Raw genomic sequence first — 86,312 nt, forward strand, 5'->3', positions numbered from 1 at the left:
CTGACACCTCCCCTGCAGCCCTCCCACTTATCACGGCAAAGCCCGCGAAAAATCCCTGCTGCTGCGCCACCCCTGGTTCTTCTCCAAGGGCATCGAGCGGGTTCAGAGCAATCCCATCGACGGCGACACCGTCGAGATCTACACCAACGATGGCAAGTGGCTCGCCCGGGGCGTCTGGTCCGGCAGCTCCCAGACCCGCGCCCGGATCTGGGAGCTGCCGGACCGGGCGCCACGGGCGAGCCACTTGCCATCGTTGGTGTAGATCTCGACGGTGTCGCCGTCGATGGGATTGCCCTGAACCCGCTCGATGCCCTTGGAGAAGATCCAGGGGTGGCGACGCAGCAGGGATTTTTCGCGGCCTTTGACGAGATAGATGGAAGCGCTCATGGGTAGTTGCCAGATGGTCAAAAGAAAAGGGTCCACATTTTATGTGGAGCAGCATATCTAAGCCAGTTTTTTGCGGTGTTATCTGGAGAAGATGCAGCCATCACCATCTGGCGAAACAAATAGACAAGGGACTTGGATCGTATTCCTGTTCAATGAAACGTCGCGAAACCCAGGGGGCTAACAGAAAGCTCATGGAGAGAAAGTGATCTCCTCAGCAGTTGAGCTAGAGGCGTTGGTTATCGTTAGATATTCCCCCTAAAGAGTCATTTGGCGATGCCGATAGATTGGTTAGGCCACATTGAATCCTTTGGTGTTGATTGAGTATTTTATGACCCTGTCCATTCGTTCCAATGTTTCTGCTATTGCGGCATTACGCCACCTTGATAGATCAGCCACGACCCTAGACTCTGTATTCAAAAGACTCTCTTCAGGTTTACGCATCAACAGTGCTGCGGATGACGCAGCCGGTCTGCAGATAAGCAGCCGTCTGACCAGTGAAATCAACGGTACCAATGGTGCCATTCGCAATGCCAATGATGCCATGTCCGTCATCAATGTGGCTGATGGAGCGCTTGATGAATCAGTGGGATTGATGCAGCGAATGAGAACCCTTGCTTTGCAAGCGGGCAGTGGTGTCAATACGGATGAAGATAGAAAGGCGCTTAATGTTGAGTTTCAACAGTTGCGGCTGGAAATGGACCGTATAGCCACCGGTACCCGGTTCGCCGGACAAGAGCTCTTGGCGGGCACATTTAAGGGGGCATTTTCTATCGGCGCTTACGCAGGGCAAAATATCGTTATTACCGACTTGAATGCACAGACTGAAAATCTCGGAGAAATGGGATGGCTGGCTCGTAGCCCTGCAGGCAGTAGGCCAGGTGCTTATAGTATTGATAGTCTAAAACTTGCGTCACAACCCATTACGCTCAATGGCGTGAGCTTTGACAAGGATTATGGAACTCTGGAAGAGTTTGTTGCCGATATCAATGCTACCCAGTTTCCCAATAACCAAGGGCCAGTAGAGGCCAGGCAGAGGCCTTTCTCTGTAGCCTCATCCGTTGATTTATCTATGTTGCCTGCCTATATCGATATCGGAGGTCAGACAGTAGACCTTATGAACGGTATTAACATGACAGGTTGGGATCCCATTAATCCGACAACTAAAAATAGCAGTTTGATGTCAACTGTTGTTAGCAAGATCAATTTGGTAGCATCTTCTCTAGGGTTAGGTTTTTATGTCAGTGGTTCATTTAACAATAACCCTGCTAATAATCAAATCACTATCAACAGTCTTCAGGGCAATAGCGTCACCCTGGGTAACGGCTCCAATCATCCACCACAACCTCCTCTCCCTCCTCCTCCTCCCCCGCCAGACTTACCACCTCCGCCACCTCCGCCGATAGTGGCTAATCCGTCACTCAGTGCTCTATTGACCGACATCAGTGAGACGACATATATAGGGCAACTTGAGCTATCGTCATCGGGTGATCAATATTCAAATATTGATATGACAGGGGGCACTCTCAGCGCACTGGGCTTGTTCCCACAAGATAAAATGAAGTACACCGTCGATAACATCGATGTACTAAATGGCAATAATGCAAGCCAAGCGGTGAAGACACTTGATACAGCGATGAGGCAGCTAGGGGTACAACGTTCCCGAATCGGTGCGCAGGCCAACGCCCTTGATGCGACTGTGCGTAATCTGAGTAGCAGCCATGAAAATCTGAGTGCTGCCCGTTCGCGGATCCGTGATGCCGATTTTGCCAGTGAGTCTGCTCGCCTAGTGCGAACCCAGATTTTGCAGAAAGCCAGCTCAGCTATCCTGAGTCAGGCCAACAGTCGCCCCAATATAGCGCTCAACTTGCTGCAAGTCTGAGTCGTATTAGGGGGCGTGAATGATCGAGAGAATTGATCTTGCGTGACTGAATATTGAAACTGATAAAGGAAAAGGGCCGTCATGATGATGGCCCTTTTCTATGAGGTGATGTCAGATCCTGAGGCCGGTCAACGCCTGACCAAGCTCGCTGGCCGTGCCCTTGAGGCCCATGGTGCCGGCCACCGCAGCGCTGGCTGACTCTTCCACCCGGCACGCCTCTTGCCGCACCTTGTCCAGACTGCGGGTGATCTCCTCGGCCACCGAGCTCTGCTCCTCGCTGGAGGTGGCTATCTGGGTGCTCATCTCCAGCACCGCATCGCTGTGGCTGCTGAGTTTGTCGATGTCGAGACCGACCTCGGTGATGAGCTGCTGGCTGCTGGCGGCGCGGCCAACCGTCTTCTCCATGATGTCGTTCAGCGCCCCAGTGCCGGCCTGCAGCTCTTCGATCATCTGCTGGATCTCCACCGTGGCCTGTTGGGTGCGGCTGGCGAGGGTGCGTACCTCGTCCGCCACTACGGCAAAGCCGCGGCCTTGCTCGCCGGCCCGGGCCGCCTCGATGGCGGCGTTGAGGGCCAGCAGGTTGGTCTGCTGGGAGATGGCGTTGATGACGCTGATCACCTCGTTGATGCGGTTGGCGTTGTGGGTCAGCCGCTCGACGGCGCCGGAGGCGTTGCCTATCTCGTCTGCCAGGGTGGCGATGGCATTGATGGTGCGGGCGACCCGCTGTGCGCCGTGGGCGGCTTCCTCGCTTGACTGGCGGGTTTGAAGCAGGGGGTCGTTGGCATTGCGGGCCACTTCCCGGATGGCCGCAGACATCTGCTCCATGGCGGTGGCCAGGGAGTCCATGTGCTGGCGCTGGGCGCGGGCCTGGGTCTCGCCGTCACTGGCGTGTTCGCGAAACTCGTCCGCCGCCAGGGTGAGTGCCTCGGCTGACTCTTCTACCAGCTGCACTATCTTGTGCTGGCGATCGGTGAACTTGTCGATGCTGCCTGCCAGGATGGAGAACTCGTCCCGCACCGGGAAGAAGTTGAGGCGGAAGGTGAGATCGCCCCCGGCTACTGTCTGCAGTGCCTTGTTGGTGGAGTAGAGGGCCCCGGAGACGAAGGTCATCAGATAGTGCGTAATGAGGGCCAGCAGGGCCGCCAGCACGGCGATGATGGTGAGGGTCGTGCCCTGGCCATCCCAGAGGGAATAGCGGCCGGTGTCCAGGGATCCGGTCAGGAAGCCCGCCTGGCCTGCGCTGGCGCTATAGTGATAGACCTCTCCCTGCTGGTTCAGGCCGGTCGTGGCGGCCGGTGTCAGGACGAGATCCGCCGGCAGGGTGAGGGTCGGCTGCTGGCTGACCAGCTGGGCTGTGGTGTCGACCCGCTGCTGGAGCTGATCCAGCCTGATCCGCATCTCTTGGTCATGACCGTCGGCCAGCAGATACCAGGTGAGGAAGGCGATGAACAACAGGGGAAACCAGAAGGTAATGAGAAATTTCTCGTTAATCGTGAGGTGAATGAGATAACGGTCAACCCACCGGAATTTAACTTCTTTCATAATGGTATTGCGTCCTGCAAGGGGAGGAAATGTCGCGTTAATTATCGCCCCGGAGAGAAATTACTTAAGCGAAAGGTGTGATAAATGGGAGAGCAATCGTTTGTCGTGCGGGTGTGGGGCCAGGTGCAAGGGGTGGGGTTTCGTTACTTCACCCGGGAGCGGGCGCTGCAACTGGGGTTGCGAGGCCACGCCTACAACCTGGAGGATGGGTCGGTTGAGATCCTCATTGCCGGCCCGGAGCAAAAAGTACAGATGATGCTGGGCTGGCTGGAGCATGGGCCCCGAACCGCCACCGTGACCCGGATGGAGTGCGCCCAGGCGTTGCCGCCCACGGGATCGGGTTTTCATACCAACTGATCGGGAGCGGAGGATGACGACAGGGGGGATGGAGCAGGCCTGCCGCCTTATCGGTGAATACGGGGCGGCCACCCTGGCTGTGCGCCAGCGGGCCGGCACGGACGAGGTGCACGCCTACCGGATTGCGGCGCGCCGCCTGCTTGCCCTGCTCGCCCTGTGGCGGCCCCTCGTCCATGCCCCCGGTCTGGAGCGGCGACTCGAGTGCGCGGTGGGCCGGCTCTCCACCCTGCGCGATGCCCAGGTCTATGCGGCACACTTTGGTGCGTCCTCCCGCCATGGCGATGCCCCCCGGGTGCCCATGCTGACGGTGCGCCTGACCCGCTGGCTGGAGAGGCTCCGGCAGGTGCCCGCCGACTTCAACCCCTTGCCATTGTTCCAGCTGCATCTGGCGCTGGATCTCGCCGATTGCCTGGCGGAGCCCGCACCGGTTTCAGCGGGGCGCAGGCAGCGGCTGCGTCATTGGCACAGGCTGCGACTGGTGTTGAAGCAGACCCGCTACGGGGTGGAGTTGCTGCTCGGCCAGGGGGCGGGGGAGTCGGCCTGGCTTGCCATGCTGGTGGAGTGGCAGGACAGGCTGGGTCAGCTGCAGGATTCGCGGCAATGGCTCAGGCGTCTCGATAGGGAGCCAGGGCACGGCAGGCAGAAGCGGGCCCTGAAAGAGGGCATCCTTTGCCAGTTGCGCCAGCTCGATTGTCGTCAGGCAGAGCTTGTCGGCCTCAGGCTGGCGTTGCAGCGTTAGCGTCTGGGGAACAATCAGGCAAAAAAAGAGAGGCCATTGGCCTCTCTTCTCATGTCATGTTGCGTACAGCTTATTTGACACGCATGCCGGGCTGGGCGCCTTCCTGGGGCTCCAGGATCCAGAGATCCTTGCCGCCCGGGCCGGCGGCCAGCACCATGCCCTCGGACATGCCGAAGCGCATCTTGCGCGGGGCCAGGTTGGCCACCATCACGGTCAGCTTGCCTTCCAGATCTTCCGGGTTGTAGGCAGACTTGATGCCGGCGAACACCTGACGGGTCTCGCCGCCGATGTCGAGTTGCAGTTTCAGCAGCTTCTCCGCTTCCGGCACCGCTTCGGCCTTCTTGATCAGCGCCACGCGCAGGTCAATCTTGGCGAAGTCGTCGTAGGCGATGGTCTCGCTGATGGGGTCGTCGACCAGGGGGCCGGCCGGCTTCTGGCTCTGCTCCTTGGCGAGATCTTCCTTGGAGGCTTCGATCATGGCTTCAATCTTGGCCGGCTCGATGCGGGAGAAGAGGGCCTTGAAGGGCGCAACGGTGTGGTCGACCAGGGGGGCAACGATGCCGTCCCAGGTCAGGGTCTCGCCCAGGAAGGCCTCGGCGCGCTCGGCGAGCTCGGGCATGACGGGCTTCAAGTAAGCCATCAGCACGCGGAACAGGTTGATGCCGACGGAGCAGACCGCTTGCAGCTCGGCGTCCGCGCCCTCCTGCTTGGCGATGACCCAGGGGGCCTTGTCGTCCACGTAGCGGTTGGCCTTGTCGGCCAGTGCCATGATCTCACGGATGGCACGGCTGAACTCGCGGCTCTCGTAGGCTTCCGCGATGACGGCGCTGGCGCTCGCGAACTCGGCGTAGAGCTCTGGCTCGGCGCAAGTGGCGGACAGCTTGCCGTCAAAGCGCTTGGCGATAAAGCCGGCGTTGCGGGAGGCGAGGTTCACCAGCTTGTTGACGACGTCGGCGTTGACGCGGGAGACGAAGTCTTCCAGGTTGAGATCCAGGTCGTCGATGCGGCTGTTGAGCTTGGCGGCGTAGTAGTAACGCAGGCACTCCGGGTCCAGGTGGTTCAGGTAGGTGGAGGCCTTGATGAAGGTACCCTTGGACTTGGACATCTTGGCGCCGTTGACTGTCACGTAGCCGTGCACGTTGACCTTGGTCGGTTTGCGGAAGTTAGCGCCTTCGAGCATGGCCGGCCAGAACAGGCAGTGGAAGTAGGCGATGTCCTTGCCGATGAAGTGGTAGAGCTCGGCGTCGGAGTCTGCCTTCCAGTAGCTGTCGAAGTCGATGTCGCCACGCTTGTTGCACAGGTTCTTGAAGGAGGCCATGTAACCGATGGGGGCATCCAGCCAGACATAGAAGTACTTGCCCGGGGCACCGGGAATTTCGAAGCCGAAGTAGGGGGCATCGCGGGTGATGTCCCACTGCTGCAGGCCGCTTTCGAACCACTCCTGCATCTTGTTGGCCATCTCTTCCTGGATGGCACCGGAGCCGCGCACCCACCCAGCCAGCCAGGCTTCGAATTGCGGCAGGTCGAAGAAGTAGTGCTCGGAGTCCTTCATTACCGGGGTCGCGCCGGAGACGGCGGATTTCGGTTCGATGAGCTCGGTCGGGCTGTAGGTGGCGCCGCAGCTGTCGCAGTTGTCGCCGTATTGCTCGGGGGACTTGCACTTGGGGCAGGTGCCCTTGACGAAGCGATCCGGCAGGAACATGGATTTTTCCGGATCGAACAGCTGGGAGATGGTGCGGATCTTGATCTTGCCGGACTCTTTCAGACGACCGTAGATAAGCCCGGCCAGCTCGCGGTTTTCGTCACTGTGGGTCGAGTGATAGTTGTCGAAGCTGATGTTGAAACCGGCGAAGTCACTCTGGTGCTCCTGGGAGACGGCGGCAATCATCTCTTCCGGCGTGATCCCCATCTGCTGGGCCTTGAGCATGATGGGGGTGCCATGGGCATCGTCGGCACAGACGAAGTGCACCTGATGGCCGCGCATTCGCTGATAACGAACCCAGATATCGGCCTGGATGTGTTCCAGCATGTGACCGAGGTGGATGGAGCCGTTGGCATAGGGGAGGGCGCAGGTTACCAGCATTCTACGAGGATCAGTTGCCATAATACGTTCTTTATGTGCCTGTTGGGATGATACAGTGCCGTGCATGTTACCCGAATTGGGGGCGCCCTGCCTAGGGTTGTGGCCCGCCCGGCCATGGCCTGTGGCGCCACGCAGGCATCGGCAAGCCACTGATTTGTGTGCGGTAACCGTCCACCTCAGGATAACGACAACATAATGGGGAGTTAATGGTGATTGATTCAGTAAAAAATATCCTGGCCGAATTTAAGCCGGCCGGATGGGGCAAGGATCTGGTCGCAGCCGGTTTTGTGCGAACCGTGGAGCATCAGGGGCAGACCCTGACCATCAAGCTGGTGCTGCCCTTTGCCGGTCAATCCCTGTTTGAACAGATAAAAGAAGCCTTCGATGCGCGGCTGCGCAGTGCCACCGGGGCGACCCGCATCGACTGGACGGGGGATATAGAGGTGGCCAGCATGCCGCGTGCGCAGCAGCTGGCGGCGGTACAGGGGATTCGCAACATCCTGGTGGTCGCCTCCGGCAAGGGTGGGGTGGGCAAATCCACCACGGCGGTCAACCTGGCGCTGGCGCTGCAAAAAGAGGGGGCCAGGGTGGCCATCCTCGATGCGGACATCTATGGCCCCTCCATCCCGACCATGACGGGGACCCTCAAGGAGCGCCCCGTGAGCTTCGATGGCAAGATGATGGAGCCTGTCATGGCGTGTGGCATCAAGAGCAACAGCATCGGCTATCTGGTGGCCGAGCAGGATGCCACCATCTGGCGCGGTCCCATGGCGAGCAAGGCGCTGGGACAGATCCTGCACGAGACCCGGTGGGGCGAGGTGGACTATCTGGTGGTGGACATGCCGCCGGGCACCGGCGACATCCAGCTCACCCTGGCCCAGCAGGTGCCGACCACGGCCGCGGTGATCGTCACCACTCCGCAGGACGTGGCCCTGGCCGATGCCCGCAAGGGGATCGCCATGTTCAACAAGGTTAATGTGCCCGTGCTCGGCATCGTCGAGAACATGAGCTATCACGTCTGCAGCGCTTGCGGCCACCACGAGCCCCTGTTCGGAACCGGCGGCGGCCAGAAGATGGCGGAGCAGTATCAGGTGGCGCTGCTCGGTCAGCTGCCGCTGCACATCGACATTCGCCAGCACATGGATGACGGCTGTCCCACCGTGTTCGGGAAGCCGGACGGCGAACTGGCACAGACCTACCTGAAGTTGGCGCGTCGGGTGGGCGCCGAGCTCTATTTCAGCGGTAAACCGATTGCGACCCCGCTCTACACGATGGCGCTGGACGAATAATCGGCTGTCGACCGCGCGAGGCGGATTTGGGGTGGGCATGGCCCACCCTTTTTCATATAATGGATCGGTTTAAACAATCCCCAGTGCTCTTCTCTTTAGGTATTTTCAATGTCTGATACTCAACATTCCTGTGTGATCATCGGTATTGCTGGTGCATCCGCTTCCGGCAAGAGTCTTATCGCTCAAACCATCTATGAAGAGCTGGTGGCCGAATTGGGGGCTGGGGAAATCGGTGTCATCTCCGAGGATTGCTATTACAAGGATCAATCCCACCTGACCATGGAAGAGCGGGTCAAGACCAACTATGACCATCCCAGCTCCATGGATCACAGCCTGCTGGTAGAGCACCTGGGTTCTCTGCTCAAGGGGGAGGGGGTCGAGATCCCGCAATACTCCTACTCCGAACACACCCGGATGAATGAAGTGACCCGCTTTGCGCCACGCAAGGTGATCATTCTGGAAGGGATCCTGCTGCTGACCGACAACCGGCTTCGGGATCTGATGGACGCCTCCATCTTCATGGATACCCCGCTGGACATCTGCCTGCTGCGCCGCCTGGTGCGCGACGTGCAGGAGCGTGGCCGTACCATGGACTCCGTGCTCAAGCAGTACCAGAAGACGGTGCGCCCCATGTTCATGCAATTTATCGACCCGTCCAAGCAATATGCGGACGTGATCGTGCCCCGCGGTGGCAAGAACCGCATCGCCATCGACATGCTCAAGGCGCGTATCCGCCACATGCTGATTGGTTGAGTGAAAACAAGCCGGGTGATGCCCGGCTTTTTCAAATGAATCATTTCTCAGGAGTGTCGCACAATGCGTCTTTGTGATACCGATATCGAACGGCATCTGGATGAAGGCAAGATCGTCATCGAGCCTCGGCCCGGTGTTGAGCGGATCAGTGGCGTCAGCGTCGACGTGCTGCTCGGCAACGAGTTTCGGGTGTTTCGCGATCATACCGCACCTTATATCGACCTCGGGGGCACCAGTGCCGAGATGGCCGATGCCATCGAGCGGGTGATGAGCGAGGAGATCCACATTCCCGACGGCGAAGCCTTCTATCTGCACCCGGGCCAGCTGGCACTGGCGGTAACCTATGAATCCGTGACCCTGCCCGCCGATATTGTCGGCTGGCTGGATGGTCGCTCCTCCCTGGCGCGCCTCGGCCTCATGGTGCACGTGACCGCACACCGCATCGATCCGGGCTGGTCCGGCCGTATCGTGCTGGAGTTCTACAACGGCGGCAAGCTGCCCCTGGCCCTGCGTCCCAAGATGAAGATCGGTGCGCTGAACTTCGAGATGCTCTCGGGCACCGCGGCCCGCCCGTACAACAAGCGTGAGAACGCCAAGTACAAGAGCCAGCAAGGTGCCGTGGCGAGCCGGATCAACCAGGACTGAGCCGCCACATATCGTCTTGCCTGTATAAAGAGGGTGCAATTGCACCCTCTTTGCATGTCTGACAAGCGAGGCGTTGATGGCAACAGGATGAAATAAAGGGGGGCCGTCGACTTGCTATTTTTGATGAATTAGCCTCTTATGAGGCTTAAATTGAGGGTGGTGAGGGGCTTTAATTAATCTTCGACAAGCCTCACTCCGAGAGGGGCTAAGACATTTTCTGTCGGAATGCCCTTTTTTTTTCTTACTGAAATATTTCAACAACGGGTATGGCGCATCGAGCCTTCTGGCATAATCCGCCGCAACTCATAAACAGGTTCGTTTTTATGTTTGAAATGTTTAGTGGTTTGGGTTTTTGGTGGTCAATCGGTTTGGTATTGGCCGTTTTTTTTGTGCTGGCCTATGAGTTCATCAATGGCTTCCACGATACCGCCAACGCGGTAGCAACGGTTATCTATACCAAGGCGATGCCTGCCCATATGGCGGTGGTGGCCTCCGGCCTGTTCAACTTTGCCGGGGTCATGCTCGGAGGGTTGGGGGTGGCCTATGCCATCGTCCATTTGTTGCCCATCGATCTGCTGCTGGGGATGGACTCCACCCAGGGCCTGATCATGGTCTTCTCCCTGCTGTTTTCAGCCATTGTCTGGAATCTGGGGACCTGGTATTTCGGCATCCCGGCGTCCAGCTCTCACACCCTGATCGGCTCCATCCTGGGGGTAGGCGGTGCCTATGCCCTGATCAGCGATCAGCCCCTGAAAGAGGGCATCAACGTCGGTAAAGCCATCGACATCATGCTTTCCCTCATTATTTCTCCCACCGTGGGCTTCATCATTGCCGCTCTGCTGCTGTTCGCCATGAAGCGGATCTGGCTCGGCAGCAAGATCCACAAGACCCCGGAAGAGCGCCTGCTGGTGGATGGCAAGAAGCACCCGCCATTCTGGGCCCGTCTGACGCTGGTGGCCTCCGCCATGGGGGTGAGCTTCGTGCACGGCTCCAACGACGGTCAGAAGGGGATCGGTCTGGTGATGCTGGTGCTGATCTGCATGGCGCCCGCCTATTTTGCCCTGGACATGAACAGCCGCTCCTATGATCTGGACCGCACTCAGGATGCCAGTCAGCGCATCATGGAGATCTACCAGCGCAATCAAGAGCAGGTCTCCCATCTGGTGAACTTCAGCGTACCGGCCAAGGCCCAGGAAGAGCTGATGACCCACTGTGAGGCCGGTGAGGCCCTGCAAGCCATGGCTACCCTCGACAGTCGTCTTGGCCAGGTGCGTACCTATGAGGAGATGAGCCTGGTGGATCGCCGCGAAGTGCGTCGTCTGCTGCTGTGTATCGACGATACCGCTCGCAAGGTCTCCAAGTTGCCGCTGCCGGCCAAGGAACTGACGGATCTTGCCAAATGGCGCAAGGATCTGACCGCCACCGCCGAATATGCACCGACCTGGGTCATCGTTTCCATCGCTCTGGCCTTGGGCTGCGGCACCATGGTGGGCTGGCGTCGCATCGTCTACACCGTAGGCGAGAAGATCGGCTCTTCCGGCATGACCTACAGCCAGGGTATTGCCGCCCAGATCACGGCGGCTGCCTCCATCGGGGTAGCCAGTCTGACCGGCATGCCTGTTTCCACCACCCACATCCTCTCTTCTGCGGTGGCGGGAACCATGGTTGCCAACAAGTCTGGCCTGCAGAGCCAGACCATCAAGACCATTCTGCTGGCCTGGGTGCTGACATTGCCGCTCACCATGCTGCTCTCTGGCGGCCTGTTCCTGGTGAGCAACAATCTGTTCGGCGGCTGATGACCGGATAAGACACACGATTTAAAGGGCCTGCGGGCCCTTTTTTCTTGTCCCGGAAAGGGTCTTGAGGATTTGGAGGATGTCAGGGGGAAGCTCGCCGGCTTCATTGCTTGGAATTTGCAGCTATCAGAGGCTATGCAGGAGAAAATGGCTGTAATGGTTGGCCTGACAGGGTTGATAGCCCCGACCGCGCACGCCATGAAGTCTCGCTTCTTCTATGCCTTCGATACAAGACAATATATGCCATCAAACTAGATTTTTAATAACCAACGTCTCCCACCTTAACACTCATGTTTTCCTCAAAACACCCTCGTAGCCAATAAGAGAAACAGCACGGCAAGCGCGGGGGAGGTGCGTTGATGAGAGGGCAGATACCCCTCGGATACGTCCTCCAGGGATGTGCCCGCTCCAGATTGCGAAGATAGGGTTCGGCATTGCACAAGAAATACATGCTTGGTCGTTCGCAGGCCACTACTCTAGCCCGGCTGAGCGGTGGCTCGACAATATCGGGTGGGCTGATGAAGCGCCAGGGCGCTGCCAACGGTTCGGGGGACAATGAAAAGGCGAGGCATCAATATGTGCGGAGAATGAACATCTGCCAGGGATACTTTGAAGACTGGCAACAAGCGTGGGATGTTTGGTTGGGTACTCACGCGATGGAGGTCTGGTTTCTCTGAGCACCAGAGAACCCTGAAGAAAGCAGGGCACCGCTAAAATGGTATTTACCAGTCAAAAAAAAAGAGCCACACATTGTGTGGCTCTTTTGTCAGGCTAGCGAGTTTGCTCAGGGGCGACCGGCCGGGCTGGTTGCCACGTTGCTGGCAGAGGTGCTGCCACCGTGACGGCCGGAGGTCGCGACCGCGCTACGCACCAGAGGAGCGTATTCAATCGGCTCGCGAGGCGTCGGCGCGGGGGCCGCAGCCGGGGTTGCCATGGGCGCGGAGGCCTTGCGAGCGCGGGCCAATACACCGGCCCCCTTGCTCACGACCTGGGTCACAGGCTCGGCGGCTTCAACGACGGCTTCGGGCTCTGCTGCTGCAGATGCCTTGGCGGCGACGTCGGCAACAACTGGCGCCACGGGAGCAACCGGCTCGGCGATCACGGCAGGGGCGGCGTCCACGTTGGTGACGTCGTCAGCCACGGATTCGGCCACGACAGCTTCACTTTGCGGGGCTTCCTCGGCCTTGGTCTCCACGTTGACAACCGCAGGCTCGGCAGCAACCACCTCGGCGGCGGCTTCCACGACCACAGGGGCAGCAACGACAGGTTCAACCTGCGCGGCAGCCTCGACGGTGGCAGACTCGGCAACCTGTGCGGCTTGTGCCTGTTCTGCAGCCTCTTCGGCAACAGCTTCAGCAACCACGTGCTCGGTCAGCGCGGCGGAAGCCTGCAGTGCGGCAGCCACGGCTTCCGCGCTCGGGATGGTGATGACAGGGACGGCAGGCTCTTCCACCTTCACCTGCGCTGCGTCGGCCTGAGCGGCGGTAGTCAGTTGTACGTCGCCCTGGGCTTCGTCATCACGCTGACCACGCGCTTCCTCGTTGATGCGCTTGCGACGTTGACCCTCGATGCGCTGATTGCGAGGAGTGCGACGGGAACGGCGCTGGCCTTCACCCTGCTCCTCTTGCTGCTCAACGGCAACGGCTTCCATCTCGGCGACATCAGCAGCCTGCTCGTCTGCGGGCAGGGCAGGGGTGTCGGCGGCGACATCGACGCGGATCTGCTTGCGCAGCTGGCGACGTTCGCGGCGTTCGGCCACTTTCTGCTCTTTTTCCTGGCGCGGCTCAGCGCTGGCAACGGCGGTCTCTACGGTATCGAGCGCTTCAACCACGACCTCGGCACGGGGCTCACGCGGGGCACGGGGCTCGCGGGCCGGACGCGGGGCGCGCGGTTCACGTTCCTGACGGGGCTCGCGGGGCTCACGCTCCATGCGCTGTTCGCTGCGCACTTCACGTTCCTGACGCGGTTCACGCTCTTGACGAGGCTCACGTTCTTTGCGCGGACGGCGATTGCGATCACCGCTCTCGCGGCTGGCAGCGCCTTCGCGCTTCTCACCGGCCTCGACACTGCGGTTGCCGCGATTGTCGTCACGACGACCACGCTGACCGCGGCTGCGAGACTCGTCGCGTTGATGGCGATGGCCTTCGTCCTTGCGCGCTTCGCGCTGGGCGGCCGGCTTCTCGGCAGGAGCCTTCACCTCGGCAGGGGCGGCATCGGTGGAAGAGCCGAACAGACCGGAGATGGCCTTGACCAGCTTGCCAAACAGACCGGTTTCGACCGGTGCCGGAGCGGCAACAGGTGCTGGCGCGGCGACGGGGGCGACAGGCTGGGGAGCCTGGGCGAAGCCTTGCAGCAGGGGCTGCTCACGTTCGATGACCTGAGCCTGGCGCGGCTGGTACACCGGCTTGGCAATCTCGGTCTTGAGCTCGTAGCTGGCCGCTTCCGGGATTTCGTTCTGGCGGATGCGGGTCACTTCGTAGTGAGGCGTTTCCAGATGCTGGTTCGGAATGATGTAGACACGCACATCATTGCGCTGTTCCAGGTTGGCGATGGAGGTGCGCTTCTCGTTGAGCAGATAGGCGGCAACATCGACCGGGACCTGGGCATGCACCTGCTCGGTGTTGTCCTTCATGGCCTCTTCTTCGATGAGGCGCAGGATAGACAGGGCGAGGGATTCGTTGTCACGGATGACCCCCTGACCCTGGCAACGGGGGCAGATATGGCTGCTGGACTCGTTGAGGGAGGGACGCAGACGCTGACGGGACATCTCCAGCAGACCGAAGCGGGAGATACGCCCCAGCTGGATGCGGGCACGGTCCTGATGCACCGCTTCACGCAGGCGGTTTTCCACCTCGCGCTGATGGCGAACCGGGGTCATGTCAATGAAGTCGATGACAATCAGACCCCCCAGGTCGCGCAGACGCAATTGACGGGCAATCTCGTCGGCCGCTTCCAGGTTGGTCTGCAGCGCGGTCTCTTCGATATCGCCGCCCTTGGTGGCGCGGGAGGAGTTGATGTCGATGGAGGTCAGCGCCTCGGTCGGATCGATGACGATGCTGCCGCCGGAGGGCAGACGCACTTCACGCTGGAAGGCCGACTCGATCTGGCTCTCGATCTGGAAGTGGTTGAACAGGGCGACGTCACCCTTGTACAGCTTCACGCGATTGAGGAAATCGGGACGAACCAGCTCGATATGTGACTTGGCACGTTCGAAGATGACCGGATTGTCGATCAGGATCTCGCCCACATCGCGGCGCAGGTAGTCACGAATGGCTCGCACGATCACGTTGCTCTCCTGATGGATGAGCACCGGCGCGGAGCGATTCTGTGACGCCTTGTGGATGGAGTCCCAGTGGTTCAGCAGAACGTTCAGATCCCATTCCAGCTCTTCCGGGGACTTGCCGACACCGGCGGTACGCACGATGAGGCCCATGCCGTCCGGCACGGTCAGACCACTCAGGGCTTCTTTCAGTTCAGTCCGCTCGTCACCCTCGATGCGACGGGAAATGCCGCCGGCACGGGGGTTGTTCGGCATCAGCACCAGGTAGCTGCCGGCCAGACTGATGAAGGTGGTGAGGGCCGCACCCTTGGTGCCACGCTCTTCCTTGTCGATCTGGACGATGACTTCCTGGCCTTCGCGGACCACTTCTTTGATGTTGGGACGACCCTGATAGGAGTAACCGGAGGGGAAGTAATTGCGGGCGATTTCCTTCAACGGCAGGAAACCGTGGCGCTCGGCGCCATAGTCGACAAAAGCAGCTTCGAGACTGGGTTCTACACGGGTGATTTTACCCTTGTAAATGTTCGCTTTTTTCTGCTCATGCCCCGGACTTTCAATATCCAAATCGTAGAGCTGTTGTCCGTCAACCAGCGCTACGCGCAACTCCTCTTCCTGAGTCGCGTTGATTAGCATTCTTTTCATTGAGTTCTCATTATTTTGTCATTTTGATTCCTCCACAGGGTCCTGCCGGCGCCGGCCTCGGGTCTTCAGCATGCTGGGGCAACCTCCCGGTTGGGGCATGCATGAGGCGCAAACTAAGGGCACTCTGGTTCAGCCATCTCGAGAGGGCGTGAATTAAGGATACCGGTGTGGAGACAATTTACGTCGGTTCTGTTTGCGTTCTCCATGCGTTGTACCTCGCACCCGGGAACCGTCATGTTCTTGTATACACGGTGTTTCGGGATTGGGTGGCATACATTTTGGCCACTTAGTACAAGGCTTGAACACAATGACAAAACCTTGTTTATTATCCCATTTAAACCACTTTTATAGCAAGACGCCATTTTTTAACAAAGCATGCAGCCAAGGGCTGTCGGCGGTGTTAAAATCCGCGCCATGACACAGATACATCAACAAGTGCAGCTGCTCACCATCGAAGCTGAGCATGACGGGCAGCGCATCGACAATTTTCTCAAGACTCAGTTAAAGGGCGTCCCCAAGAGCCTGATCTATCGCATCCTTCGCAAAGGCGAGGTGCGCGTCAACAAGAAACGCATCAAACCGGAGTACAAACTCTGCACGGGCGACGAGGTACGGGTGCCCCCCGTGCGCGTGGCCGAGAAGAACGAGCTGCCCTCCGCCAATCTTGGCAGCATCCAGCGTCTGGAGAGCCAGATCCTGTTTGAAGACGACGCCATGATAGTGCTCAACAAGCCATCCGGCATGGCGGTGCACGGCGGCAGCGGCCTCTCCTTTGGCGTCATCGAGGGGTTGCGTGCCCTGCGCCCGGAAGCCCGGTTCCTCGAGCTGGTACACCGGCTGGATCGCGATACCTCCGGCGTACTGCTGGTTGCCAAGAAGCGCAGCGCTCTGCGCAGCCTGCACGAGCAGCTGCGGGTCAAGACCATGCGCAAGCAGTATCTGGCGCTGGTACGCGGCCAGTGGCAGCCCCACGTCAAGGTCATCAATGCGCCACTGCGCAAGAATGATCTGCAGTCCGGTGAGCGGGTGGTGCGAGTCAGCAGCGACGGCAAGCCATCCGAGACCCGTTTCCGGATTGCCCGCCAGTTCGCCGAAGCCACCCTGGTAGAGTGCAGTCCGATCACCGGGCGTACGCACCAGATCCGGGTTCATACCCAGCACGCCGGCCATCCCATCGCCTGCGATGACAAGTACGGGGAGGCGGCGTTCGATGAGAAGATGCGCGCCCAGGGCTTGAAACGGCTGTTCCTGCATGCCTGGAAGCTCAGCTTCACCCATCCCGCCGACGACCGGGAGATGCAGGTGGAGGCGCCGCTGTCACCGGAACTCGAGGCGTTCCTCGGCAAGCTGCCACGCTGAAACTAGAACGGGAGCCAAGGCTCCCGTTTTCCATTGCCATCGCCCCCTCGTCTCAGGGCAGATGCAGGCCATGGCGCCCTAGCAGGTCGATCAGGGCAATAAGAGGGAGGCCGATCAACGCATTGGGATCCCGCCCCTCCAAGGCCTCGAACAGTACTATTCCCATCCCCTCGCACTTGAAACTGCCGGCGCAGTCGAGGGGCAGTTCAGCCTCCACATAGCGGCGGATGGCGGCCTCGTCCAGAGAGCGAAAATGCACGGCGAAAGGTTCCACCATCTGTTCGGCATGGCCGCTTGCGGCATCGATCACGCACAGACCGGTGAGGAAGGTGACATGCTTGCCTTGCGCCCTCATCAACTGAGCCACCGCATTCTCCACCGTACCCGGCTTGCCAAGAATCTGCCCGTCACAGACACACACCTGATCCGACCCGATGATCAGCCCGTGATCATGACGCTCGGCAATGGCCATCGCCTTGGCCTGTGCCAGCCGGCTAACCAGGGCTTCTGCCGATTCTCCGGGAATGGGGGCTTCATCCACCTCTGGAGAGGCGCACTGGAATGGCAGGCCGAGTTTTTCCAGCAGCGCCTTGCGATAGCGTGACGTGGAGGCGAGGATCAGGGGCATTTGCATCTTCTAGGGATATCCATTTATAAATCAATTGCTTGATTCTATCTTCGGGCAACGGTCGGCGCAAATATCCCCCGGCATGGGCCCATGAGCGGTGGTGACAGCCTCTGAGCTGGAAGCCTGCACGCCGGCGGTCAAGAATGACACAGGGACGACATGACGAGGGCGAGGAGAGATGACGAGATACGCGGTGCTGATCCTGATGCTGTTCCCCTTCACCGCCTGGGGCGCGGGATGGCAATACCGTCAGGGGGAAGGGGGGATCCTGCTCTGGACACAGCCACGCCCTCCAGCCGCTTTTCTGGCGCTGCGTCTGGAGATGATCGTCAGAGCCGAGCCGGCCGCGCTGCTGGCCGTGCTGCGCAACACAGCGCGCCACCGGGAGTGGTTGCCCCAGAGTCGTGAGGTACGGCTATTGGCAAAGTCAGGCCCCGATGACGATCTGGTTTACACCCGGCTTCATGCCCCCTGGCCGGTGCAGGACAGAGAACTGATCACCCGCTCTCATCTGATCAGGAGTGCCGACTGCGGATTGACGCTCGAGGTCTGGGCAGAGCCGGATGCCTTGCCGCTGCATCACGGGCTGGCCCGGATCCGGGAGAGCTCAGGTCGCTGGGAAGCCAGGCCCAGAGCGGATGGCACCACCCTGATCCGGCTCGAAACCTACACCAATCCGGGCAACAACCTGCCTGGCTGGCTGGTTAATTCCATGGCCATCAAGGCCGCCATGGAGAGTTTTCAAGCCATACGGCGCCTGATGGAAGAGCAGCCCAGGGTTGCCCCTTCGCAACGTTTACTCGGCGGTGGCCAGCGCTGTCCCGATATTTCCTGAGGGAGGAGGGGAGGGGCCATGGCCCGTCCTCGCTCTGGCGATGCAGGATCCTGTGCGGGATCCTGCGGCTTGTGGCATAATCGGCCACCGATGAACACAAGTTCCTGCCTGCAGGGGCCTGTGCAGTTAAAATCATCGGCGGTAAGGACTTTTTCCTTTGACTATCCCTTGTTGGACCTATAATATTCGCGCCCTATGCAAAAGGTGAAGTTGCCCGTTAAGGTTGATCCAGTCCGTAATGCCTTGAAGCTACTCGATTATGTCGGGATAGTGGAAAAGTCGCAGATGCCCAGGCTGGAGGAATCAACCGAAGGCTTGCGAAGTGATGTGGATGTCACCCTGCACTTTGGCAAAGATGTCCAGAAGTTGACCGTTATGAAAGGCACTGCCCATGCCAAGGTTGACCTGGTTTGCCAGCGTTGTGGAGAGACGTTCGAACACCTTTGTGAAGCTAGTTTTATCTACACTCCGCTGTTCGAAAGGACAAACGAGGAAGAACTGCCGGAAGCTTATGAGCCCATTGAGTTGGACGAAAACGGCGAGATAGATCTTCATCAAATCCTGGAGGATGAACTCATCCTCTCGTTACCTCAGGTGGCCATGCATCCAGTGGATGTCTGCCCGCGAGGTAACATGGAGATGACCTGGGGTGAAATCGAACCTGCTGATGAGCGGCCGAATCCCTTTGCAGTTCTTGAAGCGCTCAAACGTAAGTGAATTTTAGGAGTTAGCCTACCATGGCCGTACAACAGAACCGTAAAACCCGCGCCAAGCGTGGCATGCGTCGTTCCCACGATGCACTGACCACTGCAGCCCTGACTGTTGATCAGACCAGTGGCGAAATTCATCGTCGTCACCACGTGACTGCCGATGGTTTCTACCGCGGTAAAAAGGTAATCGCTTAAGGATTGCCTTTGTCTACGCAAACTGTCGCGCTAGACATAATGGGGGGTGATATCGGCCCCTCGGAAACAGTGCCTGCCGCCGTGCAGGCACTGTCTCTTCTGCCCCAGCTACATCTTGTCCTGGTCGGTGACCAACACCAGACCGCACCTCTGCTGCAGCAACATGGCTTGCTGAATCATCCTCGCGTTCGACTCGTGCATGCCTCCCAGGTTGTGGGAATGGGCGAAAAGCCGATCGTGGCACTGCGTACCCTGAAAGACTCCTCCATGCGCGTGACCCTGGACTTGGTCAAGAGCGGCGCTGCCGATGCCTGCGTCAGTGCCGGCAACACCGGGGCCCTGATGGCCATGGCCAAGTGCGTGCTCAAGTCCCTGCCCGGGGTCGACCGCCCCGCGCTCATCAAGGCGCTGCCGACCGTGAATGGCAAGCGCACCGTGATGCTGGATCTGGGGGCGAACGTGAGCTGCGATGCCGATACCCTGCTGCAATTTGCGGTGATGGGGGCCGTGGTCGCGGAAAAGGTCGAAGGTATAGCTTCCCCCCGGGTGGCGCTGCTCAACGTGGGAGAGGAGGAGATCAAGGGCAACGACCTGGTCCGCCACAGTGCCGAGCTGCTGCGCCAGTGCCGCGCCCTCAATTTTGCCGGTTTCATCGAGGGGGACAGGATCTTCAGTGGCGACTGTGACGTCATCGTCTGCGACGGTTTTGTCGGCAACGTGGCGCTCAAGACTGCCGAGGGCGTTGTGCGCATGATGGCCGAACTGGCCGGATATCCTCGCAAAAAACGCAGTATTCTTGGCCGACTCGCCGGATTTATGTTCAAACGGCGTTTTTCTTACCTGAACCCCGACCAGTATAATGGCGCGAGTCTGTTAGGATTGCGCGGCATTGTGGTAAAAAGCCATGGGCGGGCCGAACGGCGCGCTCTGTGTCATGCGATCCTGCTTGCCGCACAAGAAGCCAAACATCAACTTCCATTGCAGATAGCAGATCGCCTTGAATCTGTCTTTTCCGACAGGGATTTATAAAACTCTATGCATAGCAAAATTCTGGGTACTGGCAGTTATCTGCCGAGTTCGGTTCGTACCAACGCCGATCTTGAACAGATGGTTGAGACCAGTGACGAATGGATCGTGGAACGCACCGGGATCCGTGAACGCCGCATCGCGGGCAACGACGAAACCGTCGCCACCCTTTCTCATCAGGCGGCCTTGCGGGCGCTGGACGCCGCGGGTCTGACTGCGGCCGATCTGGACATGATAGTGCTGGCCACCACCAGTGCGGAGAATGCCTTCCCTGCCGCCGCCTGCGAACTGCAGGGGCTGCTCGAGGTGCCGGGGATCCCGGCCTTTGACGTCGCCGCCGCCTGTGCCGGCTTTACCTATGCCCTCGCCATCGCCGATCAGTTCGTCAAATCCGGTGCAGCCCGCCACGTCCTGGTGGTCGGTGCCGACGTGCTGTCCCGCATGTGCGATCCCGATGATCGCGGCACCATCATTCTGTTCGGTGACGGGGCAGGGGCCGTGGTGATCGGCGCGAGCGAGACGCCGGGTATCCTCTCCACCCATCTGCACGCAGATGGCCGTTACGGCGAGCTGCTCAAGTTGCCGCAACCCCGTCGTGGCATGCCGGGTGCCGAGCTCGAAGCCTACATGTACATGAAGGGGAACGATGTCTTCAAGGTCGCGGTGACGCGCCTGAGCGAGATCGTGACCGAGACCCTGGCCGCCGCCAACATCGATCCGAGCGAGCTGGACTGGCTGGTGCCTCATCAGGCCAACTTCCGCATCATCAACGCCACCGCCAAGAAACTCGGCATGGGGCTCGACAAGGTGATCCTGACCCTGGACCGCCACGGCAACACCTCTGCCGCCTCCGTGCCCATCGCCTTCGATGAAGGGGTGCGCGACGGTCGCATCAAACCTGGTCAGCTGGTATTGCTGGAAGCCTTCGGCGGCGGTTTTGCCTGGGGCTCTGCGCTGGTTCGCCTCTGATACCGAGCGGTGCCCGGTCCTCGGGCGCCCGCTTCCCAAATTCGTCTTACCTTAAAGGAATCAATGATGACCCGATTTGCCATTGCCTTCCCGGGACAAGGCTCCCAGAGCGTCGGCATGCTGGCCGAGCTGGCCGAGCAACACGCCGTAATTAAAGAGACCTTCGCCGAGGCTAGCCAGGTGCTGGGTTATGACCTGTTTGCCCTGGTAATGGAAGGGCCGGCCGAGGATCTGAACAAGACCTGGCGCACCCAGCCGGCGCTCTTGACCGCCTCCGTTGCCCTGTGGCGCCTGTGGCAGCAGCAGGGCGGGGCGACCCCGGCCGTCATGGCCGGTCACAGCCTGGGTGAGTATTCCGCCCTGGTGTGCAGTGGCGCGCTGGCCTTTGCCGATGCCGTCAAGCTGGTCGAGCTGCGCGGTCTGGCCATGCAGGAAGCCGTGCCGGAAGGCACCGGTGCCATGGCTGCCATCATCGGCCTGGACAATGAGAGCATCGCCGCCAACTGCGAGAAAGCTGCCCTGGGCCAGGTGGTCTCCCCGGTGAACTTCAACTCCCCGGGCCAGGTGGTCATCGCCGGCCACAAAGAGGCCGTCGAGCGCGCCAACGTGCTGATGAAGGAATCCGGCGCCAAACGCGCGCTGCCGCTGCCGGTTTCCGTGCCGTCCCACTGTGCCCTGATGAAACCGGCCGCCGAAAAACTGGCCGCCGCGCTGGATGGGATCGAGATCAAGGTTCCCGCCATCGCCGTCATCAATAATGTCGACGTATCCTGTGAGCAGGATCCGGCCGCCATCAAGCAAGCTTTGGTACGCCAGCTGTTCAGTCCGGTCCGTTGGACCGAGACGGTAGAGCGGATGGCCAACGACGGCGTCACCCTCGAGATCGAGATGGGGCCGGGCAAGGTGCTGACCGGGCTGGCCAAGCGCATCGACGCACGCGTGGAAGGCATTCACGCCAACGACGCCGCCTCATTCGAGCAGGCGCTGGCCCAGATCAAGTAAACAGGAGCAAGTCATGAGTTTTACCGATAAGGTTGTGTTGGTCACCGGTGCCAGTCGTGGCATCGGTCGTGCGATTGCCGAGACATTTGCGGCCCGTGGTGCAAAAGTCGTGGGCACGGCGACCAGCGAGAGCGGTGCCGACGCCATCAGCGCCTATCTGGGCGAGCAGGGCTGCGGCATGGCGCTGAACGTGACCAGCCAGGAATCCATCGAGGCCGTCTTCGCCGCCATCAAGGAGCGTTTCGGTGAGATCGACATCCTGATCAACAACGCCGGCATCACCCGCGACAACCTGCTGATGCGGATGAAGGATGACGAGTGGAACGAGATCATCGACACCAATCTCACCTCCCTGTACCGCCTCAGCAAGCCGGTATTGCGCGCCATGATGAAGAAGCGCAACGGCCGTATCATCAGCATCGGCTCCGTGGTCGGTACCATGGGCAACGCCGGCCAGGTCAACTATGCTGCTGCCAAGGCGGGTCTGGTTGGCTTCACCAAGTCGCTGGCCCGTGAAGTGGCATCCCGTGGCATCACGGTGAATGCGGTTGCCCCCGGTTTCATCGAAACCGACATGACCAAGGCGCTCAACGAAGAGCAGCGCGCCGGCATCATGAGTCAGGTACCTGCCGCCCGTCTGGGCGATCCGAAGGAAATTGCTGCCGCTGTGGTATTCTTGGCATCAGATGATGCCGCCTATATTACCGGCGAAACCCTGCATGTTAATGGCGGGATGTACATGGTGTAATCAATTTGTCGTGAGTTCTGTTCAAATTTGCGATAATACGCCGAAGTTTGGCACATTTCGTGGTTTGACCAGCGGCAAGTCACTTGCAAACTCACGTCAATTGAATACACTACCCCAACCAGACGCAATAGCGTATTTTTAAAGGAAAATTCAGGTCATGAGCAACATCGAAGAACGCGTAAAGAAAATCATCATCGAACAACTGGGTGTTAAAGAAGAAGACGTGAAAAACGCTGCTTCCTTCGTCGACGACCTGGGCGCTGACTCTTTGGATACCGTTGAACTGGTAATGGCGCTGGAAGAAGAATTCGATACCGAAATTCCTGATGAAGAAGCCGAGAAGATCACCACTGTTCAAGCGGCTATCGACTACATCACCGCTAATCAGGAATAAGTTCCTGTTCTGAAAGAAGCGGCCCAAGGGCCGCTTCTTTTATGTTTACCCCCTTTCAAAACACCTCTCGGAGACTACCTCAGTGTCAAAACGCAGAGTCGTGGTGACCGGCTTGGGGATGCTTTCCCCGGTAGGCAACACTGCCGAATCCAGCTGGCAAGCCCTGCTCAACGGGCAGAGCGGCATTTCCCTCATCGACCATTTTGATGCCAGCGAGTTTGCGACCCGTTTCGCAGGCCTGGTCAAAGATTTCGATCCCGAACAGTTCGGCATCAACCGCAAAGAAGCCCGCAAGATGGATCTCTTCATCCAGTACGGCGTGGCGGCGGGTGTGCAGGCACTGGACGATTCCGGCCTGGTCATCAACGAAGAAAATGCCGAGCAGGTTGGCGTCGCCATCGGCTCCGGCATCGGCGGCCTGGGTCTCATCGAGCAGAACCACAGCAGCCTCGTCAACGGCGGTCCCCGCAAGCTGAGCCCCTTCTTCGTACCGTCCACCATCATCAATATGGTGTCCGGTCATCTCTCCATCATGAAAGGCCTGCAGGGCCCGAACATCGCCGTCACCACCGCCTGCACCACAGGCACCCATGCCATCGGCATGGCCGGACGCATGATCGCCTATGGCGATGCGGACGTGATGGTGGCCGGTGGCGCCGAGAAGGCATCGACCCCCATGGGCATGGGCGGATTTGCCGCTGCCAAGGCACTCTCTACCCGCAATGACGAGCCGCAGAAGGCGAGCCGTCCCTGGGACAAGGATCGCGATGGCTTCGTGCTGGGTGACGGTGCCGGAGTCCTGGTGCTGGAAGAGTACGAGCATGCCAAGGCCCGTGGCGCCAAGATCTATGCCGAGCTGGTCGGTTTTGGCATGAGCGGCGACGCCTATCACATGACGGCGCCCCCCTCTGACGGTGACGGTGGTGCGCGCGCCATGAAGAACGCCATCAAGGATGCCGGCATCGCGCCCGAGCAGGTGGGTTACATCAACGCCCACGGCACCTCCACTCCGCTGGGCGATGTCGCCGAGCTGCGCGGCATGAAGAAGGTGTTTGGCGAGCACGCCAAGTCCCTGATGGTCAGCTCCACCAAGTCCATGACCGGTCACCTGTTGGGGGCGGCGGGGGCCATCGAGGCCATCATCACCGTGCTCTCCCTGCGTGACCAGATGGTGCCTCCCACCATCAACCTGGACAATCCGGATGAGGAGTGCGATCTGGATCTGGTGCCCCACGTGGCCAAGGCCGGTCAGTTCGAGTATGCCCTGTCCAACTCCTTTGGTTTTGGCGGCACCAATGGCTCCCTGATCTTCAAACGCGTATAATTCGCCCTGGGCGGCTTGCTACGCAAAGAGTCGGGCCCGATACCATGTATCGGGCCTTTTTTATCGGAGGGATCCACTTGCTGATTAACGGAATACCGACAGAAACCCTCAGCGCCAGGGATCGTGGCTTGGCATATGGCGATGGCCATTTCACTACCATGCTGGCGAGGGAGGGGAAGGTGGTCTGGTGGCCGGCCCATCTGGCCCGGCTGCAATATGCCAACGCCCGGCTCGGCATGGCCGATCAGCCCTGGGATCTTCTCGCCACCGAAGTGGCGCAATTGGCAGCAGGGCAGACGCAGGCTGTCGTCAAGATAGTGCTGACCCGGGGCGCCGGCGGACGGGGCTATGACTGTACCGGATGCGACACGCCGACCCGCATCGTCTCCCTGGCGCCCTACCCGGCGCATTATCATGGCTGGCAGCAGGACGGCATCACCGCCCTGGTCTGCCAGCAGCAGCTGGGAGATGTCCCCATGCTGGCGGGCCTCAAGACCCTCGGGCGTCTGGAACAAGTTATGCTGAAGCGCGAACTTGCGGCGCGTGGCGGAGTCGAAGGTATAGTATTGAACAGTCGGGGATTTCTGGTAGAAGGGGTCAGCGCAAATCTGTTTTGGCGTCGTGGCAGGACGGTGTTCACACCGGATCTCTCCCGCGCCGGGATTGATGGCATCATGCGCAAGCGTGTGATGGCGATGCTTAAACAGATGGGCATTGAACTGCGTGTCGTTGAGGCTCCTTTGGAGTCTTTATGGCAGGCCGAAGAAGTATGGTTGACCAATACCCTGATGGGTATAGTACCGATCACCCGCATCGGGGATGTGCACTATCCCAGCCCGGTATTGATCCGCCGTTTACAGGAGCGTTTGGTCATTGAAGTTTAATCGGCTCTACACCCTGATCGCGGGGGCGGCACTGACCGTTGCCGCCGCGGGAGGGTATGTATATTACAAATGGCAACAGGTGGAGACCCTCACCAACAAGGGGCCGACCCGCCTCTTTACCGTCGAAAAAGGCGCCCATGCGGCGCGCCTGATTGCCGAATTGGGGGAGGGGGATACCAGCCCCTGGGCGGTGCGCCTCTGGTTGCGCGGCCACCCCGAACTGGTGGCTATCAAGTCCGGTACTTACGAGATCAAGGAGGGGGCTCCGCTCAAGGAGACCCTCTCCCTGTTTGCATCGGGCAAGGAGTTTCACTTCAGCCTGACCTTCGTCGAGGGCTCCCGTTTTGAAGACTGGCTGAAGCAGCTCTCCAGTGCACCCTATCTGGAGCGCCTGACCCTGGAGCAGAGTGAGGCGGACCTGGCCCAGGAGCTTGGCATCGAAAATGGCAAGCTGGAGGGCTGGTTCCTTCCGGAAACCTACGCCTACACCACCCATGCCAGCGACATCTCCATCCTGCGCCGCGCCTATCAGGACATGAAAGCCTTCCTGGATGAATCCTGGGAGAAGCGTCAGGCCAATCTGCCCTACAAGACTCCGTATGAGGCGCTGATCATGGCCTCCATCATCGAGAAAGAGACGGGTCAGCCGGATGAGCGGGCCCAGATCGCCTCTGTGTTCGTCAATCGCCTGCGCCTTGGCATGAAGCTGCAGACCGATCCCACCGTCATCTACGGAGTGAAGGACAGGTACGATGGCAACATTCGCCGCAGCGATCTGACCGACGTGAACCCCTACAACACCTATGTGATCGACGGCTTGCCGCCGACTCCCATCGCCATGCCGGGCAAGGCGTCCATCGAGGCTGCGCTCAATCCCCTGTCGACCGACTATCTCTATTTCGTTGCCAAGGGGGGCGGTGCCCACTATTTCTCCAAGACCCTCGATGAACACAATCGGGCGGTACGCGAATACATATTGAAGAAGCCCTAATGTCTAAATTTATCGTGATTGAAGGATTGGAAGGGGCAGGGAAGAGCTCCGCGGTGCGCTACGTGACCGACTATTTACGGGCCCATGGCATCGAGCGGATCGAATGCACCCGTGAGCCGGGTGGCACGCCGCTGGCGGAGCGGATGCGGGCCATCGTCAAGGAGGTGCACGACGAGCGCCTGACCCTGGAGGCCGAACTGCTGCTGATGTATGCCTCCCGGGTACAACTGGTGGAGACCCGGATCAAACCGGCGCTGGCCGACGGCGTCTGGGTGGTGGGCGATCGCCACGATCTCTCCTCCCAGGCCTATCAGGGGGGCGGCCGCGGCATCGATGCGAACCTCATCGGCGCCATCAAGCGGGCCGTGCTCGGCGATTTCAAGCCGGACTTGACCCTCTACCTCGATATCGATCCCGCCATCGGCTTGCAGCGTGCCCGTCATCGCGGTGAGCTGGACAGGATTGAGCTGGAGCAGATCGGTTTCTTCGAGCGCACCCGTCAACGCTACCTCGAGCTGGCGGCCGCCGATGATACCATCCAGGTGATCGATGCCGGCCAGGCTCCGGCGCAAGTCAAGGTCGCCATCGAAGCGGCGCTGGCGCACTATCTGGCAAGCGAGGGACTATGTATCCCTGGTTGATCCCGGACTGGCATGCCCTGAGCCAGACTGCCCAGGCCGGACGGCTCGGGCACGCCTGGCTGCTGCTCGGGGATCCCGGCCTTGGCAAGGAGCAGCTGGCCGAGCGCCTGGCCCGACTGCACCTGTGCCAGCAACCACAACGGGGCGAGCCTTGCGGTCAGTGTCACTCCTGCCAGCTGTTCGAGAAGGGCCATCACCCGGATCTTGGCACCATAGGGCCCGAGGGCAAGACCATAGGGGTTGAAGCCATCCGCGAGATCTGCGGCCGTCTGCAGAGCACCTCCCAGCTCGGTCGAGGCAAGGTGGTGATCATCCGGGATGCGGAGCGCATGACGGAATCCGCCGCCAACGCCTTGCTGAAAACCCTGGAAGAGCCGGCAGGGGACAGCCTGCTGCTGCTGATCGCCTCCCAGGTCTCCCGCCTGCTGCCCACCATCCTCAGTCGTTGCCACAAGCATGTCTGCCAGCTGCCGTCGGAAGGGGATACCCTGGCCTGGCTGGCAGATCAGGGGCATCAGGCCACCCAGGCACAGGTGCGGATCTGCCAGGGGGCGCCGCTTCGGGTTTTGAATTACATCGAGGAGGAGCAGGACAGCGCCAGGCGTACTCTGCTCGAGGGCTTCATCTCCCTGTCGCAGACGCCCAGCCGGGCGACGAGCGTCTGTGCCCAGCTGGCTGATGCGACCCAGGTCCGGTTGCACTGGCTGCAGCTGTTCTTGTGCGATGCCCTCAAGACCCAGGCGGGCTGTGGCCACCACCAGCTGGCGATGCCGGATCTGGCGGTGCTGAGCCAACAGCTGGCGGAACGCCACGGCAGCGAACGGCTGCTCGAAGCCGAGCAGCAACTGGTCGCGCTCAAGGCGGCGTGCCAACCAGGCCAGCTCTCCAACCCCACCATCCATCTGATGAACTGGCTCAATCGCTGGTTATAAACAAGGTTGTCTATGTTACTCGTTGATTCCCATTGCCACCTCGATCGCCTTAGCTATGGCACAAAGCAGACAGACATTGCCGATGTGCTGGCCAAGGCGGCGCAACAGGACGTGGGATACTTTCTCTGTGTGAGCGTGACCCAGGCGCAATTCCCGACCATGCTGGCCGCCATCGCCCCCTATCCCCAGGTGTTTGCCTCCTGTGGTGTTCACCCGCTCAATCAGGATCCCGGTGTCGATGCACCCTTGCTGCTGACCCAGGCTGCGGACGACAGGGTGGTCGCCATCGGGGAAACCGGGCTCGACTACTTCTACTCACCGGAAAACAAGGACGTACAGCAAGTCTCCTTCCGGGAGCATATCCGGGTGGCCCGGGCCCTGAACAAGCCGCTCATCATCCATACCCGGGATGCCCAGGAAGACACACTGAGGATCATGCGGGAGGAGGGGGCGGAGCAGGTAGGTGGTGTGCTGCACTGCTTCACCGAGTCCCTCGAGATGGCCGAGGCCGCGATGGCCATGGGGTTCTATATATCCATCTCTGGGATAGCCACCTTCAAGAATGCAGCCGCCCTGCAGGCCGTGGTCAAGGCATTGCCACTGGAACGCCTGCTGGTCGAAACCGACTCGCCCTATCTGGCGCCGGTTCCCCACCGGGGGAGGGAGAACGAACCCGCATTTGTGCGGGACGTGGCCCAGTTCATTGCCGATCTTCGCCAGATCCCGCTGGCCGAATTGGCAGAGGCCACCAGTCACAATTTCTTCACGCTGTTCAAACTGGCAAAGAAATAACCTCAATCAGCCCCGCTTGTCGGGGCTGATTATTTTAAATATCCAGGCATCATCCCTCCCGGTAAAAATCAACTATCCACATCGTTATCTCTTACGACGATATCTAGCTCATGTATTTTCCGATGGACTCAGGCATCGGTATCAGAGGATGCTACGAATAGAATCCGAGAGGAAAAGGAGACAGTAAATAGAGACATCAAGTATCGATAATGAATATTATCGATACTTGATAACCTTGAAAGATCCTGTAAGATCCTACGCAACTTCACATAAAATCATCAACTTACGTGACCCATCCAACCCTCTCAAGTTCAGCAGCCCACTCATTGCAAAGTGTCTTCGACGCGCAGCTCAATAGCAGGGCGAGGCGGTTTTTACGCAGTGCCAAAGCAGGCTCTACCCTCAATGCCTACCAGGCTGACACCCGTATCTTTGTCTGTTGGTGCCAATTGCACGGGCTTGATCCCCTGCAGACTACCCATCACGACATCATGAATTTTCTCGCGGATCAGGCCGACGGTATTCTGGCGGACTGGGTGTGGCTGGACAAAGAAGAGGGGAAGGGAGAGCTGCGCAACGGGGAACCGCGCAAACCGGCGACCCTGGTGAGACGGCTCGCCGGCATCCGTTTTGCCTTCAAGCAGAAGGGCATCCACCCCATGCCGACCGAACATGCCGAGATAAAGGAGATGATGCGTGGCATAGTGCGACTCGGGGATAACCGCAAACGCAAGACGGGCGCCCTGACCCTGCAACCTCTGGCCAATGTGCTCGACGAGATAGACACTTCCAACCTGGCGGGACTGCGGGATCACACCCTGCTGCTGCTGATGTTCAGCGGTGCCCTGCGCCGCTCGGAAGCCGCCAGGATAGAGGTGGATGATCTGCAATTCGTGGGGCAGGGGATACGGCTTCGTCTCAAGCCGAGCAAGCATCAGCTCCACGAAACCGAAATCGCCCTGATCCCTGGCAAGCAATACTGTCCGGTGTCGGCGTTGCAGCGTTGGCTCACCCAGAGCAGGATCCGCGAGGGAGCCCTGTTTCGCAGGATGACCCGCTGGGGACAGCTCACAGCTGACCCGTTAGGGCCACAGGGTATCAACCTGATGATCAAGCGGCGAACCGGTCAGGTCATCAATGATCTGCATGTGAGTGGCCACAGTCTCAGGCGGGGATTCATCACCTCGGCGGTGACGGCGGGCAAGCCCATGAACAAGATTATCGAGGTGACCCGTCACAAGGACATGCGCACCCTGCAGGAGTACTTCGACGATGCGCACAAGTTCTCCGATCATGCTCTTGCGGGGCTGCTTTAAATAACCGCGTCACTGATATTTTTATGTTAAATGATATCCCATTGATCTGATGATATATTTATCCCTTCATTTGGTTCCTGAGTCGGGAGGTGAGCATAATGCTGTCATCCTTGCCTTAACACGGGAATAAGTGAGAGATAACAGCCTCCATTTTTCTATCCAGCAAGGTCATATGAGCCAAGAAATGAAGATGCGCGAGGCACAAGACAATGCCGAGCGACAGCGTCAACATGTGAAGCGCAAGCAGGAAACCCACAGCCGGCTGCAATGCTGGATTAGCAATCGCCATGCCGAGCGGTTGCAGGAACTGGGTCTCCACCTGGAAGACAGCCAGGCCTCCCTCATCGAGCAGGCGATCGATCTGCTCTACCAGCATGAGCTGGTGCCTCATGTGCGTTCGGAGAGATCGCCGGTGGAGACCCTGGAGTAGGGAAGAGAAAGGAGAAACAGGGATGCTTCGAAAAGGCATAGGGACAAAAAAAGCCAGGTACGAATTCCTTGTACCTGGCATAGGGGAATTGGCTCCTTGCAGAGCCGTGCGCTAACTGGTATGTGGATAGCCTTAAGCTTAGACAAGGCTAGAGGCATTTCAAGAACCGGCTAAATGTTCAACCAGAGTGTGGGTTTTTAAGACTCGAACAGGCGCCTTTTACCGGCGCCCGAGCTCACTCGTTGAATAGGTTGTTGTCCCGTACCAGTTCGCGGGGCAGGGCATTCTTGATGCGACTCCCCACCCATTTCCCCATGCCGAGCGGATGCCCCTGATAGCGGACGATGACCTCGCCGTTACCCGCCTCTTGCTCGGGCCAGACATCCCGCCCCATCATGAATTCCCGCGCATTGGCGACATCCAGATCGATGCATCCCCGCGTGGCCAGCGCGCCATAGGCAAGCGCCCATTCATGGGTCAACCGATATCCCTTCTTGAAGGTTTCCGCCAGCTTGATGCCGATGCGATCGAAGCGCAGCTTGCCCTGTACCTGCTCGAAGGCATCGGGGAAGAGCCAGATCTCGTCGTTGCGGCCAAACAGCTGGCCACGGGGAGCGGTCCCGAAGCTCCCCTCGATCTCCCGCAGCATGGGAACGGCTTCTTTCTCCGGCAGGGGAGAGAAGGGGAATTTGCCGAGCTTGCCCGGCTTGAACATGGTGTTGGGTACGGAGTGGTGCTTGCGCAATCTGGCGACGAAAAAACCTTCAGAATCGAAGATCTGGGGCCAAACGTGCAGGTATCCTTCCGTCGAGCAAGCCTGCTCCGCTCCCGGGAAGAGGTCTGCCAGGGAGTCGAAACTCAGGGCATCGCCGAATTTGTCCAGCAGGGATTGGCACACGGCCTGGTTCTCCTGCTCACTCAGGGTACAGGTGGAGTAGACCAGGACGCCGCCAGGCTTGAGCGCGTGGAAGGCACTCTCCAGCAAACCCTGCTGCACGGCCGCGATCTCCTCGATGCTCTCGAGGCTCCAGTTGCGCAGGGCATCTTCATCCTTGCGCACCGTCCCCTCACCGGAGCAGGGGGCATCGAGCAAGATGGCGTCGAAGGTCTCCGGCAACCACTGGCCAAAGACCTTGGCATCGAAGTGGGTCATCCCCACGTTGGTCACACCGCAGCGCTGGATATTCGCACTCAGCACCTTGAGCCTGCTGCTGGAAAACTCGTTGGCGATCAGCATCCCCTGGTTCTCCATCAGGGCCGCGATCTGGGTGGTCTTGGAGCCGGGGGCAGCGGCCGCGTCCAGCAACATGCCATCCCGTTTGATGCGTTCGCTGGCAAAGAGCGCCGTCACCGGCAGCATGGAACTCGCCTCCTGGATGTAGAAGAGGCCGCACAGGTGTTCGGCGGTGTTGCCAAGGGGGACGCTCTCGTCGCTGCGGGTCAGCCAGAAGCCGGTCTCGCACCAGGGAACGGGGTCCAGTTGCCAACCCAGGGGGGCCATGCGGGCGACAAACTCGGGCACGGCGATCTTGAGAGTGTTGACCCGGATGCTGCGCCGCAGCGGGCGACGACAACTCGCCACGAACTCCTCCATGGAGAGATGGGACGGCATGATGGCCGCAATGTGGCGGAGGAAGTGATCGGGAAGGTAGGTGTTGTCGTGCACGTCGCAATCTCGCTGACCCAAAATGAGGGGCGACATCTTACCACAGTGCGAGCATTTCCTTCAGGCGCCTTTCGCCCGGCGGTGAAAGGAGGGCCCATAAAAAAACCGGCACACGGCCGGTTTTTCATATGAGCAAGGGATCAGGGCTGGATGCGGGGGCTCCACTCCAGCCACTCCTTCTCCGCTTTGGAGTGCAGCGGATAACGGTGACCGGCCTTGACGGTGGCCCCCATCTCCCGCTCCGGGGTATTGAAGGCGATGCCGCCGGCCAGCAGGCTCTGCACGGTTTCCACCTCTATGGTGCCACCGGTCAGGCCGATGTCGGCCTTGACGCCGGAGACGTTCCAGAAGCGGCTGTTGGCTCGCACCAGGTGGGCGTACTGCCCGTCGACGTTCACGTCGATCAGCACCTCGCTGCCATCGCGGGCCAGCACCACGCCGGTGACGCTGCCCACCACCATCTTGCGAAACAGCAGAGGGCTGCCCACGCTGACGCCGTCGACGGCGGGGCTCCTGAGGGTCAGTGCCAGACCGACGGGGCCGCTCTCGCTCAGCGGGAATCGCTCCTTGCCCGCGCCCTGGCCCGGGGTGGCCTCCACGAAGGCGCCCTTGATCAGGGTGTCGAGGTGGGCGACGCCCCCCAGCCCCACCTTGGCCTGCACCAGGGTATAGCGCGCCCCGGATTGCAGGAAGCGGGGGGCATACTGCTGCGCCAGCTCGGCCTTGAAGCGCACCTGGCCGAGGGAGGGATCCAGCTCGATCTGCTCCACCTTGCCGATGTCGACTCCCCGATAGCGGATGGGACTGCCGACCCCGAGCCCCGGGTTATGATCGGCGGTCAGGGTGAGGGGTCGCACCTGGGTGCCGGCCTGCTCCTTACTGTCAAAAAGCTGATGACTGCTGCGACCGGTGCCGAGGCTGTCGAACTCGATGGCACCGCGCAGCAGGGTGGCGAGGTTACCCATCTTGACCTGTACCCCGTCGAGCCGGATCTTGCCGTCGATGGCGGCCTTCTTCCAGAACTGGGGCTGCAGCTTGAGGAGGGGGGCATAGGTGGCGTCGATCTCCAGGGTGATCGCCACGCCACCATCCTCGGCTTTCAGCCCTTTGACCTTGCCCGCTTCCAACCCCAGGTAGAACACGGGGGAGCCAATACCGATGCCGTCAGCCTGCTCTGCGCGCAGTGTCCAGCGTGCCGGCCTGGCGTTGCGACTGCCGAGCAGGGCCAGCTCCTGGCTGGGGTAGAGGCGATCGATACGCTCGCCCTGTGGTGCCTGTACCAGTTTGATCCCGCCCGCCAGCCAAGCACTCGCCGGACTGGCCTCCACCTTGAGCCCGCTGAGATCGGCCTCGACCTGCAGGGGGGACGCACGGTAGAAGCGCGCCCGCTGCAGCAGGTGCTGATAACCTTCGTTCACCAGCAGGTCGACGCGGGCATTGCCCCCCGCATCCAGGGTCAGCGTCCCCAGCTGGCCTATCTGCAGCCCCTTGAACCAGAGCGGTGCGCCCTCGCTCAAGCCGGCGAGATCGTCCGCCTGCAGGGTCAGCCTGGTGCCGCCACGCTGTGCCTGCTCCGTCAGCGTCATGGTGTTGACCTGCTCACCTGCCACGTAGTCAAGGCGGATGGCGGGCCCGGCCAGCAGGCGATCCGCATGCTTGACGCCGGACGGGGAGAGGGAGACCGTCTCCCAGAGGAGGCGGCTCTTGCCGGTCATCCGAAATGCCTGTTCAGGGTTGATCAGCGCCGTCACGACCCGGCCCTGCTCGGTCAGGCGAATGGGGTCGACCCGGCCAATCTCGATCCCTTCATACAGGATGGGCATGCCCTCCTTGATGGGGAGTTCGCCCGCCTGGATGGTGATTCGCTCGCCCCGGGCCGCCTCGGCCAGCCCCTTGTAGAGGACAAAATTCACCCCCTTCTGGGCGATGGGGGAATCCTTGGGGGAGTCAAAGGCGATGCCGCCGCTCAGGATGGAGGTAAGGCTGCCGGCCTCCACGCTCACGCCCGCCAGGCTGAAGGAGCCCTTGATGCCGCTGATGTTCCAGAAGCGGCTATCCGTCTTGACGAGGTGTTCGAAGCGCGGCTCTATCACCAGATCCAGGATCACGTTCTGGTTCGCTTCCCCGAGGCGGGTATTGATGACACTCCCCACCTCCAGCCCGCGGAAGTAGATCTTGGCCCCGATACCGACCGACCCCAGCGAGTCGGCGGTCAGGTGCAGGGTCCGCCCCTGGGCCTGATAGCCGGGGGGAGGGCCGTCCTGGGCATCGAACTCGTCCTCCAGCGGGTTGTTCTCCCGGCCGGGCTGCACGTTGATGTAGTTGCCGGAAACCAGGGTATCCAGGCCGGAGATCTCGGTGAGCGACGCCTTGGGGCTCACCAGCCAAAAGTCGGACCCCTTGCGAATGAGCGGGCGGGCGCGACTGTCGACCTTGGCCAGCACTGCTATCTTGCGACCATCCTCCGCCAGCCCCAGCTCCTGGACGACACCGATGGCCACCCCCTGATAGCGCAGCTGGGTCTTGCCCGGCAGGATGCCGTTGCCCTGGGCAAAGTTGATGCGGATCATCTGGCCGCTGCTTGCCCACTGCTGGTAGAGGAAGCCTCCCGCCAGCAAGAGGGCGATGAAGGGCAACAGCCAGACCGGGGATAACCAGCGATGTTTCTTAATGACGGGTTCAGCCCCGATCATACGGACTCCTTACATTGGCTGTGATCACAGCACATCCGACACAAAAGACATTAACGGGCCGCCTTGTCCCACAACAGGCGGGTATCGAGCATCCGGGCCGACATCATGGTGAGCACCACCACGCCGGCAAAAGCCGTCGCCCCGGGACCGGCACGCACGTTGAGCAGTACGCCGCGATCCACCAGGGCCACCATCAGCGAGATGACGAACAGGTCCAGCATGGACCAGCGCCCGATGAAATCGATGATGCGGTACATGATGAGCTGACGCTTGCGGCGTACCGGCTTGCTGCGCTGCAACTGCCAGCAGATCCACCCAAGACCCACTATCTTGCCGATGGGGACTACGATGCTCGCGGTCAGCACTATGGTGGCGATGCCGGACATCTTGCTGCGATAGAGCGCCATGATACCGCTGAAGATGGTATCGGACTGCAATAATCCCTTGTTGTAGAAGTGGGTGATGGGCAAGAGATTGGCCGGCAACAGCATGAAGGTGGCCAGCGCCAGCAGTCCCCACGTCCAGGCGAGGGAATGGGGAATGCGCATCTGCAAGGGTGTCTGGCAACGTGGGCAGCTCATGGCGCTCTGGTAGCGCACCAGCAAGCCGCAGGTATGACAGCGACAGAGCCCCAGTTTACGTGCGCTGGTCAGGGTCATTGTCTGGCTCCGTGGCCTGTTGCAGCGGGATCCGAGCCCAGTAGGGGGCGGGATCGAAGAGGATGAGCAGCGTCATGTTGAGCAGCATCAGGCAACCCAGGCTGAGCAGGCCTCCCCCCAGACGCACGTCGGCGATATCGACCAGCTTGAACAGGGCGACCAGCAGGCTGACGATGTACACCTCCAGCATGGCCCAGTGGCGGAAGACCTCGACCGATTTCAGGGTCAAGGCCAGCAGGTGCCAGCGTTTGGCGAGCCCGGATGCCAGCGCAAACACACCGAGCAGCAACCCCGTCGGTGACACCACGGCGCACCAGAGCACCAGGCTCGCCACCCAGACCTCGCTCTCTGAGAACAGCATCAGAATGCCCTTCACCAGGTTTGCCTCGGAATTGACCCCGGCCAGACGCAGGTAGATCAACGGCTCAAAAAACGCAGAGGGCAAAAGCAGGAAGCCGGTGATGGTCAGCGCCATCAACTGGGAAGGGCGAAAGGCATAGCGCCCGTAGAGGTGCTGGTGACAGCGGGGACAATGGGCGTGACGCCGCAGCGGCAACAACTTGCGTTCGATCAGCAAGTCGCAGGCCGGGCAGACGATCACGGAATGCGGATCCGACATACAATTCAACCTGTTGAAGGAATTGATAAAATTTACCCTAAAATGCCCTTCCTGTCTTGCCGCACCGCACGCCGTACCCAAGAAAAGGGGCAGATCGCCCAGTGGAGTGGGGGAGCGGCAACAATCCTGATACCACGCCCCGACTCGCCACAGCGGGCTGACCTGAGGCCCCTCACAGGGTCACCGCGGCCTTCTCGCCGACGCGGCTTGCGATACTGTATATCCATACATATACTGTATTCACTATCAAGAGGAGGACGCCGCGATGGCCGTTGAAATCAAATATGTTGTGGTACGTGGGGGAGTGGAGAAGATGACGTTTACCAGCAAGAAGGAGGCGGATGCCTATGACAAGCTGCTGGATACTGCCGACGAGCTGATGACGCTGCTGGCGGGTGCCCCCGTCGCACTGTTGCCTGAGCAGCAGGAGAGCCTGGCCTTTTACCTGGCAGAACAACGGGACCAGCTGCAACACGTGCTGCGCGGGGGCAAGGGGCAGGGGAGTGCACCAAGCGCCAGCAAAGAAGAGAAGATAGATACCATCCCTGCAAAGGAAAAGTCCCTCAAGAGCGTGGCCTGATGCGGGCGCGGGCAGGGGAACCGTCTTCTTCTGCCGCGTGATATGCATAAAAGCAGCAAACAAAGTCACTTTCATCGGTATTTACCCCGAGAATTTTCCAACCACATTGCATATTCATTGAATATTTTCATGTGCAGCGTGTTCGTCGCCATACGATATGCCATATCGCATATTGTGACAGCCGCCCTCTGGACGACCTGTGAGCCCTGATGCCGATAACCCCATTTATCGGCATCAGGATGGCGTGACACCCACTCAGTTCCATCGGCTCGAAACACAAACATCATCATGACCCATCCTCAACTTCCACCCGCCATGCCGCTATTCGACAGCGTGACCCACCTGGAAGCGGGCAATCCCCAGGTCAACCAGTATCTGGCCACCCTGAGTCTTGGCAATATCCCCGATGCAGGGCTCGTCTACGAGCTGGCCGTCGACTGGCTGCTGGAGCAGCGTCACAGCGAGAACAACTACAAGACCTACCGCAGCGAGCTCACCACCTTCCTGCATTGGTGCTTCTGCGAGGTGGCCATCAGCCCCAGGGATCTCACCAGGCGCATCATGATGCGCTATCTCGACTATTGCCAGGCGCCACCATCCGAGCTTATCGCCTATCGGAACGTGGCCCAGTTCGTGCTCGACAAGGAGTGGGGGGAGAGGCTACCCAACCCCCTGTGGCGTCCTTTCCTGGGCAAACGGGATCTGGGCCGGGAGTTGCCGTATAGCCTGAGCGAACAGGCGATGAAAACCAAGCTCGCCATCTTGTCAGCCTTCTTCCAGTTCCTTATTCAGGAGGAGTACATGGATCGCAACCCGGCACTCCTGCTGCAGCGGGTGAAGCGGCCACTCAACCAGGATGCCGGCGACGAGGCGCAATCTTTCACCGAGTTGCAGTGGTCCTATGTGATGCAGGCCACCGAACAGCTGGCAGCCGAGGACCCGGCTCAGCACGAGCGCAGCCGCTTTCTCATCTGCCTGATGTACGCCTGTTATCTGCGTATTTCGGAGGTAGCCGCGAGGCCGGGGTTCAGCCCGGTCATGAGCCAGTTCCGCCGTGATGGCAAGACGGGCGTCTGGGGCTATGACATCCCGCGCAGCAAGGGTGGCAAACGCCGTACCGTGGCCGTCTCCCAGGCGCTGCTCGAAGCCTTGGCTCGCTATCGTACCTTTCTTGGGCTCTCGCCGATGCCGGCACCCGGCGAGCAGACTCCGCTCTTCGTGCGCCACAAGGCCGCGGCCCATGGCCGCGAACAAGGCGAGCTCAATGCCAATCTCGGCATCCGTCAGCTGAGGGACCTGGTCATGGCGGTGTTCGAGCAGGCAGCCAGGTTGGCCGAGCAAGACGGCTTTGCTCAGGATGCGGCCGAGATGCGCAACCTGACCCCGCATTCCATCCGCCACACCGGCATCACCCATGACATCAACCTGCACGGTCGACCGCTGTCCCACGTGCAAGCCGATGCTGGTCACGACAGCATCGACACTACCTCCAAGTATCTGCACACTGGCAGCAGCGAACGCCACGAGAGCGCCAGCAGAAAACCGCTGGACCGGTTGCTCGACTAAGCCTGTGCACGTGAGAGATAACCAGTGACCAACAGCAGATTCATGCTCATGGGGAGGCACTGCGTCGTAAAGGCGATATTTGCCTGGATACACAGCTGATACGCCTCAAACACAATACCGCGCATAATGTATATTATGTTAAATGAAGTATCTTGGTATTCTGTCACCCTCAACCGAACTGTGTATAATAGTGGCAAATGATCCTATCCTCGACCGGATGTCTTAAGTGGCTGAATTAACATCAGAACAATTAAAACCCGCTTTCACGATTGAGCAGTTCCCTGCGCTCGGCGAACTCGAACCCATTCCTTTTGCTGCGCTGCAACCCAGAGCCATTTCGGGCATCAAGCGGTTGGCCAGTTTTGATGGCGACTGCCCGGTCATGATCCTCAACGGCTTCCCCGGTGCGGATTATGAAAATGTCTGCCAGACCCTGATTGCCTCATCCAACGGCAAGGATGGCGACCTGTTCGACCTCTGCTACACCGAGAACCTCAACAACCCGTTCAAGCCCATCTGGCTGCGGCTGCAACCGGGCTCCGGTTTCGAATTCTGCGAAATGGTCGGTGAGCTGCTCAAGCTGATGAGTCATCACCTGGATGCCGAGCGCCTGGTCACCCGGATCATTCGCAAACAGAACAATGACCCCAAGATTGTGGACTTTCTCTCCGATCTGGCGGCCCATGTGGCCCAGGGGCTCGAGTTCCAGCACCCCGTGCTCATCAACCTGCTGATCCACCATGAGGATCAGCAAGCCCCTGTCATCTATGGCCGCGACTTGAACTGGGACACCCTGTTTGGCTCCATCAACTACCAGACGGAACAAGGCTCCGTCTATGCCAACCAGCATCTGCTGGAACCGGGCCTGCTGCGCGAGGCCAACGGTGGCTACCTCATCCTGCAGCTCGACGAGTTGCTGGATCAGCCTCACCTCTGGTTCAAGCTCAAGAATGCCATGCAAAAAGGCGAGCTGGACTGGAATGCCTATCAGGAAGGCAAGACTCTCACCCCCTTCTTCACCCCGGAAGCAACGCCGATACGGTTCAAGCTGATCCTGGTGGGTGATCGACTGGATGTGGCCGAATTCCAGATGTTGGACAGAGACATGGCGGAGCGCATCTTCCTGCGAGCCGATCTGGTCTCCGAGGTGAACATAGAAGAGGACTTACCCGCGTTTCTGCAATATCTGGCCTGGTTGCGCGAGCGCTGGGAGTTGCTGGATTTCACGCCAGGTGCCCTCCTCGCCCTCTGTCGCCACGCCAGCCGTCTGTGCGATCACCAGGAGTGGCTCTCCCTCTCCGAGGTACAGCTCGGCGCCATCATGCGCATGTCCGACAGCCTGGCCCGCGAGCTGGAGGCAGACTGCGTGACCGAGGAGCACATCATGCTCGCCCTGGAGGAGCAGGATTACCGCCTCAACTATCTGGTGGAGCAATCTGATCAGGGGGTCATCGACGGCCAGATCCTGCTGCAGACCGACGGTGAAGAGGTCGGCCAGATCAACGGTCTCTCCGTGATCCAGGTCGCGGGGCACCCCTATGACTTTGGCGAGCCGGTACGCCTGACCGCCACCGTCCACCTGGGTGACGGGGACGTGGCGGATATCGAGCGAAAAGCCGAGCTCGCCGGCCACATCCACGCCAAGGCGATGATGATCATCCACGGCTACCTCTCCAACAAATTCGGTGCCGAGAACCCCTCGCCGCTGTCGGCCAACCTGGTGTTCGAGCAGTCCTACCACGAGATCGACGGCGACAGCGCCTCTCTGACCGGCCTGTGTGCCCTGCTCTCCGCCCTCGCCCGCCAGCCCATCTACCAGCACTTCGCCGTCACTGGCGCGGTGGATCAGTTCGGCAATGTGCAGGCCGTTGGCGGTGTGAACGAGAAGATTGAAGGCTTCTTCCGGGTGTGCAAGATCCACGGCCTCAACGGCAAGCAAGGCATATTGTTGCCTGGCACCAATGCCCAACAGCTCAACCTCTCCGACGAGGTGATCGCCGCCGTCGAGGCGGGCCAGTTCCATATCCACCCGGTTGATCACGTGGAAGAGGCCATCGAGCTGCTGACCGGTTGCGTCGCCGGCGAGCCCGACATGCCGGATACCCTGTTTGGCCGGATCCAGGATCGGCTGGACGAACTCAACGGCACGACAGCCAGGAGCGGCGTGCTGCGCCGCTTGCTTGATCGGCTTCTCGGCCATTAATAAAGTGATCGGAGTTGTTTGGCGAACAACTGTAAGCTAAATTGGCCCGGCTTTGACCCATATGAAGGATAAACAGCGTGACCCTAGACAACGACACCACTGCTCCCCGCCTCTCCCTGTGTGAACAGGGCAAAGAGTCCTTTACCCGTGAAGAGCTGCTTGCCTGCAGCCGTGGGGAACTGTTTGGTGAGGGTAACAGCCAGCTGCCCGCCCCCAACATGCTGATGATGGATCGCATCGTCAAGATCAATGACCACGGTGGCGAGCATGGCAAGGGCGAGATCCTGGCCGAACTCGACATCACTCCGGATCTCTGGTTCTTCGATTGCCATTTCCCTGGCGATCCCGTCATGCCGGGCTGTCTGGGTCTGGATGCCATGTGGCAGCTGGTCGGTTTCTTCCTGGGCTGGAAAGGCGGTCCGGGCAAAGGACGCGCACTGGGGGTTGGCGAGGTCAAGTTCACCGGCCAGATCCTGCCGACGGCCAAGAAGGTCACCTACAAGATCACCTTCAAGCGTGTCATCAACCGCAAGCTGGTCATGGGCATCGCCGATGGCGTGGTAGAAGTTGATGGCCGTCCCATCTACAGTGCCACTGATCTGAAAGTGGGTCTGTTCAAGGACACCACCGCATTCTGATGACTCTGGCTCGCGGCCAGAGGGATAACGTAAAGGGGCCGTCATGGCCCCTTTCCTTTTTGCAATGAGTGATGAAGCAGGTTACTTCATGAAGAGGCCTGAGCCTCGCCCTTCCATGGCGTCGCGCCAACCACCAAGCCAGTGCCCTCTGGCATCCAGGCATTGATACGGACACGCTTCTTTCTGTTTGCCGACTACGCCAGCCTGATAACCACGAGCGCGAGCTCTCTCCAGACGGTCCCGTTTCTGTCTCTTCATCATCTACGACCCTCTTCGTGGAACAAAAAAAGCGACCAGTTTTTCACCGGTCGCTTTCATCTTTACCCCAGGGGGGAGGCAGGGTCAAACAAAAAATTCCATGCTATTCAGGCGTTGTGACACAAGATACTGAACCGCATTAATTTTTCATGACACGTATTTTTATCGCTGGTGGCGGCGCAGCCAGGCGAAGGGCAACGCCAGCAGCGTCAGCCAGAACAGGCTGCCACCGCCACCACCGTCACCATCCTGACCGGTCTGGTTGTTGATCGGGGCATTGCTGACCACATAGCTGGCCGGTGTATTGCCCTGGTAGTCCGCGACAGCGGGCTTCAGCTTGACGGCCACCACGGTGGCATTGCTGCGGTTGTTCAGTTCGCTCTCGCTGTTGTAGCGATAGGCAGTTGCCGCAATAGTACCATCGCTGCTGATGCCGCTGGCGTAGGCGATGTGGTAGTAGTAGCCATTCTGGGCGCACTGCTTGTTACCAGCATCATCCGTACCACAGATCAAATCGTTGAGGTACCAGCTGTTGGCCGGGGCAGCAGCGTTGAGCAGGAAGGCCTCCTGCATGCGGTTGGTGCCATTGACCACGGGCTGGGTCTGATGACGGGAATCGCGCCAGCCAACCACCATGTTGTGATCGTTGATGGCCGCCGCCTCGGAGCCGGAGCCGGAGAGCGGATTGTCCTGCAGGGGCACCACGGCCGAGGTAGTCGGGGTGTTCAGGTTGAAGAGGAACATCTCCACCGGGCGGTTCTGGCCCTTGTTGAGGCGATAGCGCTGGTTGCCGATGACATAGCCATTGTCGTTGACGGCCACCGCCCAGCTGTGTTGCAGCTTGGCGTCGTCCTTGCCTGGCTCCCCTTCTGGCAGCGGAATGATCTTGGTAGCCCCTACGGTGCCGGCACTCAGATCCAGAGTCCAGTAGCTGGCAATGTTGCGGCCATCCAGATCCCCAGACCCTACTTCGCCGCTAGAGCTGTAACCCACGCCATACAGGGTGCCGTTGTACTCGGCAGCGCCGAGCGCGGAAGCCGTCTGCAACACCTCATCACGCTGATGGGCATAGTCGCCGGCCTGGATCAGCGTGTTAAGTGCGCCAGAACTATTAAGCAACCAGAAGCTGGCCTGGGTATCGACCCCGGGGCAGTAACGGGAATCACCGTACTCGCTGTCGTTCCCCTCGAAGCACCACTTGTAGAAGTCGCCCCCGACCTTGTGGCGATACTTGTCGCTTGCGGCGGCCCCGGTCACCAGATACTGACCGTTGTCGAGCTTCTTGATGGCGGTCGGAATGCTCAGGCCATGGGTGCTGGCCGCATCTTTCAGATCGACCGCATTGCCGTCATTGACGATGGCAAAGGCGGTGCGCAGCTTGCCATCCATCTTGTAACCCACCCGATCTGCCGTTGTCTCACCCAGCGCGGTGACTAGGCCGTCGGCCTCGGAGCCCACCACATAGCCGACGTTGCTGCGCTGGTCGACATTATCGAGGAAATCACGGCGCCATTGGTAGGCAAAACCGGCATTATCATCCCAGAAGGAGTCGCAGACGGAGCTTGAGAGGAAACAGCCCTGCTCGAAGCGGAACCGATCGACCAGGAAGTCGGCAAAATGCACGGTCGAGAAGTACTCGGCCTGCTGGTTCTTGGTATTGATCCCTATGAGGCCGCTGCCATCGGCGCTGATCACGCTGGCATAGCCTTTGACTTCGTCGTCAACGATGGTGAAAAAGGAGCTCTGTGCCGCCTGCGCATTGAGGCTGGCGCCGACCAGGATGGCCAGCATGGATAATTGCTTTTTCATCTACTTCCTTAGTCTTGATGTTTCAACGCTTCCAACTCCTCCCAACGGGAGAAGGCGTGTTCCAATGCGGCCTCTGCCGCATTCAATGCATCCAGTTTGGACTGGGTCTGCTCCGCCGGCAGGGAGAAGAAACCGGGATGGTTGATCTCCCCCTGCAAGGCATCGAGTTCCGCTTCCAGCTGCTCCAGCCGTGCTGGCAGATTATCCAGTTCCAGTTGCAACTTGTAAGAGAGTTTTCGTGTTTTTTTCGCCGGCTCCGCCGCCTGCACGACAGGCTCTGCCACCTTGGCCGGTGCCGCCTTGGCTGCCAGCAAGGAAGCCTGCTGGGCGCGGGTGGCCATCATGTCGGCATAGCCCCCGACATAATCGCTGATCCGCCCATCCCCTTCAAACAGCCAGCAACCGGTCACGGTATTGTCGATGAAACGGCGATCGTGGCTGACCAGCAGCAGGGTGCCCGGATAATCGGTCAGCAGCTCCTCCAGCAGTTCCAGCGTTTCGACATCCAGGTCGTTGGTTGGTTCATCCAGAATCAACAAGTTACTGGGTTTGAGGAAGAGTTTGGCCAAGAGTAGACGGTTTTTCTCGCCCCCTGACAAGGCCTTGACCGGGGTACGCGCCCGCTTGGGCTCGAACAGGAAGTCCTGCAGATAGCCGAGGATGTGTCGGGAGCGACCACGCACCATCACCTCCTGCTTGCCCTCCCCCACGTTGTCCACCACCGTCTTCTCGGGATCGAGCTGCTCGCGGTACTGATCGAAGTAGGCCACCTCCAGGTTGGTGCCCTGGCGTACCGACCCGCGGCTCGCCTCGAGCTGGCCGAGCAGCAGCTTGATCAGGGTCGACTTGCCGCACCCGTTCGGGCCGACCAGGGCAATCTTGTCCCCGCGCAGCACCTGCAAGTCCAGCCCCTGGAACAGGGTGCGATCCTCGAAGTCCAGGCCCAGCCCCTCGGTCTCGAACACCAGCTTGCCGGAGCGGCTCGCCTCGTCCAGCTGCAACTTGGCCTTGCCCTGCAGCTCCCGGCGCTGGGTACGCTCCATGCGCATCGCCTTGAGGGCGCGCACCCGCCCTTCGTTACGGGTACGTCGGGCCTTGATCCCCTGGCGCACCCACACCTCTTCCTGGGCCAGCTTGCGGTCGAACTCGGCGTTTTTCAGCTCCTCGACCCGCAGCCACTCCTCCTTGCCTTGCAGGTACTCGTCGTAGTTGCCAGGCCAGGAGGTGATCACGCCGCGATCGAGATCGATGATCCGGGTCGCCAGCTTGTGGATGAACTCCCGGTCGTGGGAGATGAAGACGATGGCGCCACGGAAATCCTTCAGGAACTCTTCCAGCCAGTTGATGGCGTCGATGTCCAGGTGGTTGGTCGGCTCGTCCAGCAGCAGCAGATCCGGGTCGCACGCCAGGGCGCGGGCCAGGGCCACCTTGCGCAGCCAGCCGCCGGAGAGGCTGTCGAGGGTCACGTCGGGGTCGAGATCGAGCAAGGTCAACACCTGGTTGATGCGGGTCTCGTACTGCCAGCCATTCTGGTAGTCGAGCTGCTCCTGCAACTGGCTCATGGTGCGGATGTTGGCATCGGAGGGGTCGGTCGCCAGCGCCATGGAGACGTGGTGATACTGCTTGAGCAGCTCCCCCACCCCGGCCAGGCCTTCGGCGGCATAGTCGAACACGGTGAGTTCGCTCGAGGCAGGGGGATCCTGCTCGAGACGGGTCACTTTCAAGTCCTGCTGCAGCACCAGACGGCCATCATCCAGCGGCAGTTCGCCGGCGATCACCTTCATCAGGGTGGACTTGCCCGCCCCGTTGCGCCCCACCAGACAGAGGCGCTCGCCCCGCTCTATGGTGAGTTCGGCCTGGTCGAGCAGCGGGAAGTCACTGAACGACAGGGAGGCGCCGTGCAATGTCAAAAGAGCCATGTTTGTTCCTTGTTGCTTATGAAAAAACGGGCGGCAGACTGGATCTCCCCCCGTTTCATCGTCAAATCGGTATCACCCCTGGCCGCGCAGCCAGGTCCTGAGCTCAGCCAGGGTAAAGGGCCAGCCCAGCTCACGCCCGGCGTCATCGCAGAGCACCGGGATCCGCACCCGGTAGGCAGCGAGCCAGGCATCATCCTCCAGGATGTCGCAGCGGTGGGTCTCCCCGGCCAGCCCGGCCTGTTCCACCAGAGTCCAGGCCTGCTCGCACAGGTGGCAGCCGTCGGTGTGAAACAGGGTCAGCATCAGCCTTGCGCCTCGGCGTGGGTGATGATCCAGCAGTTGTGGATGTGCTGATTGCGCTCGAAATCCTTCGGCCGGGTCTTGCCGGTGATGTTCTGTGCCTTGAGGCCGATGGCCTCGAGACCGGCCAGATCCATCTTGAAGTGGCGCTTGTTGTTGGAGAACACCAGGGTGCCACCAGCAGCCAGCAAGCGCTTGAGGTGCTGCATCAGCAGCAGGTGATCCCGCTGCACGTCGAAGCTCTCTTCCATCCGCTTGGAGTTGGAGAAAGTGGGCGGATCGATGAAGATGAGGTCGTACTGCTCGTCGGCTTCCGACAACCACTTCAGGCAGTCCGCCTGCACGAACTTGTGCTCACGGCCCACCAGCGCGTTGAGGCGCATGTTGTCCTGCGCCCAGGTCAGGTAGGTGCGCGACATGTCCACCGTGGTGGTTTCGCTGGCACCGCCAAGCCCCGCGTGCACTGTGGCACTGCCGGTGTAGGCAAAGAGGTTCAGGAAGCGCTTGCCACGGGCCATCTCCCCCAGCATGCGACGGGTCTGGCGGTGGTCGAGGAAGAGACCGGTGTCCAGGTAGTCGTAGAGGTTGACCCACAGACGGGCGCCGTACTCCTGCACTTCCATCCGGTGCTGCTCTTCGGAGAGCTTCTGATACTGCTGCTTGCCTTCCTGACGCTCACGCACCTTCAGGATCACCTTCTCGCCGTCCATGCCGGTCACCTTGATGGCGGCCTGGACCATGTCGAGCAGGCGCTGACGGGTCTTCTGGGCGGGGATATCCTTGGGCGCCGCGTACTCCTGCACCACCAGATAGTCCTGATAGCGGTCGATGGCGGCGTTGTATTCCGGCAGATCCGCGTCATAGAGACGGTAGCAGTCGAGGTTCTCTTTCTTCGCCCACTTCTCGAGGGCCTTCAGATTCTTGCGCAGACGGTTTGCAAAATCCTGGGCCACCTCTTTCTGGGAGGCGACGGAGTCCAGCGCGATCTGGTAGTTGCGCAGCTGGCATTCCAGTGCCCCGTTGAACAGACGATACTGCTTGTCGGCGCGCAGGCGCAGGCAGCTCAAGAGCTCCGGCGAGGCGGAGAGGATGGTGACCTTCCACCCCTGGAAGCTGCGACGCAGAGCGTCGCCAAGGGCCTGGTGCACTTCCAGCAGGGCCGGAAACTCGCCGAGACGCTCGCCATAGGGCGGGTTGGAAATGAGCATGCCCACCTGACGCGTCTCCCCTTCCGCGGCCATGGGCAGCGGGTTTTCCAGGGCGGTCGCATCGGCCTGCTTGAAGGTGATGAGGTGAGCTACGCCGGCCGCTTTCGCGTTGTCGCGCGCCTTCATCAGCACGCGGGCGTCCGCATCGCAGCCGAACAGCTTCACTTCACAGCGCTGCATGCCGCGTTTAGCGCGCACTTGCGCCTCCATCATCAGGCTCTGCCACAGTTCACTGTCGTGCTGCAGCCAGCGATCGAAACCGAAGCGCTCCCGGCGCAGGGCCGGCGCCATGTCGGCGGCGATGAAAGCCGCTTCAATCAGCAGGGTACCGGAGCCGCACATGGGGTCCATCATGGGCTCGCCTGCCCAGCCGCTACGGGCGATCATGGCCGCGGCTAGGTTCTCCTTGAGGGGCGCCTCACCGGTGCCCTGACGGTAGAAGCGCTGGTGCAGCGCGGGGCCTGACAGGTCCAGCGTGATGTTGGCCTTGCCCTTGCCCAGGTGCGCCATGATGCGAATGTCCGGGGACTTCTTGTCCACGTCCGGGCGCACATGGCCGCGTTTGGTGAAGCGATCGACGATGGCATCCTTGATCTTGAGCGCCCCATACTGGGTATTGCGAATGGAAGCGTTGGTACCGGTAAAGTCCACGGCAATGGTGGCGGTGCCGGAGAAGTGCTCCTCCCAGGGGATGGTGTGGGCCCCCAGATAGAGGTCCAGATCGTCGTTCATCTGGAATTCGGAGAGCACCAGCACGATGCGGGAGGCAAAACGGCTCCACAAACAGGCCTTGTAGCCGACGGCCAGCTCGCCCTTGAAGTGGACGCCAGCCACGGTCTCACGGACCTGCTCAGCGCCCAGGTTGGTCAGCTCGACGGCCAGCAGGTTTTCCAGCCCCTTGGGGCAGGTTGCAAAAAATTCTTTCATCACGCTCACGGGGATGCCATAAAAATAGTGCCGCATTATACCTTATCGGCCCGCACTCGGCACCCGAACCTTGGGCATCACACGAATATTCACGGGAAGGACACGGCAAACTCTCCCCTCCCCCTTGCGGGCGGCAGGATCCGGCAAGAGGATCCCTCCCCTGACTGGCATCTGTCTACCATGGCATTCGTAAAGAATTTGAAAATCTTGTCCGGGCCGGACAGAAAACGGTCGTGACGACCAGACGAAGAAGAAAGGAGAAATAATTGAACAAGACAGCAGCGCAGCGCCCAAATATCAGACCTATATAACGGGACTATTCATCGTCATATAACGAGCCCGTCGTCAGCCGACTTCCCGGTATTGTGTCTGTGCCCGCACCCTGGCTTGCATCCGGTTATTCATCACCTTGATCACGGCGAACCGTGGCAGGATCTTGCTGGTGGTCAGCACCAGTTCATCGGTCAGGTTCAGGCAGACGCTGGCCTGCTCCCCGGCTTCGATGATCATGAATTCTCCCCGACCATGGGGCGTATCCATCCACACCAAGGAGCCCATTTCCGGCATAAAGTGGGTCGACTGCTCATGAAAGAACCAGCTCTGCGGCATCAGGGGTTTATAAAAGCGGCTGACGGCGATGGCATTAAGCACCAGCTGCACCTGATGGGGCGTACTCCAGTCGAGTTCGGATGCCTTGTCCATCAGCTGATAATAGAGGGCCGCATCATCCACGCAAAAAGGCTGGGTGGTGAAGGAACAGGGAACAAGCTGCCGACCTTTATATTCGGTGGCAAATATCATGCGATCGGATAAATCCAGCATCAGACGATCATCCTGAGCGTCATAATGCCACTGCCAATTGTCATTGGGTTGGATACACATGGAGATGCCCTTATCTAAGCGGTTACTCGACTTTATTCCATGTCGAGAAATTGAGCAACTTTAAATAAGGGCAGTCGATTACTTTTTAAATATGGGTAACGATTTCTTTCACCAGACTCGGGCCCTTATAAATAAAGCCACTGTAAATCTGGACAAGACTGGCACCCGCCGCCAGTTTCTCCCGGGCGGCCATGGCGCTGTCGATACCGCCCACACCGATGATGGGCAACGCGCCGTCGAGTGCCTTGGCCAGCTGGCGGATCACCTCGGTGCTCTTGTGCTGCAGCGGACGACCGCTCAGACCACCCGCCTCCCCGGCATGGGGCATGTCGTAAATCATGTCGCGCTCGAGGGTGGTATTGGTGGCGATAACTCCATCGATGCCATTCTTGATCAGGGATGTCGCAACCTGGTTAATTTCATCCTGGGAGAGATCCGGGGCAATTTTAACGGCGAGCGGCACATACTTCTTATATTTTGCTGCCAGCTCCTGTTGGCGCTGCTTCAGTGCGGCCAGCAATTCGTCCAGTGCGTCACCGTATTGCAATTGACGCAGCCCAGGGGTGTTGGGTGAGGAAATATTGACGGCAATATAACCGGCGTGCTCATACACCTTGTCCATGCAGATCAGATAATCGTCCTTGCCCTGTTCGATGGGGGTATCCTTGTTCTTGCCGATATTGATGCCGATGACCCCCTGATATTTGGCCTCCTTGACCCTGGCCACCAGATGATCGACCCCCTTATTGTTGAACCCCATCCGGTTGATGATCCCCTCCGCCGGAATAACCCGGAACAGCCGCGGCTTGTCATTGCCACTCTGGGGCTTGGGGGTCACGGTACCGACTTCAATAAAGCCAAACCCCATGGCCCCGAAGGCATCGATACACTCCCCGTCTTTATCCAATCCTGCGGCCAGCCCCACCGGATTGGCAAAATTAAGCCCCATGACGGTGACGGGGCGTTTTGGCAGGGTGTTGCGGAAGAAACAATCAAGCGGGGTACCGAGAAGGCGGGGCAAATATTTGATGGAGAGATCGTGAGCCTGTTCCGGATTGAGTTTGAACAGGAAATGCCTGGCGAGTGGGTACAGCATGCTTGCTCCTTAAAAAAAGCCCCGGCAACTGGCCGGGGCTTTTGGGGTTATGCCGAGGTTCGGCAATTCAACTGGAGCAGGTTCAACTCTCGCAAGGCCACCGAGAACTTGGCGAACTCGTGGGTGCTGGTAGTCTTGAAGTCGGCCAACATGTGGGTCCAACGGGACAAGAGCTGCTCATGCTCCGAAATCCAGTCGGCCAGTATGGTAGCGCATTCTCCCTGCTCTTTGCACCCTTCCAGTACCACGGAAGTGAGGCTGCGTTGTTGCCAGTCCAGATCCTCGCGGAAGGAGGAGCGCGCCATCGCCTGCCAGTGGTTGCCCACCGGCTGATGGTTGATCTGCTCGAGGAACCAGTGCAGATCCAGCTTGGCACCGAGACGGTAGTAGACGTTGGCGGCACGCAGGATGTCAGTCTTGTGCTCCGCGGCGATCTGAGCCAGATCCAGGCAGGAGAAGAGGCTGCTCATGTGGGCCACCTGACGGGCGATATGCTCGGGAACCGCTCTGGCCACCAGGGCAGCGACCGCCTGCTGGTGCTCGGCCACTTCGCTCTCGTCCATCACCTCGTAGAGATGCTCGGCCAGGGTCTCGAAGGCCGGGCGGAAGAAGGCGATGTTCTCGCCGATGCTCCAGCTGCGGTTGCGGGCGCGCAGGAACCAGCGGGTGGCGCGGCGCACGATGCGGCGGCTGTAGAACATCAGCTCGAGCTGGGTGTTGGCATCCACCTGGTTGTCACACCCTTCGATGTCACGCCACAGGGTATTGAGACCGAACACTTCCCGGGCCATGGCGAAGCAGCAGGCCACTTCTGCCACCGAGGCACCGGTCTCGTCCTTCATCCGGCTGGCGAAGTTGAGCCCCATGTCGTTGACCAGCATGTTGGCCACCCGGGTCGCGATGATCTCGCCGCGCAGCGGATGCTGGGCAAGGGCCGCGCCGAACTGCTGCTGCAGCTGGGTCGGGAAGCTGGTGACCAGCATGTTGGCGAGGAAGGGCTCGTCGGTCACTTCCGGGCAGTTGAGCTGCTCTTTGAGCACCATCTTGCCGTAGGCCACCAGCACCGCCAGCTCGGGTCGGGTCAGCCCCTGCCCTGCTGCCATTCGCTCGGAGAGCTCCTCGTCGGAGGGGAGGAACTCGAGGCCGCGGTCCAGCTTGCCTTCCCGCTCCAGCCCCTGGATGAAGCGCTGCTGCTCCTTGAGCTGCTCGTCGCCACGGAACGCCGTGACCGAGATGGACTGGGACTGGCGATAGGCGTTGGTGATGACCACCTGCGCCACCGCATCCGTCATCTCGTAGAGCATCTGGTTGCGCTGCTTGAGGGTCAGATCCCCGGCGGCCACCAGCTGGTTCAGCAGGATCTTGATGTTCACCTCGTTGTCGGAGCAGTCCACGCCGCCCACGTTGTCGGTGAAGTCGGTGTTGATGCGACCGCCCTGGCTCGCATACTCCACCCGGCCGAGCTGGGTGAAGCCCAGGTTGCCACCCTCGCCCACGATGCGGGCACGCAGGTCACGACCGTTGACCCGCAGCACGTCGTTGCTGCGATCCCCGACGTCGGCGTCGCTCTCGCGGGCACTCTTCACATAGGTGCCGATGCCGCCGTTCCAGAGCAAGTCCACGTTCAGACAGAGCAGGGCCTTGATCAGCTCGTTCGGTGCCATGCTGGCCTTGTCGGTGCCGAGCAGGGTCTGCATCTCGGGGCTCAGCTTGATGGACTTGGCCGAGCGCAGGAAGATGCCACCCCCCTTGGAGATGAGCTCGCGGTTGTAGTCATCCCAGCTGGAGCCCGGCAGTTCGAACAGGCGCTGGCGTTCGACGAAGCTCCTGGCCGCATTCGGGGTCGGGTCGACGAAGATGTGCATGTGGTTGAAGGCGCCCACCAGCTGGATGTGCTCGGAGAGCAGCATGCCGTTGCCGAACACGTCGCCGGCCATGTCGCCTATGCCCACGCAGGTGAAGTCCGTGGTCTGGCAGTTGACGCCGATCTCACGGAAGTGGCGCTTGACCGACTCCCAGGCGCCGCGGGCGGTGATGCCCATCTTCTTGTGGTCATAGCCGACCGAGCCGCCGGAGGCGAAGGCATCGCCGAGCCAGTGGCCATATTCCAGGCTGATTTCGTTGGCAATGTCGGAGAAGGTCGCGGTGCCCTTGTCGGCCGCCACCACCAGGTAGTAGTCATCCTCGTCGTGGCGAACCACGGATTTCGGCGGGATCACCTCACCCTTGATGATGTTGTCGGTGACGTCCAGCAGCCCGCGGATGAACAGGCGGTAGCAGGCCTTGCCCTCTTCCTGGATGACGGCACGGGACGCGCCCGCCGGCATCTGCTTGCAGTAGAAGCCGCCCTTGGCGCCGACCGGCACGATGACGGTGTTCTTCACCTGCTGCGCCTTCACCAGACCCAGCACCTCGGTGCGGAAGTCTTCCTTGCGATCGGACCAGCGCAGGCCGCCACGGGCCACCTTGCCCCAGCGCAGATGCACCCCTTCCACCCGCGGGGAGTAGACGAAGATCTCGAACTTGGGCAGCGGCAGCGGCATGTCGGTGATGCTGGAGGGGGCCAGCTTGAAGGAGATGTAGGGCTTGATGTTGCCCGCACCGTCCGGCTGGTAGTAGTTGGTGCGCAGGGTCGCGTCGATCATCTCCACGTAGCGGCGGATGATGCGATCGTCGTCCAGGTTGGCCACCTGATCCAGCTTGGCGGCGAGCTGCTCGTGCAGCTTGGCCTGTACCTTGGCGTCCTGCTTGCCGGCGGGATCCAGACGCTGCTCGAACAGGGTGAACAGCAGCTGGGCGATATCGGGATAACGGGTCAGGGTCTCCTCGATATAGGACTGGCTGAAGGATACGCCGGTCTGGCGCATGTATTTGGCATAGGCGCGCAGCACGGAGACCTGGCGGCCGCTGAGGCCGGCCCCCAGCACCAGGCGGTTGAAGCCGTCATCTTCCAGGGTCTTGTTCCAGATGGCGGCGAAGGCCTCCTGGAAGCGCTGCTGGCTCTGCTCCAGATCGAACGGCTGTTCGCCGCGCAGCAGCATGGAGAAGTCGAGGATCCAGAACACCTCTCCGGTCGGGGTACGCACCTGATACGGGGTCTCGCCGATGACGCGCAGCCCCATGTTTTCCAGCATGGGCAGGACGTCGGAGAGGTGGATGGGCTCGGTGCGGTGGAACAGCTTGAGGCGCACCCGGCGATCGTTCTCCTCCTCCTGGGCGCGGTAGAACAGCATGCCCAGGGGCTCGGCTTCACTCAGGCCATCGAGGGCCATGATGTCGGCCACGGCGGAGCCCGGCAGCACGTCTTCCTTGTAGGCACGGGGGAAGGCGGTGCTGAAGCGACGGCGCAGTTCGTTGCCGCGGGCCTCGCCATAATGGGAGAGCAGCACGGAATCCAGACGGTCATCCCAGCTGCGGGCCGCTTCGATCAGGTTGTTCTGTACTTCGTTCACATCGACATCCACGTTGTTGTTGTTGACCCGCACTATGTAGTGGGTCCGTGCCAGCACGCCCTCGGTGAAGTAGACGTTGAATTCCACCTCTTCGCTGCTGCCGAAATATTTTTGCAGGATCTGCTGGGTCTTGATGCGCAGCGCCGTGTTATAGCGCTCCTTGGTGACATAGACCATGCAGGAGAAGAAGCGGCCGTAGACGTCGCGGCGCACGAACAGACGCAGCATGTCGCGCTCCTGCATCTCCAGCACGCCGAGGCCGGTGGCCAGCAGCTCCTCTTCACGGGCCTGGATCAGCTCGTCGCGCGGGTAGGTTTCCAGCACGTTCAGCAGCGCCTTGTAGGCGTGAGAGCCCTTCTCATGACCGGAGGCGGCCATGATACGCTCGAGGCGGTGGCTGATGAGGGGGATCTGGGTCGCGCTGGTGTTGTAGATGGAGGAGGCATACAGACCGATGAAGCGATCTTCCCCCACCACCTTGCCGTGCTCGTCGAAGCGCTTGATGCCGATGTAATCCACATAGGCCGGGCGGTGCACCCGGGACTTGCTGTTGGACTTGGTGAGGATCAGCAGGTCGGAACTCAGGGCGGCGTGGCGGGCGCTGGCTGGCATGGTGCCCAGGCGCTGCCCCTCGTCCTTCATGGAGTTCTTCATCAGACCCAGGCTGGAGTCCGGCTGGGGCAGGATCTCGTGATCCCCCTCCACCGCCTTGACGTCATAGCGGCGGTATCCCATCAGGGTGAAGTTGTGAGCGGCGACCCATTTCAGGAAGGCGACGCAGGAGTCCACCTCGGCCTTGCTGACCGGGTGCTTGCGTTTGGGCAGCTCGTCGATGATCTCGTTCAGGCGCGCCAGCATCGGCTGCCAGTCCCCGACCGCCAGGGCCACTTCCCGCGCCACCGAGTTCAGCTCGGCGGTCAGGGCCTCCATCTCCTCTTCAGTGGTCAGGTGGTCGATCTCGATGAGGAAAGCGGTCTCTACCGAGGTCTGGGACGCCGTGTTGTCCAGATCCAGGATGGCGCTGATCTTGCCCCCTTCGCTGCGGATCAGGTGCAGCGGCTGGTGCAGCATCATGTGCGCCGTGATGCCGCGACGCTTGAGCGCCATACGGATGGAGTCCACCAGGAAGGGGGAATCCTGCAGGATGATCTCGACGATGGTATGGGGAGACTGCCAGCCGTGACGGGTCAGCTCGGGGTTGTAGACCCGGATGTAAGGGTCGGTGTCGGTACGCTGATTGAGGGCATTCCACAGGCTGAGCGCCGCCCCGTAGAGATCGCTGTCATTGCGATCGTGCAGGTCTGTGCTGGCCATGTTGCCGTAGAACTTGGCGACGAAGCATTCGACCAGAGAGGCACTGTTTCTGGGCAATTTCTGATGGATCAGGCTGAGAACGTTTTCGAGCAGAACTGAGGTAGGGGCGTCTTTCAATGCCATTGCTAGTTTCCTTATCGGACGACATCACAGACACGGCGACATCCACCCTGGATGCCCACCGGTACAGAGTTGCAGCGAGTGTAATGTCTTGGATCAAGGAAGGCGAGCAAAGGTGATAACGGGATGTTAAAAACAAGGGGCAGATCACGGCTTGGGTTGTGATAAATTTTGCCAAGTTGGCAAAAATCAGAAAATCACACTGGATGATGCGAGATTTGCCGGATAGATAGTGACTTTAAGCAGATAATTACCCGGAAAAATGTTCAAGTTTTGTTAATTTATGCGTTCCAGGGAAATGAAGCGATGATCGTCCTGGGTTGTCAGCCGAAAGTAGCCATAAACCCCATCCTGTGACACGAAGCCACGGATCTTCTCCAGCCCCAGCTCCAGGGTCAGCCCCTGCTCGGTGCGCACCACCAGCCGCCTGACATGCCCCTGATACATCAGCATGATCTCGTCCCGGCCGAGGGCCAGCCGAAAAGTGTATTGCCTCATTGCTTCTCCCCTCTCTGTATTCCATGTAAAAACGGGCAGGAGAGCCTGACTCCCCTGCCCGCCATCAGGACGCTTACTGGGCCAGCGCCTTGCTCACCTTCTCGAACAGATCCCGTGCCAGCCCGTCCAGGTTCGCCAGGCGGGTCAGCTCGGCGCGGACAAGCGCCTTGCGCCCCTCATCGAGCCGCTTGAACTGGATGAGCGGGGTGATGAGGCGGGACGCCACCTGGGGATTGACCTCGTTGAGCTCGATCAGCAGATCGGTCAGGAAGCGGTAGCCGCTGCCATCCACGGCGTGGAACTGCACCTGGTTGCTCATGGCGAAACTGCCCACCAGCGCCCGCAGCCGGTTCGGGTTGCGGATGCTGAAGGTCGGGTGGGCCATCGCCTGCTTCACCTCGCCGAGCACGTCGGCGGCGGGTTTGCTGCCCACCAGGCGCAGCCAGTTGTCCAGCACCAGGCCATCGTGCGCCCACTTGCCCTCGAAGTCGGCGAGGAGCTCGGCACGGCACGCCAGCAGGTGGCCGTTGGCGACCTGCAAGGCGGCCAGAGTGTCGGTCATGTTGTCGGCACGGCTGTACTGCTCCCGCACCAGGGCGTCGGCCTGCACCGGATCCAGGGCCGCCAGGTAGCCGAGTACCACCCCCTTGAGGGCGCGCTTGGCCATGTCCTCATGCACCACCCGGTATGCCGGCAGGCGCAGGCTCTCGTAACAGGTCAGCAGCGCAGCGCCGAAGCCTTCGGCCAGCGCACGCTGGATCTCGCCGCGCACCCGATGGATGGCGTCAATGTCGGCCACGTCGAACAGCTCGGCCAGGGTTGCCTCTCCCGGCAGCGCCAGGATCTCCGCCTTGAGGGCGGGATCCAGGGCCCCGTCCGCCAGAATGTCCTCAAAAGCCGCCAGCAGCGTCCGGGAGAGCGCGACCTCCTGCCCTTGCTGCACCCGGGCCACGCCGTCGATCACCGCCTTGTTGATCAGCATCTGGGCGGCATCCCAGCGGGCAAACTCGTTACGGGCATGGCTCATCAGGAATGCGAGCGCCTCGTCGCTGTAGTCAAAATGCAGCTTCACCGGCGCGGAGAAGTCCCGCAGCAGGGAGGGCACCGGCTTGACCGGCACTTGATCGAATTCGAACGTCTGCTGTGCTTCCAGCACGTTGAGGACGTTGCCGATGGCCTTGCCCTGGTACTGCAGGGCGATGACGGCACCTTGCTCATCATAGAGCTCGATGTCGAGGGGAATGTTCAGCGGCAGTTTTTGCGGCTGATCCTGGGTCGGCGGGGTGTGCTGGCTCACGTGCAGGCGATAGACGCCGCTTGCGGCGTCGTACTCGTCGGTCACGGTGAGCTCGGGGGTGCCGGACTGGCTGTACCAGCGGCGGAAGCGGCCGAGATCCACGCCGGAGGCATCCTCCATCGCCTGCACGAAGTCGTCACAGGTGGCTGCCGAGCCGTCATGGCGCTCGAAGTAGAGGCGCATGCCCGCCTGGAAGGCGTCTTCGCCCAGCAGGGTGTGCATCATGCGGATCACTTCAGAACCCTTTTCGTAGACGGTCAGGGTGTAGAAGTTGTTCATCTCGATCACCACATCCGGGCGGATGGGGTGCGCCATGGGGCCGGCGTCTTCGGCAAACTGCGGGCCGCGCACGGTGCGCACGTTGTTGATGCGGTTGACCCCGCGGGACCCCAGATCGGAGGAGAACTCCTGATCCCGGAACACCGTCAGCCCCTCTTTGAGGCTTAACTGGAACCAGTCACGGCAGGTGACGCGGTTGCCGGTCCAGTTGTGGAAGTATTCGTGACCGATCACCCGCTCGATGCCGTGGTAATCGCCGTCGGTGGCGGTGGCCGGGTTGGCCAGCACGAACTTGGAGTTGAAGATGTTGAGCCCCTTGTTCTCCATGGCGCCCATGTTGAAGAAGTCCACCGCCACGATCATGTAGATGTCGAGGTCGTACTCGAGGCCGAAGCGCTGCTCGTCCCAGCGCATGGAATTGATGAGGCTCTCCATGGCAAAGCCGGCTCTGTCCAGGTTGCCCTTGTCCACGAAGATCTCGAGGGCCACCTGGCGGCCGCTTTTGGTGACGAAGTGGTTGCGCTCCACGTCGAAATCCCCCGCCACCAGGGCGAAGAGATAGCTCGGCTTGGGGAAGGGATCCTGCCACTGCACGAAGTGGCGGCCACCGTCCAGATCACCGCTCGCCACCTTGTTGCCGTTGGAGAGCAGGAAAGGATACTTGGTCTTGTCGGCGCTGATGCGGGTGCTGTAACGAGCCAGGATATCCGGCCTGTCCATGTAATAGGTGATGCGACGGAAGCCCTCCGCCTCACACTGGGTGCAGTAGGCTTCGCCTGACTTGTAGAGCCCTTCCAGCGCCGTGTTGGCGGCGGGGTTGATGTCGGTGACTATGGTCAGCACGCACTCGGCGGGCAGGTTGAACAGGGTCAGGCTGCCCTCCCCCTGCTCGTACTGGCTGAAGGGAACGCCATCCAGGCTGATGCTGACGAGGTCCAGCCCCTCGCCATCCAGCACTAGGGGCTCGTTGTGAGCACCGTTGCGGCGCAGCCGCGAGATGGCAGTGACCCGGGTCAGGGGCTCCTGCAATTGGAAATCGAGGTCGATGCTGTCGCACCAGTAGAAGGGAGCCCGGTAGTCCTGGCGATACTTGGCCGTCATGGCCTGGGAGAGATCGGTCATTATTGTGTGCTTCCACGCTTTGTTATTGACGTGTCAGAGGCTGTCACAAGGCTCGGACAGGGTCAAATAGTTTGCATTCAGGCAAAAGAAAGGGCGACCTGAGTCGCCCTTGTCAATCTGCATGGCATGGCCATGATCAGCTCTTCTTGCTGAGACTGGCCAGATCCGCCGTGATGTTGGCCGCTTCGACCTGATACTCGTCGGGCGCCTCGAAATCGGCGGGCAGTTCATCCAGGCTCTTCACCACAGGCTTGCCAAGACGGGTCAGACGTTCGTTGGCTCGCGCCAGCGCCTTCTCGTCCTGCTTGGCCTGTTCGGCCAGCCGCTCGGCTTCGTTCAGGGAGACCGACTTCTTGTCCTTCTCCGCCTGATACTCCTTGATGTCCTGCAGCACGTAGGCGAACTCCGGATCCTTGATGATCCGCGCCTCGTGTGCCGACTTCAACCTGGGCAGCATGCCGGAGAAATCACCCAGCTTGTCGTAGCTTGCCGAGGCGATCTTGTCCCAGGGCAGGGCGTTGAACTCGCGGCTCTCCCCCGTCTCGTCCGGCGCCACCGCCGTCGGGAAGGCGATGTCAGGCGCCACTCCCTTGTTCTGGGTGCTGCCGCCATCGATGCGGTAGAACTTGGCGATGGTGTACTGGACGTGGCCCAGCGGCTGCTCGTAGAAGTCGTATACCTTGGCCAGGCTGCGATGCTGCTGCACCGTGCCCTTGCCGAACGAGTTCTCGCCGAGGATCAGGGCGCGGCCGTAATCCTGCATGGCGGCAGCGAAGATCTCGGAGGCCGACGCGCTGTAGCGGTCGATCATCACCGACATGGGGCCGCCGTAATAGACGTTGCCGTCGTCGTCACCGTTGACGGTGATGCGACCCATGTGATCACGGATCTGCACGACCGGACCGCTCGCGAAGAACAGGCCGCTCAGGGCGGAGGCTTCCGTCAGGGCACCGCCGCCGTTGCCGCGCAGATCCACGATGAGACCGTCGATCTTCTGCTTGTTGAGGCTGGAGAGCTCCTTGATCACGTCGTCGTGCAGGTTGACGTAGAAGCTCGGGATCTCGAGCACGCCAATTTTCTTGCCTTCGGCGGTGATCACCTTGGACTTGGCGGCCCTGTCTTCCAGGCGCACCTTGTCACGGGTCAGCTCCACCAGCTCGGTCTTGGCGCTGGCGCCCTTGCCGCGCTGGATCTCCAGCTTCACCTTGCTGCCTTTCGGGCCCTTGATGAGCTCGACCACGTCGTCCAGACGCCAGCCGATCACGTCGACGATCTTGCCGTCGTCCTGCCCCACCCCGGTGATCTTGTCATCGGGCTTCAAGTGGTTGGACTTGGCGGCCGGACCACCGGGCACCAGGGAGCGGATGACGGTGAAGTCATCCTCCGCCTGCAGCACGGCGCCAATCCCTTCCAGTGAGAGGTTCATCTCGGTGTTGAAGCGATCGGCACTGCGCGGCGACAGATAGCTGGTGTGCGGCTCGATGGCACGGGCGAAGGAGTTCATGAAGAGCTGGAACACGTCCTCGCTCTCGGTCTGGGACATCCGCTTGATAGCGTTGTTATAACGCTTGCCAAGCAGCTCCTTGATCTCGGGCCACTCCTTGCCGCTGAGTTTGAGGCTCAGGGCATCGAACTTGACCCGCTGACGCCACAGCTCGTTGAGCTCGGCTTCATCCTTGGGCCAGGGAGCCCCTTCCCGATCGAAGACGTAATTGTCTTTCTGGGTAAAGTCGAAGGGGGTGTCGAGCAGCTTGAGGGCGTATTCGAACCGCTCGTAACGTCGCTGCTGACTCAGGTTGAACATCTCGTAGGCCGGAGCCAGCCGCCCTCGTTCGAGGTCGGTGTCAAAACCGGTACGGTACTTTTCAAAACGGCTGATGTCAGAGGCCAGAAACAGGTTGCGGCTGTAGTCCAGATTCTCCAGGTACTTGTCAAAGACCACGGAGGAAAAGGCATCGTCCAGCTTGAACTGTTTGTAGTGGGAGCGGGTAAACAGGTTGGCAATTCGCTTGCTGGCCGTAGCATGTTGGCTCTCCTGAGCCAACACAGGCAAATCACTCTCCTTGAGCACCGGCTCGATGGCCTGCGCGAGCCCGGCGAGCGCCAGGCCACAGGCTACGAGGGAAAAACGAATTACGCCATGCTTCAACATGCGTCTCCTTAGAGAACCAGATGCTCGAACTTGACCCGCAACATCATGCCGGTCTGCAATTGAACCTGTACGTCATCCTTGGTCACTTCCTTGATGGTCGCGGGCACCGGGGACTTGCCCAGCACGACGCGCACGCCCTGATCCACTTTCAGGGTAGCGGCATCCACCTTGACCAGCGGGGCTTCATCAGCCACCGGAGCGGCCTTGGGAGCGGCTTTCGGCTTGTCGGCACGCGGAGCATCAGCCTTGCGCTGCGCGTTGCGGCGCGGCTGCTTGGGCTTGTCTTCCTTCTCCTTGGTGTTGGTGCGACGGCTGGCGAAGACGCGCTCCTTGCTCTCCTTGAGCGCCTGCTTGGCGTGTTCGATGTGCTCTTCGGTCAGCAGTTCACCCGGGTTGCCGTCCAGATCGACACGGGCCTGGCCAGCCTTGAGGCCATGCAGGTAACGCCAGCTGGAGGTGTATTGACGCAGAGCAGAGCGCAGCATGGTCTTGGAGACTCTCTCGTCGTCGGCAAGACGCGCAGCCAGATCCTGGAAGATGCCAATCTTGAGTGGCTTGGCCTCTCCTTCAGCGATGAAGCAGGCCGGGAATTTCTCGACCAGGTAGGCGACGATCTCTTTACTGTTCTTCAGCTTTTCAGTGTTTTCCATGTATAACCTTGGCTTTCATATAGACGCACGGGCATGCCCGAACACAACAAAGGCCCCATTATAGAGAGCTTGGGACCTTTTGCGAACCATCTAGCAATGACTTAGAGCATGCTTTCCAAAATTTGCACCGTTTCTTCAAGGCCGATCCGGTCTTGTTCATCGAAGCGGCTAAAAATCGGGCTATCGATATCCAGTACCCCGATGATCTGGCCGGCACGGCGCAGCGGGATCACGATCTCCGAGTTGCTGGCACCGTCACAGGCGATGTGCCCCGCAAACTGGTGCACATCGTCCACCAGCTGGGTCTTGCCCTCGGCGACCGCCGTGCCGCACACCCCGCGCCCGACCGGGATCCGCACGCAGGCAGGTTTGCCCTGGAAGGGCCCCAGCACCAGGGTCTCTCCCTGCAACAGGTAAAAGCCGACCCAGTTGATGTCGGTCAGCTCCTGATTGAGCAGCGCAGAGAGGTTCGCCAGGGTGGCGATCATGTCGGGCTCGCCCTCGAGCAATGCCTGGGCCTGCTGGTTGAGGGTGCGATAAAATGCTTGTTTTTCAATCATGATTAAATGAACTTCACTCCTTGATAATGGATGCAAGGTACCGTCCTGCCTGAAAAATTCAAATCAATTTTCACTTTCCCCCCCTTCCCGGGTCATGGCTGGCCGCCCGTTCACCGGGAAACGCTTAGCGCCAACTGCTGGCGCTGGCCACTGTTCCACTCCAGATTGAGCAGCCAGGTCATGGTCGCCGAGGTGCAGGCGCCCACCTGTGCCCTGGCCTGCCAGCCGCCGCTGCCTGCCTCAAACTGCACGGGGATCCGGCCCATGAACATCTCCTTTCCCTCCAGCCAGGCCGCCTTCGGCGCGATGGCCTGCGCGCTACTACCCTGAAGACGCAAGACAAAGTCATGTTCAGGGCGGATCGGCAGGTCATCGATACTGGCCGTCAGGGCCGCATCGCCCACTCGCAGCGGACAGGGGCTGTGGGACAGATCACAAATCTGATCATTTGTGCCCCTCGAATTCTCGCTTTGGGGGCCCGAAAACCAGGTCCGATAGGCCATCAGGGAGAGCAAAATGGCAAGCACCATGGTCAAGTGCGCGATTTTGCGTGAAGTGAGTCTCTCTTTCATGAAAAAACAACCCTGTAAGGTACTTTAAAAATGTGATTTTCGTGATCTGGCGCATGGCAAAAACTGGCAGGCACGAGACCCGCTGGAGCCAAATATATCACTGTTTGTACTGTTATTTTACCGACCAGTTCAGTATCATTCTCAATGAATTTTCATTTATCCACCTTTTGCTTTTCCTTTTATTAACAGATGTTAACGAGAGGATTTTGCAAAAACGGGGTGAAAATGGCCCTGAACATCTGGGCAAAAACAAACAACAGCATCGGAAGCGGAATACAACGATGAGCCATACAACAAACCACCCTGAGTACAACTACACCGTTGTGCGCCAGTTCACCGTCATGACGATTGTCTGGGGAATTGTCGGTATGTCGGTTGGTGTACTGATCGCAGCCCAGTTGATCTGGCCTGCCCTCAACTTCGATACCCCCTGGCTGACCTACAGCCGTCTGCGTCCCCTGCACACCAATGCGGTCATCTTCGCATTTGGTTGCAGCGCCCTGATGGCCACCTCCTTCTACGTGGTGCAACGCACCTGTCAGACCCGACTGTTTGGTGGCCCCCTCGCCTCCTTCGTGTTCTGGGGCTGGCAGGCGATCATCCTCTCCGCCGCCATCTCGCTGCCCCTGGGATACACCACCTCCAAGGAGTACGCCGAGCTGGAATGGCCGATTGACATCGCCATCGCCGTGGTCTGGGTCAGCTATGCCATCGTCTTCTTCGGCACCCTGGTCAAGCGCACCACCTCCCACATCTATGTGGCGAACTGGTTCTTCGGTGCCTTCATCATCACGGTCGCCGTGCTGCACATCGTCAACAACATGGAAGTGCCGCTCTCCGGCATGAAGTCCTACTCCATGTACTCCGGTGCCATGGATGCCATGGTGCAGTGGTGGTATGGCCACAACGCGGTGGGCTTCCTGCTGACGGCTGGCTTCCTCGGCATGATGTACTACTTCGTGCCCAAGCAGGCCGGGCGTCCGGTCTACTCCTACCGTCTCTCCATCGTGCACTTCTGGGCGCTGATCTCCCTCTATATCTGGGCCGGTCCGCACCACCTGCACTACACCGCCCTGCCTGACTGGGCACAGTCCCTCGGGATGGTGATGTCCCTCATCCTGTTCGTCCCCTCCTGGGGCGGCATGATCAACGGCATCATGACCCTGTCAGGCGCCTGGCACAAGCTGCGCTATGACCCCATCCTGCGCTTCCTGATCGTCTCCCTCTCCTTCTACGGCATGTCCACCTTCGAAGGCCCCATGATGGCGATCAAGACGGTCAACGCCCTCTCCCACTACACCGACTGGACAATCGGTCACGTCCACTCCGGTGCCCTGGGCTGGGTTGCCATGGTCTCCATCGGCGCCGTGTATCACCTGATCCCGAACCTGTTCGGCCAGGGCCGCATGTACAGCATCAAGCTCATCAACGTCCACTTCTGGCTGGCCACCGTGGGCACAGTGCTCTACATCGTCGCCATGTGGATTTCCGGTGTGATGCAGGGTCTGATGTGGCGTGCGGTCAACGACGACGGCACCCTGACCTACAGCTTCGTGGAGGCGCTGCAGGCGTCCTATCCCTTCTACTTCGTGCGCTTCCTGGGTGGCTGCTTCTTCGTCACCGGCATGCTGCTGATGGCCTACAACGCCTATCGCACCGTCACTGCACCCAAGGGTTCCCTGGAACCCGTCGCACAGCCAGCCTGATTTGAAGGGGTCTAACGCATGAGCAACAACAACCGTCACGAAATTTTTGAAAAGAGCGTTCCCATGCTGGTGGTCGGCATCATCTTTGCCATCAGCCTCGGGGGCCTGGTCGAGATCACCCCGCTGTTCTTCCAGAAGCAGACCACGGAGCCGGTGGAGGGCCTCAAGCCCTACACCGCCCTGCAGATGGAAGGCCGCGACATCTTCATCCGCGAAGGGTGCAACGTCTGTCACAGCCAGATGATCCGCCCGTTCCGCGCCGAAACCGAGCGCTACGGGCACTACTCGGTCGCCGGCGAGAGCGTGTGGGAGCACCCCTTCCTGTGGGGCTCCAAGCGTACCGGTCCGGATCTGGCCCGCGTCGGCGGCCGCTACTCCGATGACTGGCACCGCGCCCACCTCATCAACCCGCGCGACGTGGTGCCCGAGTCCAACATGCCCGCCTTCCCCTGGCTCGAGACCAACGTGCTGAGCGGCGAGCTGACCGGCAAGAAGCTGGCCCTGTTCCGGGATCACTTCGGCGTGCCCTACACCGACGCCGATATTCAGGGTGCCGGCGAGGCGGTCAAGGGCAAGACGGAGCTGGATGCCCTGGTGGCCTATCTGCAATCCCTGGGTCATGCCCTGAAATAAGGAGTCGGAATATGGATTACGGCACCTTCCGCGGTCTGTACACCCTGCTGCTGATGCTCATCATGATCGGCATCATCGTCTGGGCTTACAGCAAGCGCCGCAAGGCCTCCTTCGACGAGGCCGCCAACCTGGTTTTTGCCGATGACGAGCAACCCAGTGCTGATAACAAGAACGCAGGAGCGAAGCAATAATGAGCACTCTGTTTAGCATTTTTGTGACCGTCATAAGCCTTGGCACCATTCTCGGCTGCTTCCTGCTGCTGGCTTGGTGCATGAAGGACAAGATGGGCGCCGAAGAGGGCAAGCCCATGGGCCACACCTTCGACGGCATCGAGGAGATCAACAACCCGTTGCCGAAGTGGTGGTCCTACATGTTCCTCTTCTTCATCGTCACCGGGCTCATCTACCTGCTTGCCTTCCCGGGCCTTGGCAACTTCAAGGGTCTGCTGGGCTGGCAGAGCTCCAACCAGGACGTTCGCTCCCTGGCGGAATCCAAGGCCGCGGCAGCGTCTGCCAAGGCGGAAGGCCGTGCGGTCGAGTACGACCGTGAGCTCGCCAAGGCCGATGAGGTCTACGGCGCCAAGTTCCGCGAGCTGACCTATCAGGCGGACGGCAAGAGCTACAAGGAGATCACCGAGATCGCCAAGGATCCGGAAGCCCTGAAGGTGGGTCAGCGTCTGTTCCTGCAGAACTGCTCCCAGTGCCACGGCTCCGATGCCCGCGGTGGTCGCGGCTTCCCCAACCTGACCGACAGCGAATGGCAATGGGGTGGTCAACCCGACCAGATCAAGACCACCATCATGGGTGGGCGTCAGGGGGTCATGGCCGCCTGGGGCGAGATCCTGGGTCAGGACGGGGTGAAGGAGGTAGCCTCCTACGTGCTGAGCCTCTCCGGTCGCAAGGTGGATCTGGTGGAAGCCAAGAAGGGTGAAGCCCGCTTCGCGGTCTGCGCCGCCTGCCACGGCCCGGATGCCAAGGGCGGCATCGCCGTCGGTGCGCCGGATCTCACCAACAGCACCTGGCTCTATGGCGGTTCCCGTCAGGTGGTCGAGCAGACCATCACCCACGGACGTCACGGCGTGATGCCGGCCTGGAAGGATATCCTGGGAGAAGACAAGGTCCACCTGTTGGCATCCTATGTCTATAGTTTGTCCCACCAGGCGCAGTAAAATAAGCAGTAACATGTGATAAGCACGTGATTACTCAGCAAAAAGCCTCGACTCTTCGAGGCTTTTTGTTATCTTGTGTTGGCTGAATTACCGCCATTTCGTTAACCATTTGTTTCGGTAGCACCATGACTCAACCCTGGTATCGCCAATTCTGGCCCTGGTTCATCATCGCCCTCCCCTGCGCCGCCGTGATCGGCAGCATCGCCACCGCCATCATCGCCAGCCAGGACGGTGTCAATCTGGTGGCGGAAGACTATTACAAGCAAGGCAAGGAAATTAACCAGGATCTCAGCAAGTTCGATCGCGCCGAGGCCCTCGGCATCCGCATCGAGCTGACGGTCAACGACAAGGAGCTGACCCTCAAGCCCCTGTCCGGGGAGCTCCCCCCCGGGCAGGCGCTGCGCCTCTCCCTCTTTCACCCGACCCTGGCGGGCCTGGACAGCGAGCATCTGCTGACGGCGGATGGCAAGGGCGTCTACCGCCTGCTGCTGGACAAACCCGTCACCGGCAAATGGCATATCCGGGTCGATGCCTTCAATCACGAATGGCGCCTGCAAGAGACGGCACACCTGCCGACCCGGGCCCCCGTCGAACTCGATCCCAAGGGACGTTGAGCCATGGATGAGCGGCTCACGTCGCCCCGGCAGACACGCCTCCCCCCTTACCTTGCCCACGAGGGCAGCATCAGAGAGGGATGATGACCATGACCGGCTGTTTTCACTGTGGTGAACCGGTTCCCACTGGCAGTAGTTTTACCCTCGAGATCAAAGGCATAGTGCAGCCCATGTGCTGCCCTGGTTGCCAGGCCGTGGCACAGACCATTCTCGAATGCGGTCTCGCCAGTTACTACGAACACCGCACCGCACCCGGCAGCAAGGGGGAGCTGGTTCCCGCCGAACTGGCCGCCCTCACCCACTACGATCTCGCCGAGGTGCAGCAGGAGTTCGTCACCGAGGCGGGGACCCTGCGGGAGATCCAGCTCACCGTGGAAGGGTTGACCTGCGCCGCCTGCGCCTGGCTCATCGAACGCCATCTGATGGGATTCCCCGGCCTGCACTATGTCAACGTCAACACCACCACCCACAGGGCGCGCATCAAGTGGGATCCGGTCTGGCTCTCTCTCAGCGACATTCTCAAGGGATTTGCCAAGGTTGGCTATCGCGCCTACCCCTTCCAGACCCACCAGCAGGAGGCGCTTTACGCCCGTGAGGTGCGCAGCTACATGTTCCGCATGGCGCTGGCGGGGCTCGGATCCATGCAGGTGATGATGTGTGCCGTGGCGCTCTACATGGACCTCTTCATCAGCGTGGAAGAGGAGTTCATGATCTATTTCAAGTGGATAAGCCTGCTGCTCTCCACCCCCATCATGATCTACTCGGCCCAGCCCTTTTACGTGGGGGCCTGGAGAAGCCTGAAGCAGGGTCACCTCTCCATGGATGTCTCGGTGTCCCTTGCGCTGATAGGCGCCTTCGTCGCCTCCATCTGGGCCACGGTTTTCAACACCGGCGAGGTCTATTACGACTCCATCACCATGTTCGTCTTCTTCCTGTTGCTGGGGCGCCTGCTCGAGCTGCGGGCCAGGCGCAAGGCGTCGGAGTCCAGCTCCAACCTGGCGCGCCTGGTTCCTATCATGGCCACCCGCATCGATGACGACGGCGAGCACGAGGTGGCTGCCAAGACCCTGCGGACAGGAGACCGGGTCCGGGTACTGGCCGGGGCCACCCTGCCCGCCGACGGCATCATCCTCCAGGGCCAGGCCAGCCTCAACGAAGCCATGCTGACCGGCGAGCAGTTGCCCCTCTTCAAGCAGGCGGGGGATCCCGTCTTTGCCGGCACCATCAACACGGATGCGCCGCTGGAGATCCGGGTCAGCCACGCCATCGAGGAGTCCCGCCTCGCCCAGATCATGCGGCTGCAGGATCATGCGCTAGACGACAAGCCCGCCATCGCCCAGCTCGCAGACGTACTGTCGCGCCACTTCATTCTGGTGCTCTTGCTCATTGCGGCGGCGGTCTGGACCTTCTGGCACTTTCATGAGCCCGAGCGGGCGTTCTGGGTCACCCTGGCGGTGCTGGTAGCGACCTGCCCCTGCGCCCTCTCGCTGGCCACCCCGACCGCGCTCACCTCGGCGACCGCTCACCTCACCCGCAGCGGTATCCTGCTGCGCCGCGGCCACGTGCTGGACGTGCTCACCCGCGCCAACCGCATCGTGATGGACAAGACGGGCACCCTGACCACGGGCAACATCAGCCTGGTGAGCGTCCAGCCATTGGCCGAGCTCGATGACGCCCGCTGCCTTGCCATTGCCCAAGCCCTGGAAGCCTACTCCGAGCACCCCATCGCCCGCGCGTTTCGCAGCCAGCCGGTGGCGGACGGAGTGCTGCTCGCCGCAAGCGACGTCACCCCCGTCATCGGCCACGGCATTCAGGGGCAGATCGAGGGCGCCTCGTACCGGGTAGGCAGTGCCCGCTGGCTGGATCTGTCCGATCAAGAGCACGCCGACATGGCAAGCCCGCGGGAGGTGCCCGGCGATCTCGTCGTCTATCTTGCCGACGACCACAGGCTGCTCGCCCGCTTCACCCTGGCCGACACGGTGCGTGCCGATGCCGGCGCCCTGATCCGGGCTTTCAGGCAAGCCGGCCTGCAGACCACCATGCTGACCGGGGACGGCTCGGCCCAAGCAGACAAACTGGCCCGCGAGCTCGGGGTCGACGAGCTGGTCAAGGGGGTGACCCCGGACGGCAAGCTCGCCTACCTCAAGGCCCGGGAAGCGGCCGGGGATATCAGCATCATGGTGGGTGACGGCATCAACGACGCTCCGGTGCTCGCGGGAGCGCACGCCTCTTTCGCCATGGCGGGGGGCACGGATCTCGCCAAGAACAGCGCCGACGCCATCCTGCTGGCCGACGATCTCTCCCGCCTGCTGGCGGCCCGCGCCCTGGCGCTGCGTACCCGCAAGATCATCAAGGAGAACTTCGCCTGGTCCATCGGCTACAACCTGCTGGTGCTGCCGCTGGCGGCGAGCGGCTGGCTGCCTCCCTACCTGGCGGCAGCGGGGATGTCGCTGAGCTCCCTCATCGTGGTCACCAACTCCATGCGGCTCAACCGATGAACCGCTCAGACGGCGGTGCCTCCCTTTTCTGGCCGCGGGTATCCAGCCCCCGCCGGGTGGTCATGACCGTTTTCATCACAGGGCCCTTGCCATGAACATCATCTTCGTCCTCATCCCCATCGCCATCCTGTTCGTCATCATCGCGGGCGTTGTCTTCTTCTGGGCCATTCGCTCCGAGCAGTTCGAGGATCTCGACAGGCAGGGATCCAACATTCTGTTCGACGAGGAGCAGCCCGCCCAGCAAGAGAAAAAGTCAGACGATCACGGCGAAGATGATGGCAAACAATCTTGATCTCCTGGGGGCCCTGCTGGTGGGACTGGCAGGCTCCGGCCACTGCATCGCCATGTGCGGCGGCGTCTCGGCGGCCCTCTCCATGGCCATACCCGCCGACCGGCAGCATTTCTGGGGACGGCTTTGCTACCTGCTCAATTACAACCTCGGGCGGATCCTGAGCTATGTGCTGGCTGGCGCCCTGGTCGGCGGGCTGCTCGCCACCACCAGCGAGCTGGGGGCAGGCAAGCATGCCCTGGCGGGCCTGCGCGTCATTGCGGCCCTGCTGATGATAGCGCTTGGCCTCTATCTCGCAGGCTGGTGGCAGGGCGTACTGCTGCTGGAGCGTATCGGCGCAAAATTCTGGCCACTCATCAAGCCGCTGGCGGGCAAGTTCATCCCCTTCACCAGTGCCCTGCAGGCCCTGCCGTTTGGCATGGTATGGGGCTGGCTCCCCTGCGGCCTGGTCTACTCCATGCTGACCTGGAGCGCGGCGGCTGGCTCTGCCGGCGGCGGGGCGCTCATCATGCTCTTTTTCGGCCTGGGTACCCTGCCAACCCTGTTTGCCCTGGGGGGGCTTGCCGATCGGCTGCGCTACTGGCTGACCCTGCGCAGCCTGCGTCTTGGGGGCGCCCTGCTGCTCATGGCATACGGACTTCATACCCTCTGGATCGGGCTGGCATCCTTTTGAAGCCCTATCCAAAACGGATGAGTTGGTGGTAAACTTGTTTGATATAAATCAATTATTCATATGAGCCTATGATCCCGGACAAGAAACCTGGCAGACGTATTCAGAGCGGTGGCTGTGCAATTCATTGCCAGGATTGCAGCATCAGCCAGCTCTGCATCCCCTTCACCCTGAACGACACCGAGCTCGATCAGCTGGACAGCATCATCGAGCGCAAGAAGCCGATCCAGAAGGGCGAAGAGTTGTTCAAGGCCGGCGACGAGCTGAAGTCGCTCTACGCCATCCGTTCCGGGACCATCAAGTCATATACCATCACCGAACAGGGTGACGAGCAGATCACCGCCTTCCACCTCGCCGGGGATCTGGTCGGTTTCGATGCCATCCACAAGCAGGCACACCCCTCCTTCGCCCAGGCGCTGGAAACCGCCATGGTGTGCGAGATCCCGTTCGACGTGCTCGACGATCTCTCTGGCAAGATGCCCAAACTGCGCCAGCAGATCATGCGTCTGATGAGCAACGAAATCATGGGGGATCAGGAGATGATCCTGCTGCTCTCCAAGAAAAATGCCGAAGAGCGCCTCGCCGCCTTCCTGCACAACCTGTCGGTACGCTTCTCCGAGCGCGGTTTCTCCGCCAAGGAGTTTCGCCTCTCCATGACCCGGGGCGACATCGGCAACTACCTCGGCCTCACCGTCGAGACCATCAGTCGCCTGCTCGGCCGTTTCCAGAAATCCGGCCTCATCAGCGTCAAGGGCAAGTACATCACCGTATTGGACCACACGGCCCTCGGCATCATGGCCGGTGCCACTCGTCCCCCCTGCGGCTGACCTGCTCTCCGCCCACCTGATTCTCAGCCGGATCTGTTCGCCCTGAAATTTGATCCGGCACACCTTCCCGACGCCCCCCTTGGACTAAGCTGTAATGGCTAAAGAGTTGCCATCATTGGCCTTTTTGCCAAGGAGGAGAACATGGTCAAGTACCGAAACATTCTGGTGGTGATCAACCCGGAAGAGGAGCGCCAGATCGCCCTCGAGCGCGCGGTCAAGGTCGCCGAGCTGGAGCAGGGCGCCCAGCTGACCCTGCTCCTGACGATTTACGACTTTTCGTATGAAATGACTGCCATGCTGTCGGCTGACGAGCGGGAAGAGATGCGCCACGGTGTCATCGCCCAGCGTCGGGAGTGGCTCGACGAGATCCTCCAACCCTACCGAGACAAAGGGGTGGAGTGCGAGGTGAAGGTGCTGTGGCACAACCGCCCCTTCGAGTGCGTCATTCAGGAGGTGCTGGAGCAGCGCCACGATCTGGTGGTCAAGGCGACCCACAAGCACTCCTTCCTGCAAACCTTCATCTTCACCCCGACCGACTGGCACCTGCTTCGCAAGTGCCCCTGCCCTGTCCTGCTGGTGAAGGAGGGTCACTGGCAACGGGGTGGCAGCCTCATCGCCGCCATCAACTGCTCGAGCGATGACAAGGAACAGAAGGTCTTGAACGATCGCATCACCCGCGAGGGGATCGCCATCGCCGAACTGCTCGGCGCCAACCTCTATCTGGTCAACACCTACCCGGGGACCCCGGTCAACGTGGCCATCGAGCTGCCCGAATTCGATCCCAACGCTTACAACGACGCCATTCGCAAGCACCATGAAGATCTGCTGCGGGAACACGCAGATCAGTTCGGTATCAACCACATGTGGACCAAGGTGGCGGAAGGCCTGCCCGAAGAGGTGCTGCCGGACATGGCGGACGAGCTCAAGGCCACCCTGATGATCATGGGTTGCGTCGGTCGTACCGGGCTCTCCGCCGCCCTGCTCGGCAACACGGCGGAACACGTGGTCGACAGGCTCAACTGCGACATCCTCATCCTCAAACCCGACGATTACAGCTGCCCGGTGGATGACAGGCGGCATACTGCATAAGCGTTTCTTGCCCTCCCCCGGGACATGGCTATAATAAGCCGCTTATTTTTGTCCCGGGTTTGAGGCCATGCTAGAAGAGCTTAACGCCAAAGAGAAATACAGTTTCAACAAGCTGCAGAAACGCCTGCGGCGCAACGTGGGCCAGGCCATCGCCGACTTCAACATGATTGAAGAGGGTGACAAGATCATGGTGTGCCTGTCTGGCGGCAAAGACAGCTTTGCCATGCTCGACATCCTGATGAGCCTGAAGGCCAGCGCCCCCATCCATTTCGATCTCGTGGCCGTCAACCTGGATCAGAAACAACCCGGTTTCCCCGAACACGTGCTGCCGGAATACCTGACCTCCCTCGGCATCGACTTCAAGATCGTGGAAGAAGACACCTACTCCATCGTCAAGGAGAAGGTGCCGGAGGGCAAGACCACCTGCGCCCTCTGCTCCCGCCTGCGTCGCGGCATTCTGTATCGTACCGCCCAGGAACTGGGTTGCACCAAGATCGCGCTGGGCCACCACCGTGACGATATCCTCGAGACCCTGTTCCTCAACATGTTCTACGGTGGCAAGCTGAAATCCATGCCGCCCAAGCTGGTGAGCGACGATGGCAAGAACGTGGTGATCCGACCGCTCGCCTACTGCAAGGAGAAGGACCTGGTGCGCTATGCCGAGGTCAAGGCCTTCCCCATCATCCCCTGCAATCTGTGCGGCTCTCAGGAAAACCTGCAGCGCCAGGCCATCAAGCAGATGATGCAGGAGTGGGATCGCCGCTTCCCCGGTCGTCTCGAGACCATGTTCACCGCCATTCAGGACGTGATCCCGAGCCACCTGCTCGATCACCAGCTGTTTGACTTCAAGAGCATCAACCGCGACTCCGGCATCATCGACGGTGGCGACAAGGCATTCGATCCGCCCGAATTGCCCAAGGCCCCGCTGCTGGACATCGACGAGATGGACATGCTGGACGTAATCGAGGTGCGTTGAGCCCCGTCACCCACAAAAAAGGAGCGCCTGGCGCTCCTTTTTTATTCTGCTACATAAGCAATAAACGGCTTGTCGCCCTTACCCCTTGCGCAGCCAGGGGGTCAGACGCAGGACTTCTCCCTGCAGTTGCAACTTGCCACCGGCAAACGCTGCCAGCTGTGCGTTGCTGAGAAGCAGCTGCCCCTCCTGCCAGGAGACGGCCTCCTGACGGGCGCCATCGACCAGGTAGGCCGTCCCTGAAGGCGCCACCAGGGAAAGACGCACTCCTTCCATCTTCGGCAGGAAATACTTGCCGACCATGCCGGCCATCTTGTCGAGCAACTGCTGCATCTGCTGCTGACGCAGGGTGATCTCCGCCAGCGGCATCTCGGGGGTGGCGGGCGCATCGGCCATCACCTGCACCGACATGTCGCAGGCTACGTGCGGCTCGCTGAGCCCGACCACCACGGTCGCCTTGTCGAGGTTGAGATCGTCGTCATTGGGCAGCCGCAGTTCGCTGTCCACCGTGACCTCGGCGGGCACGTCCCTGTCCGGGGTCGATACCCTGGCCGAGGTGAGCAGGCAACGCTGGCCGTTTTGCTGACTGGTCAGGTAAAAGCCCAGCCTGGCGTGACCGAACTCCCCCTTGGCGAACGTCTTCATCTGGCTGTAGAAGGTGCCGTACGCCAGCTCCAGCGACGGCGCCGCCTGCCCCAGCATGGGAGCCAGCAGCAGCGCGGCCGCCACCCCGTATCGATTCTGCATGTGCCATCCTTTTTCATCGCGCAGCATAGTGCGCCGACATTGGCGACAGCCTGACAACCCTGTCCGTCAGGCGTTGAAGTGATCCGGCCCCTGCCCGCCGGCGTTGTCCGCCACCTCGGTCACCTCCACGGCGACCCCGCACAGATCCCGGTAGAGGATCCCCTTGCAGTTGAAGTAGAGGGGTGCCACCCAGATAAGCCCCAGCCCCATGGGGATGAGCGCCAGGAAGAAGAGCGCCAGCATGACCCCGTGCAGCAACACTATGCTGGGCCAGCCGCGGGCAAACAGCTTGAGGGAGACCAGAATGGCCTGGGCCGGCGACAGGCCGCGCTCCAGCACCAGGGGCACGGTGAACACCAGCCCCATGCCCACCAGGGCTGAGGGAATGAAGGCCAGCATCACCGGCAGGCCCACCAGTTCGAACAGGGGGCCGAACAGGCTGGTGATGAGGCTGCCGAGCAGGCTCAGGCTGCCCAGACGCAGGAAGTGGCGGAAGAAGTCGAACACCTGGCCGGGCCGGGCACGGACGCCGACCGACTGTTGCAGCCCCAGCATGTCGAGGGAGGAGGTCATGGGAGACATGATCACCGTAATGAGCAGGCTGAGGATCAGGGCCATGTCCATGTCGCCTCCCTCCTGGGCAACATAGGGGGCCAGCAGGGTGTTGCTCAGCAGGATCCAGATTGCCATGACCCCGACGATAGCCAGCGCCAGACCAAAACCGGTGCGCCGGGTCTGTTGCCACGCCTCTTTCAGCACCCCTGGCAAGTCCAGACGGTATCCCTGGCTGAGGGACTGTTCGAGGGTACCACCGATCCGCATTCTATTACTCAATTGACTATCCAACATTCACTGACGACTGATCCAAGGTGGCACATTATAGCGGTTTGACCGGGCATGCGTAGCCGTTTTTCCTGTTATCTTCCGTTCAGAAAGCCATTGATACCAGCGGCAAAAACCCTTGTTCCCCCTGCTTGGCCCCTGGTGACGACGAGCGTAGGATGACGGCTGGACCCGGCAGACGCCGCGCCTCTCATTCACGGAGTCTTTCCCCTCATCGTTCACACAAGGAGTACGCCATGTCCGAACTGACCCTCTATCTTGCGCCAGGTACCTGCGCCATGGCGGTGCGCATCGCCCTGGTGGAGGCCAGCGCCCCGCACCGAATCCAGCGTCTCGACCTCGCCGCCGGCGAGCAGCGATCCCCCGCCTATCTGGCCATCAACCCCAAGGGCCGGGTGCCGGCGCTGGTGACCGAGCGCGGCGTGCTGACCGAAACGCCGGCGCTGCTGCTCTATGTCGCCCAGCGCTTCCCAGAGGCGCAGCTGGCCCCCCTGGACGATCCCTTCCTGCTGGCCCGCATGCAGGAGGTGCACAGCTTCCTGGCCTCCACCGTCCACGTCGCCCATGCCCACGGGCGCCGGGCCAGCCGCTGGGCCGATGACGAGCAGGCCATCGCCGCCATGCAGGCCAAGATGCCCCGGAACATGCGCGACGGTTTCTCCGAGATAGAGCACCACTACCTGGCCGGCCCCTGGGTGCTGGGGGAGCGCTTCAGCCTGGCCGACATCTATCTGTTCGTGGTCGCAGGCTGGCTGGCGAGCGACGGGGTGGACATCACCGAGTTTCCCAAGGTGGCGGCCCATCATGAGCGCATGCTGGCACGCCCCACCGTGCAGGAGGCGCTCGCCGTCTGATCCTCTCCTGCAGGTATCGCTGTTCCTTCCCGGGGCAGCGGTGCCCATGACCAAACGGGTGCTCTTCTGGCACCCGTTTTACGTTTTCCCAGCGCCTCATTGAGATCGTTTTCACATTTTCTTCATCTGTGCCTAGACCCGTTAACGGTTAGCGCCTATCTTTCGCATCAACGACGCAACCGGTTGCGTAACCGGTTGCCCCGCTCAATATCCGATATGCGGTCACAGACCGCCGAGGTGCTGTATGAAACGAGGCAAGCTGCTCAATGCTCCCCTGAGTGCCCTGGTGGCCCGAATGGGTCACACCGACGAGATCACCGTCTGCGACGCGGGCCTGCCCATCCCGGCCGGCCCCGAGCGCATCGATCTGGCGCTGATGGCGGGCACCCCCAGCCTCACCACTGTGCTGACCGCCCTGCTCACTGACCTGGTGGTGGAGAAGGTGATCATGGCGAGCGAGATCCGGGAGATCAGCCCCGACGCCCACCAGGCTTTGGTGGATCAGATAGAGGCCCACGCCCAGGCACAGGGCAAGCCCATTGCCATCGAATACTGCCTGCACGAGGCGTTCAAGGCCCGCTCCCACCAGAGCAAGGCCATCGTGCGCAGCGGCGAGGTCACCCCCTACGCCAACCTGATCCTCTGCGCCGGCGTGGCGTTCTAAGCCTTGAAGGAATCAGCCATGAGTACAACCCCCTCGCCCATTCTGTCGCTCAGCGGGATCGTCAAGACCTTCCCCGGCGTGCGGGCGCTCGATGAGGCAGGCCTCAAGGTCTACCCGGGCCAGGTGATGGCCCTGCTCGGCGAAAACGGCGCCGGCAAGTCCACCCTGATGAAGGTGCTGACCGGCATCTATCAGGCCGACAGCGGCACCATCAGCTATCGCGGCCAGCCGGTCCACTTCAAGGGACCGCGCGACTCCCAGGATCAGGGGATCAGCATCATCCACCAGGAGCTGAACCTGCTGCCGGAATTGTCGATTGCCGCCAACATCTTCCTCGGCCGCGAGCCGCGCACCCGCTTTGGGAGCATCGACCACAAGCAGCTGCGCGAGCGGGCCAGTGGCCTCCTGGCGCGCCTCGGGGTCAAGCACGGGCCGGACACTCGGCTCGGGGATCTCTCCATCGGCGAGCAGCAGATGGTGGAGATCGCCAAGGCGCTGTCGTTCGATGCCAGCGTCATCATCATGGACGAACCCACCGATGCCCTGACCGACACCGAAACCGAGCAGCTCTTCAAGGTCATCCGCGAGCTGCGCGAGCAGGGCTGCGGCATCGTCTACATCTCCCACCGCCTGAAGGAGATCTTCGAGATCTGCGATCGGGTCACCGTGCTGCGGGACGGCAAGTGGATTGGCGAGCAGGCGGTAAGCGATCTCGACGAAGACAGGATCATCGAGATGATGGTGGGTCGCAGGCTGGAGGAGCAGTACCCGCGCCTGGTGCGCGAGCTCGGCCCGGTCAGCCTGCAGGTAAAAGACCTGGCCGGCCCCGGCGTGCGAGGGGTGAGCTTCTCCCTGCGCCAGGGGGAGATCCTGGGCTTCAGCGGCCTCATGGGCTCAGGGCGCACCGAGCTGATGAAGCTCATCTACGGTGCAAGCCCCATCAGTGCCGGCCAGGTGACCGTGGATGGCCATGCCCTGGCCCCCAAGGGACCGGCCGATGGCCTGGCCGCCGGCATCGCCTACATCTCCGAGGATCGCAAGGGTGACGGCCTGGTGCTGGAGCTCTCGGTGCGGGAGAACATGAGCCTGTGCGCCCTCGGCGAGTTCATCCGCGGCGGCAAGATTGACGGCCAGGCCGAACGCCAGGCGGTGGGCGACTACGTACGCCTGTTCAACATCAAGACCCCGAGTCAGGACCAGCTCATCAAGCTGCTCTCGGGCGGCAACCAGCAGAAGGTGGCCATCGCCAAGGGGCTGCTGACAAGGCCCAAGGTCCTCATCCTGGACGAGCCGACTCGCGGCGTGGACGTGGGCGCCAAGAAGGAGATCTACCAGCTCATCAACCAGTTCAAGAAGGAGGGGATGAGCATCATCCTGGTCTCCTCCGAGATGCCGGAAGTACTCGGCATGAGTGACCGCATCCTGGTGATGCACGAAGGGCGCATCAGCGCAGAGTTCAATACCCGGGACGCCAATCAGGAGAAACTGATGGCGGCCGCCGTCGGTAAACAGTGGCAAGCAGAGCAAGAGGCAGCACAATGACAACCCAAACCCTTCCCCGCCGCGGCATCATGAGCAAGGCCTGGTGGATCGAGAACAAGTCCCTGGTGGCCCTGCTGGTGCTGATCGGCGTGGTCTCCTTCCTGAGTCCGAACTTCTTCACCGCCGACAATCTGCTCAACATCCTGCGCCAGACCTCGGTCAACGCCATCATGGCGGTCGGCATGACGCTGGTCATCCTCACCGCCGGCATCGATCTGTCGGTCGGCTCGGTGCTGGCCCTGTGCGGCGCTCTGGCCGCCAGCATGGTCGCCATGGAGCTGCCCATCATGCTGGTGATCCCTCTCACCCTGGGGGCCGGTGCCCTGCTCGGCGGCGTCAGCGGCCTCATCATCGCCAAGGGCAAGGTGCAGGCCTTCATCGCCACCCTGGTCACCATGACCGCCCTGCGCGGCATCACCATGGTCTACACCGAGGGGCGCCCCATCTCCACCGGCTTCAGTGACGGCGCCGATCACTTCGCCTGGATAGGGACCGGCTACCTGTTCGGCCTGCCGGTGCCCATCTGGCTGATGGCCATCGTCTTCCTGCTCGCCTGGTACCTGCTCAACCACACCCGTCTGGGCCGCTACATCTATGCCCTGGGCGGCAACGAATCGGCCACCCGCCTCTCCGGTATCAATGTGGACCGGGTCAAGCTCGCGGTATATGGTCTGTGCGGTGCCCTCTCCGCCCTGGCCGGCCTCATCGTCACCTCCCGCCTCTCCTCGGCCCAGCCGACCGCGGGCATGGGGTACGAGCTGGATGCCATCGCCGCCGTCGTGCTGGGAGGCACCAGCCTGATGGGGGGCAAGGGCCGCATCATGGGGACGCTGATCGGTGCCCTCATCATCGGCTTCCTCAACAACGCCCTCAACCTGCTCGACGTAAGCTCCTATTACCAGATGATCGCCAAGGCCAGCGTGATTTTGCTCGCCGTGATGATCGATAACAAAAGCAACCGTTAACAAGCCACGCCACACACAAGGAATGAAATGATGAAAAAGCTCAATACCCTGCTCGCCGCCGCCATCATGTCCGTGCTGGGCACCGCCCAGGCCGCCGATCACACCCTGGCGATGGTGGTCTCCACCCTCAACAACCCCTTCTTCGTGACCATGAAGGAGGGGGCCGAAGCCAAGGCCAAGGAGCTGGGCTACGACCTGGTGGTACTGGACTCCCAGAATGACCCGGCCAAGGAGCTCTCCAACGTGGAAGATCTCACCGTGCGCAAGGTAGGCGCCATCCTGATCAACCCGACCGACTCCGAAGCCGTGGGCAACGCCATCCGCCTGGCCAACAAGGCCAGCATCCCGGTGCTGACCCTGGACCGCGGCGCGGCGCAGGGTGAGGTCAAGGCCCACATCGCCTCCGACAACGTGGCCGGTGGCAAGCTGGCTGGCGACTTCATCGCCGAGAAGCTGGGCAGCGGCGCCAAGGTGATCCAGCTCGAAGGGATCGCCGGTACCTCCGCCGCCCGCGACCGCGGCGAAGGCTTCGCCCTGGCGGTCACCGCCAACAAGCTGCAGGTGCTGGCCTCCCAGCCCGCCGACTTTGACCGCACCAAGGGTCTGAACGTCATGGAGAACCTGCTGGCCGCCCATCCGACCGCGCAGGCCGTGTTCGCCCAGAACGACGAGATGGCGCTGGGCGCCATCCGCGCCGTACAGGCCGCCGGCAAAGAAGTGATGATCGTCGGCTTCGACGGCACCGACGATGGCAAGGCTGCCGTGGCCAAGGGTAAACTGGCCGCCACCGTGGCCCAGCAACCGGCCCTGATCGGTGCCATCGGTGTGGAAACCGCCGACAAGGTGCTCAAGGGCCAGGCCGTAGATCAGTCCATCCCGGTCCCGCTGCAAATCGTCAGCAAGTAAGCGCGAGGGGGAGGTTCGCCTCCCCCCTTTCTCCATCAGAGCCTCCCGGCCTGGGCCCACTCAGGCCAGGATGTTCTCAACAAGGGTGATAGGAATGAATCGTCTCGTAGTCCTCGGCAGCGTGAATGCGGATCATGTGCTGCGCGTCCCCCACTTCCCCCGCCCCGGTGAAACCCTGACCGGCCACAGCTATCAGGTCGTGCCAGGCGGCAAGGGTGCCAATCAGGCGGTGGCCGCCGCCCGGTTGGGTGCAGAAGTCTCCTTTATCGCCCGCATCGGTGATGATGCCATCGGCCACCAGATGAAAACCGGGTTTGCCAACGACGGCATCGATGTCAGCGCCGTCGAACTCGACCCCAGGCTCCCCACCGGCATCGCCATCATCTATGTGAGCGACGAGGGGGAGAACAGCATCGGCATCTCCGCCGAAGCCAATGGCGCCCTCTCCCCGGCCGTGGTCAAGGGCCACGAGACCATGATCGCCAACGCCCACACCCTGCTGCTGCAGCTGGAAGTCCCCCTCGAGAGCGTGCAGGAAGCGGCTCGCCTGGCCAGATCCCACGGCACCCGGGTGGTGCTGAACCCGGCCCCCGCCCGGCCCCTGTCGGCCGAGTTGCTGGGGCTGGTGGACCTCATCACGCCCAACCAGACCGAGGCCGAGCTGCTGACCGGCATCAAGGTCACGGACGAAGCCAGCGCCCGGGAAGCGGCCAAACGCTTCCACGAGATGGGGATTACGGACGTGATGATCACCCTGGGCTCCCAGGGCGTCTATTGCAGCAACGGGAAACAGCAACAGCTCATTCCAGGCTTTCGGGTCAAGGCGGTGGACACCACGGCCGCGGGGGATACCTTCAACGGCGCCCTGCTGGCGGCAGAGCTCGCCGGCGCCGACTTCCACGACGCGGTGCGCTTCGCCCACGGCGCGGCGGCGCTCTCGGTAACCCGTTTCGGTGCCCAGAGTTCCATCCCGGGCAAGCAGGAGGTCGATGCCTTCCTCCAGGACCAAGCGGCGCAGGGGCACTGATGGCCAATATCAAGGAGGTGGCGGCGCGGGCGGGGGTCTCCACCACCACCGTCTCCCACGTCATCAACGAGACCCGTTTCGTCGCCGAGGAGACCCGGGAGCGGGTCTTCGCCGCCATGCGTGACCTCAACTATGCCCCGAGCCTGGTGGCCCGCAGCCTCAAGGTGAAGGAGACCCACAGTATCGGCATGCTGGTCACCACTTCCAGCAACCCCTTCTTCGCCGAAGTGGTGCGCGGGGTGGAGCGCTACTGCTTCGAGCAGGGCTACAACCTGATGCTGGGCAACACGGAGGGACAGGTAGAAACCGCCCTCTCCTACCTCAGGATGATGCTCAGAAAACGGGTGGATGGCCTGCTCATCATGTGCAGCGAGGGGCAGCAGGAGATGTTCAACCAGCTCGCCTGGCTCAAGAGCCTGCCGGTGGTGGTAATGGACTGGGGCATGGAGAATGGCGAGGTGGATCTCATCGCCGACAACTCCCACCGCGGCGGCTACCTGGCGACCCGCCACCTGCTGGCGCTGGGTCACACCGCCATCGGCTGCATCACGGGCCCCCAGCGTCGGGCCCCCGCCAACCAGCGCCAGGCAGGCTTCGAGCAGGCGATGCAGGAGGCGGAGCTCAGTGTCAATCCGGCCTGGGTCCAGGAGGGAGACTTCGACTGTGCCAGCGGCGCCGCCGCCATGACGCGTCTGCTGGCACTGCCCGAGCGCCCCACCGCCCTCTTCGTCTGCAATGACATGATGGCCATGGGGGTCATCAGCGCCGCCCATCGCGCCGGGCTCGTCATCCCCCGGGATCTCTCTCTGGTCGGCTATGACAACGTGGCTCTGGCCCAGTACATGTCGCCCGCCCTGACCACGGTCAACCAGCCCAAGGAGGAGCTAGGCCGCCTCGCCGTCACCCGGCTGCTGGCCCGCATCAACGGCGAGCAGATAGACAATCGCCGGATCACCGTGGAGCCGGATCTGGTGATCAGAGACTCCTGCGCTCCCCTTCCCCCGGCCCCCGCAGCCTGATCCACGAACACGAAAAGGGCGGCTCGGGCCGCCCTTTTTCGTCTTATCTGCCCGTCAACGGGGCTCTTGCTGCTTGCGCCTGTCGCCCAGCTCCGCCGCGCCCAGGCGGCTCAGGCGTCGCAGCCCCAGCTGTCTGGCCAGGGGCTGCAGCAGGGCGTCGTGATCCGAGGGGTCCGGCAACCAGTAACGAACCGGCCAGCCCGCCCGCAACAGGGTGGGTACACGGCTGCCGAGCTCGCACAGCGCCAGCACGCAGTCATGCCGGCGCACCGTCTCGAGCAGGGCGGCATCCTCCACCAGGGTGGGCAGGGCCAGGATCAGCGCTCCGGGGGGCAAGGGTGGCAGGGAGGCCAGCACGTGGACCAGTTGCGACGGCTGGTTCAGTTCCAGCAGCAGGGGCTGCCGATGAGCCTCTTCCAGCAGCAGCCTGGCCATCACGGGACCCAGCACGCCGCGCTCCTGCATCCAGCCCACGTCGCACGCCTGCTGTCCTACCTGCCAACGCGCGCTGATGGCCGTCACCATCTCCCCCCGCTCGTCCTTCAGGGTTTCGCACACCGTCTCCAGGGGCGAAGGCGCGGCGCCCCCCAGCCACTCCCGCAACTGGTGCAACTGCCGCTGGTTCATGCTGAGGGCAGCCTTCATCGACGCCTGGTACCAGACCAGGGTCTCATTGTCCCGTTTGGCGTGGTTCAGGGCCAGGATGGCCTGCTCCAGCAACTGCTCGGCATCCGCCTCCTCCTCGGCCCTGGCGACCCCGAAACGGCAGGCGAGATCGAAGCGACTCTCCCGGGTCACGAATTCGAACTGCAACAACGCCACCATGGCCGCCATGCGGGCGTCGAGATCACCGGGTTCGGTGGTCAGCACCACGGCGAACTCGTCCCCTCCCAGCCGGTAGGCGTGACCGGGATAGGCTTGCCGCAACCTGGCAGCAACCGCCTGCAGCAGGCGATCACCGACCTGGTAGCCGAGCAGATCATTGACCTGTTTGAACCGCTTCAGATCGAGCACAGCCAGAGCCTGGACCTTGCCGCGCAGCAGGGAGGGTTTGAGCTGCCCCTGCAGGGCCCGGCGGTTGCCGAGCCGGGTCATGGGGTCCAGCAGGGAGAGGCGGCGATTATGCAGGTTGGTGCGGATCAGGGCAAAGACCAGTATCCCCCCCATGATCAACAGGATGAGCTGCCAGATCTGGATCCAGAACAGGCTCTGGCGCAGCTGGTTGAGCGACGCCTCCCGCTCCTGGCCGGAGAGGATCTGATCCCCTATCAGCTCCACCTGGCGGGTGAGACCGGCAATCCTGGCCAGCGACTGGTCGAGGGCCTTCCCCTCTTGCAGCGCGCCGGCCTGGATCTGGGGGTCCAGCGCCTTGACCTCGGCAAACAGACTGGTCAGTACCTCGCCCAAGCCATGGCGGGAGCGGGCATCCGCCGTCTCCGAGCTGACCAGAAACACATCCAGCCGGTTCCAGAGCAGATCGTAATGCAGGCTCAGGGTCTCCATATCGAGTCCCCCGGCCCGATAGAGGCGCAGATCGTAGAGGAGGCGCTGGGACTCCTGCATCACCTGGCTGATGTTCCAGTGGATATTGCGATAGAACTTGTCGACGAGCTGTTCGTGGCGGCTCTGCAGCAGCAGGCCCCAGACGGATGAGAACAGAAACAGCAGGGAGATGGCTGCAAGCAGCAGGTTGTGGCGCTGTCGACGGCTCACTTGACGACCTCGATGCGGATCGTCTGCCAGACCATGTTGTTGTGGATGGTAGAGACATCCATCTCGGGATGGGCCGAGAGGGGGATCAGCAGCCAGAGGGGGCCCTTGTTGCGCCGGGTGAGCGGCTTGTCATCCTGATAACGCACCAGGGTGAGCGGCACCTTGGCAAACAGGGAGAGATCGACCCGCTGCCGATAGCCGTTGAGCGCCACCACGTCGAGCAGGCTGGCATCGGCGACATGATGCGCCGCCAGCACACTGGCCAGGGTCGGACCGCGGTAGCGGTGAACGCCGACAGTCCAGGGGGTAGCCGTCTCGAACTCGGCCTGGGGCAAGGCGGCCAGCGCCGCCTCATCGAGGAAGATCTCCTGCTTGTCAGGCAGGATCAATCGCAACAGGGGAGAAGCGGCCTCGGTGCCGAACGACATCAGCGCCAGGAGAAGAGAGAGGAACCCGTATTGTCGAATCTTCATGATGGTCTTGCCAGTTGCACCCGAGTCTAAGGGCCAGTGTGGCGACTTCACCGGGTCAATGCAACCGTGCTCACTTTCAATCGTTATGAACCACGCATTTCCATCCAGTTGTGACCATCGATCGGTTTGGGCTGGTGTACACCGCAGCTTTGCAGCAACTCGTCCACGAAGGCCGGTACCAGCAGGGAGGCCGGGCCATAACGCTTCTCGTCGAACTGGCTGCCCACTTCACTGGGTTCCAGATTGAGCTCCACTGTGTGGGCACCGTTCAGCCCCGCCTCATGCACGAAGCCAGCGGCAGGATAGACGGCGCCAGAGGTACCGATGGAGATGAAGAGATCGCACTGGGCCAGAGCCGAGTAGATGCGATCCAGCCCCAGAGGCATCTCGCCGAACCAGACCACGTGGGGGCGCAGCGGCTGGGGCAGCTGGCAGCAGGAGCAGAGCTCGTCCTGGTGAAGATCCCCGCGCCACTCGATCACCTGGCCCGACCCCGGGCAGCGGGCCTTGAGCAGCTCCCCGTGCATGTGGATGAGGTTCTTGCTGCCGGCGCTCTCGTGCAGGTTGTCGATGTTCTGGGTGATCAGGGTCACGCGTCCCGGCAACAGGCGCTCGAGGCGGGCCAGGGCATAGTGGGCAGGATTGGGATGGACCTCGTCCCGCTGCAACTGATGGCGTCTCGCGTTGTAGAAACGCTGCACCAGTTCGGGATCCCGTGCATAGCCCTCCGGGGTGGCCACATCCTCCACCCTGTGCTCCTCCCACAGGCCGTCGCAGGCCCGGAACGTCTTGATACCGGACTCGGCAGAGATGCCGGCACCGGTGAGGATCACGATATGTTTGGCTGACTGCACCATGGTTGTTCTCCTCCAACGGGTAACAGGCTGACCTTAGCACAGGAGCAAGGGACGGCACATTCGCCCTTGGTCTTAGGGCTGGGGAGGAAACCATCCTCGCAGGACGCCCAGATCCAGTCTGGCGAAGACCATCTCCCGCCCCGTCACCAGGGTCAGCGGCAGCCCCAGCCCCTTCAGGAGCGACAGCATGGGGCGGTTCTGGCCGAGCACTTCGGCCGTCCACTCCCGTATCCCCTCCCCGTAAGCCAGCAGGGCCAGCGCCATCAGGATGCGCCGCCCGGCGCCGCGATGCTGGAAATGATCCGCCACTATGCAGGAAAACTCGGCCCTGTCCGGGTGCAGGCGCCGGCGCACGGACTGGGCCATGGCAAGCGGTGCCCCTTGTTCGTCGGTCAGCAGCAACCCTATCTGGGGTTCTCTGGGGTAGTCGAGAAAGAAGGCGAGCTGCTCGGCCGTCGCAGGCTGCTTGGCCCGCATGAAGCGCAGATAGACGCTCTGCTCGCTGAGCGCATCATAGGCTGCCCGGATGGACTCGGGGTCGCTCCCCGCCAGCTCCCGCAGACGGCAGGGCACGCCGCCCACCTCCATCGCCATGGGCAGGGCGGCGCGCGAGGCGGGGGCCGTCCAGCCCGTCAGCCCCCGCACCAGACGCCCCTCGTCGAGGGGCCAGCAGAGGTAGCGCGGCACGGCTTACCAGCGCCCCGCTATGCCGCGATCCTGCCACTGGGTAGGGTCGAGCAGGTTGAAAGGATCGTCGAGATAGAGCGCGATGCCGAGATCCCTGGCGCGCTGGATGAAACGGGCCAGCAGGGAGTCTCCGGCCATGGCCTCGATCTCGGACTGCATATGCTGTCCCAGCAGCAGGGATTGCAGCGGCAACCGCTCCAGCAGATCGAACGGCAGGTGCTGGGCGTTGTCCTGCAGCAGGGCGAGCCTCGCCCCGGCCAGGCTCGCCTGGAGCACCAGGGCGAAGCGATCCGCATGGTTCAGCAGGTTGTCCCGTCGATGGATCACCAGGGTGAGTTCGCTCGCCGGGCGCCCATGCTGCTCCAGCCAGGCCTTGAGCGGTTCCCAGTGGGGAGCCAGGCCACTTAAGCTCAGCCAGACGGGGAGCATGAACGCCCCCGCCTCCGCCAGCAGACCGAGCTCTCCCCTCGCCTCCCCCTGCCAACTGCGGATGGTGCGCCTCAGGCCACCCAGTCTGCGCCGGCGTTGTGGCCCCAGATAGAGCGCCTTGAGCAGGCGCAGCAGATCATCGCTCAGCAAGGGTTTGGCCAGTGCGGCCAGCACGTTGAAGCCCGCATCGTGCAGCAGGCGCCTGGCCCCGTCGATCAGGGTCTGATCATGGGCGGAGAGCAGCACGATGGGCAGGCCGCTGTGGCGATACTGGGGGTGGCTCATCAACAGACTGATGGCATCCTGCTCCGCCAGGCTGAGATCGCAGATAAGCAATCCCACCTCACCCTCTTCCAGCGCCTTGAGGCAACCTTCACCCTCCTGCACCCATGTGCAGGGCAGCCCCAGCGCCTCTATCTCCTGCTGGATGCAGGCTCCCTGGAAGGGGTGATCCTCGAGCAGCAAGACCTGCAACCGGGAGAGCCAGGTCCGCCACTCCTGCTCCCGCGCCTGGAGCTCTTCCAGCCAGGGGTCAGAGAGGCGATAGATACCCGCCCCCGGGGTCAGCAACTGCGGCAGGTAGTCGGCACCGGCATGAGAGGCGGGCTCGAACAGAGCGATGGCTCCGGTGGCAAACAGCCCCTCCCATTGCCAGCCGGCATCGGGACGGGTGCGGTGCAGACTGGCATAGGCCGGCAAGCCGGCGGCCTTGACCGCCTGATAGGAGGCGGCGTCCAGGGCATAGACGCTGACGGGGTGAAACACCGGCTCCTGACTGTCATCAGACTCCAGCAAGGCCAGCAACTCTTCCTCTGTGATGATCATCTCATGCTCTCTTGCCCAGTTGTCGGCAGACCTCTTCCACGGTCAGCCGCAACTCTGCTGCTAGGGGGTGTCCGGGGGCCTCCTGCCAACGGTCGATCACCTGGACCAGCGGGCTGGCCCCCACCATTTTGGCGGCCCCCTTCATCTTGTGTAAAGCCGAATCGAGGGCGGCCTGGTCCCCTTGTGTCACGCACTGCTCGATGTCCGCCAGCTCCTGGCGAAGCGAGGTCAGGTAAAGCGCAATGAGGGGCGGGGTCAACAGGGGCGACAGGGTCATGACCGCGGTCGGCAACGCCTGCACCTTGCCATCACTGCGTCGACCACCGAGGGTACGCAGCAAGGTGGCCAGCTCCTTCAGAAGCACGGGCTTGTCCAACCGCCCCTGACAACCGCACTCCGCCAGCCGCTGCGCCGCCTGCTCGCTGAGATCGGCGGTGATCACATAGACCGGCAGATGTTGCCAGCGCACATCGGCGCGCAGTTGCCTGCACAGCTCGGCGCCGTCCATCACCGGCATCTGCAGATCGGTCAGCACCAGATCCACCGTTTCCGAGCGCAGGATGTCGAGGGCCAGGCGGCCGTTGGCAGCGCTCAGCACCCGTGCCCCCAGCTGACTCAGCTGCATGCTGATCAACACCCGGTTCACCTCGTGATCTTCCACCAGAAGCACCCGCATGCCGGCGCCCG

The 86,312-nt window shown here is 61.2% G+C and carries 77 protein-coding genes and 1 pseudogene; 47 read left to right on the forward strand and 31 right to left on the reverse strand.

What is annotated here, in order from left to right:
* Positions 1-91 precede the first annotated feature (91 nt).
* Positions 92-262, forward strand: coding sequence for a hypothetical protein (locus tag BN1136_RS20240; RefSeq protein ID WP_407921454.1), 171 nt, complete (start codon positions 92-94; stop codon positions 260-262).
* Here BN1136_RS20240 and BN1136_RS12340 read toward each other — a convergent pair.
* Positions 190-387 (reverse strand): annotated as a pseudogene (locus BN1136_RS12340) (23S rRNA (cytosine(1962)-C(5))-methyltransferase RlmI); the annotation flags it as partial. The gene BN1136_RS20240 and the pseudogene BN1136_RS12340 overlap by 73 nt on opposite strands.
* Positions 388-715: 328 nt before the next feature.
* On the opposite strand from BN1136_RS12340, the gene BN1136_RS12345 reads away from it, so the two are divergent.
* The gene (locus BN1136_RS12345) at positions 716-2,266 is read left to right on the forward strand and encodes a flagellin N-terminal helical domain-containing protein (RefSeq protein WP_043760564.1); all 1,551 of its coding nucleotides are present in this window, start codon (positions 716-718) and stop codon (positions 2,264-2,266) included.
* Between the two features lie 111 nt (positions 2,267-2,377).
* Here the strand turns inward: BN1136_RS12345 and BN1136_RS12350 are convergent, their stop codons facing one another.
* The gene (locus BN1136_RS12350) at positions 2,378-3,808 is read right to left on the reverse strand and encodes a methyl-accepting chemotaxis protein (protein ID WP_043808590.1); all 1,431 of its coding nucleotides are present in this window, start codon (positions 3,806-3,808) and stop codon (positions 2,378-2,380) included.
* Between the two features lie 84 nt (positions 3,809-3,892).
* On the opposite strand from BN1136_RS12350, the gene BN1136_RS12355 reads away from it, so the two are divergent.
* Positions 3,893-4,165 (forward strand): acylphosphatase, encoded by a 273-nt coding sequence (locus BN1136_RS12355; protein ID WP_043760538.1) that lies wholly within the window; start codon positions 3,893-3,895, stop codon positions 4,163-4,165.
* 13 nt (positions 4,166-4,178) lie between these two features.
* Entirely contained in the window at positions 4,179-4,904 is a 726-nt protein-coding gene (locus tag BN1136_RS12360) for a CHAD domain-containing protein (RefSeq protein WP_052365674.1), read from the forward strand.
* 70 nt (positions 4,905-4,974) lie between these two features.
* Here BN1136_RS12360 and metG read toward each other — a convergent pair whose 3' ends face one another.
* Positions 4,975-7,008 (reverse strand): methionine--tRNA ligase, encoded by a 2,034-nt coding sequence (gene metG / locus BN1136_RS12365; protein ID WP_043760532.1) that lies wholly within the window; start codon positions 7,006-7,008, stop codon positions 4,975-4,977.
* A 185-nt stretch (positions 7,009-7,193) separates the two neighbouring features.
* Here metG and apbC point away from each other — a divergent pair, with 185 nt between their 5' ends.
* From apbC to BN1136_RS12385, 4 genes are all read left to right on the forward strand, one after another.
* Positions 7,194-8,276: an iron-sulfur cluster carrier protein ApbC gene (gene apbC, locus BN1136_RS12370; RefSeq protein WP_043760531.1), complete on the forward strand. Its 1,083-nt coding sequence runs from the start codon at positions 7,194-7,196 to the stop codon at positions 8,274-8,276.
* 108 nt (positions 8,277-8,384) lie between these two features.
* Positions 8,385-9,029 (forward strand): uridine kinase, encoded by a 645-nt coding sequence (gene udk, locus BN1136_RS12375; RefSeq protein ID WP_043760528.1) that lies wholly within the window; start codon positions 8,385-8,387, stop codon positions 9,027-9,029.
* A gap of 63 nt (positions 9,030-9,092) precedes the next feature.
* Positions 9,093-9,674 (forward strand): dCTP deaminase, encoded by a 582-nt coding sequence (gene dcd / locus BN1136_RS12380; RefSeq protein WP_043760526.1) that lies wholly within the window; start codon positions 9,093-9,095, stop codon positions 9,672-9,674.
* A 323-nt stretch (positions 9,675-9,997) separates the two neighbouring features.
* Positions 9,998-11,470 (forward strand): inorganic phosphate transporter, encoded by a 1,473-nt coding sequence (locus tag BN1136_RS12385; protein WP_043760519.1) that lies wholly within the window; start codon positions 9,998-10,000, stop codon positions 11,468-11,470.
* A gap of 784 nt (positions 11,471-12,254) precedes the next feature.
* Here BN1136_RS12385 and rne read toward each other — a convergent pair.
* The gene (rne, locus tag BN1136_RS12400) at positions 12,255-15,392 is read right to left on the reverse strand and encodes a ribonuclease E (protein WP_043760513.1); all 3,138 of its coding nucleotides are present in this window, start codon (positions 15,390-15,392) and stop codon (positions 12,255-12,257) included.
* Positions 15,393-15,806: 414 nt separating this feature from the next.
* Between rne and rluC the strand changes: the two genes are divergently transcribed.
* Complete coding sequence (gene rluC / locus BN1136_RS12405; RefSeq protein WP_210548736.1) at positions 15,807-16,751, forward strand: 23S rRNA pseudouridine(955/2504/2580) synthase RluC; 945 nt, start codon at positions 15,807-15,809, stop codon at positions 16,749-16,751.
* Between the two features lie 52 nt (positions 16,752-16,803).
* Here the strand turns inward: rluC and BN1136_RS12410 are convergent, their stop codons facing one another.
* Positions 16,804-17,385, reverse strand: coding sequence for a Maf family protein (locus BN1136_RS12410; RefSeq protein WP_043760509.1), 582 nt, complete (start codon positions 17,383-17,385; stop codon positions 16,804-16,806).
* Positions 17,386-17,557: 172 nt separating this feature from the next.
* Between BN1136_RS12410 and BN1136_RS12415 the strand changes: the two genes are divergently transcribed.
* The 16 genes from BN1136_RS12415 (at position 17,558) to BN1136_RS12485 (ending at position 30,568) form a co-directional block, all read left to right on the forward strand.
* Positions 17,558-18,214, forward strand: coding sequence for an START domain-containing protein (locus BN1136_RS12415; RefSeq protein ID WP_043760506.1), 657 nt, complete (start codon positions 17,558-17,560; stop codon positions 18,212-18,214).
* Between the two features lie 195 nt (positions 18,215-18,409).
* Entirely contained in the window at positions 18,410-18,931 is a 522-nt protein-coding gene (gene yceD, locus BN1136_RS12420) for a 23S rRNA accumulation protein YceD (protein WP_029314532.1), read from the forward strand.
* Positions 18,932-18,951: 20 nt separating this feature from the next.
* The gene (rpmF, locus tag BN1136_RS19915; protein ID WP_005300935.1) at positions 18,952-19,119 is read left to right on the forward strand and encodes a 50S ribosomal protein L32; all 168 of its coding nucleotides are present in this window, start codon (positions 18,952-18,954) and stop codon (positions 19,117-19,119) included.
* Between the two features lie 9 nt (positions 19,120-19,128).
* Positions 19,129-20,148 carry a phosphate acyltransferase PlsX gene (plsX, locus tag BN1136_RS12425; RefSeq protein WP_043760502.1) on the forward strand — a complete coding sequence of 340 codons (1,020 nt, stop codon included), beginning with the start codon at positions 19,129-19,131 and terminating at the stop codon, positions 20,146-20,148.
* Between the two features lie 6 nt (positions 20,149-20,154).
* The gene (locus BN1136_RS12430; protein WP_043760500.1) at positions 20,155-21,114 is read left to right on the forward strand and encodes a beta-ketoacyl-ACP synthase III; all 960 of its coding nucleotides are present in this window, start codon (positions 20,155-20,157) and stop codon (positions 21,112-21,114) included.
* Between the two features lie 66 nt (positions 21,115-21,180).
* Positions 21,181-22,116 (forward strand): ACP S-malonyltransferase, encoded by a 936-nt coding sequence (fabD, locus tag BN1136_RS12435; protein WP_043760499.1) that lies wholly within the window; start codon positions 21,181-21,183, stop codon positions 22,114-22,116.
* A 13-nt stretch (positions 22,117-22,129) separates the two neighbouring features.
* Positions 22,130-22,864: a 3-oxoacyl-ACP reductase FabG gene (gene fabG, locus BN1136_RS12440; RefSeq protein ID WP_043760496.1), complete on the forward strand. Its 735-nt coding sequence runs from the start codon at positions 22,130-22,132 to the stop codon at positions 22,862-22,864.
* Positions 22,865-23,021: 157 nt separating this feature from the next.
* Positions 23,022-23,258: an acyl carrier protein gene (acpP, locus tag BN1136_RS12445; protein WP_005300909.1), complete on the forward strand. Its 237-nt coding sequence runs from the start codon at positions 23,022-23,024 to the stop codon at positions 23,256-23,258.
* 82 nt (positions 23,259-23,340) lie between these two features.
* Complete coding sequence (gene fabF, locus BN1136_RS12450; protein WP_043760493.1) at positions 23,341-24,582, forward strand: beta-ketoacyl-ACP synthase II; 1,242 nt, start codon at positions 23,341-23,343, stop codon at positions 24,580-24,582.
* Between the two features lie 44 nt (positions 24,583-24,626).
* Positions 24,627-25,466 carry an aminodeoxychorismate lyase gene (gene pabC, locus BN1136_RS12455; protein WP_043760492.1) on the forward strand — a complete coding sequence of 280 codons (840 nt, stop codon included), beginning with the start codon at positions 24,627-24,629 and terminating at the stop codon, positions 25,464-25,466.
* Positions 25,456-26,457, forward strand: a complete 1,002-nt coding sequence (mltG, locus tag BN1136_RS12460; RefSeq protein WP_043760490.1) for an endolytic transglycosylase MltG — start codon at positions 25,456-25,458, stop codon at positions 26,455-26,457. The genes pabC and mltG overlap by 11 nt, the downstream gene beginning before the upstream one ends.
* Positions 26,457-27,098: a dTMP kinase gene (gene tmk, locus BN1136_RS12465; RefSeq protein ID WP_043760488.1), complete on the forward strand. Its 642-nt coding sequence runs from the start codon at positions 26,457-26,459 to the stop codon at positions 27,096-27,098. Before mltG ends, tmk begins: the two co-directional genes overlap by 1 nt.
* Positions 27,083-28,030, forward strand: coding sequence for a DNA polymerase III subunit delta' (holB, locus tag BN1136_RS12470; RefSeq protein WP_043760485.1), 948 nt, complete (start codon positions 27,083-27,085; stop codon positions 28,028-28,030). The genes tmk and holB overlap by 16 nt, the downstream gene beginning before the upstream one ends.
* Before the next feature lie 12 nt (positions 28,031-28,042).
* Positions 28,043-28,822, forward strand: a complete 780-nt coding sequence (locus BN1136_RS12475) for a TatD family hydrolase (protein WP_043760483.1) — start codon at positions 28,043-28,045, stop codon at positions 28,820-28,822.
* Between the two features lie 326 nt (positions 28,823-29,148).
* Positions 29,149-30,138, forward strand: coding sequence for a site-specific integrase (locus tag BN1136_RS12480; RefSeq protein WP_043760481.1), 990 nt, complete (start codon positions 29,149-29,151; stop codon positions 30,136-30,138).
* Between the two features lie 172 nt (positions 30,139-30,310).
* On the forward strand, positions 30,311-30,568 hold the full coding sequence (locus BN1136_RS12485; protein ID WP_043760478.1) for a RepB family protein: 258 nt from the start codon (positions 30,311-30,313) through the stop codon (positions 30,566-30,568).
* A 235-nt stretch (positions 30,569-30,803) separates the two neighbouring features.
* On the opposite strand, the gene rsmF is transcribed toward BN1136_RS12485, so the two are convergent.
* The 4 genes from rsmF to BN1136_RS12505 all read right to left on the reverse strand — a co-directional run bounded on the left by rsmF (position 30,804) and on the right by BN1136_RS12505 (position 36,205).
* The gene (gene rsmF, locus BN1136_RS12490) at positions 30,804-32,234 is read right to left on the reverse strand and encodes a 16S rRNA (cytosine(1407)-C(5))-methyltransferase RsmF (RefSeq protein ID WP_043760521.1); all 1,431 of its coding nucleotides are present in this window, start codon (positions 32,232-32,234) and stop codon (positions 30,804-30,806) included.
* A gap of 140 nt (positions 32,235-32,374) precedes the next feature.
* A complete protein-coding gene (locus BN1136_RS12495) occupies positions 32,375-34,927 on the reverse strand; it encodes an MlaD family protein (protein ID WP_043760476.1) in 2,553 nt (850 codons plus the stop codon).
* A 50-nt stretch (positions 34,928-34,977) separates the two neighbouring features.
* Positions 34,978-35,586 carry a paraquat-inducible protein A gene (locus tag BN1136_RS12500; protein WP_043760474.1) on the reverse strand — a complete coding sequence of 203 codons (609 nt, stop codon included), beginning with the start codon at positions 35,584-35,586 and terminating at the stop codon, positions 34,978-34,980.
* Positions 35,564-36,205: a paraquat-inducible protein A gene (locus tag BN1136_RS12505; protein ID WP_043760472.1), complete on the reverse strand. Its 642-nt coding sequence runs from the start codon at positions 36,203-36,205 to the stop codon at positions 35,564-35,566. Before BN1136_RS12505 ends, BN1136_RS12500 begins: the two co-directional genes overlap by 23 nt.
* Positions 36,206-36,470: 265 nt before the next feature.
* Between BN1136_RS12505 and BN1136_RS12510 the strand changes: the two genes are divergently transcribed.
* The 4 genes from BN1136_RS12510 to fabA all read left to right on the forward strand — a co-directional run bounded on the left by BN1136_RS12510 (position 36,471) and on the right by fabA (position 41,192).
* Positions 36,471-36,785, forward strand: coding sequence for a YebG family protein (locus BN1136_RS12510; RefSeq protein WP_043760470.1), 315 nt, complete (start codon positions 36,471-36,473; stop codon positions 36,783-36,785).
* Between the two features lie 288 nt (positions 36,786-37,073).
* Positions 37,074-38,351, forward strand: a complete 1,278-nt coding sequence (locus BN1136_RS12520) for a tyrosine-type recombinase/integrase (protein ID WP_043760468.1) — start codon at positions 37,074-37,076, stop codon at positions 38,349-38,351.
* Between the two features lie 226 nt (positions 38,352-38,577).
* Positions 38,578-40,554 carry a Lon protease family protein gene (locus BN1136_RS12525; protein ID WP_043760466.1) on the forward strand — a complete coding sequence of 659 codons (1,977 nt, stop codon included), beginning with the start codon at positions 38,578-38,580 and terminating at the stop codon, positions 40,552-40,554.
* Positions 40,555-40,631: 77 nt separating this feature from the next.
* Positions 40,632-41,192 carry a 3-hydroxyacyl-[acyl-carrier-protein] dehydratase FabA gene (gene fabA, locus BN1136_RS12530; protein WP_043760464.1) on the forward strand — a complete coding sequence of 187 codons (561 nt, stop codon included), beginning with the start codon at positions 40,632-40,634 and terminating at the stop codon, positions 41,190-41,192.
* Between the two features lie 81 nt (positions 41,193-41,273).
* Here the strand turns inward: fabA and rmf are convergent, their stop codons facing one another.
* The 14 genes from rmf to BN1136_RS12595 form a co-directional block, all read right to left on the reverse strand.
* Positions 41,274-41,453, reverse strand: a complete 180-nt coding sequence (gene rmf, locus BN1136_RS19920; RefSeq protein WP_005315693.1) for a ribosome modulation factor — start codon at positions 41,451-41,453, stop codon at positions 41,274-41,276.
* Positions 41,454-41,612: 159 nt separating this feature from the next.
* Positions 41,613-43,259, reverse strand: coding sequence for a DUF3466 family protein (locus BN1136_RS12535; protein WP_043760462.1), 1,647 nt, complete (start codon positions 43,257-43,259; stop codon positions 41,613-41,615).
* A gap of 8 nt (positions 43,260-43,267) precedes the next feature.
* Complete coding sequence (gene uup, locus BN1136_RS12540; protein ID WP_043760460.1) at positions 43,268-45,178, reverse strand: ATP-binding cassette ATPase Uup; 1,911 nt, start codon at positions 45,176-45,178, stop codon at positions 43,268-43,270.
* A 72-nt stretch (positions 45,179-45,250) separates the two neighbouring features.
* Entirely contained in the window at positions 45,251-45,481 is a 231-nt protein-coding gene (locus BN1136_RS12545) for a glutaredoxin family protein (protein ID WP_043760457.1), read from the reverse strand.
* Positions 45,481-47,649 carry a bifunctional 23S rRNA (guanine(2069)-N(7))-methyltransferase RlmK/23S rRNA (guanine(2445)-N(2))-methyltransferase RlmL gene (rlmKL, locus tag BN1136_RS12550; protein WP_043760454.1) on the reverse strand — a complete coding sequence of 723 codons (2,169 nt, stop codon included), beginning with the start codon at positions 47,647-47,649 and terminating at the stop codon, positions 45,481-45,483. Before rlmKL ends, BN1136_RS12545 begins: the two co-directional genes overlap by 1 nt.
* 309 nt (positions 47,650-47,958) lie before the next feature.
* Positions 47,959-48,495 (reverse strand): cell division protein ZapC, encoded by a 537-nt coding sequence (locus BN1136_RS12555; protein ID WP_043760452.1) that lies wholly within the window; start codon positions 48,493-48,495, stop codon positions 47,959-47,961.
* 85 nt (positions 48,496-48,580) lie between these two features.
* Positions 48,581-49,591 carry a quinone-dependent dihydroorotate dehydrogenase gene (pyrD, locus tag BN1136_RS12560; protein ID WP_043760450.1) on the reverse strand — a complete coding sequence of 337 codons (1,011 nt, stop codon included), beginning with the start codon at positions 49,589-49,591 and terminating at the stop codon, positions 48,581-48,583.
* A gap of 47 nt (positions 49,592-49,638) precedes the next feature.
* Entirely contained in the window at positions 49,639-54,480 is a 4,842-nt protein-coding gene (locus BN1136_RS12565; protein ID WP_043760448.1) for an NAD-glutamate dehydrogenase, read from the reverse strand.
* 273 nt (positions 54,481-54,753) lie between these two features.
* A complete protein-coding gene (locus BN1136_RS12570; RefSeq protein WP_043760447.1) occupies positions 54,754-54,975 on the reverse strand; it encodes a DUF2835 family protein in 222 nt (73 codons plus the stop codon).
* Positions 54,976-55,048: 73 nt separating this feature from the next.
* Positions 55,049-57,673, reverse strand: a complete 2,625-nt coding sequence (gene pepN / locus BN1136_RS12575) for an aminopeptidase N (protein ID WP_043760445.1) — start codon at positions 57,671-57,673, stop codon at positions 55,049-55,051.
* Between the two features lie 136 nt (positions 57,674-57,809).
* Positions 57,810-59,825 (reverse strand): carboxy terminal-processing peptidase, encoded by a 2,016-nt coding sequence (gene prc / locus BN1136_RS12580; protein ID WP_043760443.1) that lies wholly within the window; start codon positions 59,823-59,825, stop codon positions 57,810-57,812.
* A gap of 8 nt (positions 59,826-59,833) precedes the next feature.
* On the reverse strand, positions 59,834-60,475 hold the full coding sequence (gene proQ / locus BN1136_RS12585) for an RNA chaperone ProQ (RefSeq protein ID WP_043760441.1): 642 nt from the start codon (positions 60,473-60,475) through the stop codon (positions 59,834-59,836).
* A gap of 101 nt (positions 60,476-60,576) precedes the next feature.
* Positions 60,577-61,035 carry a GAF domain-containing protein gene (locus BN1136_RS12590; RefSeq protein WP_043760439.1) on the reverse strand — a complete coding sequence of 153 codons (459 nt, stop codon included), beginning with the start codon at positions 61,033-61,035 and terminating at the stop codon, positions 60,577-60,579.
* Between the two features lie 110 nt (positions 61,036-61,145).
* A complete protein-coding gene (locus BN1136_RS12595) occupies positions 61,146-61,607 on the reverse strand; it encodes a hypothetical protein (protein WP_043760437.1) in 462 nt (153 codons plus the stop codon).
* Positions 61,608-61,888: 281 nt separating this feature from the next.
* Here BN1136_RS12595 and ccoN point away from each other — a divergent pair, with 281 nt between their 5' ends.
* The 11 genes from ccoN (at position 61,889) to ttcA (ending at position 72,077) form a co-directional block, all read left to right on the forward strand.
* A complete protein-coding gene (gene ccoN, locus BN1136_RS12600) occupies positions 61,889-63,313 on the forward strand; it encodes a cytochrome-c oxidase, cbb3-type subunit I (protein ID WP_043760435.1) in 1,425 nt (474 codons plus the stop codon).
* A gap of 18 nt (positions 63,314-63,331) precedes the next feature.
* Positions 63,332-63,946: a cytochrome-c oxidase, cbb3-type subunit II gene (gene ccoO / locus BN1136_RS12605; RefSeq protein ID WP_043760434.1), complete on the forward strand. Its 615-nt coding sequence runs from the start codon at positions 63,332-63,334 to the stop codon at positions 63,944-63,946.
* Positions 63,947-63,957: 11 nt separating this feature from the next.
* The gene (locus BN1136_RS12610; protein WP_043760432.1) at positions 63,958-64,137 is read left to right on the forward strand and encodes a CcoQ/FixQ family Cbb3-type cytochrome c oxidase assembly chaperone; all 180 of its coding nucleotides are present in this window, start codon (positions 63,958-63,960) and stop codon (positions 64,135-64,137) included.
* Positions 64,137-65,114, forward strand: coding sequence for a cytochrome-c oxidase, cbb3-type subunit III (gene ccoP / locus BN1136_RS12615; RefSeq protein ID WP_043760429.1), 978 nt, complete (start codon positions 64,137-64,139; stop codon positions 65,112-65,114). The genes BN1136_RS12610 and ccoP overlap by 1 nt, the downstream gene beginning before the upstream one ends.
* A 125-nt stretch (positions 65,115-65,239) precedes the next feature.
* On the forward strand, positions 65,240-65,728 hold the full coding sequence (locus BN1136_RS12620) for a FixH family protein (RefSeq protein WP_043808594.1): 489 nt from the start codon (positions 65,240-65,242) through the stop codon (positions 65,726-65,728).
* An 89-nt stretch (positions 65,729-65,817) separates the two neighbouring features.
* Positions 65,818-68,226, forward strand: a complete 2,409-nt coding sequence (locus tag BN1136_RS12625) for a heavy metal translocating P-type ATPase (RefSeq protein WP_043760423.1) — start codon at positions 65,818-65,820, stop codon at positions 68,224-68,226.
* Positions 68,227-68,317: 91 nt separating this feature from the next.
* The gene (gene ccoS / locus BN1136_RS12630; protein WP_043760412.1) at positions 68,318-68,518 is read left to right on the forward strand and encodes a cbb3-type cytochrome oxidase assembly protein CcoS; all 201 of its coding nucleotides are present in this window, start codon (positions 68,318-68,320) and stop codon (positions 68,516-68,518) included.
* Positions 68,502-69,188, forward strand: a complete 687-nt coding sequence (locus tag BN1136_RS12635; protein ID WP_043760409.1) for a sulfite exporter TauE/SafE family protein — start codon at positions 68,502-68,504, stop codon at positions 69,186-69,188. Before ccoS ends, BN1136_RS12635 begins: the two co-directional genes overlap by 17 nt.
* A 68-nt stretch (positions 69,189-69,256) precedes the next feature.
* A complete protein-coding gene (locus BN1136_RS12640; protein ID WP_043760407.1) occupies positions 69,257-70,012 on the forward strand; it encodes an FNR family transcription factor in 756 nt (251 codons plus the stop codon).
* A gap of 141 nt (positions 70,013-70,153) precedes the next feature.
* Positions 70,154-71,101 carry a universal stress protein UspE gene (gene uspE, locus BN1136_RS12645; RefSeq protein ID WP_043760404.1) on the forward strand — a complete coding sequence of 316 codons (948 nt, stop codon included), beginning with the start codon at positions 70,154-70,156 and terminating at the stop codon, positions 71,099-71,101.
* A 67-nt stretch (positions 71,102-71,168) separates the two neighbouring features.
* Complete coding sequence (ttcA, locus tag BN1136_RS12650; RefSeq protein ID WP_043760401.1) at positions 71,169-72,077, forward strand: tRNA 2-thiocytidine(32) synthetase TtcA; 909 nt, start codon at positions 71,169-71,171, stop codon at positions 72,075-72,077.
* Between the two features lie 78 nt (positions 72,078-72,155).
* Here the strand turns inward: ttcA and BN1136_RS12655 are convergent, their stop codons facing one another.
* Positions 72,156-72,821, reverse strand: coding sequence for a DUF2987 domain-containing protein (locus BN1136_RS12655; RefSeq protein WP_043760398.1), 666 nt, complete (start codon positions 72,819-72,821; stop codon positions 72,156-72,158).
* Between the two features lie 66 nt (positions 72,822-72,887).
* Positions 72,888-73,643: a DUF2189 domain-containing protein gene (locus tag BN1136_RS12660; protein ID WP_043760396.1), complete on the reverse strand. Its 756-nt coding sequence runs from the start codon at positions 73,641-73,643 to the stop codon at positions 72,888-72,890.
* 257 nt (positions 73,644-73,900) lie between these two features.
* Here BN1136_RS12660 and BN1136_RS12665 point away from each other — a divergent pair, with 257 nt between their 5' ends.
* The 7 genes from BN1136_RS12665 (at position 73,901) to BN1136_RS12695 (ending at position 80,641) form a co-directional block, all read left to right on the forward strand.
* Entirely contained in the window at positions 73,901-74,518 is a 618-nt protein-coding gene (locus tag BN1136_RS12665) for a glutathione S-transferase family protein (RefSeq protein ID WP_043760394.1), read from the forward strand.
* A 244-nt stretch (positions 74,519-74,762) separates the two neighbouring features.
* Positions 74,763-75,182: a D-ribose pyranase gene (gene rbsD / locus BN1136_RS12670; RefSeq protein WP_043760392.1), complete on the forward strand. Its 420-nt coding sequence runs from the start codon at positions 74,763-74,765 to the stop codon at positions 75,180-75,182.
* A gap of 18 nt (positions 75,183-75,200) precedes the next feature.
* Positions 75,201-76,724 (forward strand): ribose ABC transporter ATP-binding protein RbsA, encoded by a 1,524-nt coding sequence (gene rbsA / locus BN1136_RS12675; protein WP_043760389.1) that lies wholly within the window; start codon positions 75,201-75,203, stop codon positions 76,722-76,724.
* A complete protein-coding gene (rbsC, locus tag BN1136_RS12680) occupies positions 76,721-77,689 on the forward strand; it encodes a ribose ABC transporter permease (protein ID WP_043760387.1) in 969 nt (322 codons plus the stop codon). The genes rbsA and rbsC overlap by 4 nt, the downstream gene beginning before the upstream one ends.
* A 30-nt stretch (positions 77,690-77,719) precedes the next feature.
* Entirely contained in the window at positions 77,720-78,595 is an 876-nt protein-coding gene (gene rbsB, locus BN1136_RS12685) for a ribose ABC transporter substrate-binding protein RbsB (RefSeq protein ID WP_043760385.1), read from the forward strand.
* Between the two features lie 94 nt (positions 78,596-78,689).
* Positions 78,690-79,622: a ribokinase gene (gene rbsK / locus BN1136_RS12690; protein ID WP_043760384.1), complete on the forward strand. Its 933-nt coding sequence runs from the start codon at positions 78,690-78,692 to the stop codon at positions 79,620-79,622.
* Complete coding sequence (locus BN1136_RS12695; protein ID WP_043760382.1) at positions 79,622-80,641, forward strand: substrate-binding domain-containing protein; 1,020 nt, start codon at positions 79,622-79,624, stop codon at positions 80,639-80,641. The genes rbsK and BN1136_RS12695 overlap by 1 nt, the downstream gene beginning before the upstream one ends.
* 54 nt (positions 80,642-80,695) lie before the next feature.
* Here BN1136_RS12695 and BN1136_RS12700 read toward each other — a convergent pair whose 3' ends face one another.
* The 6 genes from BN1136_RS12700 to BN1136_RS12725 all read right to left on the reverse strand — a co-directional run.
* A complete protein-coding gene (locus BN1136_RS12700) occupies positions 80,696-82,354 on the reverse strand; it encodes a GGDEF domain-containing protein (RefSeq protein ID WP_043760380.1) in 1,659 nt (552 codons plus the stop codon).
* Positions 82,351-82,827, reverse strand: a complete 477-nt coding sequence (locus tag BN1136_RS12705; protein ID WP_081843730.1) for a putative pterin-binding protein — start codon at positions 82,825-82,827, stop codon at positions 82,351-82,353. The genes BN1136_RS12700 and BN1136_RS12705 overlap by 4 nt, the downstream gene beginning before the upstream one ends.
* 83 nt (positions 82,828-82,910) lie before the next feature.
* Entirely contained in the window at positions 82,911-83,684 is a 774-nt protein-coding gene (cobB, locus tag BN1136_RS12710; protein ID WP_043760379.1) for a Sir2 family NAD+-dependent deacetylase, read from the reverse strand.
* A 72-nt stretch (positions 83,685-83,756) separates the two neighbouring features.
* A complete protein-coding gene (locus BN1136_RS12715) occupies positions 83,757-84,371 on the reverse strand; it encodes a GNAT family N-acetyltransferase (RefSeq protein WP_043760375.1) in 615 nt (204 codons plus the stop codon).
* A gap of 3 nt (positions 84,372-84,374) precedes the next feature.
* The gene (locus tag BN1136_RS12720) at positions 84,375-85,625 is read right to left on the reverse strand and encodes a response regulator (protein WP_043760374.1); all 1,251 of its coding nucleotides are present in this window, start codon (positions 85,623-85,625) and stop codon (positions 84,375-84,377) included.
* Between the two features lies 1 nt (position 85,626).
* Positions 85,627-86,312 (reverse strand): Hpt domain-containing response regulator (locus tag BN1136_RS12725; RefSeq protein WP_156135306.1); only part of this gene is annotated, 686 nt, incomplete at its 5' end.

It is taken from the genome of Aeromonas taiwanensis (genome assembly GCF_000820165.1).
GTDB lineage: Bacteria > Pseudomonadota > Gammaproteobacteria > Enterobacterales > Aeromonadaceae > Aeromonas > Aeromonas taiwanensis.

What these genes read in the sequence shown, in the direction of transcription:
- BN1136_RS12620 (WP_043808594.1), top strand. Translation starts at nt 65,240, where the DNA reads ATGACTCAACCCTGGTATCGCCAATTCTGGCCCTGGTTCATCATCGCC.
- rne (WP_043760513.1), bottom strand. Translation starts at nt 15,392, where the DNA reads ATGAAAAGAATGCTAATCAACGCGACTCAGGAAGAGGAGTTGCGCGTA.
- BN1136_RS12495 (WP_043760476.1), bottom strand. Translation starts at nt 34,927, where the DNA reads ATGATCGGGGCTGAACCCGTCATTAAGAAACATCGCTGGTTATCCCCG.
- rlmKL (WP_043760454.1), bottom strand. Translation starts at nt 47,649, where the DNA reads ATGCGGCACTATTTTTATGGCATCCCCGTGAGCGTGATGAAAGAATTT.
- tmk (WP_043760488.1), top strand. Translation starts at nt 26,457, where the DNA reads ATGTCTAAATTTATCGTGATTGAAGGATTGGAAGGGGCAGGGAAGAGC.
- uspE (WP_043760404.1), top strand. Translation starts at nt 70,154, where the DNA reads ATGGTCAAGTACCGAAACATTCTGGTGGTGATCAACCCGGAAGAGGAG.
- ccoN (WP_043760435.1), top strand. Translation starts at nt 61,889, where the DNA reads ATGAGCCATACAACAAACCACCCTGAGTACAACTACACCGTTGTGCGC.
- BN1136_RS12660 (WP_043760396.1), bottom strand. Translation starts at nt 73,643, where the DNA reads ATGCGGATCGGTGGTACCCTCGAACAGTCCCTCAGCCAGGGATACCGT.
- BN1136_RS12350 (WP_043808590.1), bottom strand. Translation starts at nt 3,808, where the DNA reads ATGAAAGAAGTTAAATTCCGGTGGGTTGACCGTTATCTCATTCACCTC.
- rpmF (WP_005300935.1), top strand. Translation starts at nt 18,952, where the DNA reads ATGGCCGTACAACAGAACCGTAAAACCCGCGCCAAGCGTGGCATGCGT.
- BN1136_RS12555 (WP_043760452.1), bottom strand. Translation starts at nt 48,495, where the DNA reads ATGTGTATCCAACCCAATGACAATTGGCAGTGGCATTATGACGCTCAG.
- holB (WP_043760485.1), top strand. Translation starts at nt 27,083, where the DNA reads ATGTATCCCTGGTTGATCCCGGACTGGCATGCCCTGAGCCAGACTGCC.
- BN1136_RS12510 (WP_043760470.1), top strand. Translation starts at nt 36,471, where the DNA reads ATGGCCGTTGAAATCAAATATGTTGTGGTACGTGGGGGAGTGGAGAAG.
- BN1136_RS12640 (WP_043760407.1), top strand. Translation starts at nt 69,257, where the DNA reads ATGATCCCGGACAAGAAACCTGGCAGACGTATTCAGAGCGGTGGCTGT.
- fabD (WP_043760499.1), top strand. Translation starts at nt 21,181, where the DNA reads ATGACCCGATTTGCCATTGCCTTCCCGGGACAAGGCTCCCAGAGCGTC.
- pyrD (WP_043760450.1), bottom strand. Translation starts at nt 49,591, where the DNA reads ATGCTGTACCCACTCGCCAGGCATTTCCTGTTCAAACTCAATCCGGAA.
- rbsA (WP_043760389.1), top strand. Translation starts at nt 75,201, where the DNA reads ATGAGTACAACCCCCTCGCCCATTCTGTCGCTCAGCGGGATCGTCAAG.
- BN1136_RS12520 (WP_043760468.1), top strand. Translation starts at nt 37,074, where the DNA reads ATGACCCATCCTCAACTTCCACCCGCCATGCCGCTATTCGACAGCGTG.
- cobB (WP_043760379.1), bottom strand. Translation starts at nt 83,684, where the DNA reads ATGGTGCAGTCAGCCAAACATATCGTGATCCTCACCGGTGCCGGCATC.
- rbsD (WP_043760392.1), top strand. Translation starts at nt 74,763, where the DNA reads ATGAAACGAGGCAAGCTGCTCAATGCTCCCCTGAGTGCCCTGGTGGCC.
- BN1136_RS12655 (WP_043760398.1), bottom strand. Translation starts at nt 72,821, where the DNA reads ATGCAGAATCGATACGGGGTGGCGGCCGCGCTGCTGCTGGCTCCCATG.
- BN1136_RS12705 (WP_081843730.1), bottom strand. Translation starts at nt 82,827, where the DNA reads ATGAAGATTCGACAATACGGGTTCCTCTCTCTTCTCCTGGCGCTGATG.
- dcd (WP_043760526.1), top strand. Translation starts at nt 9,093, where the DNA reads ATGCGTCTTTGTGATACCGATATCGAACGGCATCTGGATGAAGGCAAG.
- rbsK (WP_043760384.1), top strand. Translation starts at nt 78,690, where the DNA reads ATGAATCGTCTCGTAGTCCTCGGCAGCGTGAATGCGGATCATGTGCTG.
- ccoO (WP_043760434.1), top strand. Translation starts at nt 63,332, where the DNA reads ATGAGCAACAACAACCGTCACGAAATTTTTGAAAAGAGCGTTCCCATG.
- rbsC (WP_043760387.1), top strand. Translation starts at nt 76,721, where the DNA reads ATGACAACCCAAACCCTTCCCCGCCGCGGCATCATGAGCAAGGCCTGG.
- prc (WP_043760443.1), bottom strand. Translation starts at nt 59,825, where the DNA reads ATGTTGAAGCATGGCGTAATTCGTTTTTCCCTCGTAGCCTGTGGCCTG.
- BN1136_RS12695 (WP_043760382.1), top strand. Translation starts at nt 79,622, where the DNA reads ATGGCCAATATCAAGGAGGTGGCGGCGCGGGCGGGGGTCTCCACCACC.
- fabG (WP_043760496.1), top strand. Translation starts at nt 22,130, where the DNA reads ATGAGTTTTACCGATAAGGTTGTGTTGGTCACCGGTGCCAGTCGTGGC.
- metG (WP_043760532.1), bottom strand. Translation starts at nt 7,008, where the DNA reads ATGGCAACTGATCCTCGTAGAATGCTGGTAACCTGCGCCCTCCCCTAT.
- BN1136_RS12665 (WP_043760394.1), top strand. Translation starts at nt 73,901, where the DNA reads ATGTCCGAACTGACCCTCTATCTTGCGCCAGGTACCTGCGCCATGGCG.
- BN1136_RS12385 (WP_043760519.1), top strand. Translation starts at nt 9,998, where the DNA reads ATGTTTGAAATGTTTAGTGGTTTGGGTTTTTGGTGGTCAATCGGTTTG.
- yceD (WP_029314532.1), top strand. Translation starts at nt 18,410, where the DNA reads ATGCAAAAGGTGAAGTTGCCCGTTAAGGTTGATCCAGTCCGTAATGCC.
- BN1136_RS12485 (WP_043760478.1), top strand. Translation starts at nt 30,311, where the DNA reads ATGAGCCAAGAAATGAAGATGCGCGAGGCACAAGACAATGCCGAGCGA.
- pabC (WP_043760492.1), top strand. Translation starts at nt 24,627, where the DNA reads ATGTATCGGGCCTTTTTTATCGGAGGGATCCACTTGCTGATTAACGGA.
- BN1136_RS12430 (WP_043760500.1), top strand. Translation starts at nt 20,155, where the DNA reads ATGCATAGCAAAATTCTGGGTACTGGCAGTTATCTGCCGAGTTCGGTT.
- rluC (WP_210548736.1), top strand. Translation starts at nt 15,807, where the DNA reads ATGACACAGATACATCAACAAGTGCAGCTGCTCACCATCGAAGCTGAG.
- BN1136_RS12720 (WP_043760374.1), bottom strand. Translation starts at nt 85,625, where the DNA reads ATGATCATCACAGAGGAAGAGTTGCTGGCCTTGCTGGAGTCTGATGAC.
- BN1136_RS12415 (WP_043760506.1), top strand. Translation starts at nt 17,558, where the DNA reads ATGACGAGATACGCGGTGCTGATCCTGATGCTGTTCCCCTTCACCGCC.
- BN1136_RS12505 (WP_043760472.1), bottom strand. Translation starts at nt 36,205, where the DNA reads ATGTCGGATCCGCATTCCGTGATCGTCTGCCCGGCCTGCGACTTGCTG.
- ttcA (WP_043760401.1), top strand. Translation starts at nt 71,169, where the DNA reads ATGCTAGAAGAGCTTAACGCCAAAGAGAAATACAGTTTCAACAAGCTG.
- BN1136_RS12625 (WP_043760423.1), top strand. Translation starts at nt 65,818, where the DNA reads ATGACCGGCTGTTTTCACTGTGGTGAACCGGTTCCCACTGGCAGTAGT.
- acpP (WP_005300909.1), top strand. Translation starts at nt 23,022, where the DNA reads ATGAGCAACATCGAAGAACGCGTAAAGAAAATCATCATCGAACAACTG.
- rbsB (WP_043760385.1), top strand. Translation starts at nt 77,720, where the DNA reads ATGAAAAAGCTCAATACCCTGCTCGCCGCCGCCATCATGTCCGTGCTG.
- BN1136_RS12610 (WP_043760432.1), top strand. Translation starts at nt 63,958, where the DNA reads ATGGATTACGGCACCTTCCGCGGTCTGTACACCCTGCTGCTGATGCTC.
- rmf (WP_005315693.1), bottom strand. Translation starts at nt 41,453, where the DNA reads ATGATGAAGAGACAGAAACGGGACCGTCTGGAGAGAGCTCGCGCTCGT.
- ccoS (WP_043760412.1), top strand. Translation starts at nt 68,318, where the DNA reads ATGAACATCATCTTCGTCCTCATCCCCATCGCCATCCTGTTCGTCATC.
- BN1136_RS12635 (WP_043760409.1), top strand. Translation starts at nt 68,502, where the DNA reads ATGGCAAACAATCTTGATCTCCTGGGGGCCCTGCTGGTGGGACTGGCA.
- pepN (WP_043760445.1), bottom strand. Translation starts at nt 57,673, where the DNA reads ATGACCGATCTCTCCCAGGCCATGACGGCCAAGTATCGCCAGGACTAC.
- BN1136_RS12360 (WP_052365674.1), top strand. Translation starts at nt 4,179, where the DNA reads ATGACGACAGGGGGGATGGAGCAGGCCTGCCGCCTTATCGGTGAATAC.
- BN1136_RS12345 (WP_043760564.1), top strand. Translation starts at nt 716, where the DNA reads ATGACCCTGTCCATTCGTTCCAATGTTTCTGCTATTGCGGCATTACGC.
- BN1136_RS12595 (WP_043760437.1), bottom strand. Translation starts at nt 61,607, where the DNA reads ATGAAAGAGAGACTCACTTCACGCAAAATCGCGCACTTGACCATGGTG.
- BN1136_RS12410 (WP_043760509.1), bottom strand. Translation starts at nt 17,385, where the DNA reads ATGCAAATGCCCCTGATCCTCGCCTCCACGTCACGCTATCGCAAGGCG.
- apbC (WP_043760531.1), top strand. Translation starts at nt 7,194, where the DNA reads ATGGTGATTGATTCAGTAAAAAATATCCTGGCCGAATTTAAGCCGGCC.
- BN1136_RS12475 (WP_043760483.1), top strand. Translation starts at nt 28,043, where the DNA reads ATGTTACTCGTTGATTCCCATTGCCACCTCGATCGCCTTAGCTATGGC.
- proQ (WP_043760441.1), bottom strand. Translation starts at nt 60,475, where the DNA reads ATGGAAAACACTGAAAAGCTGAAGAACAGTAAAGAGATCGTCGCCTAC.
- BN1136_RS12590 (WP_043760439.1), bottom strand. Translation starts at nt 61,035, where the DNA reads ATGATTGAAAAACAAGCATTTTATCGCACCCTCAACCAGCAGGCCCAG.
- udk (WP_043760528.1), top strand. Translation starts at nt 8,385, where the DNA reads ATGTCTGATACTCAACATTCCTGTGTGATCATCGGTATTGCTGGTGCA.
- ccoP (WP_043760429.1), top strand. Translation starts at nt 64,137, where the DNA reads ATGAGCACTCTGTTTAGCATTTTTGTGACCGTCATAAGCCTTGGCACC.
- uup (WP_043760460.1), bottom strand. Translation starts at nt 45,178, where the DNA reads ATGGCTCTTTTGACATTGCACGGCGCCTCCCTGTCGTTCAGTGACTTC.
- BN1136_RS12535 (WP_043760462.1), bottom strand. Translation starts at nt 43,259, where the DNA reads ATGAAAAAGCAATTATCCATGCTGGCCATCCTGGTCGGCGCCAGCCTC.
- BN1136_RS12500 (WP_043760474.1), bottom strand. Translation starts at nt 35,586, where the DNA reads ATGACCCTGACCAGCGCACGTAAACTGGGGCTCTGTCGCTGTCATACC.
- BN1136_RS12355 (WP_043760538.1), top strand. Translation starts at nt 3,893, where the DNA reads ATGGGAGAGCAATCGTTTGTCGTGCGGGTGTGGGGCCAGGTGCAAGGG.
- BN1136_RS12565 (WP_043760448.1), bottom strand. Translation starts at nt 54,480, where the DNA reads ATGGCATTGAAAGACGCCCCTACCTCAGTTCTGCTCGAAAACGTTCTC.
- BN1136_RS12570 (WP_043760447.1), bottom strand. Translation starts at nt 54,975, where the DNA reads ATGAGGCAATACACTTTTCGGCTGGCCCTCGGCCGGGACGAGATCATG.
- BN1136_RS12545 (WP_043760457.1), bottom strand. Translation starts at nt 45,481, where the DNA reads ATGCTGACCCTGTTTCACACCGACGGCTGCCACCTGTGCGAGCAGGCC.